This is a genomic window from Pseudoalteromonas sp. SR41-8, from assembly GCF_014163915.1.
Taxonomy (GTDB): Bacteria; Pseudomonadota; Gammaproteobacteria; order Enterobacterales; family Alteromonadaceae; genus Pseudoalteromonas; species Pseudoalteromonas rhizosphaerae.
In genome coordinates this window covers 1-115,343 of sequence record NZ_JACJEE010000010.1, presented here as the reverse complement: position 1 = coordinate 115,343, position 115,343 = coordinate 1, and the positions used below count along the sequence as shown (strand labels likewise).

The window sequence follows — 115,343 nt, the reverse complement described above, 5'->3', positions numbered from 1 at the left end:
TTATTTCAAGAAATGCAATCTATGGCTCTCGAAGCTGGTCGTAGTAATCAAGTAAACAAATTACCGACGCAGGCGCAGCCTACTTCGAGCGCCCAATTTGGCGATTTGTTAAGTGATGCACTCAATACAGTGAATGGCCTTCAAGCTGATGCGAAACAAAAAGTCGTAGCGGTTGAAATGGGCGATCGAAATGTGTCATTAGCGGATGCAATGATCGCATCACAAAAATCGTCAGTTGCCTTTGAAGCTACGGTGCAAGTTCGTAACAAACTTGTAGAAGCCTATAAAGAAATCATGAACATGCCTGTTTAACTAGGTAGTGGAGAATTATTGTGGCGCAATCTAATCAATCAACAGATCTTGCTTTGGCCGGCGGCGGTATCGACCAAACTGATAATGACGATCAACAAGAACAAAAGTCAGGCTATTTAAGTGCATTAAACGGCGTTGATGTATTGCGTCAGGTTACTCTAATTATTGCATTAGCGATTTGTTTAGCGATTGCTATTTTTGTGATTATTTGGGCACGTCAACCAGATATGCGTCCACTTGGAAAAATGCCAACGGAAGAGCTAATTCAAACGCTCGACTTTTTAGATGCACAAAAAATTGACTATCAACTTGATGGCAATGTGGTTTCTGTTCCTGAAAATGAATATCAAAATATTAAATTGTTAATGACCCGCGAAGGTATTGAGCAAGCGCCGAACTCGGGTACTGATATTATCATGCAAGATATGGGTTTTGGTGTTAGTCAGCGTTTAGAGCGTGAACGTTTAAAGCATGGTCGTGAACAACAACTAGCGCGTACGATTGAGGAACTACAAAATGTCACGCGTGCTAAAGTATTATTGGCAATACCGAAAGAAAATGTTTTTGCTCGTCGTGAGAAAAAACCATCCGCAACAGTGGTATTAACTTTAAAACGTGGTCGTATGCTCGGTAGTGAAGAAGTGGACGCCATTGTTGATATTATTGGTTCAGCAGTGCAAGGTTTAGAGCCGTCACGAGTAACTGTAACAGACCAAAATGGCCGATTACTTAATTCAGGATCGCAAAGTGCGTTAGCTGCTCGCTCACGCAAAGAATACGATATTGAACGTAAACGTGAACAAGAATATCTAGATAAAATAGATGGTATCTTAATGCCAGTTATTGGTATGGGTAACTACACTGCACAAGTCGATTTAAGTATGGACTTTAGTGCGATTGAAGAAACTCAAAAACGCTACAACCCTGATTTACCGGCGGTACGCAGTGAAACCACCTTTGAAGAAAACAACATCGGCGGGTTAGCTATCGGTATTCCTGGCGCGCTGACAAATCAGCCTCCAACAGATTCAAATATTCCTGAAATTGCCGGTCAAGGTGGTGCAGGCTCTGGTTCATCACCCAGTCGCACTCACAAAGAAGCGACACGTAACTATGAACTTGATACTACTATCTCCCACACACGTCAGCAAAGTGGTGTTATTCGTCGAATTAGTGTGTCTGTGGCAGTCGATTATGTGGCAAAAGTGGGTGAAAATGGTGAAACGACTATGGAGCCTCGCTCAGTTGAAGCACTGTCAAATATTCGTCGTTTACTGCAAGGTGGTGTGGGTTTTGACTTACAGCGTGGTGATGCATTAGAAGTAGTGACAGTACCGTTTGTACGTGAACCGATGGACTTAGCTATTGAAGTGCCACTGTGGGAACAAAACTGGTTTATGAAAGTTGTGCGTTTAGTGCTTGGCGCATTGGTTATTATAGTGCTAATCATGGCGGTGGTTAAACCTATGCTGAAACGCTTGATTTACCCAGATGATACCCTTGAAGAGTATGATGATGATGCGCTTAGTTCTGGTGTAGATATTGGTGATAACACCCTAGATATGCTAAATAAAGATTTTGATTCTGCTTCGGTTGGCTTCTCAAGTGATGGTACACTACAGTTACCAGACCTACATGGCGATGAAGACTTATTAAAAGCTGTTCGTGCCTTAGTAGCAAATGAGCCAGAACTCTCCTCACAAGTTGTGAAAGCGTGGTTAACTGAAGATGACTGATCAAGAACAAAAACAACTGCCAGCAGCGTTTGATGTTGATAAATTAGACGGTGTAGATAAAGCCGCAATTTTATTGCTAAGCTTATCCGAAGAAGATGCAGCGCAAATATTAAAGCACCTTGAACCTAAACAGGTGCAAAAAGTGGGTATGGCAATGGCGGCGATAGATGATCTATCGCAAGCCAAAATCAGTGCCGTGCACAATTTATTTATAGAACAAATACAAAGCTTTAGTACGATTGGCTTCCAATCAGAAGATTTTATCAAAAAAGCGCTTACTGCGGCACTTGGTGAAGATAAAGCGGCAAGCCTGATAGATCAAATTGTTATGGGATCTGGTGCCAAGGGTCTTGATTCACTGAAATGGATGGACTCAAAGCAGGTTGCCAATATTATTCGCAATGAGCATCCGCAAATACAAACTATCGTTTTATCGTATTTGGAGCCTGAGCAATCGGCCGAAATTTTAGCGCAGTTTCCTGAAAAAGTGCGCTTAGATTTAACCATGCGAATCGCCAACCTTGAAGAAGTTCAACCTGCGGCTTTACAAGAGTTGAACGAGATAATGGAAAAACAATTTGCCGGACAAGCTGGTGCGCAAGCTGCAAAAATGGGCGGCTTGAAAGCGGCGGCAGATATCATGAACTACCTCGATACTAATATTGAAGGTCAGTTGATGGATTCTATCCGTGAGCATGACGAAGAGATGTCGCAACAAATCCAAGATTTAATGTTCGTATTTGAAAACTTAATGGATGTTGATGATCGTGGTATTCAAGCTATCTTGCGAGAAGTCCAACAAGATGTACTGATGAAAGCCATCAAAGGTACTGATGATGCATTGAAAGAGAAAATCCTCGGCAATATGTCAAAACGGGCTGCAGAGATGCTTGCTGATGATTTAGAAGCAATGGCACCTGTGCGGATCAGCGAAGTTGAAGCCGCGCAAAAAGAGATCTTATCTACGGCACGTCGTCTCGCTGATTCAGGTGAAATTATGCTTGGTGGTGGTGGTGGTGAGGAGTTCTTGTAAACCATGAGCAAACCTACTCAATATCAAGGTCGTCCTTTACGAGCCAGTGAAGCAGTTGATGAGTTATTAGAAAACTGGCCAATTCCAGATGTTACGCAAGACACTCGAAAATTCGATGGTCGTTCAACGGCGTTTGGTACACCGCTGGCCGATTTATATCGTAAAGAGCTTGAAGAAAGTGAACAAGCACTAGAGCCCGAAGAGCCTGAGCTGCCCTCGTTAACAATGGCTGAGCTGGAACGAATTCGTCAAGATGCCTACGAAGAAGGCTTAAAACAAGGCCACGAGCAGGGTTATATTGATGGTTTTGAAAAAGGCGTAGGTGAGGGAAAAGAAGCCGGTTATAAAGAAGGCATTGAGCTTGGTAAAACACAAGGTCAAGAAGAAGTAAAACCACTGATTGAAGAACAGCTAACGGGTCTAAAAGCATTGTTGGATAGTTTGTCAGCACCATTAGCTAAAGTCGATGATGACGCCGAAAAGCAACTTGTACAGTTAACCGTAATGCTAACCGAAGCGCTAGTTTATCAAGAAATTAAAACCTCCCCTGAAATCATTTTGCAAAGTTTAAAGCAGTGTATCGATGCGTTAGCCAATGAGCAGCAAACTGTGCGTATTCATTTACATCCTGAAGACATTGAACTGGTTAAAAATAGTTATGGTGAAGCTGCACTAGCTGAAAACCATTGGCAGTTAGTTGCAGAGCCGACTTTAGATCGCGGCGGTTGCCAAGTAAAAACACCTCAGTCATCTATTGATATGACTATAAAAACCCGCGTCAAAGAAACGTTGGATAGTTTTTTGCATAGTAGTGGTATCTAACGCTATTTTTGGTTTGCAATGAGTTCTCAACCACGCCCATTAAGTGAACGTTTACAACAGTATCAAAAACATATTCATAGCCCAACGCCTGCTGTTGCGGGAATTTTAACCCGTGTTGTAGGGTTAACATTAGAGGCGAAAGGATTACGCGCGCCAGTTGGCAGCCAATGTAAAATTGAAACCATGCATGGTTTTGTTGATGCTGAAATTGTTGGTTTTAATGATCAGACGCTTTACTTGATGCCAAATGACCATATTTCTGGTGTACTACCTGGAGCGCGAGTGATCCCACAAGTAAATGATACCGGACTGCCTGTTGGTATGTGTTTACTTGGTCGTGTTGTTGATGGCTTAGGGCGTCCGTTGGATGGGCTTGGAGCTATTAAAGCAGAGCATTACTTAAAATTTGCACAAAATTCCATTAACCCATTATCTCGACGACCAATTACGCAGCCGATGGATGTTGGCGTACGCGCTATTAATTCAGTGATAACTGTTGGCCAAGGCCAGCGCATGGGGCTATTTGCAGGCTCAGGCGTGGGTAAGTCGGTATTACTGGGTATGATGACCCGAGGCTCAGAAGCTGATGTAATAGTTGTTGGTTTAGTGGGGGAGCGTGGCCGCGAAGTAAAAGAATTTATCGAAGAAATACTCGGTGTGGAAGGGCGTAAGCGTTCTGTCGTAGTTGCTGCTCCCGCCGATGCATCGCCATTAATGCGATTAAAAGGTTGTGAAAGTGCGGTAACTATCGCGGAGTACTTTCGCGATCAAGGCTTAAATGTTTTATTGCTACTGGATTCTGTAACGCGTTATGCCATGGCTCAGCGCGAAATAGCGCTTGCGGTTGGTGAACCACCGGCGACTAAAGGTTATCCGCCTTCAGTATTTGCAAAGCTACCCGCGCTGGTGGAACGTGCTGGTAATGGCGGCGAAGGGCAAGGCTCTATCACAGCGTTTTTTACTGTACTGAGTGAAGGGGATGATATGCAAGATCCGATTGCTGATGCGGCGCGAGCCATTTTAGACGGTCATATCGTTTTATCCAGAGAGCTCGCTGACAGTGGTCATTATCCTGCTATTGATATAGAAAAATCGATTTCACGGGTGATGCCACAAGTTGTCTCAGAAGCACACATGCAACAAGCGCGAGTGTTAAAACAAGTGTATTCAATGTTCCAGCAAAATAAAGATATGATTACTTTAGGTGCTTATCAAAAAGGCACCGACCAAATGCTTGATCAGGCCATTAATATGATGCCAAGAGTGAATGCATTTCTACAACAAGGCATGAAAGATGTGATTAGCTATGACGATGGCCTACAAGGGCTTGCGCAATTATTAGGACAAGCATAATGGCAACAAATAAGCTCAATCTATTGCTGAAAATAGAAAATGATAAAGAAGAAACTTTACGGATAAATTATTTACAAGCGCAGCAAAACTTGCAAGGCAATCAACAAAAATTGCAAGGCTTGAATAACTTTCGTTTGGAGTATACTCAGCAATTACATTTAAAAGGAAAGTCTGGTTTAAGTAGTGCAGGGTTTAGTCAATACCATGCTTTTATTGCCAAAATAGAAGAAGCTATTCGTCAACAAGCGAATACCGTCAGTACTGCTAAACAAGTTGTTTCACAACGACAAAGTTTATGGCTGAAACAGCAGATTAAGGCTAAAGCGGTTGCTAAATTAATAGAAAAACAGCAGCTTAAAGCGAATGTAATCGCACAAAAAAATGAACAAAAAATGCTTGATGAATTTTCTGCAAATCAATTTTATCAAAGACGTCGCGCTCTATAGTCATCGCCCAAAACAGCATTATTTATTTTTAAAATTAGCTTAGGCATATTATTTGCTTGTTTAACGTATGAAGTATTTATTCTGGCAAACTGCGGCGGCAAATTGCCACTTTTAATCTAGGTGAATTATGGCTATTAGTGATCTTTCAGTGTTTATCTCAACTGAGCAGGATGTTCAGTTAAATAAAAAAGACAGTGCCAAAGGCAGTGCGGCAACAGGTAAAGAAAGCACCGATAGTGATTTCTTTAGTGAGTTACAAAACGCTAATAATGCTGCAGAAACACCCATGAAAGTTAACTCATCTGGCGCTTTTTCAGCTGCAAGTGAAGCCGAAGTTGCTGCTGAAAAAGCGCAAAAAACGCCCACTGACAGCAGTGATGAGAAAACGATGTCAGGTGATGCTATGTCTGGTGATGCAATGCTTGCTCAGATCACGGCAGCCAACAATATGGACACTCGGGTAAATAATACGCCAACTGTTGCAAATGCCTCATTACTTTCAACGTTGGGTAAATACAGTGAAGAAAAAATAGATCCGAAGCTTATTAAAGTCACTGGACCTCGTCCAATTGATGATGTTACGCCTATTATTGATACAGACACTCCTGCTACTGATGATCCTATTGCACAACTAGTCGATAAACAACTAAAACCAACGCTACTTACTGAAAAAACGGTGCTGGCAGAGGCGATTGATAAACAGCTTCAACTGAAGGGAAACACCCCTCCTGATGATGCTGTGACTCCTATTATTGATGATATTCAAGTGGCAAAAGAGATATCGCAAAATAAAGCGATGACAATGCAGCCAACAAACCAACAAGCTGCAGCTACCTTAAAGAGTGGGGAAGTTGGCAATGAAACAGCTCAAATAAATATTGCTGAAAATACAAGCAAAGGTAAGCCACAAAACAGTGAAGTATTAGCTAAAGGTTTGGACGTAACGCTTGCTCAACAAGTTAAACCACAAGAAAGTGAAGTATTAGTTAAAGATTCGGACACAAGGATTGCTCAGCAAGAAAAACCTCAACAGAGTGCAGCGTTAACTGCAGATGCGCACGCAACTGTAGCTAACGTTACTGCTAACGCCAAACAAGCAACCACAAGTGCTACTGCAGTAGCAATGGACGTTGCTTCAAAGGCAGAACCAGTAGTTAAAGGTGTGGAATCAACCACTACGATTGGCTCTCAAACTGATGTAGCTGAAAAAGCAGCTACACAGGCAAAGCATAGTAACAGTGCTGTATTAGAGCAAATCAGTAAGGTATTGCTTAACTCACCAACTACAGTACAAAAAAATGAACACCCATTGTTGGCGAGCTTAACACCAGAGCAGCAAAAACAGCTACAAAATCAAGTTGATGTCATTCGTCAGCAAGATCCATCACCGGCTAACGTAACTGACTTAAAAAAAATGCTGGCTGAATTTGTAGAGCTTAATAGTAAAGAAGTTGCAAAACCTACCACGGCAGTTGCGACAATGAACACGGCAGAGCTAACCCAACTAAGTAAAGATATTTCGCTGTTGAGTCCTGTGCAAAAGCAGGCATTGAGCCAGCAATTACAAAATTTTGTGAGCACTGAGCAGCCTAAGGGGGCTTTATTAACTCAGATCAATACGGCTATTGCAGAATTAGCTCAGCCAGAGAGTATTGAAAAAAAGACTGAGTCAAAAGCTCAATTGACGGTTCAGTCAATGACAGATAATTTAGTAAGCACTACAACAACCAATAGCAATACCGCTAAATCAGATACAAATAAAGTATCTGCGCCACAAGATGCACTTATAAAGGCCGCGAGCAAAGAGCAAGAAGTGAAACTGGCAGTGCAAGATAATGTTCTAAAAAGTGAGCAACTTGCTGAAAATATTAAAGCAGAGCAAAGCCCTGTGCGCGACAACACATTGACACGTGTAAATCAATTGTTTGGCCAGCTCACCGGATTAACCACTGCGGTTACGACAGCCTCGGCTGTAGAAGGGAGTGAGCAAAGCTATCAACAAGCTTTGGCAGATATGCAAGTAATGCATGCCCAGCAAGCGAGCCCTACATCACAGACAAGACAAATAAATCTTGATCCAACTGCGTTACAAGCATTGAATATCATGAAAAGTGATGCAGCCAAATTACTACAAGAACGAGTGAGTGCATTACTAAGTATCAATAATAAAGAAGCTGAAATACGTCTTGATCCGCCAGAAATGGGTAGTATGCAAATTCGTATTCGTAGCGATGCAGAACAAGCTCAAATTAACTTTGTGGTACAAAATCAGCAAGCCAAAGAAGCTCTTGAGCAATCAATGCCGAGATTACGAGAAATGTTAGCACAGCAGGGAATTGAACTGGGTGAAAGCAGTATCCAGCAGGGAAATAGTCAAAGTGATACTGGTGGTGACGGACAACAAAATGGTCGTGGTCAACAGGCAAATCAGCAACAAAATGAAGAGGAAAGTGCATTAACTCAGCAACCAATTCGAGGCTCTGGGCAACAATCTTCATCATCAATAGATTACTATGCCTAACACCTGCTATTATATGAGGTATAAGACTATAAAAATAAATAACTTGATGGTGCGCGGTGACACTCGTAATATCGCTATTATTAAGGCATAAAGGAAAGCAGCATGGCTGAAGAAGCAAACTTAGAAATTGAAGACGGTAGTAAAAGTAAAAAAAAGCTGATTATAATTATTATTGCTGTGGTATTGGTAATTGGTGGTGCAGCTGGCTTTTTCTTGATGTCTGGCTCCGACGCTGCTCCTGAAACACTTGCGGATGAATCTGTTGCATCAGCAACTGAAACTGCAGATGTAAGTGGTAGTGGTGCAAAGGTTGGCAGTGCCTTATATGTTGCGATGCCTCGACCTTTTATTTTTAACGTACCTGGTGCCAGTCGTGATCGCATTGTGCAAATAAAAGTGCAATTACTAGTGCGCGGTGATGTGAATGAAGAAACGGCTAAAAAGCATATTCCACTTATTGAAGGCACATTGCTTGGTGTGTTTTCAACCACCACCGCAGATGAGCTTGGTACTAGCGAAGGCAAAGAAACCCTACGAGTAGCAGCGCTTGATAAAGTACAAGCCGCGTTAACTGATGTAGAGGGTAGTAAAGTAATTGAGCGGGTGTTGTTTACCGGCTTTGTAATGCAATAAGGGGTCAGCGTGAGTGATTTATTATCCCAAGATGAAATCGATGCCCTGTTGCATGGTGTCGATGAAGTCGAAGAGGAGGATCTACAGGACGGTGATGATGGTAGCGGTAATACGTTGCAATACGATTTTTCTTCACAAGATCGTATTGTTCGTGGTCGCATGCCGACTCTGGAGATTGTGAACGAACGATTTGCTCGACACATGCGCATTAGCTTATTTAATATGATGCGCCGTACTGCTGAAGTTTCTATCAATGGCGTACAAATGATAAAGTTTGGTGAGTATATCCACACTTTATTTGTTCCTACCAGTCTTAATATGGTGCGCTTTCGTCCTCTTAAAGGTACTGGGTTAATCACTATGGAAGCACGGTTAGTGTTCATCCTGGTTGATAACTTCTTTGGCGGCGATGGTCGCTATCATGCGAAAATAGAAGGTCGTGAATTTACACCTACTGAGCGCCGTATTGTACAAATGCTATTAAAAATAATCTTTGAAGATTACAAAGAAGCATGGGCGCCGGTAATGGATGTGTCTTTTGAATATCTTGATTCAGAAGTTAATCCGGCAATGGCTAATATCGTCAGTCCCACCGAGGTGGTGGTGATCAGTTCATTCCATATTGAGCTGGATGGCGGTGGCGGGGATTTCCATATCGCATTGCCGTATTCAATGCTTGAACCTATTCGTGAATTACTCGATGCTGGTGTGCAATCAGATACTGAAGATACCGATTTACGTTGGAGCAAAGCCTTACGTGATGAGATTATGGATGTTGAAGTTGGAATATCAACACAACTGCTTGAAGTTGATTTAACCTTAGCGCAAATTATGGAGCTTAAGGCTGGGGATATTATTCCTGTTGAGATGCCAGAGCACATAACGGTGTTTGTCGAAGAGCTGCCAACCTTTAGGGCTAAAATGGGTCGCTCTCGTGATAATGTCGCGCTGCAAATTAGTGAAAAAATTAAACGTCCTGAATCAGTCAAATCAGAGTTGCATGTCTTTACAAAAGGTGGCAAAAAGCTTGATTCAGATGCGGAATTAGCAGAACTAGAAGATGATCTACACCTTTCCGAAGGCGTAGATTTAGACTGGTAAGAGAATAAAAAGGTTTAATAGTATGAGTGATGACCAAGATACAATGGACGAATGGGCGGCTGCTTTAGCCGAAGCCGAAGGGACCGATAGTTCTGATGGTGCCAAAGTAACTGAACTTGACGAGTTAAGTGATGCTAGACATGAAATGAGTGGCGAAGAAAAACGCAAACTCGATACAATTTTAGATATCCCCGTGACTATTTCGATGGAAGTCGGGCGTTCAAAAATTAATATTCGTAACTTACTTCAGCTTAACCAAGGTTCAGTTGTTGAGCTTGATCGTGTTGCCGGTGAGCCATTGGATGTATTAGTTAATGGTACATTGATAGCGCATGGTGAAGTGGTCGTAGTTAATGATAAATTTGGTATCCGCCTGACTGACGTGATCAGCCAAGTTGAACGGATCAAGAAGCTGCGATGAGCAGTTGGCTTTTTTTATCGACTGCAGCAAGCTCAGCGCTGCCTGCAGCGACACCAATGGGCGACTTACTCTCAATGGTAATGTCTTTAATCATGGTGCTAGGACTGATTGTGGTACTGGCATTTTTGGTTAAAAAACTAAACCCCAATTTAGCAAATACCGACGAATTTAAAGTGGTGCGTAGTTTACCGTTAAGTGCGAGAGAGCGATTAATGGTCGTCGAAATTGATAATTGTCAGCACTTACTGGGCGTAACCCCGCACAGTATTAACTACCTGCATAAATTAGAGACTCCATTGACAGAAAAAGAGTTGCCAGCCCTTGCACAACGTTTTGGTAAACTCTTAAACCCACAAACTAACCACATTAAAAAGAATTAATAATATGACTAAGTGGCTGCTTATACTTTTTGCATTAGTTTTTATCCCCACAGTTAACGCCGAAGGCATTGAAGCGTTAAGTATTACGACTAATCCAGACGGTTCACAAGATTACTCTGTAACCTTGCAAGTACTGGCTATTATGACCGCGCTAAGCTTTATACCTGCAGCGGTGATCATGATGACCTCATTTACTCGCATAATCGTAGTACTGGCTATTTTACGCCAAGCAATTGGTTTGCAACAAACACCATCAAATCAAATATTGTTAGGTATGTCGCTATTTCTAAGTATTTTTATAATGACGCCGGTTTATCAAAAAGTGAATCAGCAAGCTATTGAGCCATATTTAAATGAGCAGGTGACCTCGATTCAAGCGCTTGAACTTGCCAAAGAGCCGATGAAGGAATTCATGCTCTCACAGGTGCGCATAAAAGATTTAGAAACCTTCGCTAAAATTGCTGGTTATGACAAGTTAGATTCTCCTGAAGCAACGCCATTAATTGTATTAATCCCCGCATTTATAACCAGCGAATTACAAACTGCATTTATTATTGGTTTTATGTTCTTTATTCCATTTTTGATAGTCGATTTAGTTGTGGCTTCAGTCTTGATGGCCATGGGTATGATGATGCTCTCGCCGATGATTGTATCTATGCCGTTTAAAATTATGTTGTTTGTACTTGTTGATGGCTGGAGTTTAGTGATGGGGACTTTAGCTAAAAGTTTTGGCTTAGGCACTTGATATGGCAATACAATACTTTGCCTACAAAGGCTAGGGGGGCACCATGGAACCAGAAATCTTCGTCGATATTCTCAGTAATGCATTATTTTTAGTTATTAAATTAGTATCGGCAATTGTGGTACCCGGTTTATTAGTGGGTTTAGTTGTAGCTGTATTTCAGGCCGCAACGTCAATCAATGAACAAACATTAAGCTTTTTGCCGCGGCTATTAATTACTATCAGCGCCTTGATTGTTGGAGGGCATTGGTTAACGCAAGAGTTAATGGATTTTTTTAGTCGAATAGTGTTAATTATTCCTGAAATTGCAGGCTAGTATGGAATTCCCATTTTCGGTTATTATTCAGTGGCTGAGTGATTTTTTGTTACCACTAGTACGGATCAGCTCGATGATTATGATCATGGCGGGGCTGGGTGCTAAAAATGTGCCTACGCGGATCAAGATGGGTCTAGCGGTAATGATTACTTTTTTAGTTGTACCAGTACTTCCGCCTGCGACATTTAATAACTTATTCTCTTTTGAGATGATATTGGTAGTTATTCAACAAATGTTAATCGGTGTTGCGATAGGTTTTGCTTCTGTACTGATGTTGAATACTTTTGTGTTAGCAGGGCAAATATTAGCAATGCAAACTGGCCTTGGTTTCGCCTCTGTTGTTGATCCTTCTAATGGTATGAGTGTGCCTGCTGTTGGGCAGTTTTATTTGATTCTAGCCACGCTATTATTCTTTGTATTTAATGGCCATTTAATGATGATCCAAATGGTAGTGCATAGCTTTGAGGTGCTACCAATCGACGGTAATTGGTGGGCGGTTGATCATTATTGGGACATAGTGACGTGGGGCGGCTGGATGTTTACTACCGCCTTGGTGTTATCTTTGGCGCCTTTAACAGCTATGCTGGTGATTAATATGTCGTTTGGTGTGATGACCCGTGCAGCACCGCAGTTAAACATTTTTTCAATCGGTTTTCCGTTTACCTTGGTTGCAGGTTTAGTCATTATTTGGGCAACCTTAGGTAACTTTGTTACTCAATTTGAATTTCAATGGCTAAAAATGATTGAGTTAATGTGTACTTTAGTTGGTTGTTCCCCATAGGAGAGAGTGATGGCTGAAGATTCAGGTCAAGAAAAAACCGAAGAACCCACGGGGAAAAAAGTAGACGACGCGAAAAAGAAAGGCCAGGTTGCGCGCTCAAAAGAGCTTGGCACCATGTTTGTACTTATTTTTTCAGCGATTTCATTACTTATGTATGGACCTGAGATTGGCAAGGGACTGTATAATATAATGGGTCGCATGCTCAGTTTGAACCGCAATGAAACCTACGATACTACGAAAATGTTTTCTGTGTGGGGAGCGGTGGCCGATGCGCTAGTATTTCCGATGGCGATGTTCGTGTTTATTATTGTGCTGGCGGGTATCATAGGTAATACCTTGTTAGGTGGTTTTAACTTTAGTTGGGAGGCGGCAGCACCCAAAGCCAGTAAAATGTCACCAGCAAAAGGTATAAAGCGGATGTTAGGTCCACAAGCGGGCGTCGAGTTGGTGAAATCGATTTTAAAGTTTGTGGTCGTGGCGGGCTTTGCCATCTTTTTGATCAACACCTTCTTTGATGAAATTCTTCATCTGAGTATTGAAAGTGCGCCGGGCAATATCATTCATGCCTTAGAGATACTCGCATGGATGTTTTTAGGGCTGACCTGCACCTTAACCATTATTGCTGCGATTGATGCGCCATATCAAAGCCATAAACATCACAAAGAATTAAAAATGACTCTACAAGAAGTCAAAGATGAATATAAAAATTCTGAAGGTGATCCGCAAATTAAAGCGCGTATAAGACAAACGCAAAGACAAATGTCGCAGCGACGCATGATGCAGGATGTGCCAGATGCCGATGTAGTTGTTACCAACCCTACTCATTACTCTGTGGCATTAAAGTACGACACAGAGCGCGCTGGCGCGCCTATATTAGTTGCCAAAGGCGTTGATGAGATGGCGATGCAAATTAGAAAAATAGCCATAGGTAACGAGGTACCCATTGTAGAGTCCCCCATGCTTACTCGAGCACTGTATCATACTGCCGAAGTAGGAGAACAAATCCCTGACCAACTATTTACTGCAGTCGCACAAGTTTTAGCTTATGTATTTCAGCTTAAACGCTTTCAAAAAGGCCGTGGTAAACGCCCTACAAAATTGAATAAAACACTCCCAATTCCAGATGCCTATAAGTATTGATTTGAATAATCAGTATTCTTTTAAGCTCGTAATTAATAACTTGGAATAGTTATTGCAAATTCCGTTTAGTGTCAATTTTTTGAAATTGTAGAATTATGGAATTTAAAGCTGTATTACAACAACTTAATAAAGATAAAAAAGAGTATTTAAAAGGTGTTGGTACACCTTTGCTGGTGCTCGCTGCGCTGGGCATGGTGATTTTACCGTTACCGCCATTTTTACTCGACATTCTTTTCTCGTTTAATATAGCTTTAGCATTAGTGGTGTTGTTAGTGACAGTTTACACCATGAAGCCTGTTGAATTTGGGATGTTTCCCGCAGTACTATTGATTGCAACTATTATGCGTTTGGCACTAAATGTTGCTAGTACCCGGGTGGTGCTGCTTGAAGGCCATAACGGTGGCGATTCCGCAGGTAAAGTAATCGAAGCTTTTGGTTCAGTGGTAATTGGTGGCAACTACGCAGTTGGTTTAGTGGTGTTTTTGATTTTGATCATCATCAACTTTGTGGTAATCACCAAAGGCGCAGGCAGGATCTCTGAGGTATCGGCACGCTTTACCTTAGATGCGATGCCAGGCAAACAAATGGCCATTGATGCCGACTTGAATGCGGGTTTTATTAGTGCGGAGCAAGCACGAGATCGCCGTGAAGAAGTCACCCGTGAAGCGGACTTTTATGGCTCTATGGATGGTGCGAGTAAGTTTGTAAAAGGTGATGCGATTGCTGGTATAGTGATACTGATCATCAATATTGTTGGCGGCTTGTTTGTTGGTATGATCCAGCATGATTTAAGCTTTGGTAACGCAATGGAAGTGTATACCTTACTGACCATTGGTGATGGTCTAGTTGCACAATTACCATCATTACTGTTATCTATTGGCACTGCAATTGTTGTTACTCGTCAAAATGAATCGCTCAATATGGGCGATCAATTTAAGAAACAACTCGGTAACGAAAAATCATTATTTATTGCTTCGGGTATTTTAATCGTGATGGGTTTGGTCCCGGGTATGCCACATTTTGCCTTTTTAAGCCTTGGTGCTTTACTTGGTTATTTAGCGTATTACACCCAGCAAAGTAAGCTCAAAGAAGCGGCTGCTAAGGAAGCAGAAGCTGCCAATGGCGGTGCAACAGGCACTGGTGTTGCTAACAAGCAAGAGCAAAAAGAGCTAGGTTGGGATGATGTACAACAAGTTGATGTAATTGGCCTCGAAGTTGGCTATCGCTTAATTCCATTAGTTGATCAATCACAAGGTGGCGAATTATTAAACCGAATTAAAGGGGTACGTAAAAAGTTATCTCAAGAACTTGGTTTTTTAATTCCACCAGTGCATATTCGCGATAACTTAGAGTTAGACCCAAATGCATACAGAATTACCATGATGGGTGTTTCAAGTGGTGAGGGCGAGCTTAAGCACGGTGATGAGTTGGCTATTAATCCTGGCCAAGTATTTGGTCCAATAAAAGGGATTGCTACTAAAGATCCTGCCTTTGGTCTAGACGCTATTTGGATCAAACCAGATCAAAAAGATGAAGCACAATCACTCGGTTATACCGTGGTTGATGCAGCGACTGTGGTAGCAACGCATATTAGTCAGTTACTAACTAACAGCGCGGCCTTGTTACTCGGCCACGAGGAAGTGCAAAATCTATTAGATATGCTGGCAAAAAGTCATCCTCGTTTAGTTGAAGGGCTAGTGCCAGATATTTTACCACTAACAGCAATTGTTAAAGTATTACAAAATTTATTAAATGAAGGCGTTGCTATTCGCGATATGCGTTCAATTGTACAAACCCTTGTTGAGTATGGCCCTCGAAGCCAAGATCCTGATGTATTAACCGCAGCAGTGCGAATTTCACTGCGCAGATTAATTGTTCAAGACGCGGTTGGAATGTCATCAGAAATCCCTGTCATAACCTTGGCGCCTGAGTTGGAACAGATGTTGCATCAGTCACTACAAAATGCAGGCGACGAAGGTGCCGGAATAGAGCCAGGACTTGCAGAGCGACTTCAACAATCATTAAATGAAGCGCATCAAAACCAAGAAATGGCCGGTGAACCTTCGATATTGCTAACGTCAGGAATGTTACGCACTGTGTTATCTCGTTTTGTTAAGTACACCATTCCAGGATTGCGAGTGATGTCTTATCAAGAGGTACCAGACGAAAGACAGATCAAGATTGTCAGCTCAGTAGGCCAATAATCGGATTTTAAAGGGGTTGAACCATGAAAATAAAACGTTTTTTTGCTAAAGATATGCGCACCGCACTGAAAGAAGTTAAAGATGAACTCGGTGTAGATGCTGTAATCATGTCAAATAAAAAATTAGCCAATGGGGTAGAGATTGTTGCCGCCGTTGATTATGAAAAAGCAGCCCCGAAAGCACCGGCACAACCACATGTTGCTAAGGTGCAACCGCAAACGAATGCTAACTTTGTTAAACCTGCGCCACAACGTGCGCAGCATGAGCCGCAAGCTGCGGTAGCTGATAGCTTACAAGCATTATTAGAGCGCCAATCACCGCGTCCACGCTCACCTGAGCTTGCGTCTATGTTTAGCCAGTCAGGGATTGATACATCTACTCAGTATCAACCACAGCAACAACATCAAGCACAGCAAGCTCGCCATGAACCACAAGCGCATAGTGATTTTGCTCGTCGCGATACTGCGCCGCGTCCACAAACGCAAGCACATAGCTTAGGTTTTGATGATGATCTAGAAAGTGGTTTTGATGATTTAGATACTCCGATGCCAGCAAAAAGTGCAGCCAAAACAGATGAAATCACCGCTATGCGTGATGAAATGGCTGCGATGCGTCAATTACTTGAGTATCAGGTATCGGGTTTGATGCAACAAGATTTAGCGCGTCGCGATCCTACCCGCGCATGCATGATCGATCGTTTAGTTGGAATGGGTATCGACAGTGAAGTTGCAGAGCAAATGGCCTGCTTTATTCCGGACGATGTGTCACGTCAGCAAGCCTGGCAAGCACTATTGCAAATGGTTGAAAACCAAATGCATACTACAAATAACGAAATCCTTCGCCAAGGCGGGGTATATGCACTTGTTGGTCCTACTGGGGTAGGTAAAACTACAACCGTGGCAAAACTTGCAGCCCTTGGCGCACAAAAATATGGTGCAGATAAAGTTGCGCTAATTACCACTGATACTTACCGTATTGGCGCTTATGAACAGTTAGCTACTTATGGCCGGATCATCGGTTGTGGTGTAAAACAAGTTAAAGATGCCAATGAATTAGCAGAAGTTTTATATCATTTACGAAATAAGCGTCTAGTATTAATAGATACCGCGGGAATGAGCCAACGTGATTTACGTTTAACTGAGCAGCTAAATACATTAATGCGTAATCAACGTGTCGATATTCGCAATTATTTAGTGCTCAGTGCGACCGCACAAATTAATGTTTTACAAGAAACCGTAAGACATTTTAAGAAGGTACAATTAAGTGGCTGTATTTTCACTAAATTAGACGAATCATTAAGTTTAGGTGAGATTATTAGTATAGCGATTCAAAATCGCCTTCCAATAGGGTATCTTACTAACGGTCAGCGCGTTCCAGAGGACATTCGGGTCGCCAATGCAGAGAAATTAGTAAAAAAAGCAGAACAATTGTATTTAAAAAGAACAAAAGCACAACATTCACGACGCCAAGCAGTAGCGTCAAGCACAGTAGGGATGTATGATTAACACAGTATTAGATCAAGCAAGTGGCCTGCGTAAAATGAGTCAAAACAATAATAACGGCGTTAAAGTTATCGCTGTAACAGGTGGTAAAGGTGGCGTAGGGAAAACTAACGTCTCACTTAACACTGCGATTGCGTTGGGTCAGCTCGGAAACCGAGTGTTAGTTCTGGATGCCGATTTGGGTTTAGCAAATTGTGATGTGATGTTAGGGCTTCGGGTTGAACGTAATCTATCTCATGTACTATCAGGTGAATGTGAGCTCGATGAAATTTTAGTTGAAGGGCCTGCAGGAATTAAAATAGTACCAGCGACGTCAGGCTCACAAAGTATGGTGGAACTTTCTCCATCAGAACATGCTGGATTAATTCGTGCTTTTAGTGAGTTGAATACCGAATTTGATATATTAATTGTTGATACTGCTGCTGGTATCTCTGACATGGTATTAAGTTTTTCGCGCGCAGCGCAAGATGTCATGGTAGTAGTATGTGATGAACCGACCTCAATAACCGACGCTTATGCATTAATCAAAGTGTTGAGTCGTGAGCATGGTGTGTATAAGTTTAAAATAGTTGCTAATATGGTGCGCAGTATGCGTGAAGGCCACGAACTATTTGCTAAGCTCTCAAAAGTAACGGATCGCTTTTTGGATGTCTCAATGGAATTGGTTGCAACAGTCCCTTATGATGAAAACATGCGTAAAGCAACTCGTCGTCAAAAAGTAATTGTTGATTTATTTCCAAATTCTCCAGCGGCAATTGCATTTAAAACATTAGCGACAAAAGCAGTTAAATGGCCTATACCTAATCAACCATCTGGCCATTTAGAATTTTTCATAGAAAAATTAGTAAACGGCTAACTATGACGGCATCGGTGAATAAAGCGATGGGATATCAATCGACACAAAATTTAAATGTGATTGTTGAGCGACATGCTTCTTTAGTTAAAAAAGTGGCTTGTCATTTGATCGCTCGTTTACCCGCGAGTGTGCAACTCGATGATTTGATTCAATCGGGGATGATAGGGTTAATTGAAGCATCAAAAAACTTTGATGCGACTAAAGGTGCAAGCTTTGAAACCTTTGCAGGCATTCGTATTCGTGGTGCGATGCTGGATGAAATGCGCCGAGGTGATTGGGCTCCTCGCTCAGTGCACCGTAATAGCCGCAGAGTTGCTGAAGCGATTAGTGAGCTAGAAAGCAGCCTGAATCGAGAACCTAAAGATAGTGAAGTTGCTGAAAAACTTGATATTACGCTAGATGAGTACCATCATATTCTTAGTGATGTAAATTCAAGTAAGGTTTTAGGTATAGAAGACTTGGGAATTGATGAAGATGTTATCACACCAGTGGGACATGATTTAGCACTAGACAAGCCCTTTAATAACGTTAAAAATGAACGTTTTAATCAATCATTATTAACAGCTATACAATCTTTACCTGAACGAGATGGGTTAGTATTGTCGCTTTATTATAATGATGAAATGAATTTAAAAGAGATTGGACATATACTCGATGTAAGCGAATCGCGTGTGAGTCAGATACATGGTCAGGCGATGATTAAGCTCAAAGCAAAAATCAATGACTGGATTAACTAGTAGTAAGTAAATATAGGTTCAGACCTCACCGGAGGATGTTTTGGATAAAAACATGAAAATTCTTGTTGTTGATGATTTTTCGACGATGAGACGTATTATCAAAAATCTGTTAAGAGATTTGGGTTTTACAAATGTACAAGAAGCTGATGATGGCTCAACAGCTTTACCGATGTTGCAGAATCAAGAATTTGATTTTGTAGTAACAGATTGGAACATGCCTGGCATGCAAGGAATTGACCTCTTGCGCGCTATCAGGGCCGATGACAGCCTGAAACACATCCCTGTTTTAATGGTAACAGCAGAAGCTAAAAAAGAACAAATTGTTGCTGCTGCACAAGCTGGTGTTAACGGCTATATCGTTAAACCATTTACAGCCGCAACACTGAAAACCAAATTGGAAAAAGTGTTTGAGCGTTTAGGTTAAATAAATAGGAGAGGCTTATGTCAGCACCAGCTGCGCCTCAGATCAGTTTAGAACAAGCCCGGCAGCTTGTGGTTTACCTTGAAAATGGTGAACAAGATAAAGCTGATCAGTTAATTATTGATGCGGCGTCAAAAGAGCAATCAGAATTATTTGCCGAAGTAGGCAAACTTACGCGTCAGCTTCATGATGCGTTGAAAAATTTTGAGCTTGATACACGTTTAGCTGATTTGACCAAAGACGCACTCCCCGATGCTAAGCAGCGTCTAAACTATGTTATGGAAATGACAGAGAACGCTGCTAATAAAACCATGGATGCTGTAGAAGCAAGTTTACCAATTGCCCAACAGCTTGCAGATGATATTTCAGACATTAAACCCACTTGGGATCGTTTAATGAATCGTGAAATTGAGCTAGGTGAGTTTAAAACATTATGCCACAGCTTAGATAAGTTCATGAATAGCTCGCAAACTAAAACGGATGAGTTGCAAGGACTCATGACCAATGTCTTGATGGCACAAGATTTTCAAGATTTAACAGGTCAAGTGATCCGTCGAGTGATAGAGCTTGTTAGAGAAGTAGAAGACAGCTTGATCCACTTGTTGACAGCATTTGGTAGCCAAGATGATAGCGAAACAAAAACAATAGCACCAGTCATTGAAAAACCGCCTGCTGAAAATACACTTGCAGGCCCTGAAGGGCCAATTATTGATAAAGAATCTCGTGATGATGTTGTCTCAGGACAAGATGATGTTGATGATTTATTATCAAGCTTGGGCTTCTAAGAGGAGAGAACTGCATGAGCTTTGAAGTCGATGAAGATATTTTACAAGATTTTCTAGTAGAGGCTGGAGAAATTCTTGAGCTTTTGTCAGAACAGCTGGTGGAGCTTGAAAATAACCCAGATGATACCGAATTACTCAATGCAATTTTCCGTGGTTTTCATACGGTAAAAGGCGGCGCAGGTTTTTTAAGCATGACTGAGCTAGTTGACGCTTGTCACGGTGCAGAAAACGTTTTCGATTTATTGCGTCAAGGTGTTCGTAAGGTTAATTCTGAGCTGATGGACGTGATCTTGCAAGCGCTCGATACTATCAACGAAATGTTTGCGACCATCCAAAGCCGAGAAAAACCAGAACCTGCAAATCCAGAGTTGCTGGCTGTTTTACATAAATTGGGATTGCCGCCAACTGCTGAAGAACTAACTGGCGCTGCTGAGCCTGCAGACGATACTCCTGTTGTTGATGCTGATGCTATTTTAGATGATTCTGATGATCCATTTGCATTTGACTTGTTATTTGATGGTCAAGTTGATAGCGATAAAAAAGATGTTCAAATCGATGATATATCAGAAGATGAATTTGAAAGTTTGCTAGATGAGCTGCATGGAAAAGGACAAAGTCCTGTAACTCCAGCAGTAACAGTTAGCAATGAGTCATCAAATAGTGATATTACTGATGACGAATTCGATAATTTATTAGATGAATTACATGGTGTTGGTAGCTTTGGTTTGGTCAGTAATAAAGATACTGCAAGCACCGAAAATACTGCGCCTAAACCGCCCCAAGCGTCATCAGAGCCAACTAAAAGTAATAGTCCAGACGAGATCAGCGATGATGAGTTTGAAGCATTATTAGATGAATTGCACGGCAAAGGGAGTGCACCACAAGCAGTTGCAGATACTGAGCCAACACCCGCTCAAAAACCAGTCCCTCCCCCAGCACCTGTTGCCGCAGCTAAACCTGCGCCTAAACCAGCAGTGTCTGAGCCTGCGAAAGCGGCTGAAAAGCCAGCTCCAGCGACAGCTGTTGCGAAAAAATCAGTTCCACCACAAGCTGATACCACTGTGCGCGTTGATACAAAACGCCTTGATCAAATAATGAATATGGTCGGTGAACTTGTGCTAGTGCGCAATCGCCTAGTCAGTTTAGCAACCAATACTGAAAGTGAAGCGATGGGTAAAGCCATTTCAAACCTTGATGTAGTAACTGCGGACTTGCAAGGTGCGGTGATGAAAACGCGGATGCAACCGATCAAGAAAGTGTTCGGTCGTTTCCCTCGCGTAGTACGTGATTTAGCCCGCAGTTTGAAAAAAGACATCAATTTATTGCTCGTGGGTGAAGAAACTGATTTAGATAAAAACTTAGTTGAGGCACTGGCAGATCCTTTAGTCCACTTGGTGCGTAACTCTGTAGACCACGGTATTGAAATGCCTGATGTGCGTGAAGCGGCAGGTAAAGCAAGGACTGGGACTGTAACTTTATCAGCATCGCAAGAAGGTGATCATATTTTGCTTACCATCCGAGATGATGGTGCTGGTATGGATCCCGAAAAGCTGAAAAAAATAGCAATCAATAAAGGGGTGCTTGATCACGAGCAAGCTGCTCGATTATCTGATACAGAAGCCTATAACCTTATTTTTGCACCAGGCTTTTCCACCAAAGAACAGATCTCTGATATTTCGGGTCGTGGTGTGGGTATGGATGTGGTGAAAACCAAAATTACCCAACTAAATGGTTCTGTGAGTATTCAATCTGAGCTAGGTGTAGGTACAATCCTAGAAATTAAAGTTCCGTTAACGTTGGCTATTTTGCCGACATTGATGGTGGTTGTCGGTGAGCAAACATTTGCATTACCACTGGCTGGTGTTAATGAAATATTCCACCTAGATTTAACTAAAACGAATGTAGTTGATGGCCAATTAACCATTATTGTTCGTAAGAAAGCACGACCGTTGTTTTATTTAGAACATTGGTTAGTTAAAGGTGCTGACAGATCATTACGCAAAGCTCAAGGCCATGTTGTAATTGTACAAATAGGTACGCAACAAGTTGGTTTTGTAGTGGATTCATTGATTGGTCAAGAAGAAGTTGTTATTAAACCGCTTGATGCTTTACTACAAGGAACACCTGGTATGGCAGGTGCAACGATCACGTCTGACGGTGGTATAGCGCTAATCTTAGATGTTCCAAACCTGTTAAAACATTACGCAGGTTAGTCCAATTCTTATCTTATTGTGAGAGCTATATATGGCTCTCACAGATAAAATTTACATAGAGTATGCCAATGGCAGTTAAAGTTTTAGTTGTTGATGATTCAAGTTTCTTTCGCCGCAGGGTGAGCGAAATACTCGAGCAAGATAAGGATATTGAAGTAATTGGTTTTGCGGTAAATGGCAGAGAAGCGGTAGACAAGACAAATCAATTGCGTCCAGATGTAATCACTATGGATGTTGAAATGCCTGTGCTTGATGGTATTAGTGCTGTAAAAGAGATCATGGCAGCAAATCCAACCCCAATTCTGATGTTCTCTTCCTTGACCCGTGATGGCGCAACAGCAACCTTAGACGCACTTGATGCGGGTGCTTTAGATTTTTTACCGAAAAAATTTGAAGACATTGCTCGTAATAATGAAGATGCGATTAAGTTATTACAAAATAAAGTAAAAGAAATTGGACGCAAGCGTCTATCACGCTTCAGTAGGCCGACACCGACATCAATACCTTCCGTTTCTGCAGGTACAACAAGTCGACCTGCGATAACTCAACCTGATAGAAGTTTTAACCGCAGCACAGCGCCCGCTTCGAACATTGCAGCTAATACACGTGCTTCGGGTAAGAAATATCAAATAGTTGCAATAGGCACTTCCACAGGGGGGCCTGTCGCACTGCAAACTATTTTGACTAAGTTGCCGGCCAACTTCCCACATCCCATTTTGTTAATACAGCATATGCCAGCTGCGTTTACGCCAGCATTTGCCGCTCGTTTAAATGGCTTGTGTAAAATAAAAGTAAAAGAAGCACAACAAGGCGACCGATTAATGCCAGGCGTCGCTTATCTAGCGCCAGGTGGTCAACAGATGCTGGTTGAGGGACGAGGTGGAAATCGCACGTTACGTGTTTTTGAGGACGACAGTGCGCGGATCACTTATAAGCCCAGTGTTGACGTTACTTTTGCTAGTACAGCCAAATCTTTTCAAGGTGATGTGTTAGCTGTGGTACTTACAGGCATGGGCGCTGATGGACGAGATGGTGCAAGAATGCTCAAACAAGCCGGCGCCACTATTTGGGCGCAAGATGAAAAAACCAGTGTGGTATATGGTATGCCACAGGCGGTTGCTAACGCTGGGCTATCGTCGGCAAGTATCGCACTTGAAGAGGTTGCTAATCGGTTAGTTCGAGAAATTGGTTGTGGATAAGTTGTCGTTTTTAGGCCTGTTCGTTGCACTTTTGGCGATTGGCTATGGTTACTCACTAGAGGGTGGGGTTGTAAGTGCTTTATTTAATGGCCCAGCATTAATTATTGTGTTGGGTGGTACGTTAGGTGCTGTAATGCTACAAACACCGGCACATACGTTTAATAAAGTCTTAAGAATAAGTCATTGGGTGTTTTTTCCTCCAAGTCATGATATCGACAGAGCAATTGAGCAAGTTAAAAGTTGGTCACAAAAAGCTCGCCAAGAAGGGTATTTAGCGCTTGAAGAAGTAGCATTAACACATCCAGACCCGTACGTTGCCAAAGGCCTGAGTTTATTGATTGATGGTAACAGCGAGCAAAAACTTAGAGATGCGTTAGAAATTGATTTATTGTTAGAGAGGGAACGTTTACTTGAAGCCAGCCGGGTGTACGAGGCGTTGGGCGGTTACAGTCCTACTATCGGTATATTAGGTGCAGTGCTTGGTCTGATCCAAGCAATGTCATTTATCACTGAGCCTGAAAAGTTAGGTGCGGGGGTTGCGACGGCTTTTATCGCGACCATCTATGGGGTTGGTTTAGCAAATTTACTGTTTTTACCCATGGCTAATAAGCTAAAACAACAAGTAGAACAAAAGATGCTGTTTCATGAGTTATTAGCTGAAGGAATTATTGCAATGAGCCAAGGTGATAGCCCTGTCAATATTGAGCTGAAACTTGAAGCGTATCGTGTAGAGCGTCCAAGTCAGCTACAAGAATAATTATTATGATGCGCCGTCGACTTCGTCACTCATCGACCAAAAGTCAGCATACAGAACGTTGGCTAGTGTCGTACGCCGATTACATGACTATTATGTTTGCATTCTTTGTAGTGATGTATGCGATTGCGATTAATAAAGAAGAAAGCTTCCAAATTTTATCTGATTCGCTGGAGCAGGTTTTTGACAAGTCAGCTCGTCAGTATAGCCAAGAAGGTCAAGGTGTGACCGGTACTGGTTTATTAACCGACAGAGTAAGCCCAGAAAAAGAACTGTTGTTTGGTGAGAGTATTCAAAAGCAAGAAGTTGGCCCGCAGTTACTTGATGGCCAAAGCGACACCAGTAACATAAAACAAAAACACTTAGGTAAACCGCTAGATAGTTTATTAACTAAATTACAATCAGCTTTGATCGATGAAATACGCGATGGCGAAGCAAGTTTAGAGTTACACCAAGACTGGTTGATTATTGAGTTAAGCTCAGGAATGTTATTTTCCAGTGGCAGTGCTGTGGCGCATCAACGCGCGAAAGCAGTAATAAAATTAGTGAACGATATTATTGCTCCTGTAGATAACTACGTCAGAGTACGTGGTTATACAGATAATGAAACTATTCATAATGAAATGTTTCGTTCTAATTGGGAGCTATCTGTTGCAAGAGCGACTTCTATTTTAGTCGAACTTGATGCATTGGGTATCAACCCTGCGCGAATGGCCATCGAAGGTTACGGTCAGTATTCTCCTTTTTCTGATAATGATACAGAGCAAGGGCGTGCTGAAAATCGTAAAGTAGTCGTTGCATTATCAAAATATGGTTTACCACCCAAGCCCATTGTATCAATCGAGCAATCAGCAATAGAAACTGAAGCTGAGCAGCCAATTGAGTTGCCAAGTGATGATAACACTATTAAAGTGATCCAACTCCCACACGGTGGTATACGAATTACAACGCGCAACGAACAAAAATAAGGTGTGATGTGAAAATTTGGACGGTAGCAAATCAAAAAGGCGGAGTAGGGAAAACGACCACGGCTGTGAGTTTAGCTGGTATATTAGCGCTGCAAGGAAAGCGGGTATTACTGATTGATACCGATCCTCATGCATCTTTAACGTATTACTTTGGCATTGATTCAGAAGATTTAGAAGTTAGTGTGTATGATATATTTGCCCGTGGTAACACCATGGCAAGTGAAGAAATATTGCAAGCTTTGTGTCCATCGAACATAGACAACTTAGATATTCTTCCTGCAACTATGGCTATAGCGACACTCGATCGTAGTATGGGTAATAAGACCGGAATGGGGCTTATCTTAAAAAAAGCCTTAGCAAAAATTAGTGAGCATTATGATTATGCTATTTTAGATTGCCCGCCAGTGTTAGGTGTCTTAATGGTTAACGCATTGGCTGCAAGTGAGCGCATTTTAGTGCCAGTACAAACTGAGTTTTTAGCTCTCAAAGGGCTTGACCGAATGATGCGGACCATGGAATTAATGCAAAGCTCGCAATCAAAGCAGTATCAATATACCATTATCCCTACAATGTATGATAAGCGCACAAATGCATCCCTTGAAGCATATAAGACATTACAGCAAACGTACCAAGAAAAAGTATGGCCAGGGGTAATACCCGTAGACACTAAGTTCCGTGATGCAAGTTTAGCTCAACAAGTACCGATTCAGTATTGTCCACGCTCAAGAGGTGTTTATGCTTATCGCGCATTACTCGATTATTTGATTGAACAAGGTTAATGAATGAGTAAGCAATTATTTGCTAATGAAAAAGTAATGACCCAGTACTTGGGGGCTTTACTGTGCGAAGACGATGAGTCAACAGACTTACACCCGGTTGCAAAATTACTCGAACAAGTTCCATCCACAGAAAGTAGCAATAAAATGCCACTAAAGGCATCGCAGCAAACGATTGTGCAGCCAAACGCACTTGATGAGCCAAAGACGAGCCTTGAGAAAGAAATACCAGCGCAAATTACACCGCTCCTTGAGAAACCACAGATCCAAGCTAATATCAAAGATATAGCTAAAGTGAGCGAACAGTTAAATATTGCTAAAGACAAGACTCCTGTACAGCGTCAAGAAGATTATTTTGACGGCGAGTTTCAGGCGTTATTCTTTGAAGTGGCAGGGCTGACTCTCGCTGTACCATTAAAAGCATTAGGTGGTATTCATCAATTAGGTGAAGTTAATCAGCTTTTTGGTAAACCCAAGTGGTTTAAAGGAGTGATGCTAAATCGTGATGAGAATCTTAATGTAGTCGATACTGCTCGCTGGGTGATGCCAGAAAAGTATACCCAAGAGTTAGAAGACAAATTAAACTACCAATACTTAATTACTTTAGGTAATAGCCAATGGGGATTGTTGGCTGAAAAGCTAGTTAATAATATTACACTACGTAGTGAAGATGTAAAATGGCGAGCTAAAAGTGGCAAGCGGCCTTGGCTTGCAGGTGTAATTAAAGAAAAAATGTGTGCCTTAATTGATGTGCAAAGCTTAGGTCAATTATTAGAGCAAGGTTTAGATAGCCGCGACCAGTAACGATATTTGGAGTAATAACATGAGTGAACAAAGATTATTATCAAGCAGTAAAAATACCGATGGCAATGATGAAGTATTGCAGTGGGTAACTTTTAAGCTTGAATCAGAAACCTATGGTGTGAATGTGATGCAAGTGCAAGAAATTTTGCGTTACACAGAGATTGCTCCAGTACCAGGTGCTCCAAGCTATGTTTTAGGGATTATTAATTTACGTGGCAATGTTGTAACAGTAATCGATACGCGTGCACGATTTGGTTTGATGTCTGCAGAAGCAACAGACAATTCACGAGTATTAATTATTGAAGCTGAAGAGCAAGTTATTGGTATCTTAGCCGACAGTGTAGCAGAAGTGGTTTATTTACGTAGCTCAGAAATTGATAGTGCACCAAACATTGGTACTGAAGAAAGTGCCAAGTTTATTCAAGGTGTTAGTAATCGTGATGGTGAATTATTGATTTTAGTTGATTTAAATAAATTACTAAATGACGAAGAGTGGGATGAGTTGAGCGATTTATAACGCTTACGGAAAAACTATGTTGTTATACTCGTTGCTTGGAGTCTCAATTGTACTGGTGCTAGTATGCCTGGGACTAATTTTTATTAATAATAATAAGTACGCTGCAGCATTAAAAAGCAAAATACTGCAACTGCAAGAAACTCAACAACAGCTCAGTATTTTACGCAGTGAAGTCGCAGAAATGCGCACCGGTATGCTAAGTATTGGTAAGCGCTTAGTTGCTGTAGAGCAGCGAAATCAAGAGTTAGCGCAGTTACAAGATGCGCAAAAATATGACGATCCTGATGCGAAAATTTATTCTCGAGCAGTGAAAATGGTTGAATTAGGTGCCGATATTGAAGAGATCATACGAGAGTGTGAACTTCCGCGTGCCGAAGCCGAACTATTAATGTCGTTACATCATCAAAAGGGCGCTAATTAGCGCCTTTTATTTTTTACGCCTGAATATTTAACTTGCCTTGAAAGTCTTGCCAGCCAGGTGGAAATTTACCCCGCAGTACATATGAAAAAGCAATCAGTTCGGCAATCACATAATACAGTTCTCTTGGGATCTCTTCGCCAAGCTCTAAATGCGATAACGTTTTAGCCAAAGCTTCATCTTTGTGGATCAAAATTCCTTTTTCTTCTGCGGCTTTAATGATCTCTTCTGCGAGCTCACCAAACCCTTTACTACTGACTGTAGGAGTGCGACCGGCTTCGTAAACTAAACCAATTGCAGACTTATGTTTTGGTATCTCACTCATGGTTTAAACCTTAATATTAATAATGGCATGGGACTGATAAAAAGCTTGGTGTTGCGGCGCACCTTGGCTTAGCTTCATTTCACCAACTTGTAAGCCATGAGCTGTTAATTTATGGCGCAAACTCTCAAGATGCGGATGAGCCATTGCGGTGATATCTTGGCTTGAGGCAAGTAATTGACAATCTAGTGCTTTATCCATTAATTCAGCGGTGATCTGTAATTGGCCTAGCTCTGCGTAATCAAAATTAAGTCGCACAAACCAAACATTTTTATCTTCGAGTTTATTTTGGCTTGGTTTTTTATATTGCCCTAATGAAATTTCTGTCTGTGCGGTTTCCGGTGGCAGTCGCATCGGCAGTAAAAATTGTACTAACGGATTATTATCAGGCTGCTGATTTATGGGGGTCGTGTTAATTTGGCTAATTGCAGTTTTTATTTGGCTCAGCTCAGCCGCTAATGCTTGTGATTGTGGCTGTAGTAATTGTTCTTGCAGTTTCTGTGGGTTAATTGCTTTAAAGTTAGGCACCAATACTTGGAGTAAAGCATCAAGTGAGCTTTGACTATTAAAATTCAATGCGCTGATATTTGCTAAGCTTGGAGCCGCTAAAATAGCCACGGCCAAATGCTCAACAGATTGGCTAAAACTATTTTGCAGGGCACTATTTGTTAAGCTTTCTGGACGTAAAACACTGAGTATTTCTCGTTGAATGGTTAACGGTTGCAACGATTGGCTGTCAATCATGCGGCTAAAAGCTTGATTGACTAGCCGATTTAAATCGACATTATCACTCACTTTGGTCGTTGCTAGTTTATCAATTTGTGAAGCGATATGCTGTTTATCGTAGTTTGCTGCTGATTTAAAATTAGGCAGCGGCTTTTCGATAGGCGTTTTTAAAAGTGGTGCCAATAATTTGGCTTCCAGTGGCAAGCTAATCTGGCTGGCTGGCAAAGCGCTAGTTATCGGCCCTTTTAATGGTGCATCGATATGTGAGTGGGTACTTGATTTTAGATTGTCGTTGTTTAACTGTGCTGTTAGAGATGCTACTTTGGTATCTACCCCAGCAGCAAACGGTGGAGTTGTTTTTAATTTTTGCTGAGCATCGGCTATAACTGTTTTGGCTGAAGCGCTATTATCACTGACATTGACAGTTGTACTATTGATTTTGCTGGGTAGAATTTGTTCGGAACTGCGTGCCGGCGCTTTAGTGATAGGTTCTTTATTTAGCTGAGCCGGTTGAGTCGGTTGAGCATGAATATCAGCGGCTGTTTGTTTTGGATTAGCAGTAACCTGCGGTATTTTATTTTGCGCTACTGCAGTTTGCTTGCTGGATTGAATCGCGGCGGCTAGTTTATTTAATTGCTGATGGCTATCTGTATCGTTGCTCAGTGGCGCCGCAGTAGTACTGTTATTTTTAACCACATTAGGCTCTGTAATACTTGCTAAACCGGCTTTTAATCGCTGAAATAACTGTATCAGGGGAGGCGACTGGTGATAATGCTTTGGCAGCGCGGTACCTTGACTGATATCTGCCAGTAATGGTTGGGTGTTGCTTGTCGCCATTGCCACAAGGTTTATTTGCCGGAGTGATTTGGGTAATAAGGTTTGTGCAGTTTGATGTGTTGGTGTTAGCGATTGTGCTACAGCTGATTTATTGCTGATCATTGCTAATTGACTAAATGGTTTGCTTTCAAAATAGCGTACTGCGTCACTTATTCGGGTTTTTAAGTCAGCAAAACTGTCTTGTAACCACGAGCTTATTGGGCTGCTACTGACCAATGAGGGGCTAATAGGTGCTGCACTTGTTTGGGTATTAAACTGGCCTGGTACATGGCTTTTTTGTACCAGTGAATTAAAAGTATGGGCTAATGAATTTTTTAACTGCAAGGCTATTTTTGCTAGCTGCGTTTTTATTATTAATTGTTCATTAAGCGCATTTAATTGTACTTTTTGAATTACTCCGCCAAGCTGAGTTGAGTGTGTACTGTGGCTCTGTAACGGCTGCTGAGGTACTAATTTAATACTGCCATTATAGTTATTAAAACTCAGTATTACGGCGTTTTTATCTAGCTGTAGCTGCCCGTTAGGCACTTGTTTACTTAGCCAAAGAGCAAGTTTTGCTTGACTGATTGGCTGTTGGTGAAGTGTATCAGCAAAGCGATTAATAACACTTAAGGTAAAATTATTGCGGTTCGGAGTAATTATTGCTTTTAGGCCTTGTTCACTGTGCAGTAGTTGGGCGACTTCTTTATTGATAGGAATACTGGCGTGTAATTGGTTTAACAGTAATTTTGCAGCAGGTTGTAAAATAATTTGCAACGACAATGGTTTATTATCGACCTGATCACCACTATTAATAAAATTCAAAACACTTTGCAGCTGGTTTGTTTGGCGTAGGCTGATTTCAGTTTGTTTTGGTAAAATAGTGAGTTGTTTACCATCATTACTGAGTTGAATATCGGCACTGGCAATTTTTTGAGTGTTTGTTTCAGTGCCAGTTGTAGCTAAGCGCAATGTTTGCCAATGCTTATCAATATAGACTTCCATCTGCACAGAGCCATTAGCGAATACGATATTTTTAGCGCTGAGTGTTTGCTCGCTGAAAACAGGTAATTGCTGTGCAACGCCATTGTGTGACGAATGACTTATAGGAAGCGAATTCGCTAATGTTATCTGTGTAGGTTTGTTCATTAATTTAAATCAAGTTTTCGTTAATAGGTGCAAAGCATTATTCGTATTACCCTATCATTATGATAGACTAACGCCTAATTTTGGGTATAGAGAATCATCATCTTGTTACACATTAAGTCCGTCACCTGCATCAAGCAAGAGCGTTGTTTGTTTGCGGATCTTAATTTCAGCTTGAAATCAGGTCAAATCATGCAATTAGCAGGCCCAAATGGGGCTGGTAAAACATCACTGTTGCGTATAATTGCGGGTTTTTCTGCGCCCGATGAAGGACAAGTTATGTGGCAAGGTGAATCAATTGCTAAAAACTATGATGAATTTGCCCGACAGTTGTTATTTATCGGTCATAAAACCGGGGTGAATAGTCAACTTAGTGCGATTGAAAACCTACGGTTTTGGTTGCAAATTCAAGGTTACAATACTGAGCAAGATCTTTACTCATTATTAGCTAAAATTGGCTTAGTTGGTCTTGAAGATGTACCTGTGCGTACTCTATCAGCCGGTCAGCAACGTCGTGTTGCGCTGATTAGGCTCTGGCTTAATGATGCGAAGTTATGGGTTCTGGATGAACCATTTACAGCCTTAGACAAATCCGGGGTTGCATTTTTACAACAACGGTTTTTAGCCCATCTAGAACAAGGTGGGGCGATTTTATTAACTACCCATCAAGATTTAACTACGCATTTTAATGAGTTACAAACAGTGACTTTGGAGTACCGACACTGATGTTACGCCAGCATTCATATTGGCAGCTATTTAGTGCCGTTTGTAAGAAAGATTTACAGCTGGCATTTCGCCAGCGTGCTGAAATCGTAAACCCCATTTTGTTCTTCTTGATTGTTATTACATTATTTCCGTTAGCAATTGGTCCTGAGCCCGGTCTACTTAGCCGTATGGCACCTGGTATTATCTGGGTCGCCGCTTTACTTTCAACCATGTTAGGCTTAGATAAACTATTTCGTGATGACTATCATGATGGTAGTTTAGAGCAATTGATTGCTTCATCGTACCCGCTACCGTTAACGGTGCTCGGTAAAGTTGTTGCCCATTGGATCATTACTGGCTTGCCGTTGGTGTTGATGACGCCGCTGTTCGCCTTGTTATTAAATTTAGACAATCAAGCATTGATTGCAACGGTGCTTACCTTGCTCTTGGGTACGCCATTACTTAGTTTTATCGGCGCTATTGGCGCTGGGCTTACTGTGGGATTACAAAAAGGCGGTATTTTGATGAGTTTATTGGTCCTGCCTTTGTATATCCCCGTATTAATTTTTGCAACGTCTGCTATCGATACCAGTACAATGTCACTGGATTATAGTGGGCAGCTTGCCATCCTTGGTGCGATGCTCGTCATTGCAATTATCAGCGCACCAATCGCCATATCGTCAGCATTGAAAGTGAGTGTAAGTTAATATGTGGAAGTGGTTACATCCCTACGCCAAAGCAGAGCGTGCATATCAATTATGCAATACGTTACTGCCCTATTTTACCGTGATAACGGTTGTCTGTATGCTTATTGGTTGGGTCTGGGGGTTAGCCTATGCGCCTGCCGACTATCAGCAAAAAGACAGTTATCGCATTATCTTTATTCATGTACCATCAGCTATTTTATCGATGGGTGCTTATTCATCAATGGCCATAGCTGCAGTGATCGCTTTGGTATGGCAACTTCGTAATGCAGAGTTAGCAGTAATTGCTATTGCACCTGTTGGTGCATGTGTAACTGCAATTGCACTTATTACTGGCGCCGCTTGGGGTAAACCTATGTGGGGGGCCTGGTGGGTATGGGATGCACGACTCACGTCTGAGCTCATTCTATTATTTTTATACTTAGGGGTATTGTCTTTATATCATGCCTTTGAAGATAAAAAAGCAGCAGGTCGAGCTGCATCTATTTTGGCTATTGTGGGGGTAATTAACCTACCAATCATCCATTTTTCTGTTGAGTGGTGGAACACCTTGCATCAAGGTGCCAGTATTACCAAGTTTGATACGAAAGCTATTGATCCAAGTATGTTTTGGCCATTAATGGTAAATATAGTCGCGTTTGCCGGCTTTGTCGGTATGGTGACTTTGATGCGTCTTAAAAATGAAATTTTACAACGTGAAAAGCATCGTCCTTGGGTGCGCCAGTTGTTGAATAGGGGTTAGTTATGCAGTTTGATTCTTTTTCTGATTTTATTGCCATGGGCGGCTACGGCTTTTATGTGTGGCTTTCTTTTGGTTCATGTGCACTGATTTTGTTAGGTATTTTAGTAAGCTCTTTGAATGATACAAAGCGTATTATGGCTTCTGTGCAGCAACAAGCTGAACGAGAAGCTCGCATTAAACACGCTAAGCAGGAGAATCATGCATGAACCCAAGACGTAAGAAACGTTTGCTTGGCGTCGTCGCTATTGTATTTGGTATTGGTGCCGCCATTGGTTTAGTACTTTATGCTCTGCAAGAAAATATTAATCTATTTTATACACCAAGTGAGTTAATCGAGGGGAAAGGCCCAGATAAAGAAAAGCCGCATATTGGTCAAAAGTTGCGTATTGGCGGTATGGTAGTTCCAGGATCAGTGATTCGGGATGAAACCAGCCTACAAGTAAGCTTTACCTTGATTGATACAGGCCCCTTAGTAACGATTAAATACCAAGGTATTTTGCCTGACTTATTTCGTGAGGGGCAAGGGATTGTTGCTCAAGGTGTGTTGATTGAACCTAATGTAATAGAAGCGTTCGAGGTATTGGCTAAGCATGACGAAGAGTATATGCCTGCCGAAGTTGCGGAAGCGGTGAAGGGGATCAAACACGAAAAACCAAAATATAACTTAGAAAGTGGCAATTAAGATGATCCCAGAAATCGGTTATTTTTCTCTAACACTGGCTATGGTGCTAAGTGTTTTATTGTGTATTTTTCCTTTGTGGGGCGCACATACTGGTAATTTACGGTTAATGCGTGCTGCTCCTTCATTAGCTATCGGCCAATTTGTATTCGTACTGTTGTCATTCGCAGCCCTTATTTATGCAAGTTTAACTGATGATTTTACCGTCACGTACGTGGCGTATCATTCAAGTAGTACTTTGCCTTGGTATTATAAAATCACCTCAACTTGGGGCGGCCATGAAGGCGCTATTTTATTATGGTTAGTTATGCAAGCTGGTTGGACTGCAGTTGTTGCACTGCGCTCTAATTCATTACCTTGGATATTAAGAGCACGTGTATTAGGTGTGTTAGGCTTTTTAGGGGTTGGCTTTATGCTTTATACTCTGTGGATGTCGAACCCATTTGAATTATTACTGCCGTATTTTCCTGTCGAAGGGCGCGACCTTAATCCGTTATTACAAGACCCCGGAATGATCATCCATCCTCCTTTACTGTATATGGGTTATGTTGGGCTATCGGTCTCTTTTTCATTTGCAATTGCTGCATTATTAACAGGTAAACTTGATAATACTTGGGCTAAGTGGTCACGTCCGTGGACAATGACTGCGTGGGGATTTTTAACATTAGGTATCACTATCGGAAGCTGGTGGGCATATTCCGAGCTTGGCTGGGGTGGCTGGTGGTTTTGGGATCCCGTTGAAAACGCATCGCTCATGCCTTGGTTAGTAGCTACGGCGCTATTGCATTCATTGACGGTAACTGAAAAACGCGGTGTATTTAAATCATGGACCGTATTACTTGCGATTGCTGCATTTTCATTAAGTTTACTGGGCACCTTTATTGTTCGCTCTGGCATTATTGTCTCCGTGCATGCATTTGCTACCGACCCCGATCGTGGTTTATTTATCTTAGCGTTTTTAGCGATAGTAGTCGGCGGTGCGTTAACGTTATATGCATTTAGGGTATCGCAAGTACGCAGCGAAGGTCGCTATAAACTGGTATCACGTGAAGTGGCATTATGGCTCAATAATATATTTTTAGTGGTTGCTACTTTTATTGTGTTACTAGGTACTTTATTACCTATGGTTCATAAAGAAATGGGCTTAGGCAGTATTTCAATTGGCGAACCATTCTTTAATAAAATGTTTGCCATTATTTTGGTGCCGTTTGCCATCTTAATGGGTATTGGCCCTCTGTTACGTTGGAAGCAAAACAAGTGGTCTTTTTTACAAAATAAACTCCTTGTCTCAGCGTTAATGAGCATAGTAATCGGTGCTACTTGGTTATATTCAAGTTATGCCATCGTAGCGCCTTTAACTTTATTGGCGACCACGCTTGCGATATGGATTGTGATCACCACCGGTGTTGATTTATATGTTAAAGCTACTGTGCAAACTAACTTTAGCCAAGGCCTTAAAAGGTTAGGACTTAGTTATTGGGCGATGGTACTAGGGCATGTAGGTATTGCCTTTGTCATCGCAGGAGTCACTTTAACTTCTGCGTACTCTGTTGAACGTGATGTTTCGATGAAGCCGAGCGAAATCGTGCAGTTAAACCAATATCAGTATCGCTTTGAAGGGGTTAACACTATTCGTGGACCAAACTACAGTGGTCATGCTGGAGAAGTGAGTGTCCTGAAAAATGATAAACTAGTTACTATACTGCATGCAGAAAAACGCCGTTACGATATTGGTATGCAATTTATGACTGAGGCTGCAATTGATGCTGGCTTTACCCGCGATTTATACCTTGCTCTTGGTGAGCAATTAAATAACGGTGGTTGGTCACTGCGTATCTACCATAAGCCATTTGTGCGTTGGATGTGGATTGGTGGTGTATTGATCTCACTTGCCGGTTTTATGATTTTAGGTGATAAACGTTACCGCACTAGTAAGAAAAGCATCGATAAGTCACAGGAGAAGCTAGTATGAACCGCAAGTTGTTAGCGCTAATACCTCTGTTGGCGTTTGTTTTAGTGTGCGTGTTTTTATTTCAAGGTTTGTTTTCAAACCCAAGAGAAATTCAAACTGGTCGGTTAGGTCAACCGATGCCAGCTTTTGATTTACCAGATTTAATGCAGGATTCAAAGCGTTGGCAAGATAGCCAATTAAAAGGCGATGTATATTTACTCAATGTGTGGGGCACTTGGTGTCCTACCTGTTTGGCTGAATTAGATTATTTAACCCAATTGCGAGAGCAAGGCGTTAAAATTATCGGGCTTTACTATGTGCAAAGTTACGATGCTGACTTTGATGGTGAATTTGATATGTCAGCGCTTCGTGAAGAAGTGGCGTCAATGCTAAGTCGTGCAGGTGATCCGTATCAGTTTAATATTCTTGACTTACATCGTACACTTTCGCTTGATTTAGGTGTATCAGGTGCACCTGAAACATTTTTAGTGGATAGCAAAGGCACCATTTTATTGCACCATACTGGCGATATAAACCCACGAGTTTGGCGTGCTAAATTTGCTCCATTGATGCAGGAATTACAGCCATGAAATATTTTATAATTGCTTTAATGATATTAGCTAGTGGCATAGCTATGGCAGAGCAAGATCGGTACCAATTTGATAACAACGAACAAGCGCAACGCTTTACTGAGTTAACTAAAGAATTACGTTGCCCTAAATGCCAAAATCAAAATATCGCAGATTCAGATGCTGTGGTTGCAAAAGATTTACGCGAAAAAGTATTGGCGTTAGTCAAAGAAGGCAAATCGAAAGACGATGTGATTGAATATATGATTGACCGCTATGGCTATTTTGTTCACTACGATCCGCCGGTTACGCCAGCAACATTAGTGTTATGGGTATTACCTATTTTGATTGTGGTATTTGGCTTTGGTTTTATTATTTTTCGACAACGTAAGGCTGCGGTTAAGCAAACATGGAGTGAGCAAGATGAGGCGTTATTAGCCAAGCTCATTGCGAAAAATGAACGTCAGGAGCAGATTTAAATGATACTAATGTGGGTTTCTTTTGCATTATTAACCTTATTAGCTGTGGCGTTTGTGGCATTGCCTTTTTTGAGTAAAGAGCGCATACAAAGTCTCACTTACAATGCTAATTCAGAGCTTATTGCCATTTACCATCAGCGCCTTGGTGAGCTGGCGAATGATTTAGCAAATCAACGTATTGATCAAGCTAACCATGATGAGTCTGTGATTGAGCTCAAACGTCGTTTACTAAATGAGTTATCACCTGAAAAATCACTGATGAGTAAGGGTAATAACCGTATCTTTGCGTTAACCGGTAGTGCATTTTTAATTGCTTTTACGGCTATATTTTATACTGCTACTGGCTCACAACAGCAATTACAGAACTGGCACAGCGCTATGGATAATTTACCTGCCTACGGTGAACGTGCAGTGATGCAAAAAGGCGAGCCTTTAACCCAAAATGAATTACAAGCGTTTGCGTTAGGGCTACGCACTAAACTAGATCAAAGTGGTGATGATCAAGTGGCCTGGATGCTGCTAGGACGTGTTGCTATGTCATTGAATGAATACGATATGGCACAACAGTCATTTGATAAAGTGTTGCGTCTGGATCCTGACAATATGCCTGTGCTTATCAGTTACAGCCAAGTGCTATTACTGGAAGGCAGTGAGGCAAATATGACGCGCGCTGCGGGTATGCTCTCTAAAGTACTTAAAGACGATCCAACTAACCTTGATGCTATTTCATTGTTAGCATTAATTGCTTACGAGCGTCACGATTGGTTACAAGCAAAATCAGCATTCGAAGTACTTTTAAATAGTATGGACGAACAAGACTCTCGTTATGGCATGATTGCTCAGAGGATTACTGAAATTGAACAAAATATTTCTGCTGAAAATACACAACAACAAGTTCAACAGAGCAGTGACGAAGATAATAACGCAGTCCAAACTAGCGCTATTAAAATCACTGTTAATCTTGCTCCACAGTTTACTGACAAGCTTCCAACGCAAGGAACCTTATTCGTCTTTGCAAAAGCCGCCAATGGTCCACCAATGCCACTCGCAGTGGTAAAATTAACAGATTATAGTTTTCCAATTGAAGTACAGTTAAGTGATAGTAATGCTATGGTTGCAGGTTTAACGCTTTCGAGCGTTGATAAAATTATTTTAACTGCACGCATTTCAAAGGATGCATCAGTAATGCCTTCAACGGGTGAGTTGGAAGGGCGTTCAGATGTGTTAGAACGAAGCCAAACCAAGGCTTATGATTTACTTATCAATGAATTAATACCTTAAGGATAAAAGATGTTAAGACAGAGTTTAGTTTTGTTTGGACTATTGGTGCTAGCAGGATGCGCACAAGTGCCTGACGAAAAAATAGATGAGCGAGATCCACTACAATCATTTAATCGTCCAATGTATGATTTTAATATGGATGTACTTGATGCGTATGTTCTGCGCCCTGTTGCGGTAGGATATGTGGCTGTAACGCCAACACCGGTGCGCCGTAGTATCGTCAATTTTACTGGTAACATTAGTGCACCAACTGATGTAATTAATGCCACGTTACAAGGTAAAGCGGGTAACGCAGGGGTTAGTTTAGCGCGCTTTTTAGTTAATTCAACAGTGGGTATTTTTGGCTTATTTGATGTTGCTACATCGCTTGGTTTGAATATTGTTGATGAAGACTTTGGTCAAACTCTGGGGGTGTGGGGAATAGGTGACGGTGCCTATTTAATGCTACCGGGAATGGGACCGTCAACAGCGCGTAACCTGACGGGTGATGTTGTTGATAGCTTTGTGTTACCGAAAATTGCCTTAACCACGCCACAAACTGTATTGGTGTTTGCATTAAAGGCCGTAGAAGCCCGAGCCTCTTTAATACCGCAAGAAAGCTTATTGAATGAGTCACTCGATCCGTATATTTTTATGAAAGACATTTACTTTCAACGTCAGTTATATGAGCTGTATGATGGTAATCCACCTGTTGAAAAAGAGCCCGAAGATTTTGATGAAGACTTTTTAGAAAGCCTTTAATATATTATATTTTCGGGTTAAATAACAATGCCAGCATCTAAGCTGGCATTGTTTTTACGGCGTTATTTATTACCCAGCCAGTACTTTCATTTGTTCATTAGCCCAGTTAACTGCGTCATGGTATGCATCTGGCACTTTACCAGCTGTAAGACCAAGCTCATCTTTAATCGCGTTTGCACCTTGCCAATTGGCTTGTTCGTATAATTTTACCAAGCGCAGATATTGTGCCAGTAAACCTTGCTCCTCTAATAATGCTAACTTTATGTCGTTGGATAATGGTAGCTTATTCATCACGCTTTCCATATCTTCATCTAATATGGCATCCATTAGTGACATCATACCGGTTAAAAAAGCCATTCCCGTATCTTTGAGTTTACTATGGTTTATAGCTAGCAACTCAGTAAAGCGTGCTCTAGTTAACGATAAGCGTATTAACTCTGCGGGTTTATCACCAGCAACTTGAGCTGCAAACAACAAGGATAAAAACTTTTTAATTTCTGCTGCACCTAGCACAATTAGTGCTTGTTTGATGGTGCTGATCTCAGCTCTGCGCTTAAATGCCGCTGAATTACTATAACGTAATAATTTATAAGAGAGGTTTACATCTCGCTCAAATACGTCGGTAATTTTCTTTAAATTGACTTCAACAGTGGATGTCTCATAAAGCAGCTCGGCAAGAGCTATCTCTGATGGCGGCAAGGTTTTACTTTGCACCATTTCTGGTTTGGAAAAGAAAAACCCTTGAAAGTAAGTAAAGCCAAGATCTAATGCTAATTGATACTTTTCGTAGGTTTCTACCTTTTCTGCTAATAATTTTATATGCGGATAAGGTTTAATTTCTTCGATTATGCTGTGGATAGTGTCAACTTCACAATTGAGAAAATCTATTTTAATAATATCAATAAAAGGATAAAAATGACGCCATACAGGCTGGTGAATATAATCATCCAGGGCGAGCGTATAACCTTTTTGTTTTAAGTCTTTGACGATCGCGAGTAAGCGTTTCCCTGGTTGAATTGTTTCGAGTATTTCTACAACAATCTGATCTTTACCAAGCAGAGTTGGGTAGCCTTTTTGTAATGTTTCAAGCGTAAAGTTGATATACGCTGGTTTATTATCGGTGAGATCTTCTAAGCCAAAATTGAATTGACTACCTTCAATTAGCCGGCTAGTTGCCTCGTCACCATCAATATCTGGGAATACATTATCAACGCCGTCACGAAAAAGTAACTCATATCCTACAAGTTGTTTGTTTCGATCTAAAATTGGTTGGCGTGCAGCATAAAAATACATAAACAGCGGGTCCACATCAGTTAAGCGATTACTTGGGCAATATAAGATAAAACAACATAAATAGCATTAACTATATTTAAAATATCAATACTATAGTATTGATTAATTGCAAAATCATCGATCTAATCCTAGGGTAATTAAGTATTAATTACCATGTTCTATAGTCAAATAATTAACCATTAGGTAAAACCGCTTAACCCTATATCATTGTAAGGTTAACTTAGTAATTGGAGTTATTCACCCTTTGCGTGATATAGTCAAGCTCTAGGTTGGTTTTTACACCAATAATGACTTTATATAGTATTGATTTATGAGTCATTATTAGGATTAAAAGCCAGGTTTTAACTTCAGAGTTGGAGGCGAGTTTGGAAACTGGAATGATTATTTCTTTAGCTGCGTATTTTATCGTAATGCTAGGTATTGGCTTGTACGCTTATAAGCAGTCTACCGCCGATGTGTCGGGCTATATGTTGGGTGGCAGAAGTTTATCACCAGCTGTAGCTGCTCTATCTGCCGGTGCATCGGATATGAGTGGTTGGCTACTTATGGGCTTACCCGGTGCTATGTATCTATTTGGCTTAAGTAAAGTTTGGATTGCAATAGGCTTAGTACTTGGCGCTTGGGCAAACTACTTCTTAGTAGCGCCACGCCTGCGTGTCTATACTGAGAAAGCGAATGACTCGATTACTATTCCTGATTACTTTGCTAATCGTTTTGCTGATAATAAAAATATATTACGTGTAATTTCGGCAATCGTGATCATCGTTTTCTTCACACTTTATACTTCTTCAGGCGTTGTCGCTGGCGGTAAATTATTCGAAAACTCATTTCAGATGAGTTACGAAACGGGGCTTTATGTGACAACCGGGGTCGTCGTACTTTATACATTGTTTGGTGGTTTCTTAGCTGTGAGTTTGACTGACTTTGTGCAAGGTTGCATCATGTTCATCTCGCTACTTGCTGTACCTATTGTTACTTATATGATGCTAGATCAGCCAGTGTTAGACACACTTACTAATGCCAGTTATGACTTGCTGTTAAGCGCTCCGAAAGAGAGCGAAGTCCACTCTCTTAATATGTTAGATTGGTTTGCAGGCGGTTCAACCATCGCTATTATTTCTGCAATGGCATGGGGCTTAGGTTATTTCGGTCAACCGCATATCATAGTGCGTTTTATGTCAGTACGATCTGTTAAAGATATGCCTACTATGCGTCGTATTGGTATGTCGTGGATGACCTTATCAGCAATTGGTGCAGTGTTAACAGGACTATTTGGTGCTGCTTACATGATCGAAAATCAAATGTTGATTGACGATAAAGAAACGATATTTTTAGTATTATCTGAATTGGTTTTCCATCCACTTATTGCCGGCTTTTTACTTGCTGCTATTTTAGCTGCGATTATGAGTACTATTTCATCTCAGTTATTGGTTTGTTCAAGCTCTTTGACTGAAGACTTCTACAAAATTTATTTAAACCGTGATGCATCACAAACCGAGCTGGTTTTAGTTGGTCGAATTAGTGTACTACTCGTTGCATTATTTGCTATTTATTTGGCTTATGACCGCGACAGTTCTATTTTAGATTTAGTAAGTAATGCGTGGGCAGGTTTTGGGGCTGCGTTTGGCCCGTTAGTATTACTTAGTTTATATTGGAAGCGAATGAATCTACAAGGTGCGATCAGTGGTATGGTTGTGGGTGCAGGGACAGTGTTGATCTGGATATATGCGCCAATCACCATAAATGGAGAGAGTCTCAGCAGTATCATTTATGAAATTATACCGGGCTTTATACTTGCAACAATTGCAATCATTACAGTGAGCTTATCAACAGCGCCACCAAATAAAGAGATCACCGAATTATTTGATGAAGTTGAACGAGGGCTATAACGAGTAGTAATTTTTATAACTAAAAAAGGGCAATTAATTGCCCTTTTTTAGTTAGTTAACTTATGATTTTTTAGCTTGCTTCTTTATCAGTGCTGGCTTTAATAGACGCTACATTTTCTTTTTTTACTTTCGCCGTTGGTGCTTTCTGTATTGCCTCTTTGCCGCCTTTAAGTACATTCATAAAGTCGTCTTTACTTTTAGCAATCTCAAGTGCGAGCGATTCGATTTGTTGTTCGCTTAGTGGTACATCAACTTTCTCAAGCATAACCTCAAGCGACTCTGCTATATCAAGCATTTTGTCATACGCGTCAGCTTCTTTTTTAGTAGTAAACGTCATACGCTCGACTCCGTTTCTCTCTACAACATATTTAACAACAACAGCCATGATTTCTCCTGCCAATTTGCTTGGTGAATAACAAGTTCACCTTGATTGATTACTGTTTTTATGTACAGTAATTGTTTATTGGTCTTTTTGCAAGTGAACATTTTTATTTTTTACTATTAGGATTTGACAAAGAGGTACAACTTTACTTTATTTAAATAGTCGCACTTTTTTAGTATGACTTTATTTGGAAGTAGTCCAAAAGTGAAGGCATTAAAGTCAACTATTAATTGAGTCCACGTATGGACATCATGGAGGAGAAACATGAAGTTTTTAACTTTAATAGTCGTAGTGCTTGGCTTGGCTATATCATTGCCTAGTGGTGCCGCTGTAACTAAAACCGAAGCTACTGAAAGTATGGGTAAAGTTCAGTTAGTCAATGTTAATCAAGCAACAGTCGAGCAGCTTACCCAGCTGCCAGGTATTGGTAAATCAAAAGCACAAGCGATAGTTGATTACCGTACCGAGCAAGGCAAATTTAAGTCTGTTGCAGATCTAGCGCAGGTGAAAGGTATTGGCGATAAATTAGTCGCTAAACTGGATGGCAAAGTTACATTTTAAAAAACTACAGGGCGAATTATTCGCCCTGTTCAAATTGCTTTATAGCCTTGCTCAAATAGTGTTTAGAGAATTGAATTTCAACAGGGGTGGTTAACAACGGGTAACTTAACCCAGCCACCAGTAATACAGGAAGTAACAGCCAACCTTCGATATACGCTAATGATAGAAATACTGGGATCAATAAAATCAGCTTTATAATACGCAAACTGATTTTTTGCATTGGAGTTAACATACTCACTGCAATCGCAATTATTTGCTGACGTTGACGTATTTTAAACGATTTTAATTGCGTTACTTGACTTGAAAATAATGCAATCATCACAGCGACTTTTTAATTATTAAACGACTTACTACAACGCTTATCAGTATCAGAGTAAATACCGCAAAAATGATCTCCATCCATGCTGGCATACTTAACCCTGCAAATTGCCAATCGATGTTGCCACAGTCTCCTGTCGCAGCAAAAAAATGTGGCATCCACTCATGTAATGGTAATGGAAAATTAGGCTCGAATTCGCAGCTAAACGCAAAGGGATCGGTTGTCGTTTGCATATCAATATGTTGGCGTGCAATTAAGTAACCCCAAATACTAGCAACTGCCCATGCTGAAAATGCTGTTATACGGCAAATTAAATTGGTTGGTCTGACTGCGCCGACTAACCCTGCGGCTAGTAACCCTAGCATGGCAGTACGTTGATAAATACACATAATGCATGGCTCTAAGCCCATTTGGTATTGGAAATACAATGCGATTAATTCAAAAATAAAAGCGCTAAAAGCGAGTAGTAACCAAGCACTGCGTTGTTGGGCTAAATTTGCTAACCAAGTCATAAAATATCCAGTCTATAATTTGTGGATGAATTATGACTTAGTCATTAAACTACGCGCAAGGATAAATATGATTTGTAACAATAAAAAAGCTGCCGAAGCAGCTTTATTTACTGTTTGGATTATTTAATGCCCAGAACTTCCTATACTTTGTAAGCTTGCACTATGGTGCTCAATCCAGCCCCATTGATAGAATAAATCAGTCATTTCACTTAGGCCAAGATATGTCCCTGCTAAGCCAACAACCGTTAGCACTATGGTATAGGGGAGTGCCATGTAAACCATACGACCGTAGGATAATCGCAATACGGGAGCAAGGGTCGATGTTAGTAAGAATAAAAATGCAGCTTGACCGTTAGGTGTGGCAACACTTGGTAAATTTGTACCGGTATTAATTGCCACCGCTAATAAATCAAATTGATCGCGGCTAATTTGCCCTGCTTTTAATGCTGCCGCCACTTCATTAATATAAACAGTGCCAACAAAGACATTGTCACTGACCATCGAGAGTAGGCCATTTGCGACAAAAAACATAACTAACTGTAATTGCCCTTCAAATGTCAGTACCCAAGTTATTACAGGAGTAAATAAGTGTTGGTCAATAATGACTGCAACGATTGAGAAAAATACACATAACAGTGCAGTAAACGGCAGTGCTTCTTCAAAAGCCTTTCCTAGTTGGTGCTCTTCAATTATACCAGCGGACGCAGTTGCAAAAATAATGACGGATAAGCCGATTAAGCCAACAGTGGCAAGGTGTAATGCTAATGCAATGATCAACCATACAGCAATTAATGACTGAAACATCAAATTAACCTTATCGCGTTTGGTACGTTTGCTATCGAGCTCTTTTGCATGATCAGCTAGTATTTGATGAATCGTCTCTGGTAATTTGGCGCCGTATCCGAACGTTTTTGTCTTTTCAAGTAATATTGTAGTGATAATGCCAGCTATGAATACAGGCATAGTAACAGGCAACATACGCAAGAAAAATTCCCCAAATTGCCAGCTTGCTCGTTCTGCAATAATGAGGTTTTGTGGTTCACCTACCATAGTACAAACTCCGCCAATGGCTGTACCTATCGAGGCATGCATTAATAAGTTACGCAAAAAAGCTCGAAACTCTTCAAGTTCCTGACGATTAACCGGGCGTACTTGATTATCATCGTTAATATCATGTTCGCTAGTGGAATCTTTCCCAGAGGCGACTTTATGGTAAATACTGTAAAAGCCCATGGCGACAGCTATAACCACCGCCATAACTGTAAGTGCATCTAAAAATGCAGAAAGAAATGCCGCCGCAATAGTAAACGCCAAGGAAAGTACTGTTTTACTTCGAACTGACACCACTAGGCGTGTAAAAATATAGAGCAGTAAATCTTTCATAAAGTAGATACCTGCGACCATAAAGATCAGCAGTAAGATTACATCTACATTTTGAACAATTTCATGCTCTACTTGCCCTGCAGTTGTCATGCCTATGAATAGTGCTTCAATCGCAAGTAAACCGCCGGGTTGCAGTGGGTAACATTTCAGCGCCATCGCGAGAGTAAAGATAAACTCTAAAACTAATGCCCAACCAGCCATGTAAGGGTTGATATGAAACAACACAGGGTTAATAGCTAAAAAAGCAATAATTGTGTATTTATACCACTGTGGGGCCGAGCCTAAAAAATTCTTAAAAATTGCATTGAAAACACTCTGTTGCATAGGTGTTCCTTATTATTTTGCATTTAAGTATAACTATTGTTGGTTAAGTTAATGTAGTCTAGCTGTGGTGTAAACAAAAAAGCTATAAACAACATCGAGTACCTTTTATCTGTTATGCGTTCCGCGCTATATTTAGTGTAGCTGAAATAGCTAAATGGGTGTATATAGTGTGCACAATGAAGTTAAAAGTCTATTACTCTTTAGGGTTAATACCTTAATTTAATATCGAAGAACTAGACAATGAAAGAGCAATAAATTAATTTTTATCCATTTTAGAAAACTTAGTTAGATAGAGGCTTTAACCTGCTATCGAAGGTGAATTAATGGGGTGACTTTACTTGTTAGTTTGGCTTCATCTGGTACAATCAGTCAGTTAATCGTTAAAAGTAATATTATGTGGTAACTCAAGTGGGAATTGAATGAGAATTTTTAAAGCGAAAAGCCCAGCAGGGTTTGCCGAAGAGTACATTGTTGAGTCAATCTGGAATGGTGATTTTCCTCCAGGTTCTATTCTTCCGGCTGAGCGAGAGTTATCAGAATTAATCGGTGTCACTCGTACAACCTTACGTGAAGTATTACAGCGTTTAGCGCGCGATGGTTGGTTAACAATCCAGCACGGTAAACCGACACGAGTAAATAACTTTTGGGAAACTTCAGGACTTAATATTTTAGAGACCTTAGCGCGTCTTGATGAAGATAAAATGCCCGAGTTAACCGACCAGCTACTTTCTGCGCGAACAAACATTAGCGCTATTTACACTCGTGCAGCCATTAAGCTAGCACCTGATCGCGTGATAGAAATCCTCTCGCAAAGTGATGAGCTTGAAGATAGTGCACAAGCTTTCGCTGATTATGATTACAAGGTACACCATGAGTTAGCTGTTGCAGGTAATAACCGTATTTATGTGCTTATTCTCAATGGCTTTAAAGGTTTTTACTCTAAGATTGGCTGTCATTACTTTTCAGATCCAGGCACGCGTCAGTTAGCGCGTCAATTCTATAAAGATTTAACCATACTTGCTGAGAAACGCGAACATGACGGCGCAATTTCAATGATGCGAAAATATGGTCATCAAACAGGTGAAATTTGGCAAAAAATTCGCGGTGATATGCCTGAAAATATCATGGATTAATACCGCATTTAATATGTAGTTATACCGATAAAAAGCCTGCATCTGCAGGTTTTTTTGTTGCTGTTATTAGTAACAAATAGCGAGTGACAAACAGTCGTTCGCATTTTTCGATGACGTGAATCGGAAAATACGATTGTTCTTTTAAGTCTTTAGTCTCTAAAATAATTTGATAATTATGCATGTTAGCCCTTGGTATTTACTTTTTAGATCCCATATTAAAGGCAAGCATTGCGTAAGCAATTAAAAGCAAACTCAAATATTTGGAGAATAAAATGGGTGTATTAGTAGGCCGCCAGGCACCAGACTTTACCGCTGCAGCAGTACTAGGTAACGGCGAGATCGTAGATAGCTACAATCTTCACGAAACAATCAAAGGTAAAAAAGCAGTCATCTTCTTTTACCCACTAGATTTTACTTTCGTATGTCCTTCTGAACTAATTGCTTTTGACAAGCGTTATGAAGAATTCCAAAAGCGTGGCGTAGAAGTAATTGGTGTTTCAATCGATTCACAATTCTCACACAACGCATGGCGTAACACTGCTGTTGCAGACGGCGGTATCGGTGCAGTTAAATACGCACTAGTTGCAGATGTTAAGCACGAAATCTGTAAAGCATACGATGTTGAGCATCCAGAAGCCGGCGTTGCATTTCGTGGTTCATTCTTAATTGATGAAGAAGGTAATGTACGTCATCAAGTAGTAAATGACTTACCACTAGGTCGTAACATCGACGAAATGCTTCGTATGGTTGACGCTCTAGCGTTTCACACTGAGCACGGTGAAGTATGTCCAGCTGGTTGGACTGAAGGCAAAAAAGGTATGGATGCAAGCCCAGCAGGCGTTGCTAAGTTCCTTTCTGAAAACGAAAGCGACCTATAATTTAGGTCTTTGTTTTAGAATATGAAAAACCCGCCAATTTGGCGGGTTTTTTATTTAGGGTAGTCGCTAGAAAGCGAATGACACTTTGGTGTAGATATAACGTCCGCGAGGGTTGTGAACCGCGGAAGCATAACCGTATAAATCACCATCACCATCACCAATTGCAAATGGTGGCTCTTCATCAAATAAGTTATTTACGCCAATCGAGATCTTGGTCGATTCGGTAATACGATAAGCCGTTTGTAAATCAACTAAGACTTGTGAATCAACCATTCTTGATGTGTTGCTATCAAAATCGAGGGTGCCATCAAAATCAATATCAGGCGTATCTTCAAACTCACCCACATAGCTGATATTTACATTAGTATTGAATTCACCAAGCTCCCAATTAGTTGAGAACATCCAGCGGTGTTCAGGGTAACCATATTCACCAGTATAATCGCGACCGTCTTTTTCAAACTTGTCTTGATAAGACCATTCTAAGTTGAACTTAAGTAAACCAAGATCATCCAAGGAGTGATTATAATTTGCTGAGAAATCAACACCAGACACTTCCTGCGAAGAGACATTCTCAAAGGTACTATGAATTTTTTGGATCACCCCAAGACTTTGTCCACCTTGTGGCGACAGGCGAACGCAGATGGTACTATTCTGGTTGTTACATTCAGCATCATAAATAGGACCAAAGGCTTGTTCATCAATCTTATTGTCTTGAGTGATACTCCATACATCAATACTGAAACCAAGATCAGCCATAGGTGCCCAAATAAAACCAACGTTCCATGACTCAGATTCTTCGGCTTTTAAATCAGGATTACCAGCAAATTGGATGTTGTAATCGAGTACATCACAATCTTCTCCCGTTGCAGCACAGCGGTAACTATCAATAAAAAACTGACTTTCCTCTGAAGGACCTAGGCCGATTTGTGCTAGTGAAGGGGCTCTAAATCCTTGTGCCCATGAGCCGCGAACAGTAATTTCATCAGTAGGTGCCCAGCGCAGCGCTACTTTAGGATTGGTTGTGGTACCAAAGTCACTGTAATCATCGTAACGACCTGCAAGTTGTAATTCTAAGCTATCAGCTAATGGGATTGAGAATTCAACATAGGCAGCGTATTGGTCCCGCTCAGCGGCAGCAGAAACGGACTCAGTACCAAAAATTAGACCACGTTGAAATTGATCATCAGGGATATCACTGACGTCCTCTTCGCGGTACTCAATACCAGCCGCCATCATCACGACACTGTCACCAAAACTAAACGCTTCGCCGGTAATGTTGGCATCAAATGAGGTCATATGTGATTCACCACGGCGAACTAAGCTGGTGGTAATACGATTTATTACATCTGGATCATTATAAGTGCCGCCAAATGGGTTGTAGTTGCCAGCATTTATTTCTTGTTGTAAAAAGTCAGTTCTTACCCAGCCTTGAGTACGATCACCGGTTTGCATTGATTTACTTCGACCTTTTTGTACAGCTGCTTCCCAGCTCCAATCGCTAATTTCACCACGAAGACCGGCAACAAAGCGTAACGTATCTGATTCTATATCCCACTGACGGGCACCTGCATCCACGGTACGATAGCGACCAATCTCAATATCTTTACCAAAAGGATTGTTTGGATGACTGCCTGGAACTGTTAATCCCGCATCTTCGTCTAGCGGTGTCGGTGCACCTGCAGCAATCGAGGTATTATGCTGCATGGCCATTTCCAGAAAGGCTGTAATGCCGTTATCAAAGTTGTATTCAAATTGTGAAATAGCACCAACTCGCTCAGAAGCAGGGGCAATATAACCAAATGGACCATAATCAAATAAGCAGCTGCCGCTAGATGTGGCACTTTCAGCTGGGCAATCAGGATCGATAGTTTTTACGCCGTCAACATAGAAATAACCAGGGAATCCGCGTGATGAACGGAAATCTTCACCACCATTCGCGGTTTGATTAGCAGTGCCTAAGCGGCCCATTTCATCTGATGATAAAGAGGTGTTTTTAAAGTAATCGATGATCACAGACGCACTGCTTTTTTCGTTTGAGGTACCCCAAACTATGCTTGCTGAGGTTTCTTCATAGTTAGGGCCGTCAGTACCACCATAACCTAAATTAACTTCTAAACCATCGATGTCTTTTTTCAAAATAATATTCACCACACCTGCAACGGCATCGGAACCATAAATTGCAGAGGCACCATCTTTAAGAATATCAATACGTTCGATAGCAGAGACCGGAATACTGTTAATATCAACAAATGAGTTAGTGATACTCTCAGCAAATGCGCTTATAGCTACTCGACGGCCATTAATTAACACAAGCGTTGCATCTGCGCCAAGACCACGAAGCGACACTGCCGCAGAGCCATTGGCCGTAGAGTCTTGGTTGTTGCCGCGAGTAGAAAAAGTACCATTACCAGCAGCAGGCATTCTTTCTAGTAATTGTTGTAGATTGTCATAGCCCATATTATCGATATCGGCGCGACTAATTGATTGTACTGGGGAAGGGCCTTCAATATCTGTTCGCTTTATTCTAGAACCAGTCACTTCAATACGTTCAACTTTTTTTGCTTCGTCCGCAGCAAATGATTGAGAAGTATAACCCGCTGTTGAAAGTGCAAGTGTTACACAAGCGATTAGCTTAGGTTTAAATGGGAGTGTTCTGTTCTTCATCCTTAAATCCTCGTTGTCATGTTAATTTTATCTGGTTAAATCAACCAGTAATATCAATATCATGTAAGTGAATTGTTATCAAATCGTTTGTTTGGATTGTGTACTATAATTTATACAGTTGCGGGGATTTAGGGGCTGAAAATAAAAACGCCTAACTGGGTTAGGCGTTTTTGAGGTTGTTTAGATAGATTAAACTTTGTGCTTCATTAACCGTTCTTTTTCGCGAGACCAGTCTTTGTTTTTACCGTCTTCACGTTTGTCATGCATTTTTTTACCCTTACCGAGGTGGAACTCAAGTTTCACCCAGCATTTTTTCCAATACATGGCAGTGGCAATTAATGAATAGCCATCGCGCTCAGTCGCACCGACTAAGCGATCTAGCTCGCGTCTGCTTAATAATAACTTGCGATAACGTAATGGATCGCAAATAACATGGGTTGAAGCACTATTGAGAGGCTGTATTTGACTGCCAAGCAAAAACGCTTCGCCATTTTTAAGGTGAATGTATGTTTCAGAGATGTTTACTTTACCAGCTCGGATACTTTTTACTTCCCAGCCTTGTAGTTCAACACCAGCCTCAAACTTGTCGTGTAAAAAATACTCATGACGCGCCTTTTTATTTAGCGCGATAGTATTACTTGTCGATTTAGATGAATTTTTCTTAGCCATAGTGGCCCATATTATACGTAAAGCTCTGCTTTTTACATCGATTTTTTATTTTTGCTAATAAAAAAGTGTTTGTAAATAAAGCGCCATGAAAGTTTGGGGAAAAACGCAAAGCTTGCTAAAATTCGCCCACACAGTTGGGAGTGAGTATGCCACAAATAGAAAAAAGTGCGCTAGTAATGTATAGCAGCAAAGAAATGTTTGATTTAGTCAATGATGTGGATGCTTATCCTGAATTTTTACCCCATTGCTCGGATGCAAAAATTATTGCACAGCAAGGTAATACCATGACGGCAAGTTTGGAAATTTCCAAAGCGGGTATAAAAAAATGGTTTACTACTGAAAACACCTTTTTAGATGACAATACAGTAACATTGCGCTTAGTTGATGGGCCATTTAAAGCCTTGCAAGGGCGTTGGCATTTTCAAGTGTTGGATGACAATGCATGTAAAGTTCAGCTACAGCTTGAGTTTGAATTTGCGAGTAAATTAATTGAACTTGCGTTTGGGCGCGTATTTAACGATGTTGCAAAAAACATGGTGAATGCATTTACTCAACGCGCTAAACAGGTATATGGACTGCGATGATGATAAAAGTTGAAGTTGTGTATGCATTACCTACCACGGCAACGTGTTTGCTTGTTGAAGTACCAGTTGGTACAACGGCAGAAAATGCCGTGATGCAATCAGGTATCCTCGCTAAGTGCCCTGAAATTGATGGCTTAGCATTAACCTTAGGAATATGGAACCGTACCTGCAAGCTTACGCAAGTGCTTGAGGATGGCGATAGAATTGAAATTTACCGTCCTTTAATTGCTGATCCTAAAGACGCACGACGAAAACGTGCAGAAAAAGCTAAAGACGAAGGTCGTGCCAATAAAATTACAGGTGGGCGACCGCTTGATAAAGCTAAATAATAGCTCAAACAAAAAAGGTTAGCTGTTGCTAACCTTTTCGCAATTTACTGAACTGGAGCGTTATTGCTCAAGCGGTGTATTAAACTCTGCGGGTTGTTCATAGTCACCACTGAGCGATACCAATTTTTCATTTGCAAAATTAATAGTCAGTGATTTACGTTGTTCGTTATCACGGCCAAGATTAAAAGAATATAAGTAATGCCACGTGTTTTTATCGAAAGCGTCTTCTGCAACAGGTTTACCTAATACATAAAGAACTTGCTCACGGGTCATATTGATACGAAGCTTGTCAACATCGGTTTGTTCTAAAAAGTTACCTTGTGGGATGTTGATACGATAAACCCAGCTAGAACAACCGGCGGTTGCGCTTAAGGTCAGAGCAACGATAAACCAAAGAGAAAAAGTTTTTAACGACTGCATTGTTTGTTTGGATCCTTATTTTTTATAAACTGCATGATACCGATTAGTCACCTAAGGTAAAACCCTTTTGAGTAATTGTTTGTGACTTAATTTTTACTATCGATGTTTGGAGCGTAATTTTGACCTCAGAGTCCGCTAAAAGTTTAACTACTACTGAAAATACTATGACAACTAAGATCTCCACGTGGTCACTTTATATTGTACAAACACGTTTAGGGCATTGGTACACTGGGATCAGCACGGATGTGGCAAAACGATTTGCAGCACATCAAGCGGGCAAAGGGGCTAAAAACTTAAAGGGGAAGGGGCCACTGACTTTAATATATCAATGTGAAGTCGGTTCTCGCAGTGAAGCCACCAAGCTTGAGATAAAAATTAAACGCTTAAGTAAGGCACAAAAGCGAGCGTTTGTTAGCTCTGGGATTTTGCTAACCTGAATTCAGTTTAAAATATATTTACTATCTACAATTTAGCTCAAAGAGTGTTGATATCGTTTATATCAAGTTGGCTAATAAATGCGGCAATATAATTAACTGCATCAATATAAAGCGCTTGGTCAATATTACTTAGTAGGTCGGAACTCTTATGATGGTGGGGATCATGACCCATACCAAAGTAAATATAAGCAATTCCGGCTTTAGCAAACGCATAATGGTCGCTTGCTCGGCGCCAATCAATACTATCTCCGAGGGTCATTCTGTTCATTGTGGTTGATGAACTAGCTACTTTTATCTTTAAATTATGCTCAGGCACCTGCTGTAGTTGTGCTTGTAAAGCACTGCGTTGTGCATGTGAGACAAAGGCATATAAGATTTTTTTTGGCGGTTTTACTGCTAACATATCTAAATTAATATTTAGCACGGTTACGCTGTCGTCGATTTGCAATTGACTAACAAAATATTCAGCTCCATGTAAACCATTTTCCTCTGCGTCAGTAGCAACAAAACTAAGTTGGAAAGGCAGATTTGTGTGTGCGAAGCGTTGCGCTAGGAATAACAAGGCACTGACGCCACTGGCATTATCGTTTGCGCCTGCATATAAAGTGTTACCACGCATACCTAAGTGATCATAATGAGCGGTAATTACCAAATGAGTCTTGACTAAGTGCGGTGGTTTTAAAGTCGCAACGACATTTTGCCCCGTTGCTTTTGAAGACCAGCCATGGCTGTAACTAAACGGCTGTAATTGCGTATTGTAACCGAGCGTTTGCAGTCGCGTACTAATGTATTGGGCACTGATACGCGCGCCATCTGTATTGGTTTTTCTACCGCTTAGAGCCGTAGAGCTTAGATGCTTCAGATCATCGATCAGCTGTTGCTGCGCGCTGCTATTACTTTGGCAAAATGTTGAAAAGCTGAGGCTCAATAGCAAAATAAAATAGTTAATGATTAATTACTCGCGCGGTCATGTCACTTAGTGCCTGTAATTTATTTTGATAACGTTGCTTATCATGGTCAAAATCGGCATGTTTATTAGCCAAACGTAATTGGCGATACGCTTGCTTAAAATCACCTAACTGATAATAAGTGCGGGCAAGACCAAAGTAGCTATCATGAATATCATCATCAATTCTTTTTGCTTTATTGAAATGCTTGATGGCATCTTGATAGTTTTGTCCAAGGTATGCGTTATTTCCTAATGACACATGATAATACGGATTACTTTGGCGCTTCAAATCAAGTTTAGATAAAATCTTGTCTGCCAGCTCAGGACGGTCGGTGAGTTGATACAGTAAAGCTAAGTTGCCCAGTGCTGTATTGTTGTCGTTATTAAGCAGCAAAGCATAATTATAGGCTAATTCGGCGTTATCATACTGAGAATCAAGGCGAAGTAATACGGCTAAGTTACCCCATGCAGCAGAGTAATATTTATCTGCTTTTGTTGCCGCTAAAAAGTAGCTATAGGCTAAATCATAATTTTGATTGAGCATTGCCGCTGCCCCTTTATTGTTATAAAACATCGCGGTAATTCGTTGTTTGCTGATGGGGGTCGTCTGAAATTTCTCACCTCGCGAGTTCGGATCAAAATCAATCACTAATGAGGTTTTTGCGTCATACACATAAGTCACATTAGTGTGGTTATTACGACGCTGTGTGACGATCAAATTAATATGCCCAGTCAATAAGTTATAGCCTTTATTTAGCGCCCAATACTCAGGAATATGAACCGTTTGAAATTGCCCCTGCATGCCTAAATATTCCGCAATACTATAGGCCAAAATCGATAATGATAAACAGTTAGCATTTAAATCTCGATAGGCTTGATTGGCGGTTAGGGTAGCCCCTGCTTGATATAGTAAGGATGCATCGCCATTTTCTAACAAAAAGTTTAGTAATTTTCGAGTTGTGTTTAAATTGTGTTTAGTACTTGGGAAGGCTGCATCGAGTTGTTGTGTTATTGTATCGCTTAAGGTAAAAATCTGTTCACTACTTTCCACTGGGTAAAGCGTGAAAGATTGGTTTTCAGTGACTGGTGGAGGGATGAGTATTGTTTGATTACTCACACTGGTACAGGCAGAGATACTAAAAAGCAGCACAATGACTGCTAACTTACAAAACCGCGTTAGTATTGTCATAATCATACCCCAACTAATTACTGACTTATTAAGTTTAGTCTGTTTTTTAGTCGAGGTAGATGTTAAATGTTACAAACTGTGTCAGCGCTTTTCAAAGGTGGCGACTAAACTTGCTAAGGTTTGTGCGCTGGTTGCAAGTCCTTTGATCGCCTGCTCGGTATCAATTTGTTCTCGCATTGCCATATCGCTGATCTCACTAATTTGTTCAATATTACGGCCGACGTCAGCAACCACACTACTTTGCTCTTCAGTAGCTGTTGCAATCAAGGTTGCCATATCATTAATTTCATTAGCGGTATTGGTAATGGCATCAAGCAACTGCACAGAGCTTTGCATTGTTGCTACGCTGTACTGAGCTTTATCTTTGGACTGGGCAATATGTTCAACCACATTGGTAGCTGTTTTCGCGAGCTCTTCAATCATTGATTGAATTTCAGTCGTTGATTGTGACGTACGGTTGGCTAAGGCTCGTACTTCATCCGCAACTACGGCAAAGCCGCGGCCATGTTCACCAGCACGTGCTGATTCAATTGCTGCATTTAGTGCTAATAAATTGGTTTGCTCTGAAATACCACGAATAGAGTCAACAATACTGGCAATAGTCTGGGTTTTATTAGCAAGCTCAGTCACTTGTCCCGCAATTGTGTCAATATCACTGGCTAATGCGGTAATACTCTGTTGGCTTTGCACTACTTGCTGGTGGCTCTGTAATGTATTCGCTTTACTATCTTCGGTCAGTTTTGCGGCAGTTGCGGCGCTGTGGGCAATTTCTTGCACTGTCGCGCCCATTTCGTTGATTGCTGCTGCAACAGAGATAGTCTGCTCTTTTTGGTTGTCCATTGCCTGTGAGTTACGCTTGGCTTGAGTAAATACCTGATCTGAGCTTTGACGAATTTCTAAACTTTCGTGGGAGACTTGCGCAATAGCGGTTTCAATTTTATCAATGAATTGGTTAAAACCATTCGTTAATGCTAATAGCTCAGGCTGGTCACTGTGAGGTAAACGATAAGCTAGATTGGCATCACCAGACCCTAAACGAGTAAATAACTCTGCCATTTTTGATAGCGGTGAAGCTAACGAACGAGCCAGTAAAAAACTAACGATACATGCCAACAGCGCAATTGCGATAGCAAAACTTAAAATTTGCCATTGTAAAGTGGTGATCCCGGCAAACACTTCTGCTTTTGGTACTTGTGCAACCACATAGAGTTGAGTGTTTTTAATTGGACTCGCCGCAAGGAAAAAAGTGTCGCCATTGAGTTCGACTTCTTGCAAGTTAAATTCATTGCTTGTTAATAATTGACCACTTACTTGATGACCATACAAGCTATCTAGATTTGTTTTTTCTACTTTATTAACGTCTTGATGGAGTTTAATTACGCCTTTATCGTCAGTAATAAATACAAAGCCAGTCTGCTCGATAGTAAATTTATTCAGTAGTGCCTGCATATCATCAATACTTTTTGCCAGTCCGGTTAAGCCGATGCCATTGATCTGTTGATGATTAACAAACATTTTTGTGTCGCCATTAGGCTCTTGATATAAGCTAATAGAGTAAGCTTGGTTGGCGTTTTTAAAATCAAAAAACCAGCCATCTTGCTGCCGATCTAATACTCTTAAAAAGCCATCTTGATTCCAGTACTGCGCGGTATCGCGATTTGCCCATGATGCGGTTGCTAAGCCGTATTGTTTTACCAGACGATTTAATTCTTTGATTAAAACGTCATCATTGTTATCACGACTATTTGCCCACGCGAGTATAAAATGATTACTTGATACTTGTTCGGCCGCACTGAGTAATTCATTGATCTCTAAGCTTATATAGTTATTTATTGCGTGTAGTTTACTGGGCAACTCAGATTGTATCATCCGTTGTTCGATAATGGTTTTGGCGGATAACAGCGCCGTAATGCCAATTAAGCTGGCGACTGACAAGGCAATAGCGATCCCTAAAATAGTGATCTTACGTGTGATACTAAGACTTTTATATGGCATTGTGGGTACTGACTTTACAAATTATGAGGGTATTTTAGCATGTTTTTTTCATACAGTTCATCATCTAATAGAGTAAGTACTCAGTTTATAATTTACGCTAAGGCGTCTTTAGGCAAATTAATAAAATGAAAAAGCCCACTGCGTTTAGCATGTGGGCTTGGTTTCTAACAAGCGAAATTGTTACTTTCCAGGGTTAAACAATTTTCTTCATTGCTGACATGTAGCCACGCAATTTGGTACCAATGATTTCAACAGGGTGCTCACGCAACGACTTGTTGATTGCAATTAGTGTTTGGTTATCAACATGATTACAGCGCTCGCCTAAGCCTCTACCAATCACATCAGTATCGATGTTTTGCATAAAGTCTTGTAACAGTGGCAAACATGCGTGATTGTATAAGTAACAACCATACTCTGCTGTATCAGAGATTGTGCGGTTCATTTCGAATAATTTTTTACGTGCAATGGTATTGGCAATTAATGGCGTTTCATGTAGCGATTCATAATATGCTGACTCAGCTATAATACCTGCTGCAGTCATGGTCTCAAACGCTAATTCCACACCGGCTTTCACCATTGCAACCATCAAGATACCGTTATCAAAAAACTCTTGTTCGGTGATTTCAACATCACCGGCAGGGGTTTTTTCAAAATTTGTTTCAGCTGTTTCTGCACGCCATTTCAAAAGGTTTGCATCATCATTCGCCCAATCTTCCATCATTACACGAGAGAACGTACCATCGATGATGTCGTCTTGGTGTTTATTGTAAAGCGGGCGCATGATTACTTTTAATTCTTCACTTAATTCAAACGCTTTTACTTTCGCTGGGTTTGATAAACGGTCAAGCATATTTGTAACGCCGCCGTATTTAAGTGCTTCAGTAACAACTTCCCAACCGTATTGAATTAGTTTTGATGCGTAACCGGCGTCTATACCTTTTTCGATCATCTTATCAAAACATAAAATTGAGCCTGTCTGTAACATGCCGCAAAGAATTGTTTGCTCACCCATTAGGTCTGATTTTACTTCAGCAATAAATGAAGACTTTAATACCCCAGCGCGATGACCGCCAGTACCCGCTGCATAAGCTTTAGCCTGGGCTAGACCATGTCCCTGAGGATCATTTTCTGGGTGAACAGCAATAAGAGTTGGTACACCAAAACCGCGTTTATACTCTTCACGAACCTCAGAGCCTGGGCACTTAGGTGCAACCATGATCACAGTGATATCATCACGTACTTGCATACCTTCTTCAACAATGTTGAAGCCATGAGAATAAGCAAGCGTAGAGCCTTGTTTCATCATCGGCATGATTGCGTTTACAACCGCAGTATGCTGTTTATCAGGTGTTAGGTTTAACACAACATCAGCAGTAGGGATCAATTCTTCGTAAGTACCTACAGTAAAACCATTTTCTGACGCATTAAGAAATGATTGACGACGTTCGCTGATTGCAGAATCACGCAATGTGTAGGCAACATCTAAACCTGAATCTCGTAAGTTCAGTCCTTGGTTTAAACCTTGCGCACCACACCCAACAATAACAAGTTTTTTGCCTTTAAGTGCTTCAACACCATCGGCAAATTCAGCCGGATCCATAAATTCACATTGTGCTAGTTGTGCTAACTGCTCGCGTAAGGGAAGAGTATTAAAATAATTCGCCATTGTTAGTATCCTATAAATTTCGTATTTGTTAGATGCAAGCGCTTGCTGCTTTGCTTAAAGTCACCATAAGGAATTTTTACCCTTGCGTAAAATGATATATTTGCATTAAAGTATTTCAAAAAATGAAATGCTTTAATTAATAACCGCTAACTATTGGGATCACTATGGACCATAAACGATTACATTACTTTCTGGCACTTGCCAAAACCTTACATTTTGCCCGTGCCAGCGAGTTATGCCACATAAGTGCTCCCACCTTAAGTCGCAATATTAAACAGTTAGAGGATGAAGTTGGAGTCGCATTATTCAGTCGCGATAATCGCAGTGTAAAGTTAACAGCTGAAGGAGAATCGTTTATCGACTATGCAACGGCTACGTTAGCTAATTGGCAGCGTTTTCGAGCAAATGTACAAAATCCTGAGCAAACTATTTACGGTAAAGTAAGCATTTACTGTTCAGTAACTGCCTCTTATAGTTTTTTGCATCAACTATTAGAGCAACTGCGTTTGCAACATCAACATATAGAAATAAAGCTTAATACTGGCGATCCCGCAGTGGCAATAAACCGTGTGCTTGACGGACACGAAGCCATGGCAATTGCCGCAAAGCCTGATAAATTACCGACGCAAATTGCATTTGCCAGTATTGGTTATTCATCCTTGGTATTTATCGCGCCACGTATTCCGTCGTTGCTCACTGAAAAACTGGCCCAGTTTGGCGATAAGATAGATTGGTCTGAACTTGAGTTTATAGTGCCAGAGCAAGGTTTTACTCGTCAAAGGTTAGAGCTGTGGTGGCGTAAGCACGGTATTAATGCAAAGATCTATGCGCAAGTAGCGGGGCATGAAGCTATGGTGTCAATGGTGAGTTTAGGGCTAGGCATTGCCATGGTGCCAAAAATTGTTTTAGATAATAGCCCATTAAAAGATCGCGTTCAGGTGATCAGTGATCAAAAAGAGGCCCCTGCCGGGTTTGAGATTGGTTTGGCAGTATTACGTAAAGAGTTACCAGATGCCGCGTTAAATGCATTATGGGAGATTGCTCAATCACTGAAAAACGTTAATAGCTTAGCTCCTTAGCCGAGTCTAAATACGCAGATGTAAAGTTTATTTACCTTGAATCGTTCCATATGTATCAAAAGTGTGAATGATTGTAATCGTCTAGGGATTAGTTATTAATACCTTGCTATGATAACGATATTGGGTTGTCTCTTTTGGCATAAATAACAACAATGAAGTCGATAGTTAATATTCTTACTGCGCTTTGCATCTCTGTATGGCTTACAGTACCTTGTTTTGCACAGCCATCAGAAATTGAGCCTGTGCAGGATATAACAACAGGGCAGTGGCACTTGAGCCTTAACACGGGATTAGGAGTCATAACAAATCCATTAGCTGGTGGAGGTGATTTACCATTAGTGTTGATCCCAGATATAGCTTATTACGGTGAACAGTTCTTTTTTGATAATGGCCGCTTAGGCTATAGCCTGATACAAGACTCCCCACATACCTTTAATTTAGTCACTGAGTTTAATTCGGAAACTCGTTTTTTTGTTGATTGGCATCCAAGTAACATTTTTGCATTAAGATCAGAAAGTTCATTTACGAACAGTGAAAATGAACTTCAAATCCAACAACCTAGTCTAGATATTCGTGAGCTTAATAAACGTAAATGGGCACTCGATGCTGGCCTGAGTTACCATTATAGCTATCAGCAGCATGTATTTTCCGTGCAGGCATTAGCTGATGTATCCGGAGTGTATGACGGGTGGCGAAGTGCACTGCAGTGGCAAATGCACAAGAACATTGGTGAGTTACAGATTAAGCCGACTATTGGCATCTGGTATAAATCGGCAGCACTGAATACATATTTTTATGGCGTAACAGAAAAAGAGTCTCCAGTTCGTGCAATTGAGGTTGGCAGTAGTTGGCAGCCTTATGCTAAAATAGATGCCCGCTGGCCCTTAAATGGAGCCAACTCATTGCGTTTTCATCTGGCTTATTATGATTATTCCGCCTTAGCTGACGACAGTCCGCTGTTTGAACAAACGTATTCTCTGACTGCCTTTATAGGGTTTGATCATATTTTTTAATATGAAGTATTTACAAATTGGTGCGTGCGTCATTTTTTTGTTGGTATGGCCAAAGTTAGCTGTCGCAAAAAAAGATATATTAACAGTTACTCCAAAAGTCTGTGTGGTTTCCGAACAACAAGACTTTTGCGATGTTGATGTAAAATTTGCTTTAAATATGCCCCATAAAATGGACGTTTGTTTATACAGCGAAGATCAACAACTGCAATGTTGGCAACAGGTTACCTTAGAAGAATTCAATCATAAAGCGCGTGTTCAGGTTGAAACCATATACTCCCTAGTCAATCCTCACACGGATGAATTACTGGCGACAACACGCATTGAAGTACAGAGCACTCGCGCTAAAACAACTCGGCGCCGATTACGTTCTCCGTGGAGCTTTTTTTAATCTTGGAGCTGCAAATGGCAAAGATCTTACTTGTAGAAGATGATTTAGGGTTACAGCAATTAACCCGTGACTATCTTGAAAATAATGGCCTTGAAGTGGCGGTGCTAGACCGTGGCGATGAAGTGTTTAGTTACCTTGAAAACAATCCGGTTGATTTGATGATCCTCGATGTGATGCTGCCAGGTAAAGATGGCTTTAGTGTTTGTCGTCAAGTCAGAGATAAATTTAGCTTACCAATATTAATGTTGACCGCCAAAGGTGAAGACTTTGATCAAGTCATTGGTTTGGAACTTGGTGCCGATGATTATGTTATTAAGCCAGCTGAGCCAAGAGTATTGCTTGCCCGTATTAATGCGCTATTACGCCGTGGCCAAGCATCAGTAAAAGCGCCAGAAGAATTACAATTTGGCGATTTATGTATTGATAAAACCAGCCGTATTGTTCGCTTAAAGAATAACGAAATCACCCTCACTTCCCATGAATTTGAATTACTGTGGTTATTAGCTTCAAATTCCGGTGAAGTACTAAGTCGTGAACATGTTCATCAACACATGATTGGTCGCCAATATGATGGATTAGACCGCACCGTAGATGTACGTGTATCTCGGATCCGTAAAAAATTAGGTGATAACAGCGATAAACCATACCGTATTAAAACTGTTTGGGGACAAGGCTACTTATTTGTCTCCGATGCATGGGGTATGTAACTATTAATGGGGAAACTATTTGCAAGTTTATATGTGTATATTATAGTTTCCCTGTTTTTAGTCAGTGGGGTAATTGAACAACTTTGGCCCTATGAAGACAGTCAACAACAAATTGCGCTCGATGATGAGTTTGGTCAATCCCTATGGCTATTAGCGCAAACCCCGCAAGGGCTTACTAAAATAGCCACTCGCTTTCAAAGTGAAATAGTACAAAAACAAGACCTAATGTTGCCCGCACAACAACAACAAGAACTTAACCTACATAATTATATTTATCTATTTGATCAACAACAGCGAGCTATCTGGTATATCGTTGTTGATAATGAGCAATTATTGCAAGTGGGTCCAATTACCGTTTCTGCGCCAGTATTCTCATCCGTTTGGCCTTATCTATTATTATTGTGTGTCGTTGGGATCCCTGTTGGCTTATGGAGTTTTTTACTGTGGCGTGATTTTGCTAAGTTGCGACTGGCCTGTGAAGCCGTTGGTGGATCACAAGACTTTGAGCTGAGCGCCACCTCGAAATCATTCTTTTTACCAATTACCGACACCTTAAGTGCTATGCAGCAGCGTATTCAGCATTTATTAACCGCTCAACAAGAACTTACATCGTCGGTATCGCATGAGTTTAGAACGCCACTGGCACGTTTAAAATTTGCGTTGGCAATGCTTGAGGATAAAGTAGCTGACGAAAAAGCCTTTGAATATATCGATAACATGCAATTAGATATTGTGGAGTTAGAGTCGTTAGTTAAAGAAATGCTTGATTATGCTCGCCTTGATAGCCAACAACCTAATCTTACGGTGCAAACATGTAACTTAGTGCAGCTAGTAGAAAGTGTTGTCACTAAACTTGATTTTGCTACGCAAATAAAACTCAATATGCAATTACCAGCTTTATGCAGTTACACTTGTGACAGTCACTTTATCGCCCGCAGTATCCAAAACTTAGTAGGCAATGCGTTGAAATATGCTCGTCACGAAGTGCGAATTAGCTTAGTTGAAAATACTGGGCAGTTAATTTTATCGGTCGAAGACGATGGCCCTGGCATTGAACAATCACAATGGGATGCAGTGTTTAAACCTTTTGCCCGACTTGATAAAAGTCGCGATAAAAAGACTGGAGGCTTTGGGCTTGGTTTAGCCATTGTGGCAAAAATAGTGTCTTGGCACCAAGGCAGCTGTACGATATCGAATTCAGAATTAGGTGGCGCCAAATTTACAATCTATTTGCCTAAGTAACCAGAGTTCAGGGTAAGTAACTCCTTTTCTATTGCTATATCTGTGGCTAAATTGATACTCAAAAAAAAAGCGCCTAATAGGCGCTTTTCTGCGGTTAAAACCAAAATCAACAAGTAGCAAAAGAGTAGACTTCACTTTGCTAAGTAAGTTCCATTATTTATTACTTTTAATTTATTTATGTGTTTTTAAAAGCGGCATGAGCATCTGCTCCAAGCCATTGAGTTTAACTTCATACATCATTGCTAATTGAGCACCGAGTGTGCCGTGAGGAAATCCTTGCTGCTTAAACCAGACCAAGTATGGTTCTGGTAATAGCAGCAAAGGGCGGCCTGCGTATTTACCAAATGGCATTTTTGTATTGATCGCTGTTTTTAAAAGCTCTGGATCCATGATTAACTTAATTTGCTAGATTATGCGTGAAGTGTATTACAAAAGAGGGTGAGAAAATAGGCTGTGACGGGCAAGAAACAGCCTATTTAATGAGGGGAGTAGGCCCTCATAATTTACTAATGGATCTGATATTGATGCTTTTTGGTAAATCCAAGTTGTTTAAGTTTGTTTATAATTGACGGATCATCGATGCGGCTTGGTGTTTCGCTATCACGTAAGAAATGATTTTCCGGCACTTGATATATATCGAGCATTTTTTGAAATAGCACTGAGCGCATTGTTAACGCTGTCATTCCATTTCTTTGTATTTCATCAAGACGATTTTGAAGCTCAACCAGTTTTGGGTTATTTACATCATCCGCCACTGTCTGAAACTGTGTAGCAAACTTATTCTTCATCTAAAAACCTTATTTAATAGCAAAAGACAAAATGCCGATAAATACGTATTCAAAAACACGAGAAGGCTTTTTTTGTGCTAAAAATAGATACTTACGTATTACTCAACAAATGCAGTTTACTCTTTTTTCATGGGTAAATGCCAATCTGGATGTAAAGCTTTGTAAATGCGCTTGACTCTTATTTGGGGACTTTTGCGACGTTGTTTCAGGCGGTTATATATAAGGATATGAAAATTAAATGAAAATAGTTCTCAGTACCTTTTGTGGTGCTGAGAACTTTATTTATATTATGGAAATAATTTTTGTTTTACATGCTCAGCGAAGCCACTACCGGCCTCTAAATAGAAGTTATAAGTAGAGTCAACGCCCATATCTTCAAGTTCTTTTTGCTGATCTGGATAGTTAGCAATGGCAGTAACTTGACCTTGGTAACCCGAAGCACGCAATTGCTCCAAAGCAAAAATGTTTTGCATATGTTTTGGCATCGCGAGCATGATCATCTCTACATGGGAGTGATTTACCCGTTGCCAAAAGTCTGGATCGGTTGCATCTGCCAAGAGCGCCTTACGGCCTCGTGAAACATGCTTCTCGACCACTTCTGGCTTGATGTCTACTCCAGCTACAACGCCAGGATGGGTGATGTTAATTGTTTCATATGCACCGGTGCCAATACGACCCATACCAAAAATAACAATCTTGGTGTCATTTAAGTTCACAGGAAGTTCTTCTGCTAAGCGAGTAGGGCTTTCAAAACGTATGAGCCAAGCTTCGATTTTTACATAAATTTCGTTTGAACGTTTATTTAGTGGGGATGCAATGATAAAGGTCATTGATACTGCAATAGCCATAACAGCCAACCACTCAGATGTGATTAACCCGCTACTGGCAGCAACCATACAGACTATCAAGCCAAACTCGCTGTAGTTAGCTAAGGTAAATGCACTCAATAAGGAGGTACGAGCGCGTAACTTAAAGGCATTCGTTAGTATATAATACAGGGCAACTTTGACTGGTAGCACCAATACAATAATAAGCGCTATAAGTAATGAGTTGAGCGTCAGATCAGCACCTAAACCAATTGTTAAGAAAAACCCAACTAATAAAATTTCTTTTAAATTAAGTAGTGATTTTGCAAGCTCACTGGCTTTTTTATGAGGAGCAAAGATCATACCGATGATCAACGCGCCTAAATCACCTTTCAAGCCTGCAAATTCAAATGCATGATAGCCAACGACAAGTGCAAAGAAAAAGCCAAACAAAGGTAATAGCTCACCATGTTTAGAACGATTTAACACCCAAAACATGACTGGGCGCAATAATGGCAAGGCAACTAATAGCGCAAAAGCCCAACCGTTGGGGATTTTACCTGTGCTGATGGCTAAAAATATCACTGCAAAGATATCTTGCATAACCAAAATACCAATGGCTATTTTGCCGTGAAGGCTGGCCATTTCGCCACGTTCTTCAAGTACTTTTACAGCAAAAACTGTGCTAGAAAAGCTAAAAGCAAAACCAACAAGCAACGCACTTTGCCAACTTAGGTCTGCAAATAATGGCAACGAAAGTGCGCCTAAGAACAGCATCAAACTGCAAAAAATAGCGCTACTAATAATAATATGTAAAGAGGCAGGGGCCCAAACTTGTGGCTTAATAAGATGGCTAACTTTTAGTTTCAGACCAATACTAAATAGTAATAACGTGATTCCTAAATTAGCAATCGTATTAAGTAGCTCAGTGGTTTTAAAGCCAGATAAGTTCAGTACAAAGCCAGCAATCAAAAAACCGATTAGCGGAGGAAGTTTAAGTTGGTACACGGCAAAGCCACACACAAATGCGACAGCAAAATATAATAGTTCCATAATTCTTAATATCACTTCATTTGGTTACCTAGTGTAGCGAAATATCAGCATTTTTGAAAATCATTCGTGTATATTATGCATATAAATTGCGCGCATAGAGATATACCTGTGTATGAAAAACACTCGTTTAGTTAATTATTCTGCTAAAAACTCAAAAAATAGTTATTTTTTCACTGACAGCAGCTTTTAAATATGGTTAAGATGCAGTAACAAAGGAATTTAAGCGTGATTCAGGTTTAGGTGAATTAAGCTTAAGGAGAAATAGATGTTTAAAAAAATTCTTGCATCAGTCGGTATTGGTGCAGCAACAGTAGATACCGTGCTTGAAACTGAGCATTTACAACCTGGGCAACTATTTAATGCCCAAATAGTGATCACCGCAGGGGATGTTAGCCAAGCAATAACAGGTCTTGATTTAGCATTAATGACGCGCGTAAAAGTGGAAGGTGAAGACGGTGCTTATTTTACCAATCATATTATTGATAAGTGGCGTATAACCGATATTGGTACAATTGAACCTGGTCAACAAAAACACATTCCGTTTGAAGCGCGCTTACATTCAGAAACACCGATCACCGAAATCAACGCCGGTTATAACCAATCACATGTGTGGCTTGAAACAGGTTTAGATATTGATTTAGCACTTGATCCTACGGATAAAGATCATCTTCATATTTATCCAAATGATGCCGTAACTACTTTTATGCAAGCGATGGATAAACTGGGTTTTAGCTTGGTAAAAGCGGATGTTGAAAAGGGCTTCTTACGTGCTAGTACGTTTAACTCTGTCTCTGGTTGTTATCAAGAGCTGGAATATAAACCAAATAGCCGTAGCTTGTTCGGTATTCAAGAGATTGAACTATCGTTTGTGCCTGAAGCTCATAAAACTCATGTTTTAATTGAGCTTGACCGTGGTTTTCGTGGTGATGGCTATGTTGACCTGACGATTGAACATGATCACGTTAATCTTTCGCATTTATGTGATCAATTAGAACGTTTGCTTGCCTAGCTATTCAGAGCTCGGTTAGTTAGCTAAGCGTAATAAGTAGCCCAGTATTGACTGGGCTTTTTTTATGTTAGGAGTTTTTATGCGATTAACAACAAAACCATTTTCTCAACTGTCTGCGCAGGTACTGTTTACTATCATGCGCACGCGGGTCGATGTATTTGTAGTTGAGCAGCAATGCCCATACCCTGAATTAGACGATATCGATTGCACTGCAACAACTCAGCATCTCTATTGGCTCGAGGCTGAACAATTAGCTGCATACGCACGTTGTTATGAGAAAAATGAGCAGTACAGCGCTATTGGTCGCGTGCTGGTTGAAAAATCACAACGGGGTAAGGGGTTGGCAGTGTTATTGGTTAAAGAGGCGATCCAGTGTTGCTTTACGCATTGGCCGAACAAGGATATATACATTGGCGCGCAAACCTATTTACTCGCGTTTTATCAGTCGCTAGGTTTTCAGTGTATTGGCGAGCCTTATTTAGAAGATGGTATTGCACATCAAGATATGATTTTAAAAAACCGCTCCGTGTAAAGAGCGGTTTTTTGAGTTAGCCTATTAGCGAGCTGACAAACACTAAACCAATTGCAATTGGGCAAATGAATTTAATATACCATGGCCATATTTTCCAAAATAGGCTGGTAGCAACTTCTGGGCAGCCTTGTTGTATTTCGTTTAATAGTGAGTTGCGATACCAAATCCAGCCGACAAACAAGCAACACATTAAACCAAGAATAGGCTGACCAAATTTAGTTGTGAGCGCAATAACTAAACCAAACAGCGCATTAAAGTTCAGGACTATCGTAAAGCTCACCAATGCTATAATCGTTCCTATTAACCAAGTGGCTTTTACACGGCCAAGATCAAAGCGCTCTACCGCATACGAAACCGGTGCTTCAAGCATTGAAATAGACGATGTCAGTGCAGCTATACTCATCAATGCAAAAAAGGCAAAGCCAACGAATAAACCAATGGTGCCCATGCCATCAAAAAGAGCGGGTAATACTTGAAATACTAAAGTGTCTTCAGAAAGCAACTCTCCAGTAGCTGAGAATATTTCCACCCCTTGTGCCTGCGCAACGTACATCGCAGGGATAATTAGTAACCCAGCAACAAAAGCAATAAACACATCAATAAGGGTAACGTAGGCGCCAAGTGAGACTAAATTTTCTTTTTTACTAATGTAGGAGCCATAAATGATCATCACACTGGTGCCCAATGACAATGAAAAGAATGCTTGCCCCAGTGCACTAACAAGTAATTCAGGGTCTAAAATAGAGCTAAAATCAGGTACTAAATAGGCTTTAAGGCCTGTCATAGCACCTTCTTGCATCAGCACATAAACAATCAGTGCAAATAAAATAGTCAGCAGTGCGGGCATTAAGCGTTTCGACCACTTTTCAATGCCGTTTTCTACTCCGCGGCTAATGATTGCGACAGTAAGAATAATAAACCCAGCTGTAAATATAAGGTTTCTAGAGAGTGACTGTTCACTTAACCAAGTTGAAGAGCTCTCACTGCCCACTAAAGTCGCAATGGGCTCTAGAGTGGCACTGATCATCCAACCGGCGACAATGGCATAAAAGCTGAGGATCAGTCCTGCACATATGATACCGCCAAAACCGACCACAAACGCAAAGCGTTTTTGGAACGGGTTATTTGAAATTTTCCGCAATGAACTAACCGCATTGGCCTGACCATGGCGCCCAATCGTTAGTTCTGCCATCAGTGCTGGGTAAGCCAAACAAAATGCCAATACAAGGTAAGCAATTAAAAAGGCTGCGCCTCCATTGCTAGCTGTTTGTGTAGGGAAACCCCAAATATTACCAAGACCTACTGCAGATCCTGCTGCGGCCATAATGAATCCAAAACGGGAGCTAAACTCCCCTCTGACTGCGCTCATAATTATTTTTTCTTCTCTATATAGTGACGGCGCTGACAATCTACTGTAAATGTTAAAAAATAAAAAGCCCTTATTTTTAGCTGCAGCCGTGCAGAATTAACGCATGACTGTATTTACAAAATTTAGAATGCCAATGCTGTTAACATTGTTTGTTTAAGTTATTGTTATCTAATCATAATGAGGTGGTTTATGATGCTGTAAACTGTAACATAAAAGTTACAACTGTTCCGGGTTATGTATTTTAAGGGTAAGGCATGCCCCCGTTAGGTGTTTACTACGATTTACGCTTACACTGCCATGATGCCAATCAGCTACTTTAGCAACAATGGCAAGTCCTAGGCCATAACTTTGATCGGCCCGATTGCGATGACTCTGTTCTTGAAAAAAAGGGCTAAAAACTTTGTGCCAATTTTGCTCTTCGATACCTGGGCCATCATCCTCAACGGTAATAATAAGTGTTTGCTCTTTAATCGATGCCGTGAGAATAATTTTTTGTTTGGCAAAGTCACAGGCATTGCTAAGCAGATTAGTGATTGCGCGAGCTAACCAATGTAAATCTGCATAAATATGAGAATTATCATGACAGATAAGCTGTAAATCAAGTTGTTGCTGTACTAACTTAGGCTCTAGTTGCTGTATTAGGGTGCTTAGGTAGCTGTTTAACTCAGTGTGTGAGTAGGTCAGTTGGTTGGCTTTTTGCTCAAGCGTTGCAAATGCTAAATAACTTTTCAACATTGATTCCATTTGGTCTAAATCAGCTTCCATACGATTTAAATAATGTTTTATTTTTTCTTCGTTATGACTATCTAGTGCCGCATCTAAGCCAAATCGTAGGCAGGCAATGGGGGTGCGTATATCATGAGATAAACTCGAGGCCATCAGTTTATTTTCATCGAGTAATTTTTCGATCTGGCTTGCCATGCGGTTAAAAGTAAGCTCAACATCTTTAATGTAAGTGAAATGGGATACCCGAATGCGAGCATGTAAGTCGCCACTGGCAAACTTTTTAGCTGCGTCATTAACCACGCCTAGTCGTTTAGCTAATGGTGCAATAATAAACCCCATAAACACACATAACCCAGCGTAAAACATTAAGGTAAGTAACATATCATTTTGTTGATCTTGTTCGTGGGATTTTTCCAAACGTAATTTAAGATGAAAAGGCGCAAGCAAATCATTACTGTAGAGTAGGTAATACCCTTCTTGATCTTCTAAAATCAGTCCGCCTTCAGCATTGATCTCTTCTAGCAGTGATGGTGGCAGCGCTAAAGATTGCGTGGCTCGATAACTTAATCCCAACGAAAACTGTTGTGCAAGTAAGGCGGTGTAGTCTGCTCTTTGCATGAAGGGTTGGCTGGCAATTTGCTGGCTGAAGCCCATTAAAAGTTTACTTTGAAAGCCAAACTCATCCTGCGAGGTATGAGTTTGCTGACTAAAAGCATCAATTAACCAACCTAATATTACGATCGAGAGCAGGGCACTGGCTAATAAGGAGAGATAAAACTTTTTCATAGCATTTGCCAGTATACCTTAGCGGCGATCACCAAGCGCTTGCGACGAGTAAATAGCCTCGCCCCCAAATTGTTTTAATTTTTTCAGGTTGCTGCGGATCATCATTAAACTTTTTGCGCAGTGCAGAAATAAGCACATCGACACTACGATCAAGGCCATCGTATTCACGACCCTTGGTTGCTTTGAATACAGCATCTCGCGACACAACTTGCCCGGCGTTACAGGCTAAATAATGCAGTAATAAGTACTCGGCGCTGGAAACTCCTTGATCAATATTATTAATAAAAACGTTGCGAGATTGTGTATCAATTTTTAAAGAGCCAACTTGAATAATGGTATCATCCGTTTGCGACTCCGAATTGTCGTTATTGGCGCGCAGTGCCGCTTTGATCCGCGCAAGCAATGCACGCGGCCTGACCGGTTTCATTATGTAATCACTGGCACCGACTTCAAGACCAATCACTTCGTCCATTTCTTCGTCTCGAGCGGTTAGCATAATAATAGGGCTTTGGTAAAATTGACGTAGTTCACGACAGACACTAATACCGTCTTGGCCGGGGAGCATAATATCGAGTAAAATTAAGTCAGGCTTGAGCTCTTTTACATGACTGACAACTTGGTCGCCTCGCTCACAAATATGAGTTGTGTAGCCTTGCTCAGTTAAATACTCCGCCACCCACTGGGCTAAAGAGCCGTCATCTTCAACAAGTAATATTGTGCCGTAATTATCCATGCTTTATCTCGTTTTAAAAAAGCCGCCAGCGGCGTTTCTTTTGGCGATTTTGATACACCCATTGCAACTGTACTTGTGTTGATGCAATGATCTTACCGGTATCGCTGTTTATTAACTCAAATGAAATGCTTTCAACAGAATCAAAAGCATAATTTAACTTTCCGCTATTTTGTCTAAGCCAGCATTGCATAATATGCTTCGATGTTGCATCACGTAAACAGTAATTACCGATGCTAGTTTGTTGCCAGCTTAGCTCTATATCAGCATAGCAACTGCGTCCTTCACGCAGTGCAACACAGGTGTCGGGCAACGCAATTAAACTACTGTCATGCGGTTCTTCACCATTGGCTAGTATTTGTTTTGCGTTTAGTAACAGTAATAAAATTACTGTGGTTTTAAAATACATAGCGCACGCCTACCATGGCTTTATGCTGATAACCCTGAGATACAATGGGACTGTTGGAAATTTCACTTGAAAACCAGGTTGACAGCCAGCCACCTAAAAATACCCAGTGTCGATTAAGTGGGTACTCGGCGTGGAATTCAAAAATCATACTCATGGCGCCGTCTGTTTGATAGACAGCACGAGTAGCGGTGGCTTCTTCTGATGTTATGCCAAAATAGTAATTGCTGAAATCTGCTGAGTAAGCGCTAATGCCAACACCGGTGCGAAACTCCCAGTTTTGCCACGGTAAAATATGGCTAAAAAAGCTATTTACGACCCAACCATTATGAGCATTAGAAATATCATGTAAGTATTCAAAGGAAATCTGTGAGTTTTCAAAGCGACGGGTAAGGCGTAAGCCGGTATCAAAGTCACTTTTTCTGGTTCGTATACCTTTAAGTTCAGGCACCACCCCACTGCTATAAAAGTCGAGTCCTGTTTCATCAAACCCAGCTTGCATATTGGTACCAAGAATATCAAGATCCCAATTATACTTATTGATGATGCTATAACCAATAATGATGCCGCCACTGAGTTGGCTGTGATCAATATCTAAATAAAAGCGTTCGTAAGAAACAGCAAGGTTAATATCAAGTTCTAGACCGTCACTGTAAGAATCCATTCCAACTAGATAAGAATCTTCAACATAATAGCCCGCACCCGCGCTCCAATCCCAAGCAAAGCCTGAGGTTGGCTCTAAGGTGTTATCAGCATAATAGCGATTACTGGCATTGCTAGAGGTGCTCCATAAACTCACACTGATCAGTAATAACAGTAGTTTCTGTAGAGTGTGTTGTTTACGTTGCATCCATGATCCAAATAAATTAAGCAGTTGTTAAGTGTATTATATTGTCAAAGAGTTCCTTTGATCTGTAAAAAATTGTAGCCAGTAGTCATTCTGTGGACATTGACTTAGTGTACTTTTATTTTATCGATCAAAATACTACTTAGATAATAGTGCATCATTGGTGTTAGAGCACTCACTTCAGTGCGATTACACGGTCCTTGAAGTTTAGTTAAGCTGGTCATTTTTGAAATGGTTTTATAGCTTGGTATACTGATCTCCTGATTGGCGCGGGCAAGACGTGCTTGATCAGTATTTTGTTGATGGATAAAAGTGGCTACTTCAAGTTCATTACTGATCACTTGTTCATCACTGAAGCTGTAAATAAGTGGTTCGCGATGGAAGCTCGCACTGTCGATTGAGGATTTTCCAAACCACACTACATCACCCGATGCACGATGGATCAGGCGCATGCTAACCTCTGCATTGATGGTTGAGCATTGTTGGATCGGATACAGTTGTGTTATTTGCGCAAATAAAGGATACGCTTTATTTGGTGGTTGTATTTGATATTCGGTATCTTCAATAAAGTTGAGCTCTAGCTGGTGTATAGCTAGGGTATAATCACTATTACCTTGATCAACGACACGTAAGTTCATAGTCGTTAATGCATCAGTTATTTGTTTAAATAGGGTATCCGTGACACTTGCTTTATCGGCAATAACTTGCACAGTTTGGTTACGAGTAATTTTATGCGCTGGTAATTGTACTGATTTTACTTTCGGTGAAGCATGTTCGGTTTCATAGGTTACTTGATAGCTTTGGCTTTTTAATTGCGGCTTGAGTGGCATTTCTAAAGGCGCAGCAGGTGGCGGCGCAGTCACACAAGCTGTTGTAATGAAAGTGAAAAAAACTATTGATAAATAACGTATAAACACTGTAAAACCCTTTGAAAGCTCGATAATCGGAATATTGTACGTTAGTCTTAATAAAACTTCATGGTATTATAAAGCTAAGAATGTCTTAATCTAGATAAAAATAATAAAAAATGAAGTCCTTTGTGTCGTTAATCAACTCCTTTTTTTTCGTTATCACGTTAGTGTTATTTCAATCGCAGGTTCATGCCAGCGAGCAACAGTGGCAAGAATTTGTCAATGATTACACACAACATCTCGAACATAAATTAAAAAGCAAAGGGATCCCAGGGGCTGCGTTGTCGATAGTTAATGGCCCTGATGATACGCATATACAAGGGTTTGGGGTAACAAAGCTAAATAAGGGCTTAGCAGTCAATGCCCATACTCGGTTTCGCTTAGCATCGGTATCTAAAACGTTTGCAGGCTCACTCAGTGCAAAGTTAGCCAATGAGGGGAAGTTTTCTTTAGACGACCCTGTCAGTAAATTTATTCCAGCCTTCGCCAATACGGATTACAAAAATAATTTAAAAGTTTTTCACTTACTCAGTCACTCCAGCGGTTTAGTACCTAATGCGTATGATAACTTGATTGAATCAAGAATGAGTTACCCTGATATAGTGCAAAAGTTGTTGAGTGTGGAACCTATTTGCCAGCCAGGGCAGTGCTATGGCTATCAAAATGTGATGTTTAGCTTAATTGCTGAAGTGATCAAAAGCAGTACTAAATTGGATTACTCTCGGTGGATGAGTGAATTTATATTTTCACCATTAAATATGAATGATGCAAGTCTCGGTTATACAGCGATGGTAACAGATGATAATTATGCTCATCCCCATGTAAGAGGGCGCAAACGCTGGCATACCGCAAAATTGAAAAAAAATTATTACAAGGTACTTCCCGCAGCCGGCGTTAATGCTAGTGCCAGTGATATGGCTATTTGGTTAAAAGCGCAGTTAGGATATTACCCAACGGTATTATCCAGTGCAGTGTTAGCCAGTCAAACTCGTCCTTATACGCATACAAAAAAAGAGTTACGGCGTCGAGTGTGGAAAAAGCACCTTAGCGAGGCCTATTATGGCTTAGGCTGGCGGGTTTACGAATATGATAATGAAACCATTTACTATCATAGCGGCTGGGTGCAAGGATATCGCAGTGACCTTGTAGTAATACCGCACTTAAACATAGGTTTCAGTCTGATCCTTAACGCCGAAACCGGTATCATTAATGAATTAACGACAGAGTTTATTGATCGTGTGTTGCTATTCAAACGCTCACAACAACTAGCAATGTATAAAGAGGAAGGCAAATGAACTATATTTTAGCGAGCTTAATATTACTGTTTACTGCGAATTTAACAGCAGCACCGCAAAGTATTTTTTTGTTTCGCCATAGTGAAAAATTAACAGGCAACGATCCCCATCTTACGGATGCCGGCAAGCAACGGGCGCAGCAGTTAGTGAGTCTGCTTAGTAAAGTCCAGCCAACAGCAGTTTTTAGTACGGACTATAATCGCACTATCGAGACCGCAACTCCTATTGCTGAACATTTTAATATTACAATTCAAAGCTACGACCCTCGTGACTTAGCCGCATTTAAACACACTGTTTTAGCGCAAGATGGCGTAGTGGTGATTGTAGGCCATAGTAATACCACGCCAGAATTGGCAAAATTAATAGCGCAAATAGATGTTGAAAAGATGCCTGAAACTGAATTTAACCGCTATTTTATCTTACAAAGCGAAGCGCAAGGTTATCAGTTGAGTGATATGAAGATGAATTTTTGAGCAATGTAATATATTTATTTACAATTTATTGCAGTTGCGTCGCAGATATAAAAAAACCAGCAATTGCTGGTTTTTTTATAGCGGAATAGAAAATTAATTACGTGGTAATTGGATCTTCTTTTCTTCGCTTTGGCGATAAAGCACAAGGGTGTGGCCGATTGACTGTAATTTCTCAGCACCGGTTTCACGAATAATAGCTTCAAAAATCAGTGCTTTAGTCTCACGATCATCAGTAGGTACTTTTACTTTAATAAGTTCGTGGATTTCTAGAGCGCTTTGAATTTCAACTAATACACCTTCAGTTAAACCGTTAGAACCAAGAAGTACAACTGGTTTTAGAGAGTGTGCTTGACCTTTTAAAAACTGCTTTTGTTTGTTCGATAATTTCATGTTGTTACAAATTTTGCTGAATATGGCTTGAATTAAGGGTATTCTAACGCCATCTAGAGAATATTACTAATTAGTTGCGTGTTAATTTATGACGAATAAGAAACTTTCGGCCAGTTCACAGCGATGGTTGAAGGAACATTTTGATGATCCTTATGTTCACGAGGCACAAAAGAAAGGTTGGCGCTCTCGTGCGATTTTTAAACTCGACGAGATCCAAAATAAAGATAAATTACTACGCCCAGCCATGACTGTTGTTGATTTGGGAGCTGCGCCGGGAAGCTGGTCACAGTATTTAGCAGAAAAAGTAGGCGATAAAGGGCAGGTGATCGCTTGTGATATATTACCTATGGATTCATTGGCCGGCGTTGATTTTTTGCAAGGAGATTTCCGAGAAGAAGCTGTTTTAGATGCGTTATTAAATCGCATTAATGGTAAAAATGTTGATGTGGTGCTCTCTGATATGGCACCAAACATGAGTGGTAATAGCTCCGTTGACCAAGCTGGAAGCATGTATTTAGTGGAATTAGCATTAGATATGTGTAGCCAAGTTTTAAAGAAAAATGGTGCATTTGTTGTTAAAGTATTCCAAGGTGAAGGCTTTGATGAATTCTTAAAAACAGTGCGTGATAGCTTTAAAACTGTAAAAATCCGTAAACCCGACGCCTCACGTGCGCGATCACGTGAAGTATATATAGTAGCGACAGGCTATAAACTGTAGTACAGTTGTCAGGCGTTTAGTTGAATTTAAATTAATTGGATACAAGAGGTTAACCCCTTGAGCGATATGGCGAAAAATCTAATACTCTGGCTGGTCATTGCAGTTGTGCTAATGTCAGTATTTCAGAGCTTTAATGGTGGCGATCAAACAGACCGTCAAACTAGTTACAGTCAATTTGTAAAAGATGCCCGAAGTGGCGCTATACAAGAAGTGGCAATCGAAAGTACCAGTGGCACAATTACTGGCACTAAAACCAATGGCGATCGCTTTCAAACGATCATGCCTATTTATGATAAAGACATTCTTAATGACTTATTAAAAAGTGATGTGAATGTAAAAGGTGTGAAGCCAGAAGAGCAATCATTCTTAGCGAGCATCTTAATTTCATGGTTCCCAATGTTATTACTAATTGGGGTATGGATTTTCTTCATGCGTCAAATGCAAGGCGGCGGTGGCAAAGGTGCTATGTCGTTTGGCAAGAGTAAAGCACGCTTAATGAGTGAAGACCAAATTAAAACCACCTTCGCAGATGTTGCCGGTTGTGATGAAGCTAAAGACGATCTAACAGAGCTTGTTGATTTCTTACGTGATCCATCTAAATTCCAAAAACTTGGCGGTAGTATTCCTAAAGGCGTATTAATGGTTGGTCCTCCAGGTACGGGTAAAACCTTGCTTGCTAAGGCCGTTGCTGGTGAAGCGAAAGTACCATTCTTTACAATTTCAGGTTCAGACTTTGTTGAGATGTTTGTTGGTGTGGGTGCTTCGCGTGTTCGAGATATGTTTGAACAAGCGAAAAAAGCAGCGCCATGTATCATCTTTATCGATGAAATTGATGCCGTAGGCCGTAAACGTGGCGCAGGTATGGGTGGTGGTCACGATGAGCGTGAGCAAACACTTAACCAAATGCTAGTAGAGATGGATGGCTTTGAAGGCAATGAAGGTATTATCGTTATTGCCGCGACTAACCGCCCAGATGTACTTGATCCAGCATTACTTCGTCCTGGTCGTTTTGACCGCCAAGTAGTGGTTGGCTTACCTGATATCCGTGGCCGTGAACAGATCCTTAAAGTACATATGCGAAAAGTGCCATTAGGCGATAACGTAGAAGCTTCTGTTATTGCGCGTGGTACACCGGGATTTTCTGGTGCTGATCTTGCAAACTTAGTCAATGAAGCGGCTCTATATGCTGCACGTGGTAATAAACGTGTTGTTAGCATGGCTGAATTTGATGCTGCTAAAGATAAAATCATGATGGGCGCAGAGCGCAAGACCATGGTGATGAGCGAGAAAGAAAAAGAAATGACTGCGTATCATGAAGCCGGACATGCAATTGTTGGCCGCATAGTACCGGAGCACGATCCTGTTTATAAAGTATCGATTATTCCACGTGGCCGTGCCCTTGGTGTAACGATGTATTTACCAGAGCAAGACCGTGTTAGTCACTCTAAAGAGCTATTGGAATCAATGATTTCAAGCTTATATGGTGGCCGAATTGCTGAAGCGCTGATTTATGGTGAAGATAAAGTAACTACTGGTGCTAGTAACGATATTGAACGTGCTACTGACATTGCGCGTAAAATGGTTACACAGTGGGGCCTAAGTGAAAAATTAGGGCCATTACTATACGCTGAAGATCAAAATGAGATGTACATGGGTGGCGGCGGTGGTCGTGCCATGAGCATGTCGGATGAAACGGCAAAAGTAATTGATGCTGAAGTTCGTTTGTTCTCAGATCGCAACTATCAACGCGCTGAGCAAATCTTGAAAGATCATATTGATATTCTGCATTCAATGAAAGATGCATTAATGAAATATGAAACGATTGATGCTAAGCAAATTGATGATCTAATGGCACGTCAGCCTGTACGTGAACCACGTGATGCGCATGACCGCCGTGATACTGCTGATAAAAAACCAGCAGTTGAAGAGAGCAAAGCAGAGCCAGTTGCTGAAAAAGACGACAAGCCAGCTCAAAAAGATGAAACAAATCTTGATGATAAAGCTGAATAACAGTTAAAATAGCTAAACGAAAAGCCCCGATTGTCGGGGCTTTTTTGTAACTGGTTAAATAAAGTATATATATCAATGCAATGGATGTATTGAAGGTGATAGATGACCACAGTTAAGTTACCTAGAGGTCGCAGTTTACACCTCGACACCCCAGTTATAATGGGGATCTTGAATGTCACTCCTGACTCTTTTTCAGATGGCGGGCGCTACTATCAAACAGACAGCGCTGTCATACAAGCTCAAAAGTTACTCGCAGATGGTGCTACCATATTAGATATTGGTGGCGAATCAACACGTCCTGGTGCGCCTGATGTTAGCCTTGAGGATGAATTAGCCAGAGTAATACCCGCAATCGAGGCAATTCGTGCTCACAGTGATAGCGCCGTTAATGATTGCATCATTTCGATTGATACCAGTAAAAGTGAAGTAATGCGTCAAGCTATTCTAGCTGGTGCTGATATTGTTAATGATGTGCGTGCTTTACAAGAGCCAAACGCACTGGTAACAGTTGCTCAGTATCCAGACGTTGCGGTGTGTTTAATGCACATGCAAGGCCAACCTCGAAGTATGCAAAACTCTCCACATTACGATGATTTATTCAGTGATATAAATGATTTTTTTGTACAGCGGATCAATGCCTGTAAAACAGCGGGTATTCAGCGCCAGCAACTTATTTTAGACCCCGGGTTTGGCTTTGGTAAAACCCTCAGTCACAACTACCAATTACTGGCGCGGTTTAATGAATTTAACCACTTTGGTTTACCTGTTTTAGCAGGACTATCGCGCAAATCAATGATTGGCAACTTATTAAATAGACAAACAAACGAGCGCCTTGCTGGCAGTTTAGCAGGGGCATTAATTGCAGCGCAAAATGGCGCAAAAATTATTCGTGTACATGATGTAAAAGAAACCGCAGATGTGCTTGGCGTGTGGCAAGCTTGCGAACAAGGAATTTAAAAATGAAAGAAAGAAAGTATTTTGGCACCGATGGTGTACGTGGCATGGTGGGTGAATACCCAATTACACCAGAATTTGCACTTAAATTAGGTTGGGCTGCAGGCAAGGTACTATCAAAAAATGGCACTAAGAAAGTCATTATTGGTAAAGATACTCGCATTTCTGGTTATATGTTAGAGACATCACTTGAAGCAGGTTTGATCGCCGCAGGTATCGATGTGGTGTTACTTGGCCCGATGCCGACGCCAGCCGTTGCGTATTTAACGCAAACATTTCGTGCTGAAGCTGGAATTGTGATCAGTGCATCTCATAACCCATATCATGACAACGGCATTAAGTTTTTTTGTGGCCGAGGTTTGAAGTTAGCTGATGAAGTAGAGCTACAAATTGAAGCAATGCTTGATGAACCAATGACCTGTGTAGCATCTGATAAGCTAGGTAAAGCCCGCCGTTTAGAAAGCGCTGATGGCCGTTATATTGAGTTTTGTAAAAGCCAATTCCCACAAGGCCTGTCGTTAGAAGGTTTAAAGATTGTATTAGATTGTGCCAATGGTGCAACTTATCATATCGCACCATCAGTAATGCGTGAATTAGGCGCGCAGATAATTAGCCATGCTTGCGAGCCAAATGGTGTAAACATCAACCTAGAATGCGGTGCTACCCATGTTGATGCATTAAAACGCAAAGTATTAGAACATAATGCTGATGTCGGCATTGCCTATGATGGTGATGGCGACCGTGTAATGATGGTTGATCACAATGGCCGTGTCTTTGATGGTGATGATATTGTTTACATTATTGCCTGCCAAGCTGCCAATGATGACATGTTAGGCGGCGGTGTTGTTGGCACGGTAATGTCTAATATGGGTCTTGAGAACGCGCTTAAAGCGAAAGGTATTGAGTTTGCTCGCAGTAAAGTGGGTGACCGTTATGTAATGGAATTACTACAAGAAAAAGGCTGGAAAATCGGCGGTGAAAGCTCAGGGCATGTATTGAATCTGGATTTGATCAGCACCGGTGATGGCATCATTTCAAGCCTACAAGTTTTGGCTGCTATGGTGGCGCAAAATCGTACGCTAAAAGATCTTGGCGCAGGGTTTGTTAAATACCCGATGAAGATGATTAATGTGCGCTATAAAGCGGGCACAGATCCAACACTTGCACCAGAGGTTATTGCTGCGGTTGCTGATGTTGAAAAACAACTTGCTGGTAAAGGCCGTGTGTTATTACGTAAATCTGGCACTGAGCCGGTTGTTCGCGTGATGGTAGAAGCCGAAGAAGAGAAAATAGTCCTTGATAGTGCACAAAAAATTGCTGCAGTTGTCGAATCTATGAGCAAACAAACTGATTAAGAACAATAACCTCTTGTAACTTTGGGCGAGTCGAGTTACTATCTCGCCCGCTTTCTAATGTGGAGTGGAAAAATGGCAATACGCAAGCCAATGGTCGCAGGCAATTGGAAAATGAACGGCTCGAAAGAGTTAGTACAGCAATTATCTGACGCTATCAACAACGTAAAATCAGATGAGATAGACGTTGTGGTATTTCCACCTTACCCATTGTTACCTATGCTAACAGCAACAGGTGTAACAACTGGGGCACAAACGGTTTCTGAAAATGAACCGGGTGCATTTACTGGTGAAGTTGATGCGCAATTAATTAAAGATTTAGGTTGCCAATATACGTTAGTTGGTCACTCTGAACGTCGTAGTATCTACGGCGAAAGCAATGACACTGTTGCAGCTAAGTTTGCTCGTGCACAACAAGTGGGTTTAACACCTATCTTATGTGTTGGTGAAAGTGAACAGCAACGCGAACAAGGTCAAACTGAATTAGTCGTTGCTGCACAAATTGATGCAGTAATTGATAAATTAGGTCTAGCAGCACTGAAAGATTCTGTGATAGCATACGAGCCCGTTTGGGCCATTGGCACAGGTAAGACTGCATCGCCTGAACAAGCACAACATGTGCACAAATTTATCCGTGATAAAATTGCTGCTAACAGTAGTGATTTAGCACAAGGGCTGACCATTCTTTATGGTGGCAGCGTAAATGAAAAAAATAGCGAATTATTATTTGCACAACCAGATATAGACGGCGGCCTGATTGGTGGCGCTAGTCTAAAAGCAGAGTTATTTACTGCAATCTGCGAAAGTGCAAAAGGGACCGTATAAGATGTACGAAATTTTATTAGTAGTTTATTTAGTTGTTGCTTTAGCGCTTGTTGGTATGGTTTTAATTCAACAAGGTAAAGGCGCGGACATGGGTTCATCATTTGGTGCTGGTGCCTCTGCAACCGTTTTCGGTTCGTCAGGTGCAGGTAACTTTATGACAAAAACAACTACAATCTTAGCCAGTGTTTTCTTTGTGCTAAGTATTGTACTAGGTAACTTAACTGCAGGTCAGATCAAAAAGACTGATGAGTGGGAAAACCTAGAAGCAGCACCAGCAGTTGAAACAATTGCTCCTGCAGCTGATGATGTTCCAGTAACATCAACGAAAGAGAAATCTGACGTACCAAATTAATACTTATTAAAAGTATCGTTAAACGATTTATCATCCTCAAATAAATCATATGTTTAACACCTAAAGCGAAAGCTTTAACAATGCGGTTGTGGTGGAATTGGTAGACACGCTACCTTGAGGGGGTAGTGCTTTCGGGCGTGGGGGTTCAAGTCCCCCCAACCGCACCATCTTATAAAAACCAGTAACAGCGATGTTACTGGTTTTTTGCTTTTTGTGGTCTGCAATTAGCACAGACTCTCACCTCGATTAGCTTCCCCGTTTATTTAAATTAGCCATCACTTCAAGTATAGCGCTGTAGCGCACAGACGAAAAACGACGGTTAGTCCAAGTTATCAATAACTATTACGTTCTTTGATATATGGATTTATCCATTGGAGGCCTGAGTGACTGCAACGTGCACCTTACCAGTTGTAAGCAATCATTTATTAAACTATTTACCTAGACTCGAATACCAATGGTTTGTTGAAAATTGCACGCCAGTAGAGCTGTTGTTTGGCGAAACACTCAATATTGCTGATGAAGCGATAAAATATGTTTATTTTCCAGTAACGGGCTGTATTTCATTACTTATCGAGGTTGTCGAAAAACAGTCTTTTGCGATGGAATTAATTGGTAATGAGGGCATGCTAGGTGCCACGCTTGCGCTTGAAAACTCAAACGCTGCTATGAAGTCGATCGTCCAAAGTTCAGGACGTGCGCTACGAATGGACGCCGCAAAATTTAATCACAGGTTAGAAAGCAATCCGCTAGTGAGAAAATTAATACTTAATTATCTCTACGTGGTGATGCAACAACTCGCTCAAACGGGCGCATGTAATAACGCTCATGAAGTGAAGCAACGCCTTGCTCGATGGCTATTAATGACACAGGATCGTACTCATTCAGATCATCAGCAGTTAACACATCAGTTGTTAGCGAAAATGCTGGGAGTAAGGCGCAGTGCAGTGACGATTGCGGCAGGTTATTTACAGCAGCAGGGAATTATAAGTTATAACCGCGGACAGATTAGTATTTTGTCCAGAGCTGGCCTCGAACAGTCATCCTGTCAATGCTATTTTGCAGCGGTGAATAGTTACCAAAAAACATCAGCTATTTATAAATAGCAGACAATGCTCTGCGCTATATCGCAACAGATAGTGACTATGTGCGTTGTCGTACCGAATCATAGAAATTTTCCAGTTACATTATCTCTAATGAAATACAGAAAGTATGGCTCTGAAAGTTAAGCTGTTCACACACATGAGCTCATTTTAAAAATAGTACTCTCAATTAGCGATCACCAATCAGCAGAGAATTAGGGACAACTATGTCAAATATCATTTCTTCACTATTTTGCTCTCAACTTGCAAAACCACCGTGGAATAGTGTTCAGCCTGTTCGCGAAGAACTCTTCGGAGTTGAGCGATTAGAGCAGCATGCAATCAGTTTGGCTCAAGCACAAGAAGTGTCAAAATCAACTGCCAGAGTTGTATCATTACAGGTTCGTCTCAAACAAAATGCATCAGTATTGTTGGCGGCCTATCATGCTAACGCCAAAGCATTGGCTGCAGGGCACAGTGTCGTTCCTGCGGCGGAATGGCTACTGGATAATTATCATTTAATTGAGCAACAAATTCGTGAAGTCAGAGATGATCTACCAGATGGCTTTTATCGCCAATTACCAAAGCTAGCCAGTGGCCCTTTCGCAGGGTATCCACGAGTTTTTGGTTTGGCGTGGGCGTATGTTGCCCACACGGATAGTCATTTTGACGAGCAGAGCCTTTGTAAGTTTATAAAAGCCTATCAAACCATCAATTTTCTCACCATTGGCGAACTATGGGCCGTCGCGATTACGTTGCGTATAGTATTAATTGAAAATTTACGTCGACTTGTTGACCAAATTTCTGTTGGTCGCATTGACCGTGATGATGCGGATCAGCTTACTGACCGTCTTATGGTGTCCGGCAGCGCAGATACTGTTTTATTAGCTGAGCTCCAAACGCGTTCATCAGCCCCTTTATCGGAAGTTTTTGCTGCACAACTTGCGAAACGATTACGCGATCAAGACCCACATATCACTCCCGCGCTGAAATGGTTAGAACAAAAATTAAATGAACAAGGCCTTAGCGTTGATGATGTAGTTCAACATTCGCAGCAACGCGAAGGTGCGTCCAATGTGACGGTTCGAAATATCATAACCAGTATGCGGTTGATCACCGATATGGACTGGACTGATCTTTTTGAAAAGGTCAGTCTCGTTGATGAAAAATTGCGTTGTGCAAGTGCATTTGGTGACATGGATGCCGTTACTCGTAACCTATACCGCAATGCCATTGAACAATTGTCACGAGGCTCAAAGCTTTCTGAAGTTAAGGTCGCGAAACTGGCACTGCAGGCGGGCAGAGATGCAAAGAAAAATACCCACAACCAACAAGAAGCCGAGCGCCTTGGTGACCCCGGTTATTACTTAATCGACAAAGGCAGAGCACAGTTTGAACAATCACTTAAATTTCGCCCTAATTTAGGGCTTTGGCTCAGCCGATTGCATATCAAAATCGGCTTAGTAGGTTATGCCGCATCAATTTTACTCTTAGCACTTGGATTAGTGATTGGATCTATTTCTTTATTTGGTTTTCGCCAGTTGCCACTCGATTTATTCTTAGTATTAATAATTATCGGGTTTTTACCCGCCACCGAAATTTCAACCGCAATTATTAATCGTTCGGTAACTTGGCGGCTAAGAAATGGCACGTTACCTGGGCTTGAATTTAAAACAGGTGTGCCAACGTCATTACGCACTTTGGTCGCGGTGCCAACATTATTGACTAATTCAAGCGATCTTTGTCAACAAGTAGAGCGTTTACAAGTGCACTATTTAGGTGGGGTCGACGGCGATTTAACATTTGTATTATTAGTTGATGGTTTAGATGCCGATCAACAAGTGTTAGAAAGTGATAATCAAATGCTGACAATAGTGGCAGAACAAATCGACCGTTTAAATCATACTTATCCATCCGGTCCTGCGGGTAAGCGATTTTTATTACTGTATCGAGGTAGACAATTTAACCCCAGTGAAAATAAATGGATGGGGTGGGAGCGCAAACGAGGCAAATTACATGAATTAAACCGTTTGCTGCGAGGAGCCACTGATACTAGTTTTATCCCCTTGGCTGGCAGAACATTAGAAGTCCCAGAAAATGTTCGCTATGTGATCACACTTGATGCTGATACGCGGTTACCGCGTGAAACTACCTTACGGCTTATTAGCCGGATGGGGCATCCGCTTAATCGTCCTCGCTTTAATGTTAAGACACAACGGATTGAAGCCGGTTATGGCATTATTCAACCTCGTGTCACGCCTTCATTGCCTATTGGTGCACAGGGGTCTTTTTATCAACGTGTTATTTCCAGTCCGGGAGGAATGGATCCTTACGCAGCGGCAAATTCAGATGTTTATCAAGACTTGTTTGGCGAAGGTTCTTATACCGGAAAAGGCATTTATGATATTGATGCATTTGAAGCAGCCCTTGCTGGGCGAGTAAAAGAAAATGTAATGCTAAGCCATGATTTATTTGAAGGTATATTTGCGCGTGCGGCGTTGGTGTCGGATGTTGAGGTTGTTGAAGAGTTTCCTGCTCGCTACGATGTATTGGAAAAACGGCAACATCGTTGGACTAGAGGAGACTGGCAACTATTACCTTGGATATTCGGTAAATTTTCTGGCGCAGATGCCGTGTCGTGGGTTGGTCGTTGGAAATTATTGGACAACCTAAGACGTTCTTTAATTGCACCAATCACCTTTTTGGCATTGCTGTTATGCTGGCTATTGCCATTACCATTAGCAGCAATAAGTACGGTTTTATTATTAGCTACCATCGCCATTCCAGTATTTACTCCCTGTTTATTTTCACTTATCCCACCAAGACCTAGTGTCGAATTTCGTCACCATATTCGAATGTGGTTTGGTGATTTGCGTCTAGCATCAGCGCAAGTGTTTTTTAAAGTGGCATTTTTACCTGATCAAAGTTGGCGAGCCATGGATGCCATCGGGCGAACATTGATCCGCTTATTTGTCACTCGTAGTCATCTATTAGAATGGACCAGCTCGGCGCAATCCAATGGTGATCCGCGGCTGAATATTCTCGGCTTTTATAAAACAATGTACCAAGGCACACTCGTTAGTCAGCTAATATGCTTTGCGATACTGATCAATATGCCAGCGACTTTGCCGCTCGTGTTGCCATTTTTATTACTATGGCTAACAGCTCCTCTATTAGCTTATTGCAGTAGTCGTCCTATTGCGACAAGCGACCTTAATAACGCAGAACCATATGCTGATATGCTTAGATTGACCGCTCGTCGAACATGGCGTTATTTTGAAACCTTTGTGACTGATGAAGACAATATGTTGCCGCCAGACAACTTTCAACAAGAGCCAGAACCGGTGATCGCGCATCGTACATCACCCACTAATATTGGACTTTATTTATTATCAGCCGTTGCTGCGCGAGATTTTGGTTGGATAGGTCTGCACGCTGTCGTTAATCGTTTAGAAGCAACCTTTGCCACCCTTAATAAGTTAGCTAAGTGCAAAGGGCATTTTTATAATTGGTATGCCACCCAAAACTTAGCAACGTTAAATCCAGCGTACGTTTCCTCAGTAGACAGTGGTAACTTTGCCGGCCACTTGATCACCTTGGCGAACGCTTTAGATGAATGGCAACAGATGACCACAGATCATCATTTCAACACGGGGATGCAAGATAATCTCAGCTTGCTGAGTGAGGCCATTACAACGAATACTTTAATTCACTCACAAGATTCCCAAGTACTGAATGCTATTGTGGCCGAAATAACCGCGCTGATTGATACTGCGGGTACGATAGAGCATATCAGCCCTAGCATAATTAAATTAGTTAACCACGCCTTCGAACTCCCCATATTTGAGTTAACTGCGGATGCTACCTTTGATGATATTAGGTTTTGGCTGCAAGCTATAGCGACCTTGGCTGGTGAGCAATTACAAGATCATCAATTGAAAGTTTATTCGGCTCAAGCAGATGTTAACCTAATGCACCAACTGAAAAAATTAGCAAAAACAGCGCGAGAGATGGCTAACGGGATGAACTTTGCTTTTTTAATTAATCAAGAAAGAAAGTTGCTATCGATTGGTTATTCGCAGTCTGACAATAGTCTTGACGCTAACTGTTATGATTTACTGGCATCTGAAGCGAGATTAGCCAGCTTGTTTGCTATTGCCAAAGGCGATGTGGCTACTAAACATTGGTTTCATTTAGGACGCACAGCAACGCCATTAGGTAAAGGCTCTGCACTGATCTCTTGGTCAGGCTCGATGTTTGAATACCTCATGCCGTCTTTGATCATGCGAGCGCCAGTAGGAAGTTTACTTGAACAAACCAACCGCTTAGTGGTTGAACGCCAACAAAGTTACGCGAGTCAACTGGGGATCCCATGGGGGATCTCTGAGTCAGGTTTTAATGCCCGAGATATTGAATTTACCTATCAATACTCTAATTTTGGCGTGCCAGGTTTGGGCTTAAAGCGAGGGCTGTCAGAAAATAGAGTCATTGCCCCCTATGCAACAGGCTTGGCAAGTATGATTGATCCAGCTGCTGCTGTAGAAAATTATCAACGGCTACACAGTATTGGAGCATGCGGGCGTTATGGTTTCTTTGAAGCGTTAGACTTTACTCCTTCACGTGTGCAGTCGGGCAGCGACGTTGCCATTGTTCGCAGTTTTATGGCGCATCATCAGGGCATGACCATTGTCGCTATTTTAAATTGTTTACGCGATGGCTTAATGCGTTCGCGTTTTCATCGAGAGCCATGTATTCAAGCCTGTGAGTTACTGTTGCAAGAAAGAATGCCCAGAGATGTTGCAATAGGGCATCCTCGCGCTGAAGAAGTCAGGGAATCTGCCAGTGTTGATGCCAGTGAAGCAAATACAGTTAGGCACATAAATGTTGCAATGGATGTGGAGCCGACCACGCATCTATTATCAAATGGACGCTATACAGTCATGTTAACGGCAACCGGCACAGGGTATAGCCGTTGGGGGAATTTTGCGATTACGCGATGGCATAGCGATCCGAGCTGTGATACCAGTGGTTCATTTATTCTGCTACGAGATGTTGAAACCGCCAAGCACTGGTCAAGTACTGCGCAACCCTTTGTGAGCTCTGGTGGTGAGTTTAATCCGTGTGTTTTTAGCGAAGATCACGCAAGGTTTATGAAAATAGAAGGAAACTTAACCACCACAATGGATGTGTTAGTGTCGGGGGAAGATGATGGTGAAGTAAGAAAAATAGCAATAAGCAATCAAGGTCATTTCAGTCATGAAATAGAGCTTACCTCATTTGCAGAATTAGTACTTGCAACAGCTGCGAATGATAACGCCCATCCCGCATTTGCTAAAATGTTCGTGCAGACCGAGTTTAATCAAGAATATAAAGCGATTATCGCGACGCGGCGCAAACGCTCTGCAGATGACGCTGATATTTGGGTTGGCCATTTTGCGATTATAGAGGGAGAGATAACGGCAGAGCCACAATATGAAACCAGCCGTGCCGAATTTATCGGGCGTGGTAATAACTTAGTCAGTGCACAAGCCATGACTTTAACCGCATGCTCTTCGAGTAAGGAGCTATCAAATACGGTGGGGTGTGTACTGGATCCCATATTGTCCTTACGATATCGTATTAAAGTGCCTGCGCAAGGAGCCGTGAACATCGCATTTTGGACCGTGGTGGCGCCGTCCAAAGAAAAACTAATAGCGATGATAGACAGGCACAACGATGCTAATGCTTATGATAGAGCAAAAACGCTGGCCTGGACCCAAGCGCAAGTACAGCTTCGTCACTTAGGTATTGAATATACCGAGGTGGCAGATTTTCAACGCTTAGCAGCCCCAATTTTATATGCAGATCCGCGCTTTAAAGCGTCATCAGCAGACATCATAAAAGGGATTAAGTGTCAGTCTGAACTGTGGGCGCAGTCAATTTCTGGTGATCTCCCCATCGTGTTGTTATTAATTGATGATATTGAAGATATCGCAAAGGTTAAGCAGCTTTTACGGGCCCATGAATACTGGCGAATGAAGTGTCTAGCGGTCGATCTGGTGATCATCAATGAACACCCCTCGGGTTACATGCAAGACTTACATAATGCAATAGAGACGGCTGTGCGCAGTAGCCAATCTCGACCATCTTTTAATCGTGATTATTTGGCAGAGCAGAGCATTGGGGCAGTGCATGTATTTCGTGCTGACATGATAAACAGCGAGACTCGCGATATGCTGCATGCTATTGCCCGAGTGGTTTTAGTCGCTCGCCATGGCTTTATAAATAAGCAATTTTTTCTACGTACAGCAAAAACGCGCAATCACGCGGTAACTAGCATGCTAAATCATCAACCACGAACGTTAAACGCGAATACACAATTGCCAAAAGCGAACTTACCAGAGCTGGAGTTTTTTAACGGTTTAGGCGGTTTTGCTGATAATGGGCGTGAATATGTCATTCGTTTGCACAATGGTGAATGCACGCCTGCACCTTGGCTTAATGTTATTGCTAACCCGAGTTTTGGCTTTCATATTTCGGCTGAAGGCAGTGGCTATACGTGGTCAGAAAACAGCCGAGAAAACCAACTGACCACCTGGTCAAATGATGCCGTGTCAGACCCCATTGGTGAGATTGCTTATGTATGTGATAAAGACAGTGGTGAAATTTATACTGCAACGGCTCAGCCCGCACAGGACAAGGGCAGTTATATAATACATCACGGTTATGGTTTCAGTCGGTTTAAGCATCAGGTTAGCGGACTATCATTAGATTTATTGCATTATGTGCCACTGGACGATGCAATTAAAATCTCTCGATTAACCATACACAACGAGTCAGGTCGAAAACGTCGGCTGTCAGTAACGGCTTATGTGGAATGGGTCCTTGGCACATCGCGTAGTACCTCTGACTGTTTTATTACCAGCTCGTTAGATGCAAACAGCAATACAATTTTATTGCATAATCGGTGGGGAATGGCATTTCCAAAACGTGTTGCTTTTGTTGATATGGCAGGTGCGCAAACCGCATGGACAACCGATAGGAGCGAATTTATTGGCCGCAATGGCACTAAGGCAGCGCCAAGGGCTCTAAGTCAGCAGGTATCTTTATCTGGTACTGTTGGTGCAGGTTATGATCATTGCAGCGCTTTACAAACTGATATTGAGCTTGCTGATGGTGAAAGCCGTGAAGTTATCATGTTTATTGGCCAAGGCGACTGTGAGCAACATGCCTTAGAATTGGTTAGCAGTTACCGACAAAGAGATCTGGATGAGGTGTTTGCCGGTGTACAAAACCATTGGCACACCCTATTAAATAAGGTGCAGGTAAAAACCCCGGATCGCGCTATGGATATTATGCTCAACGGCTGGCTGATGTATCAAACTATAGCGTGTCGAATATGGGCGAGATCTTCTTTTTATCAAGCCAGTGGCGCTTATGGATTTCGTGATCAACTGCAAGATGGTATGGCCATAACCTTAAGCCAGCCTGCAATAACCAGAGCGCATATTTTACGTGCGGCGGGTAGGCAGTTTGTTGAAGGTGATGTACAACATTGGTGGTTGCCGCATTCCGGACAAGGGGTACGAACTCATATCTCAGATGATCGCGTTTGGTTAGCACTGGCGACCGCAAACTATATAAAAGTAACGGGTGATAAAGCGATATTAACGCAAGCTATCCCATTTTTAGAGGGCAAGCCGCTTGGCAAAGAGCAGCATGATGCCTACTTTAAACCGAACGTTAGCGAAGAGTCTGCCAGTCTATTTGAACATTGTGCTCGCGCACTGGATCAAAGTATTCAGTTAACGGGTGAACATGGGCTGCCATTGATGGGAACTGGCGACTGGAACGATGGCATGAACTTAGTAGGAGCGGCTGGAAAGGGCGAGAGTGTATGGCTTGGCTGGCTGTTGATACGTGCTATAGACTTATTTGCCGTTTATGCGCTTGAACAAGAAACTGAAGCGGATCGACTACGAGGCAAGCATTGGCAAGAACATGCTGAAAAAGTGCGTATTTGTATTGATGAACAAGCATGGGATGGACAGTGGTATCGTCGAGCAACATTTGATGATGGTACTTGGCTTGGGTCAAAAAGTAATGATGAGTGTCAAATCGACTCTATTGCTCAATCTTGGGCGGTATTGGCAAATGGTACAGATCAACACAAAGTCATGACAGCCATGTCTGCCGTTGAAACTCATCTTATCAAGCAGCAAGAACGGTTGGCCTTGTTATTTACCCCGCCTTTTGATCAAACCACTCATAATCCTGGATATATTAAAGGTTACCCTCCCGGTTTAAGAGAGAATGGTGGTCAATACAGTCATGCTGCTATGTGGTTTATTTTAGCGTTAGCTAAGCAGGGCGAAGGTAAAAAAGCCGTGGATTTATTTGCCATGGTCAACCCGATTAATCACGCCAGCGATAGCGAAAAAGTCCAACGTTATAAAGTTGAACCTTATGCCGTAGCCGCTGATATCTATTCAATTTCACCTTATATTGGCAGAGGTGGTTGGACTTGGTATACCGGTGCTGCTGGTTGGATGTATCAGGCGGGGTTAGAAGGTATTTTAGGTATTCGTCGTGAGGGTAAAAATTTAATTATTCAACCCTGTATCCCCGATCATTGGCCTGAATTTAGCGCTGCAATAAAAATCGCGAATAGCCACCTTGATATAACAGTAAATAATCAAGTACCGCTTGCGAATAATCTATTGCATGCAGAGCTTAATGGTATTTTATTAGCTAACCAAGGGTCATTGGTGAGTGTGGAGCTCAAAGACGGCTATCATCGTTTGATGATATCGGCGAGCGTCAAGTCAGATAAGCATTAGCCGCTGCAGATTGATTAACCGAAGCTCAGGTTAATTAGTCGAGCGCCTAAGGGCATCAGAGCTATAAACTGAAAATCCAACAACCCGTAGGTTAACTATGATAATTAAGACGATAACAGTGCTATTGCTTGCACAGAATTCATCTTTAGCAAAACGCATACGTACCTCTTTGTATTATTCACAACTACGGGTATTTAAAGTGGTTTATGCAAAAGAGCAAACAAAAGCGCTTGAGCTAATAAATAGTAGCTCGATTGATATCGTGTTGTTAGATTTATCAGTAGCGAATGCTAAAAGCGCAGAGTTTGTAAATCGACTTCGACATAACTCTCCGAAGACGATTATTATGTTACTGTGCAACGCAAATGATAATGCAATTGTATCGCAAGCGATGGCTCAAGGTGCACATGGGTTTATTGATAAGCATAGTTTAGGGCAGCACTGGCTTATGCGGTTGTTGGGCTTTAGCCTTTTACAAACACAGCCTTTAAAATTACAAAAACGCAGTATTAAAACCTTACATGCAATTTGCGACAGCTCACTGCTCGGGATCATGGCTGCTGATTGGTTCGGCAATATTATTTATACCAATCAGGCTTTTAACACCATAACGGCATATAGCGCAGCAACACCGCAAGGCTGTCATTGGATGGCGCAAATCTATGATGATGATAAGAATCGTTTACTAACGGATTTACAAGCAGCTCAGAAAAATAACACAATTGTTTGCTCTGATGTGTGTATCATTTATCAAAGTAAGCAGCTGTGTCAGGTCCGTGTAACCGCGACGCCGATAGCAAAAAATAAAAAATCATATGGCTACATAATTACACTAGAAAAGCTTAGTAAACGAGATAATAAAGCTAAGTTAACCGCTGCAGTTACTAAAACTCGGCGTGATTTACTGCCCGCAACTACGGCGCAATTGACCCTAGATGCTATGAGTGATGCGATATTAAGCACAGATATTAATGACAAGGTATTATATTTAAATCAAGCAGCATCAATACTTACTGGCTGGGACTGCAGTGAGGCTGTTGGTTTATTGTTGTGTGATATTTTCAAGATTAAAGAGTCTGCTTCAGCGGTTATCGCGAAGTCGACGCTTGCACAAAGTCAGCGAGAGCAACGGCCTTTCGATTGTATATTAGTGCGTAAAGACGGTGTTGAGATCCAAATCGAAGAATCTGCTCGCACTATCTTTAATGAGCTTGGTGAAACCATTGGGGTGGTTTTTATATTTCGAGATGTCACGCAGTCGCAACTAAAAGCAATCAAAATGAAATACTTAGCGCAGCATGATCCGCTAACCGGATTACCTAACCGGTTACTTTTTCAGGAGCGGCTAAATCAGGCTCTCGTGTTAGCTAAACGACATAATAAGCGATTGGCGGTACTTTATTTAGATATTGATTTATTTAAAAAAGTGAATGATCTACACGGTCATGAATTAGGTGATAAGTTGCTTTGTTCGATTGCTAACCGAATGACTGATGCGGTAAGACAAAGTGATACTGTCTGTCGACAAGGTGGTGACGAGTTTTTGATATTGCTCTCTGAAATAGAGCACCCTGATGATGCAGCAACATTTACCAGTAAATTACTTCACACGCTGATTAATCCGCATCAGCTTAATGGCAAAAAAATATCCGTGCATATGAGTATAGGTATTCGTATTTTCCATCATGATATTGAGGCTCCGCAACAAGCTAGTGAAGGAAAATTAAGTGATGTTCTTATCGATAATGCTGATAAAGCAATGTATCAGGCAAAATCACGAGGACATGATGGCTATCAAATTTTTAAACAAGCTTAACCTATTGAAGTTTCTTTAAAATTTTAATATAAAAAATTAGAAACCATAAATAGCAGCACGCAATAAGCGAAATTTAATAATTTGTCTTGGCAAAGCACTGAATAGCGCGCAAGATGTATATTTACTTTTCGCTAACAAAATGGCATAACGATTTTGTTATATTAATTTTAAGTTAGACGCTAAAAAATGACGTTCAAATCATTTTCCACACATATCAGTTATATAAGCGGCTAAGCTAGAAACATAATGGCCGGTAGTCCAATTAATATTCTTTACAATGTTTAGAAATCAGCTTTTGAGGCGAGTTCACGCTAAATAAAATAACCCGCAAACTATAATGGCTAATCTAGAACAGTAAATACTAAAAGATGATAGAGTATAATAACGTTGTAGCAATCATTCAGTGCCTACTGCATTGAGTGTTTACTGCATAAAGAGCGCCTATAATAAAGCGCTCAAGGAATAATATGAATAGTCCAATCGCTAACAAGTTATTAAATTTCTTCCCTTTAGCAGCTAAAAATAAAGTATTTCCTCAACTTAAACTCGTCATGTTGCCTTTGGGAAAGGTGATATATGAGTCTGGGCAAAATCTTACTTGTGTGTATTTTCCGATAGATTGTATTGTTTCGCTTCTTTATGTGACTGAAAATGGCTCATCAGCTGAAATATCAGTTGTCGGAAATGAAGGGTTAGTGGGAATTGCTGTTTTTATGGGGGGAGAAAGTACTCCTAAAAGGGCGGTTGTACAAAGTGCAGGGTACGCGTATTGCCTACCAGCGGCGATATTACGTAGCGAATTTAATAATGATGCCACAATTCGCATGTTGCTATTACGGTACACCCAAACATTAATTGCGCAAATGGCACAAACTGCGGTTTGTAATCGTCATCACTCGATTGACCAACAACTTTGCCGATGGCTATTACTCTCTCTCGATCGGCTGAGAACCAATAACCTAACGATGACTCAAGAGTTAATTGCAAATATGCTAGGCGTTAGAAGAGAAGGCGTCACTGAAGCTGCGGGTAAACTACAAAAGTTAGGCGTGATCACTTATAAGCGAGGTCATATAACGGTGACAGATAGATGCAAACTTGAGACGCTGTGTTGTGAATGTTACGCAGTGGTTAAAAAGGAAACAGACAGATTAGGAGAAATTCCAAGCATGGTATAATTTTTTATCTTACATGTTCAGCACCTATTAACCGCCTTAATCGCAATTGATACAAATTTCAGCATGTAAAGTGCCCTAGCGTACAGATAGTTAAATGAGCTCACCTTAAACTCATCTTGTTAGCCTTTTACAATGACGTAATGGGCAAGATGGTAGAGGTCATTATGAAAATTTCAAATACTCAGGAACAGTCTGTTACACAAGTGCCAAGTGAACAAAAAGCCGCTGCAGTAGAGACCAGTTACAGCGGGCAAAAACCACAATTTCAACAATCCGCTAATAAACCCAAAAAGACATTAGCAGAGCACCGTAAACACTCAGACATAAGCGATATATAAAATGTATTACAGCAGCAAGTACACTTATCGTGGACTCTAACGCTTACGTTTGTTCACCGAGTTATTAAGAGATTAAGACAATTATAATCCAGAGGTAACTATGAAAAAATTAGCTCATACTGTCAAGCCGAGTGATAAAAAATCAGCGAAAGCTAAAGCCGCTAAAAAAGATTTACCAGATATCATTTACCTAGGTCAACAAAGATTAAAAAGCTAAAAGCCATATTCACCAATCACTAATTTACGCGGTAATAAAGTGAGCATGCTGTTCACTTTACTACCGTTATGCTTAAGGAGTCATAATGTCAGTTGTGAATATGCAGATCCTTACTATTAATGCGGGTTCATCGAGCATCAAATTTGCTGTATTTACTCCTGCGGGTTTAGCAACGCCATTGTTAAGTGGAAAAATTGAGCGCATTGGTATGGCAGGGACTTTGTTAACCTTTGTTGATAAGCAGCGTAATCTGGATGGCCGCCTTCAACCTGATTGTGGTGATCATCCAGAAGCAGCCAAGTTTCTAATCAATTGGTTGCAGCAACACATTGGTTTTGAAAAAATAACTGCTGTAGGCCATAGATTGGTTCATGGCTGGCAACATGCAAAGCCGGAGCTTATAACGCCTGCACTGTTGGCTGAGCTACGAGATATAATTCCTTATGCGCCAGAGCATTTACCGAATGAAATATTGCTGATTGACACTCTGCAGCAACAATTTCCTAAACTACCGCAGGTCGCTTGCTTTGATACCGCCTTTCACCATTCATTACCACCAGTAGCAAAGTTGCTGCCAATTCCGCGTCGGTTTGATGCATTAGGTATTCAGCGTTATGGCTTTCATGGTATCTCCTATACATATTTAATGACCGCATTGGCTAATCACTATCAAAACACTCCATTGCCGCAACGAATTATTCTCGCCCATTTAGGCAATGGTGCGAGTATGGCTGCAGTACTTGATGGTCGTTGTATTGACACCAGTATGGGGTTTACACCTTGTGGTGGGTTAGTCATGGGGTCACGTTGTGGCGATTTAGATCCTGGGGTTATCCACTACATTAAGCTGCATGAAAATATCAATAGTCAACAATGCAATCATCTCCTTAATCATCAATCCGGTCTGTTAGGGGTATCTGAAATTAGCGCAGATATGCGAGATTTATTACCACTTGAAAATACCGATCAACGCGCAGCACAGGCAATCGAACTATTTTGTTATCAGGCTAAAAAATGGCTCGGGGCTTATAGTGCCTCTTTGAATGGACTAGATACTTTGGTATTTAGTGGGGGGATTGGTGAAAATGCGGCAAGTGTACGGGCAAAAATTTGTGCAGGCATGCAGTACCTTGGTATTGAACTCGACCAAACTCGTAATAATAACCACGAAAGTATAATTTCCATTGCTGGTGGGGCGGTAACCGTCCATGTTATTCATACCGATGAAGAGCAAATGATTGCCAGTATGGTGTGTGAGTTACTTATGCTGGATGGATCTCAGTAATTGTAAGCTGCAATTTTGCCGCGCTATAAGCTGATTTAGAGTATCAGCTAAAGTTATAACCTCTAGTAAAGCTAACTCTTTCGCTAATGTATGCTATCGAACGGAACATCTGATTATTTACCGTAAAATCACGGAAAGAATGTCGAACTTTATGCTACTAGGAGTAAATTTATGTTGCACAGCGCAGATGACTTGAAGGCATGTAAGATCCAATCAGTTGATGGCGATTTAGGTAAAATCAATGATTTATATTTTGATGATGAAGGTTGGGCTATTCGTTATCTTGTGGTTACCACTCATAATTGGTTTTTCAAACGCGAAGTTTTAGTTTCACCCATCGCATTAGATACACCTGATTGGCCAAATAAAATGATGCCGGTGAATTTGAGCCAAAAACAAGTCGATCATAGTCCTGACATTAGCGCCCATAAGCCGGTTTCAAGACAACAAGAAATAAAATATTTTAGTTACTACAGTTACCCTATTTATTGGGGCGGCACTAGTATATGGGGCAATGGTCTTTATCCTGTCGCGGGGATGCTAGAAAACGACACGACTAATCAACAACCCAATACCAGTGAAGCCAAGCAAGATAAAACATCTCAAAACAATGATCCACATTTACGCAGTTGGCAAAAGGTCAAAGGATCCGTCGTTAATGGCTCTGACGGTGAAATAGGACATATACAAGGCTTATTAATTGATGAGCACACCTTTGCCATACGTTATGTCATTGTGCGAGCCAACGATTGGTGGATAGGTCATGATATTTTAGTGGCTCCGCATTGGTTTAATGACCTGAAGTGGGCTGAGTCATCCGTCAAAGTGAATCACACTCGTGCAGAAATTCAAGGTGCTCCCGCTTATGAGCCTTTAGTTAAAATGGACCGTGATTGGGAAATTGCTATGCACGATCATTACGCAAGGGAAGGATATTGGAGTAAGGAATCCGACTTACCAATAAAACAAAGCACAACCTCACCATAACCATGAAGCGGATTAAAAAAACAATCAAAGGGCAAGTTTCAAAAGAGCAGCTAGTCGCTTCATTACTTGATTCTACACTTGATTTATCGCGAACTAATTCAGTCAATAAACAGAACCATCAAATTGAGCCGGGAGAATTACCCGGCATTGAGCATGTTGCTGATGCCCAGAATCCGCCCGCCCCCGGCACTGTATTAATTACTTATACGGATTACTCGCCAACACGAATCGAAACCAATGAAATTACTAACCTTGATGAGTTTCTGAAAAAGCCGATGCCCAAATGGGTTAAAGTCAGATGGTTTAATGTCAGTACAATCCATCCGTATATTATTAGTTTGTTTCAACAACATTTTGCCTTTCATACATTGATTGCAGAAGATGTTTTGCACATTCCGCAACGACCCCGCATTGAGTTTTTTGATGATCATTTGTTTGTGGTTTTGCGCATGCTCAAGCCTTCAACACATAAGTCTGACGATACGTTAATAAACTCGGTGCCAGATATCGAACAAGTAAGTATATTTGTGTATGACAAAGTACTCATTTCTTTTCAGGAAGCCCCAGACGATGTTTGGCAACCGATCCGTGATCACCTGCAGAACGAAAATCGTCGCATTCGAAAAAATGGTAGCGGATATTTGCTCTATACCTTGCTTGATGCTGTCGTTGATTATTGTTTTCCCGTACTAGAAAAGTATGGCGATATCCTCGAAGATCTCGAGCTTTTGACCTTAGAAAATCCATCACCACCGGTGCTGCATCGTATTTATTGCATCAAACGAGAGCTGATACTGCTGCGGCGTATTATTTGGCCACTACGGGAAGTTGTTGATCACTTATACCGTGAAGAGGGCGGCAGAATTGATGAGACCACACGGCCATATTTACGCGATGTTTATGAACACACGATTCAAATTGTTGAAATTGTTGAATCGTATCGAGAGATCGCAAGTGGTTTAACTGACCTGTATATGTCAGCTATCTCTAATCGGATGAATGAGATCATGAAAATGTTGACTATTATGGCGTCGGTATTTATCCCATTAACATTTATTTCCGGAGTTTATGGTATGAATTTTCAATTTATGCCGGAGTTGACGTGGCGTTGGGGTTACCCGCTTATTTGGGCTGTTTTTATTATGATCACTATCGGATTACTCATATTTTTTAGGCGCAAGGGCTGGCTCGGCAATAGCTAATCTTAGCTGTTTTCAAGCTTGTTTTAATGGAGTCTAAATGCCTATTAGTTATCTTTAAATTGTTGTAACTGTAATTTAAATACATGTACTTAAGGTAAATGCCAAAGCAACGACGATAGCGAAAAATCTTGTATATTCTTGATTTAGTTTATTGCTCAGGGCAATACCTTTAAGCTTTATAGTATTTCAGCAAAGATTAATGGTGATGAGTACGCTATCGCACAGAGCTTGAAGTTATCTCGTTTTACAATGGTATAGAAGGCGGCAGCAACGTTGTTGTCTTATTTTGATTATTCAATAGGAGAATACAAATGGATCATGGCTATTGGAACGATTGGTATATTGGTTGGGGTTGGTTTTTATGGATCGGTATATGGTTTTTGTTAATTTCGAGTTTTAGTCATTGGGGTTACAGTTATCGCACACATCGTCGTTATGTTGCGAACACTGATAAAACGGCGCTCGACATTCTTAATGAGCGGTATGCGCGTGGTGATATAGAGCAACAAGAATTTGTCAAAATGAAGGAAGAAATCAATAAAAGTTAGTCTTTTAATTGAATAATTTTAAGACTCCTTATGTCTTTATGAGCGTAGCACAAACGCTCTTTGGAGCAGCAAAGATGCAAGCCAAGGATAAGAGTAGAATACTGACATCTGAACAATTATATCTGATTGATGCTTATTGGCGAGCGACTAATTATTTGTCGGTTGGTCAAATTTATTTGTCCAACAACCCTTTGTTAAAACGTCCTTTAGAACTCAGTGATATAAAAGTTATGTTACTTGGACACTGGGGGACAACTCCAGGTCAGAACTTTATTTATGTGCACTTGAATCGAGTGATCAAACAACACGATTTAAATATGATTTATGTTTCAGGTCCTGGTCACGGCGGACCTGCTGTGGTTGCGAATACTTACCTTGAAGGAAGCTACAGCGAAATCTACCCAGACATCAGTCAAGATGAAGCAGGATTACAAAAGCTGTTTTTACAGTTTTCTTTTCCAGGGGGGATCCCTAGCCATGCGTCACCCCAATGCCCGGGCTCGATCCACGAAGGTGGTGAGTTGGGTTATTCCCTAAGCCATGCTTTTGGGGCGGCGTTTGATAATCCCGATTTAATTGTTGCTTGTGTGGTTGGTGATGGTGAAGCTGAAACGGGGCCGCTTGCAACTGCTTGGCATAGTAATAAGTTTCTCAGCCCTGCCACTGACGGCGCTGTATTGCCAATACTGCATCTCAATGGTTATAAAATTGCTAATCCAACAATTCTTGCCCGTATTCCTAAAGACGAATTAACGCAGTTAATGCGTGGTTATGGTTGGACGCCTATTTTTGTTGAGGGTGATGAGCCAACTCTGATGCACCAAGCGATGGCGGCAGCCCTTGATAAAGCCGTGCAGCTTATTAAAAAATTCCAACAAAATGCGCGTGAAAAGGGTGACTTAAATCGTCCAGCGTGGCCGATGATCATACTTAATTCGCCAAAGGGCTGGACCGGCCCTAAAGAAGTCGATGGATATAAAATTGAAGGAACCTTCCGCGCTCATCAAGTGCCAATTTCAGCACCGGTGAATCATCCCGGACATTTGGCGTTATTAAGTGACTGGTTAAGTAGTTACCGACCACAAGAACTGTTTGACGAACGTGGTTGTTTGTTACCAGAGATAGCCGCGTTGGCGCCAACAGGTGAACGCCGTATGGGGGCAAATCCTCATGCTAATGGCGGTTTATTACTACAAGATTTAAAAATGCCCGATTACCGAGATTACGCCTGCGAGGTGACAACGCCTGGTGTACGCGGTGTGGGTGATACCCGAGTGCTTGCGCCATTTCTGCGTGACGTCACTAAGTTAAATGATAAAGAGCAAAACTTTCGGGTGTTTGGTCCCGATGAAACTATTTCCAACGGTTTGGCTGCCTTGTTTGAAACCACCCGTCGACAATGGGATGTGACCACGTATGCGAATGATGAATATTTAGCACCGAGCGGCCGAGTGGTCGAAATGCTCAGTGAACACCAATGTGAAGGCTGGCTTGAGGGTTACTTGCTGACTGGCCGTCACGGGTTGTTTAACTGTTACGAAGCGTTTATTCATATTATTGATTCTATGTTTAATCAACATGCAAAATGGTTAAAAGTATCATCGGCATTGTCGTGGCGGCCTAAAATTGCCTCGCTTAATTATTTATTGGCATCTCATGTTTGGCGTCAGGATCATAATGGTTTTACCCATCAAGATCCGGGTTTTATCGATGTTGTAGTCAATAAAAAAGCGGAGATTGTTCGCGTTTACTTACCACCCGATGCGAATTGTTTATTGTCGGTGATGGATCATTGTTTACGTAGCCGTCATTACGTCAATGTGGTGATTGCAGGCAAACACCCAGCTCCGCAATGGTTAACAATGGAAGAAGCTGAAAAACATTGCGCACAAGGAATTGGTATTTGGCATTGGGCTGGCAATCTTAGTGACGATGCCATTGAGCAAACGCCTGATGTGGTTATGGCTTGTTGTGGTGACGTGCCTACACTCGAAACATTGGCGGCAGTATCAATTTTGCGTGAATATTTGCCAACGGTTAAAGTGAGGGTGGTTAATGTGGTTGATTTAATGCGTTTACAGCCAGAAACCGAACATCCGCATGGATTAAATTGCCAAGATTTTGATGCGTTGTTTACCACCGACAAGCCAGTAATATTTGCTTTTCATGCTTACCCATCACTTATCCATCAACTCACTTATCGTCGCACTAATCATCACAATATTCATGCTCGCGGCTATAAGGAAGAAGGCACAATTACGACCGCCTTTGATATGACGGTATTAAATGAAATTGACCGTTTTCACTTGGTTATTGATGCACTCGAACGATTACCGCAAACCGGCGCTAAAGGCATCGAGCTTAAGCAGTTATTACATGAAAAGTTAATTGCGCATAAAAAATATATCAACAAAAATGGCCTTGATATGCCAGAAATTCGTGATTGGCACTGGACTTCATCAGTATGACCACATCTGTCCTGCAACCCGCTGATAATAAGTTAAATGTTGGCTGCATAATAGCAATACGTGGCAGTGTCATTGACGTCAGTTTTGCGACAAAATTGCCGCGTATTCATTCAATACTGACCGTCGATCTGAGTGATATCGCGCTAGGTGATACAGAGCAAGTCGTTATTGAAGTGTTAGAGCAACGCAATGCCAAGCAGGTACGGTGTATAGCTTTAACACCAACGCAAGGGCTCGCCCGCGGAATGCAAGTTAAAGACAGTGGTAACCCTTTGTTAGCACCGGTTGGCAGCGGTATTTTATCGCGGATGTTTGATGTGTTTGGTAAACCGATAGACCGTCAAGGCAGTTTAACAGATATTAAATGGCGCTCGGTTCATCGAGCACCACCAACACTTAGTGAGCGCTCTACACAGTCGCAAATTTTCACAACCGGTATCAAAGTAATTGATGTACTCGTGCCGCTCGAAAAAGGCGGCAAAGCAGGGTTGTTTGGCGGTGCAGGGGTCGGTAAAACAGTTTTGCTCACTGAAATGATCCATAACATGGTAGGTAAGCATAAAGGGGTGAGCATTTTTTGCGGTATAGGTGAGCGCTGTCGAGAAGGTGAAGAGCTTTATCGGGAAATGAAAGCGGCAGGTGTATTGCCTAATATGGTGATGGTGTTTGGTCAAATGAATGAACCACCAGGGAGTCGTTTTCGGGTTGGTCAAGCGGCATTAACCATGGCTGAGTATTTTCGCGATGATGAACACCGTGATGTATTGTTATTGATTGATAATATTTTTCGGTTTATTCAGGCAGGCTCTGAAGTATCTGGTTTGATGGGACAAATGCCGTCACGACTCGGTTATCAACCGACGATGGGCACCGAGTTGGCCAGCTTAGAAGAACGTATTGCGAATACCAATAATGGGGCTATTACCTCTATTCAAGCTGTGTATGTGCCTGCTGATGATTTTACTGATCCGGCTGCGGTACATACGTTTTCTCACCTATCTGCGTCCATTGTATTGTCGCGACAACGCGCCAGTGAAGGACTATTTCCTGCTATTGATCCCTTACAGTCAAACTCCAAAATGGCCAGTCCAGGTATTGTTGGTGAACGGCATTATCAACTGGCGCAAAAAGTGCGTAGTACTTTGGCTCAGTATGCTGAGCTTAAAGATATTATTGCGATGCTTGGCTTAGAGCAACTGTCGCCGGAAGATCGTTCCGTCGTTGGGCGCGCGCGTCGGCTGGAACGTTTTCTTACTCAGCCATTTTTTACCACCGAACAGTTTACTAATCATAAAGGTAAACTTGTTAGTCTTGATGAGTCGTTAGATGGCTGCGAGCGTATCCTCAACGATGAATTTAAAGATTATCCTGAAAGTGCGCTTTATATGATAGGCAATATCGATGAAGCAAAACTAAAGAGCACACCAAATAAACAGGCATCAAGTACCACTGACAGCGCAAGTACAGTGAAAAACGCCGCCAAAGCGGCTGGAGCAGACAATGAACATGCACCTTAAACTGCTTTTACCCTCACAGATCTTTATTGATAAAACCGATATCAGCAACATTATTGTTGAAACGAGCAATGGGTCGTACGGCTTATTACCGCATCGGCTTGACTGTGTGGCGGTGCTTACGCCGGGTATTCTGACTTTCTCAACCATCGCCGAGGGCGAAATATTCGTAGCCGTAGATGAAGGAGTGTTGGTGAAAACAGGACTCGATGTTTTGGTGTCTGTGCGGAATGCCCTAGTTGATAGCGATTTAACTAAGTTACGCGCCGCTGTAGAGCAAGACTTTCTCGCAATCAATGAGCAAGCCCTGCAAGTGCGTGCAGTAATGGCAAAATTGGAAAGCGGTTTTCTGCATAAGTTTGTTAGCTTTAAACAACAGTAAAGCGCCCTCAGCAAGGCAAATAATATGAATGAGCGTAAGTTGAAAACAGCTACTAAGGCAAAACCGACATTAGCGACAAAAGTCGGCATTAAAGCCACGCGCAAGTTAAAAGCGCGCAGTCATTCGCAGCAACGAGTGTGGTTTGGCTTAGGAATGATGGGGTTAATTGGCTGGTCAGTCGCGATACCTACCTTAGTGGGAGCAAGTATCGGAGTCTATGTTGATGGTCATTATCCCAGTGAAAGATCTTGGACACTAGCCTTGTTAGTCGCAGGTTTGGCACTTGGTTGTTTTAATGCATGGCATTGGATAGAGAAAGAAGATCTGGCAATAGGTGAAGAGCACAAAGTCACCGCAGAGAAGGAACATAATGATGAGTGATACAGTGAACTTAATGCTGATCTGGTGCTTAGGTTTAGCACTGGGTGGTTTTTTTTTCGTAGGTCTTTGGTGGACGGTACAAAAAAGTATCCGTTCAGCGCATCCGGCGTGGTGGTTATTAAGCAGTTTACTGGTGCGTATGACAGTAACTATCGCAGGCTTTTACTTAGTTGTAAGTCATGAAATGGCTAATGCGTCATTGCTACGTTTACTGATCTGTTTGTTTGGATTTATTTGCGCAAGACTTATCACAGCCCGCGTGGTTGCGAAAATGACAGCTAGATTGGATACACCAGTACAGCAAGTAGCCGTTATTGAGCAGCTTAATCCACATGAAGGATCGCAACATGCACCTTAGTCCCGATGTAGTGATTTATTGGCAGCTTGGCTTTGTGAAAATTAATGCAACCATTGCTTTTACATGGGCACTGATGCTGCTGTTGACCCTTGGCTCTATGCTGATCACTCGAAATATATCAACTAACTTGCAACGTTCGCGCTGGCAAAATTTTTTAGAAATTATAGTCACGGGGATTGAAACGCAAATAGAAGAAGTTGGTTTGCAACAGGCGAAAAAATACCTCTATTTTCTTGGTACCTTATTTTTATTTTTGGTTAGTGCAAGTATCTTCACTATTGTTCCCGGCTATGAGCCGCCCACAGCGTCACTATCAACGACAGCGGCACTGGCACTTAGTGTATTTATCGCGGTGCCAATGTTTGGCATTGCACAGCAGGGCGTTGTTAACTATCTCAAATCTTATATGGCGCCGACTATGATTATGTTGCCATTTAATATCATTAGTGAATTGTCACGCACATTGGCATTGGCTGTGCGCTTGTTTGGCAACATGATGAGTGGTGCGATGATTATTGGTATTTTGTTGACCATCACCCCTTTTATTTTCCCTATCGTGATGACGGCACTAGGGCTACTAACTGGCATAGTGCAAGCCTATATTTTTACTATTCTTGCAGCCGTCTATATTGCGGCCGCAACACAAACTCGCCAACCGGATCACAGATCAGACAGCAAGTGAATGCCACAATAATGAACATCAATTAATCTTAACATTACATTTTTGCTTACTTTAACAATGAAAGATTTTGGAGATCACATGGACAGTATGACAATGATTGCAATCGCCTCGATAATTATTTCGGGCATCACTACCAGTATTGGGTGTATAGGTCCGGCTCTTGGCGAAGGACGTGCAGTAGCTGCTGCACTGAGTGCCTTAGCTCAACAGCCTGATGCTTCAACGACCATCACGCGCACTTTGTTTGTTGGTCTGGCGATGGTTGAATCCACAGCGATTTATTGTTTTGTGGTATCGATGATCTTACTTTTTGCAAACCCGTTTTGGAATTATGCCATCGCGCAAGCCACAGGATTGTAAGCCATGTTAATTGACTGGTTCACTGTAGCAGCACAGGCTGTTAATTTTTTGATCTTGGTATGGTTGTTAAAACGTTATCTTTACCAACCTATTTTGCATGCTATTGACGACCGTGAGCAACGCATTGCCGATGAGCTCGATGTTGCTGCGGCTAAACAGCAACAGGCCAGCGCTGAGCGAGCTATATTTGAAGATAAAAATAACCAATTTGCTCAAGAGCGTGACACGTTATTACAGCAAGCAAAAGATGATGCTGATGCAAAACGACAGCAGTTACTGGCTCTGGCACAACAAGACGTTGCTGCATTACATGATAAACATCAAGCAATAATCGCCGCAGATGCTAAACATCTGACCAATATACTGAGGCGTAAAACCAGTGATGAAGTATTTGCTATCACCCGCAAAACCTTACACGACCTTGCAAGCGCAAGTTTAGAGCAGCAAGTCACTCAGGTATTTATAGCGCAATTAAGTGAGTTGCAGCCAGCGGCAAAAACGACGCTAGTAAAAGCACTCAAAGACAGCAAAAAACCGGCATTATTAACGAGTGCATTTGAGTTGCCTGATACAGAGCGCGCTGCTATTGATAAAGCGATTAAAGCAACATTTGGCGCTGACATTGACTTAGAGTTTGCCACCTCAGCAGAGCTTATTAGTGGTATTGAATTGAGTACTAATGGCCAAAAATTAGGCTGGAATATTGCTGACTACCTGCAGTCGCTTGAACAAGACGTTGTGGCGCTGCTAAAACAAAATGGCAAAGCTGTTGAGCAGGGAGCAGCTGACAACAAAACCAAGCGCAGTAGTGATAATAAACCAAACGATGAGCTGCCTGAACAAGAGCAAGATAAAGGCAAAGTACTTACTAGCAAACCCATTACTAACATTGAAAACCACCATGAGTGATGCAACTAATACAACTAATACAACTAATACAACTAATAGCAGCCAATCTTCGGCTTTAATTCGCCAAGCAACAACAGCCTATCATAGCGAAACACTCGATAATATTTTCGACAGCTCATTCGCCCTAATCGAAAAAGCTCGTAAGGCATTTTCGCCTCAAATGAAATCGTATGAGGTGGGTATAATTACCAATATTGCAACCGGTATTGCCAAAGTATCAGGATTACCCAGTGCCGGTTTTGAAGAGATGTTGATCTTTGCTGGCAATGTGCGAGGTATCGTGTTCAATGTCGATATAGATGAGTTAGGCGTGGTATTACTTGGCGATTACGCACATTTACAAGCTGGTGATGAGGTTCGACGCAGCGGTCATGTTATGGATATCGCTGTGGGTAATGAGTTATTGGGGCGCGTTATTAATCCTCTTGGTCAGGTGCTAGATGATGGGTTGCCTATTCAAGCCACGCAGCATTTACCAATCGAACGAACGGCAACGGCGATAATGGATCGCGCTGCGGTGACAGTGCCGTTACAAACGGGGTTGATTGTTATTGATGCCTTGATCCCAATAGGACGAGGGCAACGGGAGCTTATTCTGGGTGATCGACAGACCGGAAAAACCGCGATTGCTATTGACACTATTCTCAATCAACACGATAAAAATGTGCTCTGTGTTTATTGCGCAATAGGGCAGCGGGCTTCGAGTGTGGCAAAGGCTGTGGCGACATTACGTGAACAAGGCGCAATGGCTTATACTGTGGTGGTGGTTACCGAAGGCAATGAACCGGCGGGCTTACAGTACATTGCCCCTTATGCAGCGATGAGTATCGCGGAATATTATATGCAACAGGGGCAAGATGTACTGATTGTTTTTGATGATTTAACCAAACATGCGCGCGCATACCGTGAACTGTCGTTGCTGCTTCGTCGTCCACCTGGGCGTGAAGCATTTCCTGGCGACATTTTTTATATTCACTCACGTTTACTTGAGCGCGCCACTCAATTAAATAAAGCACTTGGCGGTGGCTCACTTACTGCACTGCCTATCATTGAAACAGAAGCACAAAATATCTCAGCTTACATACCCACCAACTTAATTTCGATCACCGATGGGCAAATATATTTATCCCCATCGTTATTTGAATTGGGTGTTTTACCCGCTGTTGATGTTGGTAAATCTGTTTCGCGTGTTGGCGGCAAAGCTCAACTGGCAGCGTTTCGGGCTGTAGCGGGTGACCTAAAATTGACTTATGCACAATTTGAAGAGCTAGAAACATTTGCTCGCTTTGGTGCGCGTTTAGATCAAGATACCGCAAAATCAATTGAACATGGCCGCCGTATTCGCGCCAGTTTACGCCAGCCAGAATCATCTCCGCTTCCAGTCGCTGAACAAATCATATTATTACTTGCTTTGACTTCGGGCCTATTTGATACCATTGCATTAGCAAAAATGAGCGCAGCAAAAAATGCTTTACGAGGTATTATCAATCGTTTGCCTGCTGAATTATCAACGCGATTAGCAACCTCAGGATCATTAAGTGACGAGGATCATCAAAATATCATTGCCCTATCAAAACAAGCGCTGGCGAGTATTGAAGATAGTAATGCGCCATTGCTGGCTGACGGCTCTGAACAACCATGAGTAATACCGCTGCTAATTTGCGTCATAAAATCGACAGTGCCAGCGATTTAAAAGGAGTTGTGCGGACGATGAAGGCGCTTGCCGCATCGAGTATTAGTCAATACGAAAAATCTGTCAGCTCATTAACTGATTACTATCGAACGGTAGAATTAGGATTAAGCGCTACGATACAGGCGGTTGATGTTAATTTACCTGCAGTGGGTGCAATATCGAACACAGATAAGCAGGGCGATAATATAGTCAGTGCTATTGTGTTTGGCTCCGATCAAGGTTTAGTTGGGCAGTTCAATGAAGATATTGCTGACTTTGCAATTAAAGCACTGGCCGATTTAGGCGCGCAATCTCAGACCACACAACTGCAAGTGTGGGCGGTGGGTGAGCGAGTCTACTCACGACTCGCCGATGCCGGTTTATCTATGGAAAAAAGTTTTACGGTGCCCACGAGCATAAATGAGATCACCGCGTTGGTTGGGCAAATTCAAATTGATAGCGAAACACACCTTGCTAATGCAAGCGCTGCACGTGTTTATGTATTTTATAATCAGATGCAATCGGGCGCTCAATATCAGCCAATATCACAACGATTACTGCCGCTTGATCAAAAATGGCAACGAGAGTTAGCACAAATCCCTTGGCCGACAAAACGATTACCCGAAATTTTAGGTAGTAATGATATGACACTACGGGCATTGATCCGCGAATACATATTTATTTCGCTTTATCGCGCCTGTGCCGAGTCGTTGGCCAGTGAAAATGCTAGCCGGCTTGCGGCGATGCAGCGTGCAGAAAAAAACATAGAAGAATTATTAGACAATCTCGGTAAAGAGTTTCATGTGCTAAGGCAAAGCTCTATTGATGCAGAGCTAAGCGATGTACTGGCAGGTTATGAATTACTTAACTTGAATGCTGATTAAATAATCTATTAAGCCTTGTAACTCAAAATGAAGTTAGAACTAAGATATTTGCGTATTTCGCATCTTAATTTGTTGAGTTATTGAGTAACACGTTTTTTATAGTCAAGGTGATGTAATATTTGTTGATATTTCCAGCATAGTGTAGCCATATTCAGCTCTTTTAACGATAAGTTCTGCTATATTGAAATAAAGAGAGTATATATTGCTAATATTAGTTAGTGATTGTGTGCTCAAATAATAACCTTGCAAGCACAAAAACAACAGATTGCTCTAATTATCTAGTTTTTATCGGGCGATTGATTTATTTTTTGTGCCTTTTGTGAACTTTTATGGCAATAAAGCTAGATAAATTAAAAATATAGTTAACACTTATAACTAATAGGCCGATAATACACATAGTTAAATAATAAGGTAGATCGCATGGCTTCAAGTTTGTCTTTTCAGGACCTAAGCATAAGTAAAAAAATTCACGCTATCACGAGTATTGCTGTTATCGCTTTTGTGGTTATTGTATTAATCAATTATATTTCGATGGTGGACAATCGGGGCTCATTAGACGAACTTGAAAAAACATCTTATCAAGTGGTAAAACTAACATCAGCGAACGTCGGGTTACTTGAAAAATTAGATGAGCTTTATACACAAGCAGTTACATTTGGCGAACAAGATATTGTTGATAAAGCAAAAGAGACGCTGACAGCATTAACTGAGAATCTTGACGCAATAAATAATATTAATAGTACCTACATTGATAGGCAAACACGCACACAGTTAACCGAATACGCTGCTATATCAACAAAAATTGCTAACGATATGATCAGTGGAACTGCTGATTTTAGTAAAATCCAGCAGCAAGCACAATCTAAAACCAATATGTATAACTCGGTGTTGCAAAGTCTTAAAGCTGCTCAGCAACGTGCCGATGCGCGCTTTTTTGAGTTGGTAAAAAATACCAAGTCACGCTCTGATCATGCATTAACGTTAATGCTGGTTGTGTCATCTGTTTCATTGTTGTTACTATTATTTATGGCTATTTGGATTGCTCGTGGAATTGCTGCCGCCGCCAGTGATGCGGCTGGCAATTTACGCTTATTAGGTGAGGGGAAAGGCTCTCTTAGCACGCAGCTTACAGTTCGTAGTGAAGATGAAATCGGCCAAGTTGCAATTAACTTCAATACATTTATAGCCTTGTTAAGAGAGTCGGTACTCGAAGTAATGGCGGTGTGTGAACCCTTGATGGAAAACTCAACGCGCTTAGTGCAAGGCATGGAACAAGCAGAAAATGCGACCAGCAAGCAAACCGCAGATGCTGAAATAGTTAAACAGTCGATGGAAGAAATGAAGCAAAGTGTAGGAGACATTTCACATTCGGCAGCAAGTGCCTCACGTGCAGCGCAAACGGCTGAGCAAGAAGTGGAACAAAGCCGTTCACAGATCCGAACATCGGTCACTGAATCTCAGACGTTAAGCGCTGAAATTAATCGTGCCGCTTCGACAATTAACAAGCTAGCGGATGATACAAAAAATGTAACTCAGATACTTAATGTGATCACTTCGATTGCAGAGCAAACCAACTTGTTAGCACTTAATGCTGCTATAGAAGCTGCGCGAGCGGGTGAACAAGGACGTGGTTTCGCTGTGGTTGCTGATGAAGTCAGAGAGTTGGCATCGCGTACGGCTAAATCAACCAATGAAATTCGTGAATTATTAAACACTTTAACCAGTGCTGCAAACGAGTCGGTTAGCGCTATGACATCGGCGCGTGATATGGCCAGTAATAATGCAACAGCTGCAGAAAATACAGGTATTTCAATTGAAAAAATTGCAGAGCAAATGCTTGAAATTAATGGTATGAACTCACAAATTGCAGCAGCCACTGAAGAGCAAACATCAGTTGCGGCAATGGTGGTCGAAAATGTATCTAATATGCATACATCATTCGAAGATACTATGGCTTCGCTTACTGCAGTTCGTGATGTGGCGAAGAACTTACATTACTTGTCTGATAATCTATTGGATGCGACGGCTAAATTTAAAGTCGAATAACCTTGTAGTTATAATAAAAAACGCCTTGTGGTTAGATACCACAAGGCGTTTTTTATTTAAGTTATAACAGCTAGAAAGTTGCGATTACTTTCACTGCATCACTGACTTTACTGCTATCAATATAGCCAATAGCATCGGCATTACTCGAAACAAAGTCGATCACCGCTTGGTCATTATCTAGTTTTTCTGGCGGTGTACCTTTACCAGTAAAAACCAATTTTGACCAATAGGCATTAAGTTGGCTACTTGATTTACCAACCACTTTGTCATTGAATTCATCAGCAATACTGTTGCCGTTTTGATTTACTGGATTTACTTTCACACCATCCGCGAATGACTTGCTTTTGCCAAGGTAGATTTTTTTGATTTCATCTTGGTCTATCGCGTTGGCATTACCTGTATTTACGATCACAGTAACGCCTGCAAACGCACTAAATGAACAGGCAGACATAAGGCCCGCTAAAATTAGTTTTTTCATAACCATCCCCTTAAAAAACCAAATCAACAGCAACGGCAATAACATCCGTTTCAGTATCTGAGATATCATCATTAAAACGGCTAAAATCAACTTTTAGAGCCGCAGATGGGTGAAAGTCGTAACGAGTTCCGATAGTGTATACATTACTTTGTGCACGAACACCATCGAGTGCCTGATTAATCCCATTATTGAGAGGAGGCACTTGGGTTAATTGATCAAAGCGAGATTTGTCATGTTTGTCGTCATTATCTTCATAGGTAAAATGAACGATCCACTCATCCATACGATAACCAATCGACGCATAATATTGTGATTGTTTTGCTAAAATACTTTTTTCAACTTCAAACTGTGTATATTCGGCATCAAATAATATGTTGTTATAGTCAATCGAAAAACCCACACCAATAAATGTACCGTCATCTTCATTTATAGCAATATCATCAGCTTGAGTTATTAGGCCGTTGTCGCGCAGTAATTGTTCAAGGCCATTAATAGCTTGTCCGCCAGCTTCACCATTGCTTAAATCAATAGAGGTTTCAGCAACTAAGTAAGCAGCGCGAACACTAAACCAATCATACGATAGAGTCCAGTTAACCCCTGCGATGTCGTTTAGTTTGGCTTCATCATTGTTTGTAACTGCTGCAATGTCACCATCAAAGCCACCATAAATGACTTGTAAGGTTGAATCCCAATCTCCTATTTGTGAAGTGTGCAGTAGGCTCAAGCCTTCATAGGTAGAAAATGGAATACTATAAACAGACTGCGGTGGTCTTACCCAGCGATAAGCATAGCCAACATCTAAGAAGTCAGAGTAGCGATAAAAAGGCACACGCATTTTACCCGCACTGAGTTGCAGCTCATCGGTAAATTCGTATGTTAAATAAGCCCATTCAAATTCGGCATCAAAGCTATTGTTACCACGGGCTACAATTTGTGCAGTTGCACTGAGCTTATCTTGTAAATCAGCCGATAATTGTAAAGCAAAAACGCTTTCATTTTTAAATGAAATGTCGTTGTCGTACCCGTATTGAGTTGTATTATCATCCAATGTTTTGCCACCAACAATAGAGGCAAAACCATTAATACGCACTTCTGCAAATGAGCTTGCAGATGCGCATACAGCACATAAAGCAATTGCGAGAGGAAGTTTTTTCATTGTGTATCCTAAGTTTTTAGTATGTTGATTTCAGCTAGAGTATAGGAGTAAATATGTGAATTATCGACAATTTAACAGTATCATTTTGATTTTATATATGTATTTTTTAAAATGAGGTAAGTGTGGTAGGTAACTTGAAAACAACCCGTACGATCAGCCGAGCTGATCTAATTATATTGCGAATGTAGGCTGCCCTAATAGCAGCCTAATCAGATAAAATAGGTGTTAACATCAACTCTGACGAGAAATTCAGTAATGCAGCGAACTATAAAAATAGCAGTTTAAAGTGCAGGGGGTTAGTTATTACTTTCTTTGTCATGTTCTTCACGTGCGGCTTGTAATTCTTCAACGAGCTGTTGGGCTTTTTGCTTGGTTTTTTCGGTTAACTCGCCTGCTGCTTCTTTACTTTCAAGCCAGGCATCTAAAGCCACCTCTTTGCCATCATCATACATATCAAGGCCAAGTTTTTTACTTTCTTGCAGTAGCTCATCAAGTGATTCACCTTTAAATTGATTGCTGGTTTCTTTTACTTCATCCCATGCATCATTAAGTGCTTTTTTAACCTCAGCTTTTGCTTCAGCCGCTTCTTTTTTTGCTTCGCTGGCGTCTTCGCAACCGGTTAGTGCTACACAGCCTAATAAAACTAAACTTGCTAATTTGTTCATATTTGTTCCTTTGTATAATAATTATGTCCCGAGGAATATTTCCTCTGGTACAGTATTGATGGCAATCTTAAAACAAGCAATATACAGGCTAGAAAATGAATATACCTCGAACAGCACGACTTAATTTTAAATTAATGGATGAAAATGACAGTGCGCTACTGTTTGAACTCGATAACGACCCACAGGTTATGGAGTACCTTACTCGTGGCAAGACGACGACCATGAGCACCATCAAAGACGTTTTTATTCCGCGCATGCAAGCCTACCGCAATCCACAACAGGGCTGGGGGCTTTGGCAAGTTAACCTTAATGATAATGACAGCTTTATTGGTTGGATATTAATTCGGCCAATGGGGTTTTTTACTGCAGAGCCTGATTTTAGTGATATTGAAATTGGCTGGCGTTTTAAACGCACAAGTTGGGGTAAAGGTTACGCCAGTGAAGCCGCGCAAGCCGTTGCCGATGTGATCACCGCCAATGCTGAGATCAAGGCACTTAGCGCCACTGCACTAAAAGACAATAACGGCTCGATTAAAGTGATGGAAAAGCTGGGTCTGCAGTTTATTGAACACTATACCCATAGCGACGAGTTCGGCGAGTTACCAGCCGTGTTATATCGAAAATTTGTGTAAAGTTGTTCATTGTAGTTTGACCCTTGTTAACTGAATGTGTATTAATGGGGTTAATAAAATAATCAAAAAATAAAGTCAACAAGGAATTAAATATGTTTGCAGGTGTAAAACATTTACTGATTTTTAGTGTCATTGTAATGCAGTTACACATAACGGCATTGGCAGTTAGTGGCAAAACAGCTCAAGCAGCAGTGGCTATGCCCGATAGTTACAGTAGTGACGTAGCAAGAGCCATTTTGGAGCAGGGCGGTAACGCGGTTGATGCAGCCATTGCTGCGCAATTTGTATTAGCCGTTACTTTGCCTGAAGCGGGAAACATTGGCGGTGGTGGTTTTATGCTGATCCAAAAAGACGGGCAAGGCGACTTTATAGATTACCGCGAAACAGCTCCAATTGCCGCTCATCGCGATATGTATTTGGATGACAAAGGTAATGTGGTTGCAAATAAATCGATATACGGCATTCACGCCAGTGGGGTACCCGGTAGTGTGGCGGGTATGTGGCTTGCTCATCAAAAACACGGCACACTTGATTGGAAAACCCTTGTTGAGCCTGCAGTAAAGTTAGCCGAGCAGGGTTTTATTGTTCACCCGAAATTAGCCAGCAGTATTGAGCGCTACATTGTCCGCATGGCTAAAAAAGACGTAACAATTAACTTTGCTGATTATTTTGCCAGCGCTAAAGCGAATCAAAACTTTAAGCAACCTGAGCTTGCAGCCACGTTAAAACGTATTCGCGAGCAAGGTAAGGCAGGATTTTATGAAGGCGAAACTGCTAAAATCATTGCCGATTTTATGGCTGAACATGGCGGGATCATTACGCAAGCGGATTTAAAAGCCTATCAAGCAAAATCACGTACACCAATGAAAGCAGCTTGGAACGGTTACCAAGTACTCACATCACCACCACCAAGCTCCGGCGGTATTGCAATAATACAATGGTTAAAAATGTACGAGCTGACTAAACCCAAAGCAGGGCTTGAGCATAACTCCACAGCATATATTCATTTATTAGCAGAAATTGGCAAACGCGTATTTGCTGATAGAGCAGAGTACTTAGGTGATCCAGACTTTTTTGATGTGCCAAAGAGCGAACTAATCGCCATGGATTATCTTAAAAAGCGCAGTAGCAGCATCACACTCGATAAAATATCGACGACTGAAAACATTAAGCCTGGGTTATATGAAAGCGAACAAACCACGCATTTTTCTATAGTTGATAAATGGGGTAATGCAGTATCGAATACCACCACCATTAATTTAGGTTATGGCAGTGGTGTAGTCGTTGCTGGCGCGGGCTTTTTGCTTAACGATGAAATGGATGACTTTAGTGCCAAACCAGGGGTGATGAATGTATTTGGCGCGCTCGGTGGTAAAGCCAATGAAATCCAGCCGCATAAGCGTATGCTTAGTTCAATGACGCCAACTATCTTACTCAAAGGCAATAAAGTTAAAATGGTTACCGGCTCACCTGGCGGCACCACCATAATAAGCTCGGTGTACGAATCTATTTTAAACGCGGTTGAATTTAATATGAGCGCCGATGAAGTGGTAAATAGCCCGCGTTTTCATCATCAACTTTGGCCTAAAAATGTCATACGTCATCATGCAGGGTTAGATGCAAACGTTGTTAAAGCACTAGAGAAAATGGGCTACACCTTAGACGAGCGCCATTTTGGTGATATGCATGTGATCATCGAACGTGATGGCAAACTAGATGCCGGCTCAGAAGCGTCAGGGCGCGGTAAGGCGATGGTGTTTTGATTGCAGCTTTAAGCGGTAAGTCATAAGTTGTAAGATTGCTTGGTGATAAATCAAGCGATTGTAGTTGGGGTGAGGGTAACGAAGCCCAATTACAAAAAGGTTTTAGGAGCTAGGTAACTAGGTGTTAGGGGAGTGACTCGTAGGCGCGAGTTTACCTCGCGCAGTACGCAGTTTAATAAAATTGGGTGTCAGCGAACGACTTGCCATAGCATGTGGTATCACCAGCACCAAAAGTAGGCGCTTGGAAGCGAAGGCCCTTGTCGAAGCTCAAAAACAAAAGGAATTAACATTGCGCTGAGCAATAACTATTTAGCGTCACAAGGTTTAGCGTCATTAAGAGATATTTGGATCAATATTCACTACGGGAGATGAACCGCCCATTGCGGACCCGCATGATGGGTGGTGTGGGGGCTGGAGGTTAGAGACCTCCGGCTA

Annotated in this window: 111 protein-coding genes and 1 tRNA gene (1 of these 112 running past the window's edge); 84 read left to right on the top strand and 28 right to left on the bottom strand. The window is 41.4% G+C overall.

The features are described 5' to 3' along the window. The 29 genes from fliE to H5162_RS08895 all read left to right on the top strand — a co-directional run. A protein-coding gene (gene fliE / locus H5162_RS09035) for a flagellar hook-basal body complex protein FliE (RefSeq protein WP_145239413.1) crosses the window boundary here: on the top strand, positions 1–312 show its 3' portion. 21 nt of this gene lie to the left of the window's left edge; 312 of the gene's 333 nt are visible here — the last part of the coding sequence; the start codon falls outside the window, past its left edge; the stop codon is at positions 310–312. A 20-nt stretch (positions 313–332) separates the two neighbouring features. Then, positions 333–2,048 carry a flagellar basal-body MS-ring/collar protein FliF gene (fliF, locus tag H5162_RS09030; protein ID WP_145239410.1) on the top strand — a complete coding sequence of 572 codons (1,716 nt, stop codon included), beginning with the start codon at positions 333–335 and terminating at the stop codon, positions 2,046–2,048. Beyond that, positions 2,041–3,081: a flagellar motor switch protein FliG gene (gene fliG, locus H5162_RS09025; protein WP_145239407.1), complete on the top strand. Its 1,041-nt coding sequence runs from the start codon at positions 2,041–2,043 to the stop codon at positions 3,079–3,081. Before fliF ends, fliG begins: the two co-directional genes overlap by 8 nt. A 3-nt stretch (positions 3,082–3,084) precedes the next feature. Then, entirely contained in the window at positions 3,085–3,903 is an 819-nt protein-coding gene (fliH, locus tag H5162_RS09020) for a flagellar assembly protein FliH (RefSeq protein WP_182731010.1), read from the top strand. Between the two features lie 18 nt (positions 3,904–3,921). Further along, complete coding sequence (fliI, locus tag H5162_RS09015) at positions 3,922–5,256, top strand: flagellar protein export ATPase FliI (RefSeq protein ID WP_145239400.1); 1,335 nt, start codon at positions 3,922–3,924, stop codon at positions 5,254–5,256. Then, a complete protein-coding gene (gene fliJ / locus H5162_RS09010) occupies positions 5,256–5,702 on the top strand; it encodes a flagellar export protein FliJ (RefSeq protein ID WP_145239397.1) in 447 nt (148 codons plus the stop codon). Before fliI ends, fliJ begins: the two co-directional genes overlap by 1 nt. A 127-nt stretch (positions 5,703–5,829) precedes the next feature. Next, the gene (locus H5162_RS09005; RefSeq protein ID WP_182778314.1) at positions 5,830–8,223 is read left to right on the top strand and encodes a flagellar hook-length control protein FliK; all 2,394 of its coding nucleotides are present in this window, start codon (positions 5,830–5,832) and stop codon (positions 8,221–8,223) included. Positions 8,224–8,325: 102 nt separating this feature from the next. Beyond that, on the top strand, positions 8,326–8,856 hold the full coding sequence (fliL, locus tag H5162_RS09000; protein ID WP_145239392.1) for a flagellar basal body-associated protein FliL: 531 nt from the start codon (positions 8,326–8,328) through the stop codon (positions 8,854–8,856). 9 nt (positions 8,857–8,865) lie between these two features. Continuing rightward, a complete protein-coding gene (gene fliM / locus H5162_RS08995) occupies positions 8,866–9,957 on the top strand; it encodes a flagellar motor switch protein FliM (protein WP_145239389.1) in 1,092 nt (363 codons plus the stop codon). 22 nt (positions 9,958–9,979) lie between these two features. Next, positions 9,980–10,378, top strand: a complete 399-nt coding sequence (gene fliN, locus H5162_RS08990) for a flagellar motor switch protein FliN (RefSeq protein WP_145239385.1) — start codon at positions 9,980–9,982, stop codon at positions 10,376–10,378. Then, entirely contained in the window at positions 10,375–10,758 is a 384-nt protein-coding gene (fliO, locus tag H5162_RS08985) for a flagellar biosynthetic protein FliO (protein ID WP_182778312.1), read from the top strand. Before fliN ends, fliO begins: the two co-directional genes overlap by 4 nt. Positions 10,759–10,762: 4 nt before the next feature. Further along, entirely contained in the window at positions 10,763–11,503 is a 741-nt protein-coding gene (gene fliP / locus H5162_RS08980) for a flagellar type III secretion system pore protein FliP (protein ID WP_145239379.1), read from the top strand. Positions 11,504–11,546: 43 nt separating this feature from the next. Then, the gene (gene fliQ, locus H5162_RS08975) at positions 11,547–11,816 is read left to right on the top strand and encodes a flagellar biosynthesis protein FliQ (RefSeq protein ID WP_145239376.1); all 270 of its coding nucleotides are present in this window, start codon (positions 11,547–11,549) and stop codon (positions 11,814–11,816) included. Between the two features lies 1 nt (position 11,817). Further along, positions 11,818–12,597 carry a flagellar biosynthetic protein FliR gene (gene fliR / locus H5162_RS08970; RefSeq protein ID WP_145239372.1) on the top strand — a complete coding sequence of 260 codons (780 nt, stop codon included), beginning with the start codon at positions 11,818–11,820 and terminating at the stop codon, positions 12,595–12,597. A gap of 9 nt (positions 12,598–12,606) precedes the next feature. Continuing rightward, on the top strand, positions 12,607–13,737 hold the full coding sequence (gene flhB, locus H5162_RS08965) for a flagellar biosynthesis protein FlhB (protein ID WP_145239369.1): 1,131 nt from the start codon (positions 12,607–12,609) through the stop codon (positions 13,735–13,737). A 95-nt stretch (positions 13,738–13,832) separates the two neighbouring features. Continuing rightward, positions 13,833–15,941, top strand: a complete 2,109-nt coding sequence (flhA, locus tag H5162_RS08960; RefSeq protein ID WP_145239366.1) for a flagellar biosynthesis protein FlhA — start codon at positions 13,833–13,835, stop codon at positions 15,939–15,941. Positions 15,942–15,964: 23 nt separating this feature from the next. After that, positions 15,965–17,446, top strand: a complete 1,482-nt coding sequence (flhF, locus tag H5162_RS08955) for a flagellar biosynthesis protein FlhF (protein ID WP_182778310.1) — start codon at positions 15,965–15,967, stop codon at positions 17,444–17,446. Further along, positions 17,439–18,299, top strand: coding sequence for a MinD/ParA family protein (locus tag H5162_RS08950; RefSeq protein ID WP_145239360.1), 861 nt, complete (start codon positions 17,439–17,441; stop codon positions 18,297–18,299). The genes flhF and H5162_RS08950 overlap by 8 nt, the downstream gene beginning before the upstream one ends. 26 nt (positions 18,300–18,325) lie before the next feature. Then, positions 18,326–19,036: an RNA polymerase sigma factor FliA gene (locus tag H5162_RS08945; RefSeq protein WP_145239602.1), complete on the top strand. Its 711-nt coding sequence runs from the start codon at positions 18,326–18,328 to the stop codon at positions 19,034–19,036. A gap of 40 nt (positions 19,037–19,076) precedes the next feature. Further along, complete coding sequence (gene cheY / locus H5162_RS08940) at positions 19,077–19,460, top strand: chemotaxis response regulator CheY (protein ID WP_016708035.1); 384 nt, start codon at positions 19,077–19,079, stop codon at positions 19,458–19,460. Between the two features lie 17 nt (positions 19,461–19,477). After that, positions 19,478–20,242 (top strand): protein phosphatase CheZ, encoded by a 765-nt coding sequence (locus H5162_RS08935; protein ID WP_145239357.1) that lies wholly within the window; start codon positions 19,478–19,480, stop codon positions 20,240–20,242. A gap of 14 nt (positions 20,243–20,256) precedes the next feature. Continuing rightward, positions 20,257–22,455 (top strand): chemotaxis protein CheA, encoded by a 2,199-nt coding sequence (locus tag H5162_RS08930; RefSeq protein ID WP_182778307.1) that lies wholly within the window; start codon positions 20,257–20,259, stop codon positions 22,453–22,455. Positions 22,456–22,523: 68 nt separating this feature from the next. Continuing rightward, positions 22,524–23,654, top strand: coding sequence for a chemotaxis response regulator protein-glutamate methylesterase (locus tag H5162_RS08925; protein WP_145239351.1), 1,131 nt, complete (start codon positions 22,524–22,526; stop codon positions 23,652–23,654). After that, positions 23,647–24,411: a flagellar motor protein gene (locus tag H5162_RS08920; RefSeq protein WP_145239348.1), complete on the top strand. Its 765-nt coding sequence runs from the start codon at positions 23,647–23,649 to the stop codon at positions 24,409–24,411. Before H5162_RS08925 ends, H5162_RS08920 begins: the two co-directional genes overlap by 8 nt. Positions 24,412–24,416: 5 nt before the next feature. Then, the gene (locus tag H5162_RS08915; protein WP_145239345.1) at positions 24,417–25,376 is read left to right on the top strand and encodes a flagellar motor protein MotB; all 960 of its coding nucleotides are present in this window, start codon (positions 24,417–24,419) and stop codon (positions 25,374–25,376) included. An 8-nt stretch (positions 25,377–25,384) separates the two neighbouring features. After that, on the top strand, positions 25,385–26,155 hold the full coding sequence (locus tag H5162_RS08910; RefSeq protein WP_145239342.1) for a ParA family protein: 771 nt from the start codon (positions 25,385–25,387) through the stop codon (positions 26,153–26,155). Between the two features lie 3 nt (positions 26,156–26,158). Beyond that, on the top strand, positions 26,159–26,956 hold the full coding sequence (locus tag H5162_RS08905; RefSeq protein ID WP_145239338.1) for a chemotaxis protein CheW: 798 nt from the start codon (positions 26,159–26,161) through the stop codon (positions 26,954–26,956). A gap of 19 nt (positions 26,957–26,975) precedes the next feature. Further along, positions 26,976–27,473: a chemotaxis protein CheW gene (locus tag H5162_RS08900; protein ID WP_145239335.1), complete on the top strand. Its 498-nt coding sequence runs from the start codon at positions 26,976–26,978 to the stop codon at positions 27,471–27,473. A gap of 16 nt (positions 27,474–27,489) precedes the next feature. Beyond that, entirely contained in the window at positions 27,490–27,894 is a 405-nt protein-coding gene (locus H5162_RS08895) for a DUF2802 domain-containing protein (protein ID WP_145239332.1), read from the top strand. A gap of 13 nt (positions 27,895–27,907) precedes the next feature. Here the strand turns inward: H5162_RS08895 and H5162_RS08890 are convergent, their stop codons facing one another. Together H5162_RS08890 and H5162_RS21370 are read right to left on the bottom strand one after the other, a co-directional pair. Beyond that, positions 27,908–28,216 (bottom strand): EscU/YscU/HrcU family type III secretion system export apparatus switch protein, encoded by a 309-nt coding sequence (locus H5162_RS08890; protein ID WP_145239329.1) that lies wholly within the window; start codon positions 28,214–28,216, stop codon positions 27,908–27,910. A 3-nt stretch (positions 28,217–28,219) separates the two neighbouring features. After that, entirely contained in the window at positions 28,220–30,904 is a 2,685-nt protein-coding gene (locus tag H5162_RS21370) for a flagellar hook-length control protein FliK (protein ID WP_259398196.1), read from the bottom strand. A 102-nt stretch (positions 30,905–31,006) separates the two neighbouring features. On the opposite strand from H5162_RS21370, the gene ccmA reads away from it, so the two are divergent. From ccmA to H5162_RS08835, 10 genes are read left to right on the top strand one after another with little or no spacing between them, the layout of a single operon-like run. Continuing rightward, on the top strand, positions 31,007–31,627 hold the full coding sequence (gene ccmA, locus H5162_RS08880; protein ID WP_145239326.1) for a cytochrome c biogenesis heme-transporting ATPase CcmA: 621 nt from the start codon (positions 31,007–31,009) through the stop codon (positions 31,625–31,627). After that, on the top strand, positions 31,627–32,313 hold the full coding sequence (ccmB, locus tag H5162_RS08875; RefSeq protein ID WP_145239323.1) for a heme exporter protein CcmB: 687 nt from the start codon (positions 31,627–31,629) through the stop codon (positions 32,311–32,313). The genes ccmA and ccmB overlap by 1 nt, the downstream gene beginning before the upstream one ends. Position 32,314: 1 nt before the next feature. After that, positions 32,315–33,052, top strand: a complete 738-nt coding sequence (locus H5162_RS08870; RefSeq protein WP_145239320.1) for a heme ABC transporter permease — start codon at positions 32,315–32,317, stop codon at positions 33,050–33,052. Positions 33,053–33,054: 2 nt separating this feature from the next. Next, positions 33,055–33,258 (top strand): heme exporter protein CcmD, encoded by a 204-nt coding sequence (ccmD, locus tag H5162_RS08865; RefSeq protein ID WP_145239317.1) that lies wholly within the window; start codon positions 33,055–33,057, stop codon positions 33,256–33,258. Continuing rightward, positions 33,255–33,734, top strand: a complete 480-nt coding sequence (gene ccmE, locus H5162_RS08860; RefSeq protein ID WP_145239314.1) for a cytochrome c maturation protein CcmE — start codon at positions 33,255–33,257, stop codon at positions 33,732–33,734. Before ccmD ends, ccmE begins: the two co-directional genes overlap by 4 nt. 1 nt (position 33,735) lies before the next feature. Next, positions 33,736–35,703, top strand: coding sequence for a heme lyase CcmF/NrfE family subunit (locus tag H5162_RS08855; RefSeq protein ID WP_182778305.1), 1,968 nt, complete (start codon positions 33,736–33,738; stop codon positions 35,701–35,703). Beyond that, positions 35,700–36,272: a DsbE family thiol:disulfide interchange protein gene (locus H5162_RS08850; RefSeq protein WP_145239308.1), complete on the top strand. Its 573-nt coding sequence runs from the start codon at positions 35,700–35,702 to the stop codon at positions 36,270–36,272. Before H5162_RS08855 ends, H5162_RS08850 begins: the two co-directional genes overlap by 4 nt. Beyond that, positions 36,269–36,730 carry a cytochrome c-type biogenesis protein gene (locus tag H5162_RS08845; RefSeq protein ID WP_145239304.1) on the top strand — a complete coding sequence of 154 codons (462 nt, stop codon included), beginning with the start codon at positions 36,269–36,271 and terminating at the stop codon, positions 36,728–36,730. The genes H5162_RS08850 and H5162_RS08845 overlap by 4 nt, the downstream gene beginning before the upstream one ends. Further along, on the top strand, positions 36,731–38,011 hold the full coding sequence (gene ccmI / locus H5162_RS08840) for a c-type cytochrome biogenesis protein CcmI (protein ID WP_182731018.1): 1,281 nt from the start codon (positions 36,731–36,733) through the stop codon (positions 38,009–38,011). 9 nt (positions 38,012–38,020) lie between these two features. Then, entirely contained in the window at positions 38,021–38,752 is a 732-nt protein-coding gene (locus H5162_RS08835; RefSeq protein ID WP_145239298.1) for a VacJ family lipoprotein, read from the top strand. A 69-nt stretch (positions 38,753–38,821) separates the two neighbouring features. Here the strand turns inward: H5162_RS08835 and H5162_RS08830 are convergent, their stop codons facing one another. Continuing rightward, the gene (locus H5162_RS08830; RefSeq protein ID WP_182778303.1) at positions 38,822–40,045 is read right to left on the bottom strand and encodes an EAL and HDOD domain-containing protein; all 1,224 of its coding nucleotides are present in this window, start codon (positions 40,043–40,045) and stop codon (positions 38,822–38,824) included. Between the two features lie 377 nt (positions 40,046–40,422). On the opposite strand from H5162_RS08830, the gene putP reads away from it, so the two are divergent. After that, on the top strand, positions 40,423–41,934 hold the full coding sequence (gene putP / locus H5162_RS08825; RefSeq protein WP_145239292.1) for a sodium/proline symporter PutP: 1,512 nt from the start codon (positions 40,423–40,425) through the stop codon (positions 41,932–41,934). 70 nt (positions 41,935–42,004) lie between these two features. Here the strand turns inward: putP and H5162_RS08820 are convergent, their stop codons facing one another. Next, positions 42,005–42,319, bottom strand: a complete 315-nt coding sequence (locus H5162_RS08820; RefSeq protein ID WP_145239289.1) for a YebG family protein — start codon at positions 42,317–42,319, stop codon at positions 42,005–42,007. A 261-nt stretch (positions 42,320–42,580) separates the two neighbouring features. Between H5162_RS08820 and H5162_RS08815 the strand changes: the two genes are divergently transcribed. Beyond that, positions 42,581–42,877, top strand: a complete 297-nt coding sequence (locus H5162_RS08815; protein ID WP_145239286.1) for a ComEA family DNA-binding protein — start codon at positions 42,581–42,583, stop codon at positions 42,875–42,877. Positions 42,878–42,893: 16 nt separating this feature from the next. On the opposite strand, the gene H5162_RS08810 is transcribed toward H5162_RS08815, so the two are convergent. From H5162_RS08810 to nhaB, 3 genes are all read right to left on the bottom strand, one after another. Continuing rightward, positions 42,894–43,196, bottom strand: coding sequence for a DUF6170 family protein (locus H5162_RS08810; protein ID WP_145239283.1), 303 nt, complete (start codon positions 43,194–43,196; stop codon positions 42,894–42,896). Beyond that, positions 43,196–43,708 (bottom strand): disulfide bond formation protein DsbB, encoded by a 513-nt coding sequence (dsbB, locus tag H5162_RS08805; RefSeq protein WP_145239280.1) that lies wholly within the window; start codon positions 43,706–43,708, stop codon positions 43,196–43,198. Before dsbB ends, H5162_RS08810 begins: the two co-directional genes overlap by 1 nt. A 123-nt stretch (positions 43,709–43,831) precedes the next feature. Then, positions 43,832–45,415: a sodium/proton antiporter NhaB gene (gene nhaB, locus H5162_RS08800; RefSeq protein ID WP_145239277.1), complete on the bottom strand. Its 1,584-nt coding sequence runs from the start codon at positions 45,413–45,415 to the stop codon at positions 43,832–43,834. 419 nt (positions 45,416–45,834) lie between these two features. On the opposite strand from nhaB, the gene fadR reads away from it, so the two are divergent. Beyond that, entirely contained in the window at positions 45,835–46,548 is a 714-nt protein-coding gene (gene fadR / locus H5162_RS08795) for a fatty acid metabolism transcriptional regulator FadR (protein WP_064666576.1), read from the top strand. A gap of 19 nt (positions 46,549–46,567) precedes the next feature. Here fadR and H5162_RS08790 read toward each other — a convergent pair whose 3' ends face one another. After that, positions 46,568–46,729 carry a hypothetical protein gene (locus tag H5162_RS08790; protein WP_182778301.1) on the bottom strand — a complete coding sequence of 54 codons (162 nt, stop codon included), beginning with the start codon at positions 46,727–46,729 and terminating at the stop codon, positions 46,568–46,570. A 91-nt stretch (positions 46,730–46,820) separates the two neighbouring features. On the opposite strand from H5162_RS08790, the gene H5162_RS08785 reads away from it, so the two are divergent. Then, positions 46,821–47,426: a peroxiredoxin C gene (locus H5162_RS08785; RefSeq protein ID WP_145239274.1), complete on the top strand. Its 606-nt coding sequence runs from the start codon at positions 46,821–46,823 to the stop codon at positions 47,424–47,426. Between the two features lie 66 nt (positions 47,427–47,492). On the opposite strand, the gene H5162_RS08780 is transcribed toward H5162_RS08785, so the two are convergent. Beyond that, a complete protein-coding gene (locus tag H5162_RS08780; protein ID WP_182734905.1) occupies positions 47,493–50,090 on the bottom strand; it encodes a TonB-dependent receptor in 2,598 nt (865 codons plus the stop codon). 189 nt (positions 50,091–50,279) lie between these two features. Continuing rightward, positions 50,280–50,759 carry an SsrA-binding protein SmpB gene (smpB, locus tag H5162_RS08775; protein ID WP_064666579.1) on the bottom strand — a complete coding sequence of 160 codons (480 nt, stop codon included), beginning with the start codon at positions 50,757–50,759 and terminating at the stop codon, positions 50,280–50,282. A gap of 146 nt (positions 50,760–50,905) precedes the next feature. On the opposite strand from smpB, the gene H5162_RS08770 reads away from it, so the two are divergent. Beyond that, positions 50,906–51,343: a type II toxin-antitoxin system RatA family toxin gene (locus H5162_RS08770; protein ID WP_145239267.1), complete on the top strand. Its 438-nt coding sequence runs from the start codon at positions 50,906–50,908 to the stop codon at positions 51,341–51,343. Further along, a complete protein-coding gene (locus H5162_RS08765; protein ID WP_145239596.1) occupies positions 51,343–51,672 on the top strand; it encodes an RnfH family protein in 330 nt (109 codons plus the stop codon). Before H5162_RS08770 ends, H5162_RS08765 begins: the two co-directional genes overlap by 1 nt. Positions 51,673–51,732: 60 nt before the next feature. On the opposite strand, the gene H5162_RS08760 is transcribed toward H5162_RS08765, so the two are convergent. Next, positions 51,733–52,092 carry an outer membrane protein assembly factor BamE gene (locus tag H5162_RS08760; protein ID WP_182778300.1) on the bottom strand — a complete coding sequence of 120 codons (360 nt, stop codon included), beginning with the start codon at positions 52,090–52,092 and terminating at the stop codon, positions 51,733–51,735. Between the two features lie 119 nt (positions 52,093–52,211). On the opposite strand from H5162_RS08760, the gene H5162_RS08755 reads away from it, so the two are divergent. Next, complete coding sequence (locus H5162_RS08755; protein ID WP_145239261.1) at positions 52,212–52,529, top strand: GIY-YIG nuclease family protein; 318 nt, start codon at positions 52,212–52,214, stop codon at positions 52,527–52,529. Positions 52,530–52,566: 37 nt separating this feature from the next. On the opposite strand, the gene H5162_RS08750 is transcribed toward H5162_RS08755, so the two are convergent. The 4 genes from H5162_RS08750 to ilvC all read right to left on the bottom strand — a co-directional run bounded on the left by H5162_RS08750 (position 52,567) and on the right by ilvC (position 58,328). Then, positions 52,567–53,457 carry a M28 family peptidase gene (locus tag H5162_RS08750; protein WP_259398193.1) on the bottom strand — a complete coding sequence of 297 codons (891 nt, stop codon included), beginning with the start codon at positions 53,455–53,457 and terminating at the stop codon, positions 52,567–52,569. Positions 53,458–53,473: 16 nt separating this feature from the next. Next, the gene (locus tag H5162_RS08745; RefSeq protein WP_182778298.1) at positions 53,474–54,667 is read right to left on the bottom strand and encodes a tetratricopeptide repeat protein; all 1,194 of its coding nucleotides are present in this window, start codon (positions 54,665–54,667) and stop codon (positions 53,474–53,476) included. A gap of 81 nt (positions 54,668–54,748) precedes the next feature. Further along, entirely contained in the window at positions 54,749–56,662 is a 1,914-nt protein-coding gene (locus tag H5162_RS08740; protein ID WP_182731023.1) for a methyl-accepting chemotaxis protein, read from the bottom strand. Between the two features lie 193 nt (positions 56,663–56,855). Beyond that, positions 56,856–58,328, bottom strand: coding sequence for a ketol-acid reductoisomerase (ilvC, locus tag H5162_RS08735; RefSeq protein ID WP_182731024.1), 1,473 nt, complete (start codon positions 58,326–58,328; stop codon positions 56,856–56,858). Positions 58,329–58,492: 164 nt separating this feature from the next. Between ilvC and ilvY the strand changes: the two genes are divergently transcribed. The 5 genes from ilvY (at position 58,493) to H5162_RS08710 (ending at position 62,757) form a co-directional block, all read left to right on the top strand. Then, complete coding sequence (gene ilvY / locus H5162_RS08730) at positions 58,493–59,407, top strand: HTH-type transcriptional activator IlvY (protein ID WP_145239251.1); 915 nt, start codon at positions 58,493–58,495, stop codon at positions 59,405–59,407. Between the two features lie 152 nt (positions 59,408–59,559). After that, positions 59,560–60,420 carry a MipA/OmpV family protein gene (locus H5162_RS08725; protein ID WP_182731025.1) on the top strand — a complete coding sequence of 287 codons (861 nt, stop codon included), beginning with the start codon at positions 59,560–59,562 and terminating at the stop codon, positions 60,418–60,420. 1 nt (position 60,421) lies between these two features. Beyond that, complete coding sequence (locus tag H5162_RS08720; RefSeq protein WP_182778296.1) at positions 60,422–60,808, top strand: DUF3019 domain-containing protein; 387 nt, start codon at positions 60,422–60,424, stop codon at positions 60,806–60,808. 14 nt (positions 60,809–60,822) lie between these two features. Continuing rightward, positions 60,823–61,515 (top strand): response regulator, encoded by a 693-nt coding sequence (locus H5162_RS08715; RefSeq protein ID WP_145239242.1) that lies wholly within the window; start codon positions 60,823–60,825, stop codon positions 61,513–61,515. A gap of 6 nt (positions 61,516–61,521) precedes the next feature. After that, positions 61,522–62,757 (top strand): ATP-binding protein, encoded by a 1,236-nt coding sequence (locus H5162_RS08710; protein ID WP_145239239.1) that lies wholly within the window; start codon positions 61,522–61,524, stop codon positions 62,755–62,757. A gap of 171 nt (positions 62,758–62,928) precedes the next feature. Here the strand turns inward: H5162_RS08710 and H5162_RS08705 are convergent, their stop codons facing one another. From H5162_RS08705 to H5162_RS08695, 3 genes are all read right to left on the bottom strand, one after another. Then, positions 62,929–63,147 carry a DUF3820 family protein gene (locus tag H5162_RS08705; protein ID WP_145239236.1) on the bottom strand — a complete coding sequence of 73 codons (219 nt, stop codon included), beginning with the start codon at positions 63,145–63,147 and terminating at the stop codon, positions 62,929–62,931. A 116-nt stretch (positions 63,148–63,263) separates the two neighbouring features. Next, positions 63,264–63,545, bottom strand: coding sequence for a hypothetical protein (locus tag H5162_RS08700; protein ID WP_182778293.1), 282 nt, complete (start codon positions 63,543–63,545; stop codon positions 63,264–63,266). Positions 63,546–63,832: 287 nt separating this feature from the next. After that, positions 63,833–65,404: a cation:proton antiporter family protein gene (locus tag H5162_RS08695; RefSeq protein ID WP_145239230.1), complete on the bottom strand. Its 1,572-nt coding sequence runs from the start codon at positions 65,402–65,404 to the stop codon at positions 63,833–63,835. 265 nt (positions 65,405–65,669) lie between these two features. Here H5162_RS08695 and H5162_RS08690 point away from each other — a divergent pair, with 265 nt between their 5' ends. Both H5162_RS08690 and H5162_RS08685 read left to right on the top strand, forming a co-directional pair. Next, positions 65,670–66,413 carry a sporulation protein gene (locus tag H5162_RS08690; protein WP_145239228.1) on the top strand — a complete coding sequence of 248 codons (744 nt, stop codon included), beginning with the start codon at positions 65,670–65,672 and terminating at the stop codon, positions 66,411–66,413. A 79-nt stretch (positions 66,414–66,492) separates the two neighbouring features. Continuing rightward, positions 66,493–66,945 (top strand): GNAT family N-acetyltransferase, encoded by a 453-nt coding sequence (locus H5162_RS08685; RefSeq protein WP_145239226.1) that lies wholly within the window; start codon positions 66,493–66,495, stop codon positions 66,943–66,945. Between the two features lie 16 nt (positions 66,946–66,961). Here the strand turns inward: H5162_RS08685 and H5162_RS08680 are convergent, their stop codons facing one another. The 6 genes from H5162_RS08680 to H5162_RS08655 all read right to left on the bottom strand — a co-directional run bounded on the left by H5162_RS08680 (position 66,962) and on the right by H5162_RS08655 (position 72,720). After that, complete coding sequence (locus H5162_RS08680) at positions 66,962–68,314, bottom strand: sodium-dependent transporter (RefSeq protein ID WP_182778291.1); 1,353 nt, start codon at positions 68,312–68,314, stop codon at positions 66,962–66,964. A gap of 216 nt (positions 68,315–68,530) precedes the next feature. Continuing rightward, on the bottom strand, positions 68,531–69,826 hold the full coding sequence (locus H5162_RS08675) for an ATP-binding protein (RefSeq protein ID WP_145239220.1): 1,296 nt from the start codon (positions 69,824–69,826) through the stop codon (positions 68,531–68,533). 28 nt (positions 69,827–69,854) lie between these two features. Then, complete coding sequence (locus H5162_RS08670; RefSeq protein WP_145239217.1) at positions 69,855–70,559, bottom strand: response regulator transcription factor; 705 nt, start codon at positions 70,557–70,559, stop codon at positions 69,855–69,857. A 13-nt stretch (positions 70,560–70,572) separates the two neighbouring features. Beyond that, a complete protein-coding gene (locus H5162_RS08665; protein WP_145239213.1) occupies positions 70,573–70,965 on the bottom strand; it encodes a DUF3019 domain-containing protein in 393 nt (130 codons plus the stop codon). After that, positions 70,955–71,812 carry a MipA/OmpV family protein gene (locus H5162_RS08660; protein ID WP_145239210.1) on the bottom strand — a complete coding sequence of 286 codons (858 nt, stop codon included), beginning with the start codon at positions 71,810–71,812 and terminating at the stop codon, positions 70,955–70,957. The genes H5162_RS08665 and H5162_RS08660 overlap by 11 nt, the downstream gene beginning before the upstream one ends. Before the next feature lie 104 nt (positions 71,813–71,916). Beyond that, positions 71,917–72,720: a hypothetical protein gene (locus tag H5162_RS08655; RefSeq protein ID WP_182778330.1), complete on the bottom strand. Its 804-nt coding sequence runs from the start codon at positions 72,718–72,720 to the stop codon at positions 71,917–71,919. Positions 72,721–72,836: 116 nt separating this feature from the next. Here H5162_RS08655 and H5162_RS08650 point away from each other — a divergent pair, with 116 nt between their 5' ends. Both H5162_RS08650 and H5162_RS08645 read left to right on the top strand, forming a co-directional pair. After that, positions 72,837–74,015 (top strand): serine hydrolase, encoded by a 1,179-nt coding sequence (locus H5162_RS08650; protein ID WP_182778289.1) that lies wholly within the window; start codon positions 72,837–72,839, stop codon positions 74,013–74,015. Further along, positions 74,012–74,488 carry a histidine phosphatase family protein gene (locus H5162_RS08645; RefSeq protein ID WP_145239204.1) on the top strand — a complete coding sequence of 159 codons (477 nt, stop codon included), beginning with the start codon at positions 74,012–74,014 and terminating at the stop codon, positions 74,486–74,488. The genes H5162_RS08650 and H5162_RS08645 overlap by 4 nt, the downstream gene beginning before the upstream one ends. A 93-nt stretch (positions 74,489–74,581) precedes the next feature. Here H5162_RS08645 and yhbY read toward each other — a convergent pair whose 3' ends face one another. Continuing rightward, positions 74,582–74,878: a ribosome assembly RNA-binding protein YhbY gene (yhbY, locus tag H5162_RS08640; RefSeq protein ID WP_016707974.1), complete on the bottom strand. Its 297-nt coding sequence runs from the start codon at positions 74,876–74,878 to the stop codon at positions 74,582–74,584. Positions 74,879–74,966: 88 nt separating this feature from the next. On the opposite strand from yhbY, the gene rlmE reads away from it, so the two are divergent. The 27 genes from rlmE (at position 74,967) to H5162_RS08505 (ending at position 110,214) form a co-directional block, all read left to right on the top strand. Then, a complete protein-coding gene (rlmE, locus tag H5162_RS08635) occupies positions 74,967–75,596 on the top strand; it encodes a 23S rRNA (uridine(2552)-2'-O)-methyltransferase RlmE (RefSeq protein ID WP_145239201.1) in 630 nt (209 codons plus the stop codon). A gap of 66 nt (positions 75,597–75,662) precedes the next feature. Next, positions 75,663–77,606, top strand: coding sequence for an ATP-dependent zinc metalloprotease FtsH (gene ftsH / locus H5162_RS08630; RefSeq protein WP_145239198.1), 1,944 nt, complete (start codon positions 75,663–75,665; stop codon positions 77,604–77,606). Between the two features lie 102 nt (positions 77,607–77,708). Continuing rightward, positions 77,709–78,563, top strand: a complete 855-nt coding sequence (folP, locus tag H5162_RS08625) for a dihydropteroate synthase (RefSeq protein WP_145239195.1) — start codon at positions 77,709–77,711, stop codon at positions 78,561–78,563. Between the two features lie 2 nt (positions 78,564–78,565). Next, on the top strand, positions 78,566–79,915 hold the full coding sequence (gene glmM, locus H5162_RS08620; protein WP_145239192.1) for a phosphoglucosamine mutase: 1,350 nt from the start codon (positions 78,566–78,568) through the stop codon (positions 79,913–79,915). A 72-nt stretch (positions 79,916–79,987) separates the two neighbouring features. Then, the gene (gene tpiA / locus H5162_RS08615; RefSeq protein WP_182778287.1) at positions 79,988–80,737 is read left to right on the top strand and encodes a triose-phosphate isomerase; all 750 of its coding nucleotides are present in this window, start codon (positions 79,988–79,990) and stop codon (positions 80,735–80,737) included. A 1-nt stretch (position 80,738) separates the two neighbouring features. After that, the gene (gene secG / locus H5162_RS08610; protein ID WP_169019853.1) at positions 80,739–81,089 is read left to right on the top strand and encodes a preprotein translocase subunit SecG; all 351 of its coding nucleotides are present in this window, start codon (positions 80,739–80,741) and stop codon (positions 81,087–81,089) included. Positions 81,090–81,171: 82 nt separating this feature from the next. Beyond that, positions 81,172–81,256 (top strand) — tRNA-Leu (locus H5162_RS08605). A gap of 216 nt (positions 81,257–81,472) precedes the next feature. After that, positions 81,473–82,192 carry a Crp/Fnr family transcriptional regulator gene (locus tag H5162_RS21510; RefSeq protein ID WP_182778285.1) on the top strand — a complete coding sequence of 240 codons (720 nt, stop codon included), beginning with the start codon at positions 81,473–81,475 and terminating at the stop codon, positions 82,190–82,192. 203 nt (positions 82,193–82,395) lie between these two features. Beyond that, on the top strand, positions 82,396–90,987 hold the full coding sequence (locus H5162_RS08595; RefSeq protein WP_182778283.1) for a GH36-type glycosyl hydrolase domain-containing protein: 8,592 nt from the start codon (positions 82,396–82,398) through the stop codon (positions 90,985–90,987). A 97-nt stretch (positions 90,988–91,084) separates the two neighbouring features. Beyond that, positions 91,085–92,803 carry a diguanylate cyclase domain-containing protein gene (locus H5162_RS08590; RefSeq protein ID WP_182778281.1) on the top strand — a complete coding sequence of 573 codons (1,719 nt, stop codon included), beginning with the start codon at positions 91,085–91,087 and terminating at the stop codon, positions 92,801–92,803. A 467-nt stretch (positions 92,804–93,270) separates the two neighbouring features. Continuing rightward, positions 93,271–93,981, top strand: a complete 711-nt coding sequence (locus H5162_RS08585; RefSeq protein WP_182731030.1) for a Crp/Fnr family transcriptional regulator — start codon at positions 93,271–93,273, stop codon at positions 93,979–93,981. A 164-nt stretch (positions 93,982–94,145) separates the two neighbouring features. Continuing rightward, a complete protein-coding gene (locus H5162_RS08580; RefSeq protein WP_182778279.1) occupies positions 94,146–94,319 on the top strand; it encodes a hypothetical protein in 174 nt (57 codons plus the stop codon). Between the two features lie 302 nt (positions 94,320–94,621). Next, the gene (locus H5162_RS08575) at positions 94,622–95,821 is read left to right on the top strand and encodes an acetate/propionate family kinase (RefSeq protein WP_182778277.1); all 1,200 of its coding nucleotides are present in this window, start codon (positions 94,622–94,624) and stop codon (positions 95,819–95,821) included. A 171-nt stretch (positions 95,822–95,992) separates the two neighbouring features. Further along, positions 95,993–96,808, top strand: a complete 816-nt coding sequence (locus tag H5162_RS08570; protein ID WP_182778275.1) for a PRC-barrel domain-containing protein — start codon at positions 95,993–95,995, stop codon at positions 96,806–96,808. Between the two features lie 2 nt (positions 96,809–96,810). Then, positions 96,811–98,010, top strand: coding sequence for a magnesium/cobalt transporter CorA (gene corA, locus H5162_RS08565; protein WP_182778273.1), 1,200 nt, complete (start codon positions 96,811–96,813; stop codon positions 98,008–98,010). A 311-nt stretch (positions 98,011–98,321) separates the two neighbouring features. Next, entirely contained in the window at positions 98,322–98,558 is a 237-nt protein-coding gene (locus H5162_RS08560) for an SHOCT domain-containing protein (protein ID WP_182731035.1), read from the top strand. 74 nt (positions 98,559–98,632) lie between these two features. After that, entirely contained in the window at positions 98,633–101,026 is a 2,394-nt protein-coding gene (locus tag H5162_RS08555) for a phosphoketolase (RefSeq protein ID WP_182778271.1), read from the top strand. Next, positions 101,023–102,543: a F0F1 ATP synthase subunit beta gene (atpD, locus tag H5162_RS08550; protein ID WP_182778269.1), complete on the top strand. Its 1,521-nt coding sequence runs from the start codon at positions 101,023–101,025 to the stop codon at positions 102,541–102,543. Before H5162_RS08555 ends, atpD begins: the two co-directional genes overlap by 4 nt. After that, positions 102,527–102,922 (top strand): F0F1 ATP synthase subunit epsilon, encoded by a 396-nt coding sequence (locus H5162_RS08545; RefSeq protein WP_259398191.1) that lies wholly within the window; start codon positions 102,527–102,529, stop codon positions 102,920–102,922. Before atpD ends, H5162_RS08545 begins: the two co-directional genes overlap by 17 nt. Before the next feature lie 24 nt (positions 102,923–102,946). Further along, positions 102,947–103,303: an AtpZ/AtpI family protein gene (locus H5162_RS08540; protein WP_182731038.1), complete on the top strand. Its 357-nt coding sequence runs from the start codon at positions 102,947–102,949 to the stop codon at positions 103,301–103,303. Next, complete coding sequence (locus tag H5162_RS08535) at positions 103,293–103,661, top strand: ATP synthase subunit I (protein WP_220493566.1); 369 nt, start codon at positions 103,293–103,295, stop codon at positions 103,659–103,661. Before H5162_RS08540 ends, H5162_RS08535 begins: the two co-directional genes overlap by 11 nt. Continuing rightward, complete coding sequence (locus H5162_RS08530) at positions 103,651–104,343, top strand: F0F1 ATP synthase subunit A (RefSeq protein ID WP_182734894.1); 693 nt, start codon at positions 103,651–103,653, stop codon at positions 104,341–104,343. The genes H5162_RS08535 and H5162_RS08530 overlap by 11 nt, the downstream gene beginning before the upstream one ends. A gap of 78 nt (positions 104,344–104,421) precedes the next feature. After that, the gene (locus H5162_RS08525) at positions 104,422–104,703 is read left to right on the top strand and encodes a F0F1 ATP synthase subunit C (RefSeq protein WP_145242870.1); all 282 of its coding nucleotides are present in this window, start codon (positions 104,422–104,424) and stop codon (positions 104,701–104,703) included. Between the two features lie 3 nt (positions 104,704–104,706). Further along, positions 104,707–105,612 (top strand): F0F1 ATP synthase subunit B, encoded by a 906-nt coding sequence (locus H5162_RS08520; protein WP_182734893.1) that lies wholly within the window; start codon positions 104,707–104,709, stop codon positions 105,610–105,612. After that, complete coding sequence (locus tag H5162_RS08515) at positions 105,605–107,254, top strand: alternate F1F0 ATPase, F1 subunit alpha (protein WP_182778267.1); 1,650 nt, start codon at positions 105,605–105,607, stop codon at positions 107,252–107,254. The genes H5162_RS08520 and H5162_RS08515 overlap by 8 nt, the downstream gene beginning before the upstream one ends. Further along, entirely contained in the window at positions 107,251–108,168 is a 918-nt protein-coding gene (locus H5162_RS08510) for a F0F1 ATP synthase subunit gamma (RefSeq protein WP_182731042.1), read from the top strand. Before H5162_RS08515 ends, H5162_RS08510 begins: the two co-directional genes overlap by 4 nt. A gap of 420 nt (positions 108,169–108,588) precedes the next feature. After that, a complete protein-coding gene (locus H5162_RS08505; RefSeq protein ID WP_182731043.1) occupies positions 108,589–110,214 on the top strand; it encodes a methyl-accepting chemotaxis protein in 1,626 nt (541 codons plus the stop codon). Positions 110,215–110,284: 70 nt separating this feature from the next. On the opposite strand, the gene H5162_RS08500 is transcribed toward H5162_RS08505, so the two are convergent. The 3 genes from H5162_RS08500 to H5162_RS08490 all read right to left on the bottom strand — a co-directional run bounded on the left by H5162_RS08500 (position 110,285) and on the right by H5162_RS08490 (position 112,513). Then, the gene (locus H5162_RS08500; RefSeq protein WP_145242880.1) at positions 110,285–110,692 is read right to left on the bottom strand and encodes a phosphate ABC transporter substrate-binding protein; all 408 of its coding nucleotides are present in this window, start codon (positions 110,690–110,692) and stop codon (positions 110,285–110,287) included. A 10-nt stretch (positions 110,693–110,702) separates the two neighbouring features. After that, positions 110,703–111,848: a porin gene (locus H5162_RS08495; protein WP_182778264.1), complete on the bottom strand. Its 1,146-nt coding sequence runs from the start codon at positions 111,846–111,848 to the stop codon at positions 110,703–110,705. Positions 111,849–112,144: 296 nt separating this feature from the next. After that, on the bottom strand, positions 112,145–112,513 hold the full coding sequence (locus H5162_RS08490) for a hypothetical protein (RefSeq protein WP_145242884.1): 369 nt from the start codon (positions 112,511–112,513) through the stop codon (positions 112,145–112,147). Positions 112,514–112,608: 95 nt separating this feature from the next. Between H5162_RS08490 and H5162_RS08485 the strand changes: the two genes are divergently transcribed. Continuing rightward, positions 112,609–113,145: a GNAT family N-acetyltransferase gene (locus H5162_RS08485; RefSeq protein ID WP_145242886.1), complete on the top strand. Its 537-nt coding sequence runs from the start codon at positions 112,609–112,611 to the stop codon at positions 113,143–113,145. Between the two features lie 92 nt (positions 113,146–113,237). After that, entirely contained in the window at positions 113,238–114,908 is a 1,671-nt protein-coding gene (ggt, locus tag H5162_RS08480; protein WP_182778262.1) for a gamma-glutamyltransferase, read from the top strand. Positions 114,909–115,343: the final 435 nt, after the last annotated feature.

Excerpts from the sequence above, each read along its gene's own strand:
- H5162_RS08760 (WP_182778300.1), bottom strand. The coding sequence starts at position 52,092 with ATGCAGTCGTTAAAAACTTTTTCTCTTTGGTTTATCGTTGCTCTGACC.
- H5162_RS08715 (WP_145239242.1), top strand. The coding sequence starts at position 60,823 with ATGGCAAAGATCTTACTTGTAGAAGATGATTTAGGGTTACAGCAATTA.
- fliP (WP_145239379.1), top strand. The coding sequence starts at position 10,763 with ATGACTAAGTGGCTGCTTATACTTTTTGCATTAGTTTTTATCCCCACA.
- H5162_RS08855 (WP_182778305.1), top strand. The coding sequence starts at position 33,736 with ATGATCCCAGAAATCGGTTATTTTTCTCTAACACTGGCTATGGTGCTA.
- H5162_RS08555 (WP_182778271.1), top strand. The coding sequence starts at position 98,633 with ATGCAAGCCAAGGATAAGAGTAGAATACTGACATCTGAACAATTATAT.
- fliN (WP_145239385.1), top strand. The coding sequence starts at position 9,980 with ATGAGTGATGACCAAGATACAATGGACGAATGGGCGGCTGCTTTAGCC.
- H5162_RS08590 (WP_182778281.1), top strand. The coding sequence starts at position 91,085 with ATGATAATTAAGACGATAACAGTGCTATTGCTTGCACAGAATTCATCT.
- H5162_RS08770 (WP_145239267.1), top strand. The coding sequence starts at position 50,906 with ATGCCACAAATAGAAAAAAGTGCGCTAGTAATGTATAGCAGCAAAGAA.
- H5162_RS08710 (WP_145239239.1), top strand. The coding sequence starts at position 61,522 with ATGGGGAAACTATTTGCAAGTTTATATGTGTATATTATAGTTTCCCTG.
- H5162_RS08525 (WP_145242870.1), top strand. The coding sequence starts at position 104,422 with ATGGACAGTATGACAATGATTGCAATCGCCTCGATAATTATTTCGGGC.
- ccmE (WP_145239314.1), top strand. The coding sequence starts at position 33,255 with ATGAACCCAAGACGTAAGAAACGTTTGCTTGGCGTCGTCGCTATTGTA.
- H5162_RS08780 (WP_182734905.1), bottom strand. The coding sequence starts at position 50,090 with ATGAAGAACAGAACACTCCCATTTAAACCTAAGCTAATCGCTTGTGTA.
- ilvY (WP_145239251.1), top strand. The coding sequence starts at position 58,493 with ATGGACCATAAACGATTACATTACTTTCTGGCACTTGCCAAAACCTTA.
- corA (WP_182778273.1), top strand. The coding sequence starts at position 96,811 with ATGAAGCGGATTAAAAAAACAATCAAAGGGCAAGTTTCAAAAGAGCAG.
- H5162_RS08595 (WP_182778283.1), top strand. The coding sequence starts at position 82,396 with ATGTCAAATATCATTTCTTCACTATTTTGCTCTCAACTTGCAAAACCA.
- flhF (WP_182778310.1), top strand. The coding sequence starts at position 15,965 with ATGAAAATAAAACGTTTTTTTGCTAAAGATATGCGCACCGCACTGAAA.
- H5162_RS08575 (WP_182778277.1), top strand. The coding sequence starts at position 94,622 with ATGTCAGTTGTGAATATGCAGATCCTTACTATTAATGCGGGTTCATCG.
- H5162_RS08870 (WP_145239320.1), top strand. The coding sequence starts at position 32,315 with ATGTGGAAGTGGTTACATCCCTACGCCAAAGCAGAGCGTGCATATCAA.
- H5162_RS08570 (WP_182778275.1), top strand. The coding sequence starts at position 95,993 with ATGTTGCACAGCGCAGATGACTTGAAGGCATGTAAGATCCAATCAGTT.
- H5162_RS08790 (WP_182778301.1), bottom strand. The coding sequence starts at position 46,729 with ATGCATAATTATCAAATTATTTTAGAGACTAAAGACTTAAAAGAACAA.
- H5162_RS08765 (WP_145239596.1), top strand. The coding sequence starts at position 51,343 with ATGATAAAAGTTGAAGTTGTGTATGCATTACCTACCACGGCAACGTGT.
- H5162_RS08560 (WP_182731035.1), top strand. The coding sequence starts at position 98,322 with ATGGATCATGGCTATTGGAACGATTGGTATATTGGTTGGGGTTGGTTT.
- ilvC (WP_182731024.1), bottom strand. The coding sequence starts at position 58,328 with ATGGCGAATTATTTTAATACTCTTCCCTTACGCGAGCAGTTAGCACAA.
- H5162_RS08725 (WP_182731025.1), top strand. The coding sequence starts at position 59,560 with ATGAAGTCGATAGTTAATATTCTTACTGCGCTTTGCATCTCTGTATGG.
- fliH (WP_182731010.1), top strand. The coding sequence starts at position 3,085 with ATGAGCAAACCTACTCAATATCAAGGTCGTCCTTTACGAGCCAGTGAA.
- H5162_RS08950 (WP_145239360.1), top strand. The coding sequence starts at position 17,439 with ATGATTAACACAGTATTAGATCAAGCAAGTGGCCTGCGTAAAATGAGT.
- H5162_RS08720 (WP_182778296.1), top strand. The coding sequence starts at position 60,422 with ATGAAGTATTTACAAATTGGTGCGTGCGTCATTTTTTTGTTGGTATGG.
- fliR (WP_145239372.1), top strand. The coding sequence starts at position 11,818 with ATGGAATTCCCATTTTCGGTTATTATTCAGTGGCTGAGTGATTTTTTG.
- H5162_RS08740 (WP_182731023.1), bottom strand. The coding sequence starts at position 56,662 with ATGCCATATAAAAGTCTTAGTATCACACGTAAGATCACTATTTTAGGG.
- H5162_RS08820 (WP_145239289.1), bottom strand. The coding sequence starts at position 42,319 with ATGGCTGTTGTTGTTAAATATGTTGTAGAGAGAAACGGAGTCGAGCGT.
- fliO (WP_182778312.1), top strand. The coding sequence starts at position 10,375 with ATGAGCAGTTGGCTTTTTTTATCGACTGCAGCAAGCTCAGCGCTGCCT.
- ccmI (WP_182731018.1), top strand. The coding sequence starts at position 36,731 with ATGATACTAATGTGGGTTTCTTTTGCATTATTAACCTTATTAGCTGTG.
- H5162_RS08785 (WP_145239274.1), top strand. The coding sequence starts at position 46,821 with ATGGGTGTATTAGTAGGCCGCCAGGCACCAGACTTTACCGCTGCAGCA.
- H5162_RS08515 (WP_182778267.1), top strand. The coding sequence starts at position 105,605 with ATGAGTGATGCAACTAATACAACTAATACAACTAATACAACTAATAGC.
- H5162_RS09005 (WP_182778314.1), top strand. The coding sequence starts at position 5,830 with ATGGCTATTAGTGATCTTTCAGTGTTTATCTCAACTGAGCAGGATGTT.
- H5162_RS08905 (WP_145239338.1), top strand. The coding sequence starts at position 26,159 with ATGAGTAAGCAATTATTTGCTAATGAAAAAGTAATGACCCAGTACTTG.
- H5162_RS08695 (WP_145239230.1), bottom strand. The coding sequence starts at position 65,404 with ATGGAACTATTATATTTTGCTGTCGCATTTGTGTGTGGCTTTGCCGTG.
- yhbY (WP_016707974.1), bottom strand. The coding sequence starts at position 74,878 with ATGAAATTATCGAACAAACAAAAGCAGTTTTTAAAAGGTCAAGCACAC.
- H5162_RS08925 (WP_145239351.1), top strand. The coding sequence starts at position 22,524 with ATGGCAGTTAAAGTTTTAGTTGTTGATGATTCAAGTTTCTTTCGCCGC.
- ccmD (WP_145239317.1), top strand. The coding sequence starts at position 33,055 with ATGCAGTTTGATTCTTTTTCTGATTTTATTGCCATGGGCGGCTACGGC.
- H5162_RS08705 (WP_145239236.1), bottom strand. The coding sequence starts at position 63,147 with ATGGATCCAGAGCTTTTAAAAACAGCGATCAATACAAAAATGCCATTT.
- fliG (WP_145239407.1), top strand. The coding sequence starts at position 2,041 with ATGACTGATCAAGAACAAAAACAACTGCCAGCAGCGTTTGATGTTGAT.
- H5162_RS08495 (WP_182778264.1), bottom strand. The coding sequence starts at position 111,848 with ATGAAAAAACTTCCTCTCGCAATTGCTTTATGTGCTGTATGCGCATCT.
- H5162_RS08650 (WP_182778289.1), top strand. The coding sequence starts at position 72,837 with ATGAAGTCCTTTGTGTCGTTAATCAACTCCTTTTTTTTCGTTATCACG.
- H5162_RS08585 (WP_182731030.1), top strand. The coding sequence starts at position 93,271 with ATGAATAGTCCAATCGCTAACAAGTTATTAAATTTCTTCCCTTTAGCA.
- H5162_RS08845 (WP_145239304.1), top strand. The coding sequence starts at position 36,269 with ATGAAATATTTTATAATTGCTTTAATGATATTAGCTAGTGGCATAGCT.
- H5162_RS08745 (WP_182778298.1), bottom strand. The coding sequence starts at position 54,667 with ATGACAATACTAACGCGGTTTTGTAAGTTAGCAGTCATTGTGCTGCTT.
- H5162_RS08645 (WP_145239204.1), top strand. The coding sequence starts at position 74,012 with ATGAACTATATTTTAGCGAGCTTAATATTACTGTTTACTGCGAATTTA.
- fadR (WP_064666576.1), top strand. The coding sequence starts at position 45,835 with ATGAGAATTTTTAAAGCGAAAAGCCCAGCAGGGTTTGCCGAAGAGTAC.
- H5162_RS08485 (WP_145242886.1), top strand. The coding sequence starts at position 112,609 with ATGAATATACCTCGAACAGCACGACTTAATTTTAAATTAATGGATGAA.
- H5162_RS08500 (WP_145242880.1), bottom strand. The coding sequence starts at position 110,692 with ATGAAAAAACTAATTTTAGCGGGCCTTATGTCTGCCTGTTCATTTAGT.
- H5162_RS08540 (WP_182731038.1), top strand. The coding sequence starts at position 102,947 with ATGAATGAGCGTAAGTTGAAAACAGCTACTAAGGCAAAACCGACATTA.
- H5162_RS08510 (WP_182731042.1), top strand. The coding sequence starts at position 107,251 with ATGAGTAATACCGCTGCTAATTTGCGTCATAAAATCGACAGTGCCAGC.
- tpiA (WP_182778287.1), top strand. The coding sequence starts at position 79,988 with ATGGCAATACGCAAGCCAATGGTCGCAGGCAATTGGAAAATGAACGGC.
- H5162_RS08520 (WP_182734893.1), top strand. The coding sequence starts at position 104,707 with ATGTTAATTGACTGGTTCACTGTAGCAGCACAGGCTGTTAATTTTTTG.
- fliL (WP_145239392.1), top strand. The coding sequence starts at position 8,326 with ATGGCTGAAGAAGCAAACTTAGAAATTGAAGACGGTAGTAAAAGTAAA.
- folP (WP_145239195.1), top strand. The coding sequence starts at position 77,709 with ATGACCACAGTTAAGTTACCTAGAGGTCGCAGTTTACACCTCGACACC.
- H5162_RS08930 (WP_182778307.1), top strand. The coding sequence starts at position 20,257 with ATGAGCTTTGAAGTCGATGAAGATATTTTACAAGATTTTCTAGTAGAG.
- H5162_RS08895 (WP_145239332.1), top strand. The coding sequence starts at position 27,490 with ATGTTGTTATACTCGTTGCTTGGAGTCTCAATTGTACTGGTGCTAGTA.
- ggt (WP_182778262.1), top strand. The coding sequence starts at position 113,238 with ATGTTTGCAGGTGTAAAACATTTACTGATTTTTAGTGTCATTGTAATG.
- ftsH (WP_145239198.1), top strand. The coding sequence starts at position 75,663 with ATGGCGAAAAATCTAATACTCTGGCTGGTCATTGCAGTTGTGCTAATG.
- H5162_RS08505 (WP_182731043.1), top strand. The coding sequence starts at position 108,589 with ATGGCTTCAAGTTTGTCTTTTCAGGACCTAAGCATAAGTAAAAAAATT.
- H5162_RS08665 (WP_145239213.1), bottom strand. The coding sequence starts at position 70,965 with ATGTATTTTAAAACCACAGTAATTTTATTACTGTTACTAAACGCAAAA.
- smpB (WP_064666579.1), bottom strand. The coding sequence starts at position 50,759 with ATGGCTAAGAAAAATTCATCTAAATCGACAAGTAATACTATCGCGCTA.
- flhA (WP_145239366.1), top strand. The coding sequence starts at position 13,833 with ATGGAATTTAAAGCTGTATTACAACAACTTAATAAAGATAAAAAAGAG.
- dsbB (WP_145239280.1), bottom strand. The coding sequence starts at position 43,708 with ATGACTTGGTTAGCAAATTTAGCCCAACAACGCAGTGCTTGGTTACTA.
- H5162_RS08810 (WP_145239283.1), bottom strand. The coding sequence starts at position 43,196 with ATGATTGCATTATTTTCAAGTCAAGTAACGCAATTAAAATCGTTTAAA.
- H5162_RS08890 (WP_145239329.1), bottom strand. The coding sequence starts at position 28,216 with ATGAGTGAGATACCAAAACATAAGTCTGCAATTGGTTTAGTTTACGAA.
- nhaB (WP_145239277.1), bottom strand. The coding sequence starts at position 45,415 with ATGCAACAGAGTGTTTTCAATGCAATTTTTAAGAATTTTTTAGGCTCG.
- H5162_RS08915 (WP_145239345.1), top strand. The coding sequence starts at position 24,417 with ATGATGCGCCGTCGACTTCGTCACTCATCGACCAAAAGTCAGCATACA.
- H5162_RS08680 (WP_182778291.1), bottom strand. The coding sequence starts at position 68,314 with ATGAGCGCAGTCAGAGGGGAGTTTAGCTCCCGTTTTGGATTCATTATG.
- glmM (WP_145239192.1), top strand. The coding sequence starts at position 78,566 with ATGAAAGAAAGAAAGTATTTTGGCACCGATGGTGTACGTGGCATGGTG.
- flhB (WP_145239369.1), top strand. The coding sequence starts at position 12,607 with ATGGCTGAAGATTCAGGTCAAGAAAAAACCGAAGAACCCACGGGGAAA.
- fliI (WP_145239400.1), top strand. The coding sequence starts at position 3,922 with ATGAGTTCTCAACCACGCCCATTAAGTGAACGTTTACAACAGTATCAA.
- H5162_RS08660 (WP_145239210.1), bottom strand. The coding sequence starts at position 71,812 with ATGCAACGTAAACAACACACTCTACAGAAACTACTGTTATTACTGATC.
- H5162_RS08580 (WP_182778279.1), top strand. The coding sequence starts at position 94,146 with ATGAAAATTTCAAATACTCAGGAACAGTCTGTTACACAAGTGCCAAGT.
- H5162_RS08675 (WP_145239220.1), bottom strand. The coding sequence starts at position 69,826 with ATGAAAAAGTTTTATCTCTCCTTATTAGCCAGTGCCCTGCTCTCGATC.
- H5162_RS08850 (WP_145239308.1), top strand. The coding sequence starts at position 35,700 with ATGAACCGCAAGTTGTTAGCGCTAATACCTCTGTTGGCGTTTGTTTTA.
- H5162_RS08945 (WP_145239602.1), top strand. The coding sequence starts at position 18,326 with ATGGGATATCAATCGACACAAAATTTAAATGTGATTGTTGAGCGACAT.
- rlmE (WP_145239201.1), top strand. The coding sequence starts at position 74,967 with ATGACGAATAAGAAACTTTCGGCCAGTTCACAGCGATGGTTGAAGGAA.
- H5162_RS08685 (WP_145239226.1), top strand. The coding sequence starts at position 66,493 with ATGCGATTAACAACAAAACCATTTTCTCAACTGTCTGCGCAGGTACTG.
- H5162_RS08530 (WP_182734894.1), top strand. The coding sequence starts at position 103,651 with ATGCACCTTAGTCCCGATGTAGTGATTTATTGGCAGCTTGGCTTTGTG.
- H5162_RS08900 (WP_145239335.1), top strand. The coding sequence starts at position 26,976 with ATGAGTGAACAAAGATTATTATCAAGCAGTAAAAATACCGATGGCAAT.
- H5162_RS08690 (WP_145239228.1), top strand. The coding sequence starts at position 65,670 with ATGTTTAAAAAAATTCTTGCATCAGTCGGTATTGGTGCAGCAACAGTA.
- H5162_RS08830 (WP_182778303.1), bottom strand. The coding sequence starts at position 40,045 with ATGTATTTTTATGCTGCACGCCAACCAATTTTAGATCGAAACAAACAA.
- ccmB (WP_145239323.1), top strand. The coding sequence starts at position 31,627 with ATGTTACGCCAGCATTCATATTGGCAGCTATTTAGTGCCGTTTGTAAG.
- atpD (WP_182778269.1), top strand. The coding sequence starts at position 101,023 with ATGACCACATCTGTCCTGCAACCCGCTGATAATAAGTTAAATGTTGGC.
- fliQ (WP_145239376.1), top strand. The coding sequence starts at position 11,547 with ATGGAACCAGAAATCTTCGTCGATATTCTCAGTAATGCATTATTTTTA.
- H5162_RS08490 (WP_145242884.1), bottom strand. The coding sequence starts at position 112,513 with ATGAACAAATTAGCAAGTTTAGTTTTATTAGGCTGTGTAGCACTAACC.
- H5162_RS08545 (WP_259398191.1), top strand. The coding sequence starts at position 102,527 with ATGAACATGCACCTTAAACTGCTTTTACCCTCACAGATCTTTATTGAT.
- secG (WP_169019853.1), top strand. The coding sequence starts at position 80,739 with ATGTACGAAATTTTATTAGTAGTTTATTTAGTTGTTGCTTTAGCGCTT.
- H5162_RS21370 (WP_259398196.1), bottom strand. The coding sequence starts at position 30,904 with ATGAACAAACCTACACAGATAACATTAGCGAATTCGCTTCCTATAAGT.
- putP (WP_145239292.1), top strand. The coding sequence starts at position 40,423 with ATGATTATTTCTTTAGCTGCGTATTTTATCGTAATGCTAGGTATTGGC.
- H5162_RS08835 (WP_145239298.1), top strand. The coding sequence starts at position 38,021 with ATGTTAAGACAGAGTTTAGTTTTGTTTGGACTATTGGTGCTAGCAGGA.
- H5162_RS08535 (WP_220493566.1), top strand. The coding sequence starts at position 103,293 with ATGATGAGTGATACAGTGAACTTAATGCTGATCTGGTGCTTAGGTTTA.
- H5162_RS08670 (WP_145239217.1), bottom strand. The coding sequence starts at position 70,559 with ATGGATAATTACGGCACAATATTACTTGTTGAAGATGACGGCTCTTTA.
- H5162_RS08700 (WP_182778293.1), bottom strand. The coding sequence starts at position 63,545 with ATGAAGAATAAGTTTGCTACACAGTTTCAGACAGTGGCGGATGATGTA.
- H5162_RS08815 (WP_145239286.1), top strand. The coding sequence starts at position 42,581 with ATGAAGTTTTTAACTTTAATAGTCGTAGTGCTTGGCTTGGCTATATCA.
- fliJ (WP_145239397.1), top strand. The coding sequence starts at position 5,256 with ATGGCAACAAATAAGCTCAATCTATTGCTGAAAATAGAAAATGATAAA.
- H5162_RS08935 (WP_145239357.1), top strand. The coding sequence starts at position 19,478 with ATGTCAGCACCAGCTGCGCCTCAGATCAGTTTAGAACAAGCCCGGCAG.